Genomic DNA, 93,013 nt, shown 5'->3' on the forward strand with positions numbered 1-93,013 from the left:
GCGGAGCGGGTCCGGCATCTCCGCTATGAGGACATCGTCAGCCGGCCGGCCGAGGCGGCCGAGGTGGTCGCCGACTTCCTGGCCGTCGGCGACCCGGCGGGCCGGCAGGCGCTGCACGCCCGGTTCGCCAAGGCCCGGCCGAACTCGGTCGGCCGCTGGCGGCAGCGACTGACCGAACAGGACCTGGCGGACGTGCTCGCCGAGGCTGGGCCGCTGCTCAGGGAACTCGGCTACACCGCCTGAGCGCCGCCGCGCCGGTAGAGTGCCAGGGGTCGCCCGCCCGTCCCGGCGTACCGCCCCGCCCACGCGGGGCCCTGCCGGGGCCGACGACCGTGGGCCGGCGACCATCCTGGGGAGAGGTTGCGGTGGTACGACGGTTACGACGGACGATGGCGTCCGTGTTCGCTCTGGCCTGCCTCGTCTCAGCGGCCGCGGGCTGTGACTTCGGCTCGACCGACCGGCCGGGGGATGAGACGACGGCGGCGGCACCGCCCCCGCCCACGGTGACGCCCCGGACCGCCCCGGTCCGCACCACCGGGCGGGGCCCGGAACTGCCGGAGAAGGGCGCCTGGGTGGGCGCCTGGGTCAAGCCGCAGTTCCACAACGCCACCGGGCGGGCGGCCGCGTACGACGACTTCAACCGCGCGGCCGGCGGCGAGCTGACCATCGCGCACATGTTCCACGAGTGGAACGAGGCCTTCCCGGGCGCCACCGAGCGGGCTTTCCAGGCTCAGGGGAAGCTCCAGATGATCTCCTGGCAGGGCACCGACACCCGGTCGACGGTCAGCGGGGTCTACGACTCGCTGATCCGGCAGCGGGCCGCGGACGTCAAGGAGTTCGGGGTGCCGGTGCTGCTGCGCTACCGGTGGGAGATGGACCGGCCGAACCTGGCCGCCAGCATGCACTCGCCGGAGGACTACGTCGCCGCCTGGAAGCACGTCCGGGCAATCTTCACCGAGGTCGGAGTCACCAACGCGGCCTGGGTGTGGTGCCCGCACGCGGACGGTTTCGCCGAGCCCGAGCGGGACGCCGCCGCCTACTACCCCGGCGACGACCAGGTCGACTGGCTCTGCGCCGACGTCTACCCCGGCCCGGAGTGGAACAGCTTCACCGACCGGATGGACCACTTCATGGCCTTCGCCCAGAAGCACCCTCGGCCGGTGGTGATCGGCGAGTTCGGGCTCACGCAGGAGGGCCGGCCCGGCCAGCGCGCCAACTGGATGCGGGAGGTCGGGCCGTACCTGAAGAAGCACCCGCAAATCAAGGCGGCCGTCTACTTCGCCGCGCGGCAGACCACGAAACCCTTGTACGACAGCACCTTCGGCAACGACCCGGAGAGCGAGGCGGTGTTCCGGGAGATGGCCACCGACCCGTACTTCAACCCGCCGCCACCGGATCTCAGTGTCTCCTCGGCGCCACCCTCCGTACCGGGTCGATGATCTTCCCTCGTCTTTTCGTGTGACCTGGGGCGTTTGCTCGGTCAAAAAGCCCGGTCCCGGGTGGACGGGCGACAGCCCGATGCGAGAAGGTATTGCTCTCACGTCTGCGGTCGGCCGTGCGGCGCCCCACCTCGCGCCGATTCCGGCCACGACCGCAGCGCCTCCGACGTTTCCCCCGGAGTAGCCTGTGGCTTCCTCGCTCCTGAGACACCGCTCGGTGTCCGCCTTCGGTGCCGCCGTGCTCGGCATCGCCACCCTGTTCACCCCCGTGCCCGCGCTGGCCGCGCCGGCAGCGGCGCCGGACCACACCACGCTGGTCAGCGAGGTGCCGACGGACAAGACGCCGAACATCAACGACGGCAACGTCGTGGCCATCTACGACGCCGGCAGCAAGGTGATCGTCGGTGGTTCGTTCACCAAGGCGCAGAACCGCGGCTCCTCGCCCGTCGAGGTCACCCGCAAGGGCGTGCTGGCCTTCGACAAGGCCACCGGCAAGATCGACGATGCCTTCGCCCCGGTGCTCGACGGCGAGGTGACGGCGATCATCGCCGGGCCGACGCCGGGCACGGTCTACGTGGCCGGCACCTTCAACCAGGTGAACGGCACCAACTTCCGCAAGCTCGCGCTGCTCAACGTCGCCGACGGCACGCCGGTCGCCGGCTTCAAGGGCCCGGCGTTCAACGGCACGGTGACCGACATCGCCCTGGTCGACGGGCGGCTCCTGGTCGGCGGCATCTTCTCCACGGTGACCGCGACGACCACCCGCAACGGGCTGGCGTCGCTGAACCCGACCACCGGCGCGGTGACCGACTACCTCACCGTGGCGCTGACCGAGAACCACAACTGGACCAGCACCAACGGCGGCGCGAAGGCCGGTGTCGGCGTCGAGAAGCTGGCCGTCTCCCCGGACGGCAAGCACCTCGTGGTCATCGGCAACTTCAAGAAGGCCAACGACGTCGTCCACGACCAGATCGTGCGGATCGACCTGGGCGACACCGCGGCGACGATCGCCGACTGGAACACCGACGCCTACTCGGGAGCCTGCAAGTACACCGCGTTCGACTCGTGGGTGCGCGACGTGCAGTTCTCCCCGAGCGGCAAGTACTTCGTCGTGGTGACGACCGGCGCCTCCTACCCGGGCACGCTCTGTGACTCGGCGGCCCGTTGGGAGACCGCCGCCAGCGGCGGCGGCCAGCAGCCGACCTGGACCAACTTCAGCGGCGGCGACACCTTCCTCTCCACCGGGATCAGCGAGGAGGCCGTCTACGTCGGCGGTCACTTCCGGTGGTCGAACAACCCGCTCGCCCGCGACAAGGCGGGTCCCGGCGCGGTGCCGCGGGCCAGCATCGCGGCCCTCGACCCGGCCAGCGGGCTGCCGCTGTCCTGGAACCCGGGCCGCCACCCCCGCGGCTACGGCGTCACCGAGATGCTGGTGACCCCGGAGGGCCTCTGGCTGGGCAGCGACCAGGAGTACATCGGCAACTTCGACTACCAGCGGAAGCGGCTCGCCTTCTTCCCGCTGAGCGGCGGTGCCACCCCGCACTCCACCAGCACCAAGGGCCTGCCGGGCAACGTCTACCAGGCCGGCCGCGCGGCGCAGAGCGAGGTCCTCTACCGGGTCAGCGCCGGCGGACCGGCCATCCCGGCGACCGACGGCGGCCCGGACTGGGCCGCCGACAGCGCCACCGAGCCCAGCCCGTACCACAACACCGGCAGCAGCGTCTCGACGTACACCACCAACGCGACGTTCGACGCCACGGTGCCGGCGAGCACCCCGGCCACCCTCTTCAACACCGAGCGGTGGGACCAGTCGACCGCGCCGGACATGCAGTGGGACATCCCGGTCGCGGCGGGCACCCGGATCGACGTACGGCTCTACTTCGCGAACCGGTACGCCGGCACCGCCGCGGTCGGCAAGCGCAAGTTCGACGTCAGCGTCGACGGGGTGCTCAAGCTGAACGACTTCGACCCGGTGGCCGCCGCCGGCGGGACCGACCGGGGCACCATGCAGTCGATCTCGGTGGTCAGCGACGGCGTGGTCGACATCGACTTCGGCCGGGTGGTGGAGAACCCGCTCGTCCAGGGCATCGAGGTCGTCAAGACCGCGCCGACGCCGGACGCGGCGGACGTCCTCTACCGGGTCAACGCCGGTGGCGACCAGCTGGCCGCACCGAGTGGCCCGGCCTGGGCCACCGACAGCCTGACCGCGCCGAGCGCCTACCACAACACCGGCAACAGCGTCACGACGTACACCACCGACGCGACGCTCGACGCCACCGTGCCGGCCGGCACCCCGGTCGCGCTGTTCAACAGCGAGCGCTGGGACCAGTCGACCACCCCGGACATGCAGTGGGACTTCCCGGTCCCGGCGGGCACCCCCGTCCAGGTCCGGCTCTACCTGGCCAACCGGTGGGCCGGCACGGCCACGGCCGGCAAGCGCAAGTTCGACGTCAGCATCGACGGCGTGCTCAAGCTGAACGACTTCGACCCGATCGCCTCGATCGGCGCCACCAACAAGGGCACCATGCGGGCCTTCGCGGTCACCAGCGACGGCAACGTCGACATCGACTTCGGTCGGGTGCTGGAGAACCCGCTGGTCCAGGGCATCGAGATCGTCAAGCTCCCGCCGGTGCCGCCGGCCACCACGGTGGACAGCATCACCAAGCGGTCGTACGACGGCGCGACCGCGGTGGGCAACGCCAGCTCGGTCCCGAACCCGGACAACACCCGGTGGTCCACGGTGAAGGGCGCGTTCTGGGTCGGCGGTGACCTGTTCTACGGCGTCAACGGTGACCTCTACAAGCGCTCGTTCGACGGGTTTGCCTTCGGCACCCCGAAGAAGCTCGACCCGTACCACGACGCCAAGTGGGACCTGGTCGTCACCGGCTCCGCGCCGGAGGGCCAGACCTACGCGGGCATGGCGGGCAACTTCGCCGCCGAGCTGCCGAACGTGACCGCCATGTTCTACAAGAGCGGCCGCCTCTACTACACGCTGGCCGGCCAGAGCGCCCTGTTCTGGCGCGGGTTCACGCCCGACACGGGCGTGGTGGGCGCGGAGCGGAGCACGGTCGCCGGCACCACGGCCTTCGCCGACACGAACGGCCTGTTCCTGGACGGTGACAACCTCTACGTCGTCTCCCGGAGCACCGGCAACCTGTCCTCGATGGCCTGGTCGGACGGCGCGCCGACCGACTCGGCCACCGTGCGCAGCGGCCCGGGCGTCGACAACGTGGACTGGCGGGGCACCACGGTCTTCGTCGGTCCCTGACCGCACGCGGTACGACACGACGATGGCCCGGCCGGTAACGGCCGGGCCATCGCCCTTTCCACCGTCGGTTCAGACCCGGGATGCGGTGTGCTCCCGCGCCCAGACGCGCATGAGGTCACGTACCGAGATCACCCCGGCCACCTCCCGGCCGTCGAGCACCACGAGGTGCCGGAATCCGCCCCGGGCCATGGCGACGGCGGCCTCCTCCACCGTCCAGTCCGGGCCCGCATAGACCACGTCCCAGGTCAGGTGCGCTCCGGTGCGTTCGACGTCCGGGTCGAGCCCGGCCCCGATCGCGTTGAGCACGTCACGTTCGGTCATGATGCCGATGCCCTCGGAATCCGGGTCGATCACGACCGCCGACCCGACCCGGCGGGCCGACATCATCCGGGCCGCCTGGCGGAGCGTGTGCTCCGGGCCGACCACGAGAATCTCACTGGACATCGCTTCCCGTACCTGCATCACGCATCACCCCTGTGGGACGGCGGCCTCGGTACGGACATGGTGGGCCATCGATGCGGAACGGGACAAGACCGGGCATCGCCACGAGCGGCGCGGGATCGCTACTGTCGTGAGGTGCCCACCGAGCCCCTCCGCTGCGCCGGCGCGCTGATCGTGGACGACGACGGCCGCATCTTCATCCAGCGCCGGTCCCCCGAGCGGCGCCTCTTCCCCAACTGCTGGGACATCGTCGGCGGCCACCTCGAACCGGGCGAGGAGGTGCAGGACGCGCTGCGCCGGGAGGTGACCGAGGAGACCGGGTGGACCGTCTCGCACGTGCTCGGCCAGGTCGGCGAATACCGGTACACCGGCGACGACGGGCTGACCCGCGTGGAGACCGACTTCCTGGTCCGGGTGGACGGCGACCTGAGCCGGCCCCGGCTGGAGGCGGGCAAGCACACCGAGTACCGGTGGCTGGCCGAGCAGGACGTCGCCCTGCTCGACGAGCACCGCGACGTCAACGACGGGCTGATCCGGCGGATCGCCGAGAACGGCTTCGCGGCCCTGCGTTCGATCGGTCTGTGAGGGAGATCGTTCCCGGTCGCGGCGCGGCGCGACCTCCGGCGCAAAGGGCCGGGTGGGCCGACGGCGTCGAGTTGCCGCCGCACCGGTTCGCAGGGCTGGTCGCCCCGGCGATCGACCGGACGTTCGTCGCCGGCATGCTCGCCGGCCGCGACGGCGGCGGCGCGGAGCTGAGTTCCCGGTACGGCGGCCCGGCCGCCACCGGCTTCCTGGTGGAGTTCCGCACCCGGCTGGCCGCACCGGGCGGCACGGTGGACGCCGCGGGCTTCGCGGCGGTGACCCGCTACCGCGACCCGGCCACCGTCCGGCGGGCACTCGACAAGCAGGTAGCGCACGGGATGATCCAGCGCTTCCCGGACGGCGGCTTCTGCGCCACCGAGCGGGGGCTCGCCTTCCTGGCCGAGCTGTTCGGCGTGCACGCCGAGGTGACCGAGGAACTGTGGGCCGGGCACGACGAGCGGGTGGAGCGGCTGGTCTCCGCCCTGGGCAAGGTGCTGGCGCACGCTTCCGTCCCGGCCGGGCCCGGCGCCTTCGCGACCATGGCGCCGCCGCACGAGCCGGACGGCACGCCGCCCGGGGTCCTGCTGCTCAACCGCCTGGGCACCCTGCGCTACCACCGCGCGGACGCGCACGCGGCGGCGTGGACCGCGGCGGGGCACACGGCGGCGAGCGTCGTCGAGCTGCCCGCCGGGGCGGAGCGGCTCGCGATCGAGCAGGAGACGGATCGCCGGGCGGCCGGCCCGTGGGCCGTGCTCGCCGCCGGGGAACGGCTGCAACTGCTCGCCGACCTGGCCGCCCTGCCGGGCTGAACCACGGCCGGCGGTGGCGCGACGATATCCTCCACCGGGTGGAACGGAGTCGAGAAGAGGATGGTGCCGGCATGATCGGGATGGTGCTCGCCGCCGGTGCGGGGCGCCGGCTGCGCCCGTACACCGACACCCTGCCCAAGGCCCTGGTGCCGGTCGACGGGGAGACCACCATCCTCGACATCGCGCTGCGCAACCTCGCCGAGGTGGGGCTGACCGAGATCGTGATCGTGGTCGGCTACGCGGCGGACGCCGTCCGGCAGCGGCAGGCCGCGCTGGAGGAGAAGTACGGCGTCACGCTCACCCTCGTGCACAACGACAAGGCCGAGGAGTGGAACAACGCCTACTCGCTCTGGCTGGCCCGGGAGTACTTCTCCCGGGGGGTGCTGCTGGTCAACGGCGACACCGTGCACCCGGTGAGCGTGGAGAAGACCCTGCTGGCCGAGCGCGGCCCGGGCATCCTGCTGGCCATCGACAACATCAAGACGCTGGCCGAGGAGGAGATGAAGACCATCTTCGACGCGGCCGGCCAGCTCACCCGGATCACCAAGCTGATGGACCCGGGCGAGGCGTACGGCGAGTACATCGGCGCGACGCTGATCGAGCCGCAGGTGGCCGGCGCGCTGGCCGACGCCCTGGAGGCGACCTGGCGGCGCGACCCGAACCTCTACTACGAGGACGGCTACCAGGAGTTCGCCGACCGGGGCGGCGAGGTGCGGGCCGCCCCGATCGGTGACGTCTCCTGGGTCGAGGTCGACAACCACGCCGACCTGGCCCGGGCGCGGGAGATCGCGTGCCGCTACTAGCCCGGACGATCCTCACCCCGCTGCACATCGACGTGCGGCGCGGTGCGGTGGCCGACCTGGCCGCGATCCTGGCCGACGGGCGGATCTCCGCCGGCGGCGACGTGGCGGTGGTGGTCGGCCCCGGGCAGGGCGAGCGGATCGCCGAGCTGCTGCACCCCTCGCTGCGGTCGGCGGACCTGTTCACCGTGGCCGGTGGCTCCCTCGACGCCGCCGACGACCTGGGCGCGAAGCTGCGCACCCGGTCGTACGACGCGGTGGTGGGCATCGGTGGCGGCAAGACGATCGACGTGGCGAAGTACGCGGCCACCCGGCGCGGCCTGCCCATGGTCACCGTGGCGACCGCGCTGGCCAACGACGGCATCGCCTCGCCGGTGGCCAGCCTGGTCACCGACGGCATCAAGGGGTCCTACGGGGTGCACATCCCGATCGCCGTGATCGTGGACCTGGACTTCGTCGAGGCGGGGCCGGAGCGCCACAACCGGGCCGGCATCGGCGACGTCGTGAGCAACATCAGCGCGCTGGCCGACTGGGAGCTGGCCCGGCAGGTCCGCGGGGAGCCGGTCGACGGGCTCGCCGCCTCGCTGGCCCGGATGGGCGCCGAGGCGGTGCTGGCCCACCGGGGCGACATGAGCGACGACGGCTTCGTCACCGTGCTGGCCGAGGCGCTGATCTCCACCGGCCTGGCCATGGCGGTCTGCGGCACGAGCCGTCCGGCCAGCGGCGGCTGCCACGAGATCATGCACGCCGTCGACGCGCTCTACCCGGGCACCGCCTCGCACGGCGAGCTGGCCGGCCTGGGCGCGCTGTTCTGCACCTTCCTCCGCGGCGACGAACGCCGGCTCACCGAGATGTCGGCCTGCCTGGCCCGGCACGGCCTGCCCCGGCTCCCCGCCGACGTGGGCCTGACCGACGAGCAGTTCGTGGAGGCGGTGCAGTTCGCGCCGGCCACCCGGCCGGACCGCTACACCATCCTCGAACACCTGGCGATGTCGCCTACCGAGACGCGGGAGCGGCTGGCAGACTACGCCGGTGCACTCCGCGACCACGTCGGCTGAGCCGTCCCACCCCTCCGTCGCCGACTTCCACCGGGTCAACCGGGGCGGCGGCCTGTTCAGCGAGTCGATCAGCCAGTGGATCGGCGCGGTCTTCGCGCTGGTCGCCCAGCGGCTGGGGCTGCGCCCGACCGCGCTGACCCTCACCAACCTGGTGCTCGGCCTGGCCGCTTCGGTCACCGTGGTCGCCCTCGCCGACGACGTCGCGGCGGGTTCCGTCCCGGCCTGGGCCGTCGGGCTGGTCGCCCTGGTCGGCTGGCAGGTCGCGTACGCGCTGGACTGCGCCGACGGCCAGCTCGCCCGGGTGACCGGGCAGGGCAGTGCGGCCGGCGCCCGGGTCGACGTGCTCTGCGACGTGGCCGCCCAGATCGCCCTGGTCACCGCGCTCGGGGCGACCGCCGTGGCGCAGCGCCCGTCGACGCCGACCTGGCTGATCGCGGTCTTCGCCGGCACCTGGATGGTCAACCTGGTGACCTCGGTGATGCAGGCCGGCCCGAACGCGGCCAGCATGGTCACCTCGACCTCGCTCCCGGTCCGCCTGGCGAAGCTGGTCCGCGACTACGGCGCCGTGATCTTCCTGGCCGGCCTGGTGCTGACCGTGGCACCCGCCCTCGCCCTCTGGGTGATCGTCGCCTTCACGATCGTCAACGGCGGCTTCCTCCTGGCCAGCATCGCCTTCTCGGCCCGCGCCTCACTCCGCTGACGCGGAGCCGCCCGGGTCAGCGGTGGGCGGCGGCGGTGACCGAGGCGTAGATGTCGATGAGGCGCTTCGTCACCACATCGGGGTGGAAGGTGCGCTCGTAGCGGGTGCGGGCGGCCGGGGCGAGCGTCGCCGCGCCGGCCCGGGCCACCGGGAGGGCGGCGGCCAGCGCCTCCGGGTCGGGCGCGACCACCCAGCCGGCGTCGCCGCGCTGCACCCCGGTGGGCAGGGAGACGTGCCCGTCGCCGGGCGCCGCGGTGGCCACCTCGGCCGGGCCGGTGCCGGCGGGCTCCCGGGGCGTGTCCGCGCCCACCAGGTAGGGGATGCCGCCCAGCGCGGTGCCCAGCACCGGCCGGCCGCTGGCCAGCGCCTCGATGATCACGGTGGGCAGCACGTCGTGCCAGGTGGAGGTGGCCAGCACCACGGCGCTCTCGGCCAGCACGGCCCGTACCCCGGCCCGGTCGAGCTGGCCCAGGTAGACCACGTCGGGCCGCTCGGCGGCGGCCGCCTCGGCCAGCGCGCGCAGTTCGCCGTCGCCGGCGATCCGCAGCGGGCCCAGCGACCCCACCGGGTGCCGCCGCCACGCCGTCAGCAGCAGGTCGAGCCCCTTCTCCGGGCTGAGCCGGCCCATGAAGAGGAACCCGTCCCCGGGCGGCGCCGGGGTCCCCGGGTCGGGCACCGCGTTGGGCTTGACCACGATCCGCTCGTCCGGGATGCCGTAGTCGCGCAGGTGGTCGGCGACCGCCGTGGTGAGCGCGATGTACCGGTCCACCGACTTCCAGGTCGGGCGGTGCACGGCGAGCGCCGTGGCCATCAGGGCGCTCTGCGCCCGGGAGCCCCGGTAGCAGCGGTGCACGATCGCCGGCACGCCCAGCGCCCGGCCCCGGCAGTCCTGGCAGATCACGCCGTCGCGGAAGTAGAGCCCGGAGGAGCAGACCTGGCGGTAGTTGTGCACCGTCTGCACCACCGGCACGCCGCGCTTGTGCGCGGTCCGCACCACCCAGGGCGAGAGCAACGGGTACGGGTTGTGCAGGTGCAGCACGTCCGGGCGGTGCTCGGCGAGCAGGCGGTCCAGGTCGTGCTGGGCCTTCGGCGCCCAGATCGGCGAGATCGGCAGCAGCGCCTTGGCCGGCTTCGACATCGCGGGGATCTCGTCGGAGCTGCGCAGGAACGGCAGCACCTCCACACCGGCCGCGGTCAGCTGGGCGATCTCCGCGTCGACGATGGTGTTCTCGCCGGAGGGCTGGGCTTCCCGGTACCGGTTGTGCGCCACCACGATTCTCACGGGAAAGAAGGCTACCGTTGTGTCGTGCCTGAACTACCGGAGGTGGAAGCGCTCGCCGGCTACCTGCGCGAGCGGGCGGTCGGCCGGCGGGTCGACCGGTTCGAGGTCGCCGCGATCAGCGCGCTGAAAACGTACGACCCGCCGCCCAGTGCGGTCGCGGGGCGGGCGGTGACCGGCGCGGGCCGGCACGGAAAGTTCCTCGACGTCCGGTTCGAGGAGGGCCTGCACCTGGTGGTCCACCTGGCCCGGGCGGGCTGGCTGCACTACCGGGAGGCGTTCCCGTCGGCCGCACCGCTGCGCCCCGGCAAGGGCCCCATCGCCGTGCGGGTCCGCCTCGACGACGGCTCCGGCTTCGACCTGACCGAGGCGGGCACGCAGAAGAAGCTGGCCGCCTACCTGGTGACCGACCCGGCGCTGGTGCCGGGCGTGGGCAAGCTGGGCCCGGACGCCCTCGACGCCGACCTGGCCACGTTCGGCGCCCAACTGCGCAGCCGCCGTGGTCAGGTCAAGGGCGTACTGACCGACCAGTCGGTGCTGGCCGGCATCGGCAACGCCTACTCCGACGAGATCCTGCACGCGGCGAAGCTCTCCCCGTTCGCGATCACGGACCGGCTGACCGACGACCAGCTCGCCACGCTGCACGCGGCGACCCGCACGGTGCTCGGCGACGCGGTCCGGCGTTCGATGGGGCAGCGGGCCGCGGAGCTGAAGGGCGAGAAGCGCTCCGGGCTCAAGGTGCATGCCCGAAAGGGCCTGCCTTGCCCGGTTTGCGGCGACCTCGTGCGGGAGGTCTCTTTCGCGGACTCCAGCCTCCAGTACTGTCCCACCTGTCAGACCGGCGGCAAGCCGCTGGCTGACCGACGGTTGTCCCGCCTCGTACGGTGAGTAACCACACTCCCCGACTACGGAGAGGAATCGCCCCGGGATCGCCGAAGGTCCCAGTCCGCGCCTCTACCGGGGCCGCCATCCATCGGTATAGTGGCTCGGTCCCCGGCTTCACAACGACTCGAAGTCGGCCAGATCTCCGCGAGTCACCATCGGACGGCTTCTCCCTCGGGAGGCGGTCCGGGCCGGGCGCGCGTGGGAGACTGGGACGGTGGGCGACCCGGGCCCTCACGGCGAGTGAGGGCGCGCGTCATGCGGGAGGACACTGGTTGAGGTGACGACAAGCCTCCAGCGCCCGGTAACCAACACAGGCCGGAGCGAGAGCGTGCGGCACGTCGACAGCTTCGAGATCCAGCCGCCGACTCCGCCGTCGCACAACGGCGTACCCCGGTTGGCGTGGGCCCGTGCCCGGCGCCGGGTGTCCCGCTGGCATCGCCCCTACATCGCGATCCTGCTGCTGCTCGACTTCGGCGCGGCGGCGCTGGCCAGCCTGCTGGCCATCCAGATCTTCGAGCAGGCCGACTCCGGCTTCCGGCACGCGCCCCAGTCGTGGTTCTACACGGTCGCGTTCGTGCTGCTGCCGCTCGGCTGGCTGCTCATCCTGTGGGGCAACCGGGCCTACGACCGGCGCTACCTCGGCCTCGGGCCGGACGAGTTCAAGCGGGTGACCCGGGCCGGCGTGGCGGTCGCCGCCACCGTCTCCTTCATCGCGTTCGCGACGAAGACCTACTCGCTCTCCCGGTGGACGGTCGGCTTCGCCCTGCTCGGGGCGATGCTGCTGATCCTGCTGGTCCGAATGCTGGCCCGGGTGACGCTGCACGCCGTCCGCCGCCGGGTCGGCCAGGCCGGGCACCGGATGGTGCTGGTCGGCACCCTGCCGGAGTGCCTGGAGGTCTACACGGCGGTCACCCGCAACCCCGGTGCGGGCCTGGTCCCGGTGGCCATCCACCTCACCGACGGGTACGCCGCCGCCCGCGGCATCGAGACCCCGGTACCGGTCTACGCCGGCCGGGACGTGCTCGCCCTGGTACGGGAGGTCGGCGGGGACACCATCGCGGTCTGCGGCTCGGCCAGCGCCGAGCCGGGCGAGCTGCGCCGCATGGCCTGGCAGCTGGAGGGATCCGGCGTCGACCTGGTGGTCGCGCCCCAGCTCACCGACATCGCCGGCCCGCGGGTGCACATCCGCCCGATCGAGGGCCTGCCGCTGCTGCACGTCGAGGAGCCGACCCTGTCCGGGCCGGCGCTGCTGGCCAAGAGCCTCATGGACCGGGTCGGCGCCGGGCTGGGCCTGGTGCTGCTGGCCCCGCTCTTCGTCGCGATCGCGATCGCCATCCGGATCTCCGACCGCGGGCCCGTCTTCTTCCGCCAGCCGCGGGTCGGGCACGAGGGGCGGACCTTCCGGGTCTGGAAGTTCCGCACCATGTACGTCGACGCCGAGGATCGGCTGGCCGGCCTGGTCGACCAGAACGAGACCGACGGCATGCTGTTCAAGATGAAGCAGGACCCCCGGGTCTTCCCGGTGGGCCGCTTCCTGCGGGCCTCCTCGCTGGACGAGCTGCCCCAGCTGATCAACGTGCTCTGGGGCGAGATGTCGCTGGTCGGCCCGCGCCCGCTGCCCGCCGACGACGGTGACTTCCTGGGCGACGTCCGGCGCCGGCTGCTGGTCCGCCCGGGCATGACCGGGCTGTGGCAGGTCTCCGGCCGCTCCGACCTCTCCTGGGACGAGGCGGTCCGGCTCGACCTCTACTACGTCGACAACTGGTCGCTGGCCTACGACCTGAGCATCCTGTGGCGGACCGTCGGGGTGGTGCTCGCTCGCAAGGGCGCGTACTAGGCGGCGGAGCGACCAACGCAGGGGGTCACGTTGCTCCAGGAGGAGATCCGGCGGCGCAACCTCGGCACCCTGCTCCGGCACGTCCATCTGGACGGGTCGGTCTCCCGAGCGGCGCTCGCGGAGCGGATGGGTCTGAACCGCAGCACCATCATGGCCCTGACCCTGGAGCTGACCGCCGCCGGGCTGGTCCGCGAGGAGGCGCCGACGGACACCGGCCGGACCGGACGGCCGTCGCTGGTGGTCCGACCCGAGACCACCAGGGTGTACGTGCTGGCGTTCGATGTCGCCGTGGACTGGCTGACCGCCGCCCGCGTGGGGCTGGGCGGCGTGGTGCTGGACCGCAGGTGGGCGGCCCGCCCCCGCGCGGGCGCCGACCTCGACCGGGTGGTCGAGGTCCTCGCCGAGTTCGGTCGTCAGCTGCACGATGCGGCGCCACCGGAGGCGGTGTGTGTCGGGGTGGGCGCGTCGTACTGCGGGATGATCCGGCCGGACGACGGGACGGTCCGGTTCGGGCCGGACCTGGGGTGGGTGGACCAGGCGTTCGGCGCCGAACTCGGCCGCCGGCTGGGCCTGGCCCAGCCGGTGCCGGTGGGCAATGAGGCCCACCTCGGAGCGGTGGCCGAGCAGCGACGCGGCGCGGGCGTCGGCTTCCAGAACATGATCTACCTACATGGCGACGTCGGCGTGGGTGGCGGGATCATCGTCGGCGGCAGGCTGCTCGACGGTGACGGCGGCTACGCCTGCGAGCTGGGGCACATGGTGGTCAACCCGCATGAGGGGCGACCCTGCGGGTGCGGCTCCCAGGGCTGCCTGGAGGCGGAGGTCGGCGAGCGGGCCCTGCTGGACGCCGCGGGACGGCCGGCCGACCTGTTCGGCCGTGCGGCGCTGCGGGACGTGGTGACCGACGCCGACCGGGGCGACCCGGCCGCCCGCGAGGCGCTGCACCACATCGGCGACTGGCTCGGGGTCGGCGTGGCGAACCTGATCAACCTGTTCAACCCGGGCATCATGATCTTCGGCGGGATGCTGCGCGACGTCTATCCCGGCGCGGCGGAGCCGGTCCGCGCCCGCATCGCCGCCAACGTCCTGCCCGTGGCCAGGGACCGGGTACGGCTGCGCACCTCGGCGCTCGGCGACGACGCCACCCTGGTCGGCGCCGCCGAGCTGGCCTTCTCGGAGCTGCTGGCCGATCCGCTCAGCGGCGCCGCCCCGGCCCTGCCGCCCGGGGGGTGGTAGGCGGGCCGGCGTGGCGGCCGGGGTTGGCGTGGCGGGCGCCACCGGTCAGGATCTGTGTCGTGGGTGGCAACGTCTCCGCCGTGTTCGGCGTCGTCTCGCTGGTCACCGCGCTGGCCGCGGCGCTGTGGGCGGTGCTGCGGCTGCGCGCCCGCCGGGGCATCGCCACGGCCACCCAGCGGGCCACCTACGAGGTGCTGCACACCGCCGGGCTCGCCGCCGAGCCGCTGCGGGGCGGCCTGAGCGCGGCGGGGGCGGCGAAGGCCGTACGCCATCTGCGGGCCCTCGTGGGCGCGGCCGGGCTGGCCCTCACGGACCGGGAGGTCCTGCTCGCCCTCGACGGTCAGGGCGCGCATCACGGCGACCAGTTGCTCGCGGCGGCCCGGAAGGCGGTCGGCGTCGGGCGCTCGACCGTGCTGCGCGAGTCGGAGCTGCACTGCGACCTGGTGGACTGCCCGGTCCGGGGCGCGGTGGTGGCGCCGCTGAGCGCCGACGGCCGGGTGGTCGGGGCGCTGGTGGCAGTGGCCGACGAGCAGCCGGCCCCGGGCCTCGTGCAGGCGACCCTGGAGACCGCGCACTGGGCCGGCGACCAGCTCGCCCTGGCCGAGCTGGACTCCTCCCGGGAGCGCCTGGCCCGGGCCGAGGTACGTGCGCTGCGCGCCCAGATCAGCCCGCACTTCATCTACAACGCGCTGACCGCGATCGGCTCGTTCGTCCGGACCGACCCGGAGCGGGCCCGCGAGCTGATCCTGGAGTTCGCCGAGTTCACCCGCTACTCGTTCCGGGCGCACGGTGAGTTCACCACGCTCGCCGAGGAGCTGCGCTCGATCGACCGCTACCTGACGATCGAGCGGGCCCGCTTCGGCGAGCGGCTCCAGGTGCGCCTCCAGATCGCCCCGGAGGTGCTGCCGGTGACCCTGCCGTTCCTCTGCCTCCAGCCGTTGGTGGAGAACGCGGTCCGCCACGGGTTGTCCCGCAAGCCGGGCACCGGCATGGTGAGCATCGAGGCCCGGGACGCGGGCGCCGAGTGCCACATCACGGTGGAGGACGACGGGGTGGGGATGGATCCGACGACGCTGACCGCCGGCATCGCCGAGCTGGCCGGCGCCGGCAGCGACCCGGCCGACGACCCGGGCCAGCACGTCGGCCTCTCGAACGTCGACGAGCGGCTCCGGTCGGCCTTCGGGGACCGGTTCGGCCTGGTCGTCGAGACGGGCCTGGGCTCGGGTACGAAGGTCAGCATGCGGGTGCCGAAGTTCCATCCCGGCGTACGGGCGACCTCATGAACGTGACCGGGTTTCTCCGCGTGCTGGCGGTCGACGACGAGCCGCCGGCCCTGGACGAGCTGGCGTACCACCTGCGGGCCGATCCGCGGGTGGCCCGGCTGCACACGGCCGGCGACGCGACCGAGGCGCTGCGGGTGCTGCGCGACGGTGACGTGGACGTGGTCTTCCTGGACATCCGGATGCCCGGCCTGGACGGCATGGAGCTGGCCCGGGTGCTGCGCCGGTTCGCCCGGCCGCCGGCGATCGTGTTCGTCACCGCGTACGACGACGGCGCCGTGGATGCCTTCGACCTGGGCGCCACGGACTACGTGCGCAAGCCCGTCCGTGCCGAGCGGCTGGCCGAGTCCCTGCGCCGGGTGATCGGTTCCCGGGTGGTCCCCTCGCACCCGGCGGCCCTGGCCCGGGCCGAGGAGGACCCCACCATCCCCATCGAGCTGGCCGGGACCACCCGGATGCTGCCCCGCTCGGCGGTGCGCTGGGTCGAGGCGCAGGGCGACTACGCCCGGCTGCACACGGCGGACGGCTCCCACCTGGTCCGGGTCTCGCTGGCCACCCTGGCCGAGCGCTGGGCCGACGCGGGGTTCGTCCGGGTCCACCGGTCCTACCTGGTGCAGCTCAAGCTGATCGCCGAGCTGCGGCTGGTTAACTCCGGCTACGTGGTGGTGATCGACGGGGCCGAGCTGCCGGTGAGCCGCCGGCACACCCGCGAGCTGAAGGACAAGCTGGTCCGCGCGGCCAAGCAGGACTGGAACCGCTGACCCGAGAAATTCTTCTGCCGCTCGGGAATACGCCGCCCGTTGTCGTACGCTGTACGGGACGCCGTACGACAGATGGAGGCCGCATGCCCGACAGCCGTTACGACGCCGCGACCGAATTCGACCGTCAACTCGACCGCCTCGTCCAACTCGGCTACCCGGCCCTGGCCGGGCTGACCGAGGACGCCTTCCGTGGCCTGCTCGCGCCGCTGCGCGGTGCGGCCGTCACCGGGGCGGCCGACCTGGCCGAGCCCACCGACGGGCGGGTGCCCTTCCTGCTGGTGACCACCCGAGAGCTGGTGCCCGTCCAGGAGCGGATCGCGCTCACCACGCTCGCCGGAAAGCGGAAGCCCGGCATCCTCGACCGGAACTTCCCGGCCGACGATCTGCCGACGTTCGACCCGATCAAGGAGCTGGAGGTGCCGGCCGGGCCCGCGTACCTGCTCTTCGACGTGGATCGGGGTGAGGAGTACCGGAACCTGCCGCCGTCGACCGCACTGGCGGAGATGACCGCCCGGGACCGGCTGCCGATCACCATCGACGAGGGCCTGGCCTTCGTCACGCTGCACCCGCCGGCGCTGGCCGGCAACCGGTGCTTCTCGCTGGTCGGCTCCCGCTGCGGAGACAAGCGGGTGCCGGCGCTCTGGATCAGCCAGGGCGCCCCGAAGCTCGGCTGGTGCTGGTTCGGCAACCCGCACACCTGGCTCGGTTCGGCGACGGCCCACCCCGTGCGGGTGGGCCTGGAATGAGATCCGGCGTCGGCGCGGCCCTGTGGGTGGGTGCCGCGCCGACGCCAGTTCAGTGCGGCAGCCCGAAGCGCTTCCAGGTCGTGCCGTCGGCGGTGACGATCACGTGATCCGGACCGGCATCGGAGGGATCGTCGCGGTCGTACAGCCAGGCCAGACCCGGGCCGGCACCGTGCAGGGCCAACGCCTGCCGCTGCCCCTCAGGCAGCCCTCGCAGCGCCGCGAGCAGGGCCAGGTGCTCGGGTGACCGGTCGGCCACCACGGGCGGTGGCCCGAGCCGGCGGATCATGGTGTCGAACAGCCGCCGACGCCGGTGCCGGCTGCGGGCGACGTTCACCGCCACCCGGCGCAGCCACGCCTCCGGGTTCTCCAGGCTGACGAAACGCCGTGGCGCGGCCAGCGCCCGGGTGAACGCCTCCTGGAGGTCGTCGACCGTCCAGGCGCCGCCGCCGAAACGAGCTGGATTGGTCACCGTCACACCTCCTCTCTACCGGCTCGCCCTGACACCCCCCTCGGTCGTCCACAACGAGGCGGCCGTCATCCACCGAGTTGTCCACAGGTGTGAGGCGTTATCCACAAGTTGTGCACAGGGCCGTCCCCGTGCCCTTGACATTCCCGCTGATCAGGCGAGACTGCCGGGGATGACCGGAGCGGAGGAGCAGGAAGTCCCGGGGCGGCCCGACCAGGCGCCTCCGGTCCCCGCCCCGCGCGCCCCGCAGCCGCCCCGGCGGACCCGCGTCGTGCTGGCCGAGGTGACCCGGCCGCGCAGCCGCGCCGACCGCACCCGCTCGGAGCTGACCCAGCAGACCCGGGTCGGCGAGACGCTGGTGCAGGGCCTGATGCGCGCCCAGCTCTCGCTGGCCCTGCGGCTGAGCCTGCTCGTGCTGGTCGGGCTGGGCGGGCTGCCCTGGCTCTTCGCCATCGCGCCCTCGGTCGGCCGGGTCACCGTGCTGGGCGTCAACCTGCCCTGGCTGCTGCTCGGGGTGGCCGCCTTCCCGTTCCTCATCGGCGTCGGCTGGGCGTACGTGCGGCTGGCGGAACGCAACGAGCAGGACTTCACCGACCTGGTCCAGCGGCCGGAGCGCTGATGGGCAACGGCTACGTGGTTCCCGCGATCGTGGCGGTCACCCTGGTCACCGTCGGGATCGGCTTCTACGGCCTGCGGCTGGCCCGGACCACCTCCGACTTCCTGGTCGCCTCCCGGGCCGTCAGCCCGACCTGGAACGCCGCCGCGATCGGCGGGGAATACCTGTCGGCCGCGAGCTTCCTCGGCGTGGCCGGGCTGATCCTCAAGTACGGCGTCGACGTGCTCTGGTACCCGGTCGGCTTCGCCGCCGGCTACCTGGCGCTGCTGCTCTTCGTGGCCGCCCCGCTGCGCCGTTCCGGGGCGTTCACGCTGCCCGACTTCTGCGAGGTACGGCTCGGCTCGCGGCGCCTGCGGAAGCTGGCCACCGTCTTCGTGATCTTCATCGGCTGGCTCTACCTGGTGCCGCAGCTCCAGGGCGCCGGGCTGACCCTGGCCACGGTGGCCGGCTCGCCCTATCCGGTGGGTGCGCTGCTCGTGGCCGTGGTGGTGACCGCGAACGTGGCGCTGGGCGGGATGCGGGCGATCACCTTCGTGCAGGCTTTTCAATACTGGCTGAAGCTGACCGCGCTCGCCGTACCCGCGATCTTCCTGGCGTTGCAGTGGCAGGCCGACGCCCGCCCGGCGGTGACCCCGCCCGACGGGCCGGCGTTCCGGACCGCGACCACCGTGGTGGTCGAGCACCGCGCCACGCTCACCCTGCCCGACGGTGACGTCCGGGAGGTACGCCCCGGCGACCGCCTCGACTTCGCGGCCGGCGACCCGGTGCCCGAGGTCTCCGGCGCGGCCACCGACGTCGGCGACTGGCTGCTGCCGGACACGGCCGGCGACGACGACCGGGGCCTGTTCGGCACGTACTCGCTGATCCTGGCCACCTTCCTCGGCACCATGGGCCTGCCGCACGTGCTGGTGCGCTTCTACACAAACCCCGACGGCGCGGCCGCCCGGCGCACCACCCTGGTGGTGCTGGCCCTCGTCGGCGTCTTCTACCTGCTGCCCACGATCTACGGCGTGCTGGGCCGCATCTACACGCCACAGTTACTGGTCACCGGCCAGACCGACGCCGTGGTGGTGCTGCTGCCCGGCGCGGCCCTGGGCGACGGCACCACCGGGCGGCTGCTCGCCGCGCTGGTCGCCGCGGGGGCGTTCGCGGCCTTCCTCTCCACGTCGTCCGGCCTGCTCACCAGCGTGGCCGGGGTGATCTCCACGGACGTCCTCGGCCGCGGCTCGGTGCGCGGCTTCCGGCTGGCCACGGTGATCGCCGGCGGGGTGCCGGCGGTGCTCGCGCTGAACGTCTCCGGGCTGGACGTCTCCCAGGTCGTCGGGCTGGCCTTCGCGGTGGCCGCGTCGAGCTTCTGCCCGCTGCTGGTGCTCGGCATCTGGTGGCGCGGCCTGACCGACCTGGGCGCCGCCGCCGGGGTGCTGGTCGGCGGCGGCGCCGCGATCGGCGCGGTGCTGCTCACCGTGCTCGGCCCGCCGCTGTCCGGCTGGCCGGCCACGCTCACCACCCAGCCGGCCGCGTGGACGGTGCCGCTGGCGTTCACCGTGATGGTGGCCGTGTCGATGGCCACCCGGCGGCGGCTGCCCGGGGACGTCGGCGTCACGATGCTCCGCCTGCACACCCCGGAGACGCTGCGCCTCTAGGTCGTCGGCGGTCGCCGGACGGCGGCGCCGCCCCTCACTCGGCGATCTGCTGACCGTCCCGCATGAGATCCCGCCCGGCCAGCTCGTTCTCCTCCCGCCAGGCCTGCACCAGGTGCGGTCGCACCCGGAAGTACCGGTAGCGGTCCCCGAGCCGGCGCGGGTCGAAGCCCGTCTTCGCCGCGAACGCGTCACCGACCCCGTCGGGCAGCTCGTCGGCGCGCATCGTCTCCACGGTGCCTTCCATGAGGACCACGTCCCGCGTCGGGCCGACGCCGAGACGGACCCGACCGGTCGCCCGCAGGTTGCGGCCAGTCGGGCTCTCGGTGGGGGTGGACAGCAGCAGCGTCTCCCCGTCCCAGAGGAAGCTGAGCGGCACCAGGTAGGGGGTGCCGTCGGCCGGGTCGGCCGTGGCCACCCAGACGTCCACGTCCCGGTCCAGGCGGTCCAGGGTGTCCTTCCAGCGCTGGGCACGGGAACGGGGCGGTGCGACCATCGGTGGCCTCCTCCTCAGGGCGGTTGCCGGTACGGCGGGCTGGTGGGTACCGAACCGTACCGCTCAGGTAGGACCGGAAGATCCTCCTCCGGCGGGAGTGATCGCTGGTTACGGCGGGCTACCGTCGGGCCATGACCGATCAGCACCCGGCGCTGTCCCTCCGTGGCCTGGCCAAGCGGTTCGACGCCAAGGTCGCGGTCGCCGGCGTCGACCTCGACGTGCCGACCGGCTCGTTCTACGGGCTGCTGGGCCCGAACGGGGCCGGCAAGACCACGACCCTGTCCATGGCCGTCGGCCTGCTGCGGCCCGACGCCGGCCAGGCCCGGGTGCTCGGGCACGACGTCTGGGCCGATCCGGTACGCGCCAAGGGGCTGCTCGGCGTGATGCCCGACGGCGTACGCCTCTTCGACCGGCTCAGCGGGGCCGAGTTGCTGGCCTACCACGGGCTGCTGCGCGGCATGGACCCGGCGGTGGTCGACCAGCGCGCGGCGGAACTGCTCGACGTGCTCGCGCTCGGCGACGCCGGCCGCACCCTGGTCGTCGACTACTCGGCCGGGATGAAGAAGAAGATCGGCCTGGCCTGCGCGCTGCTGCACGGTCCCCGGCTGCTGGTGCTGGACGAGCCGTTCGAGGCGGTCGACCCGGTCTCCGCGGCCCTGATCCGCGACATCCTGCACCGCTACGTCGTGGGCGGCGGCACGGTGATCTTCTCCAGTCACGTCATGGAGGTCGTCGAGCGGCTCTGCTCGCACGTGGCGATCCTGGCCGACGGCCGGATCAAGCGGGTCGGCACGCTCGCCGAGGTCCGGGGGGAGCGGTCGCTGGAGGAGGTCTTCGTCGAGGTGGTCGGCGGGCGGACCGCGACCGGCGAGGAGCTGTCGTGGCTGTCCCGGTGACCGCCGCCGAGCGGCCGGACCGGGCCGTCTCGCCCCGGCACTTCGTCCGGCTCAAGCTGCGGGTGCTGCGCAACAACTTCCGCGGTCAGGCCTGGCGGATCGCCCTGTTCGTGGTGGGCGCGCTGTTCGGGCTCTGGTTCGCCGTCGGCGGCTTCTTCCTGTTCGCCGCGCCCGGCCTGGCCGGCGAGTCCCGCTACGCGCTGCTGACGGCCGCCTTCGGCGGCGGGCTGCTGACCCTCGGCTGGCTGCTTTTTCCGCTGGTCTTCTTCGGCGTGGACGAGACCCTCGACCCGGCCCGGTTCGCCCTGCTCCCGCTCTCCCGCCCCGCCCTGGTCACCGGTCTCTTCGCGGCCGCCCTGGTCAGCGTCCCGGTGCTGGCGACGCTGGTCACGGTAGCCGGGCTGGTGGTCACCGCCGGCATGCTGGGCGGCTGGGCCGCCGCCCTGGTCGCGGCGCTCGGGGTGCTCCTCGGGCTGCTGCTCTGTGTGGCCGCCGCCCGGGCGATGACCAGCGCCTTCGCCACCATGCTCCGCTCCCGCCGGGTACGCGACCTGGCCGCCGTGCTGCTCGCGGTGCTCGCCGCGCTGCTCGGCCCGTTGCAGCTGTTCGTGATCGCCGCGGTCCAGCAGGCGGACTGGGACCGGCTGACCGGGGTGGCCCGGGTGGTGGGCTGGACCCCGTTCGGGGCGCCCTGGACGGCCGGTGTCGACGTGGCCGAGGGCCGGGCCTGGGCCGCCGTGCTGAAGCTGCTGATCGCCGTGGCGGCCATCGGCGCACTCCTGCTGTGGTGGTCACGGTCGCTGGAGTCGGCGATGGTCGGCACGGCGAGCGCCGGGCCGTCGCGAGAGCGGCGCGGCACGGTAGCCGGCGGGGCGGTCGGGCAGCTCTTCCCCCGGGCCGTCGGCTGGGCCCGGCGGGACCGGTTCGGCGCGCTGGTCGCCCGGGAGTGCCGCTACTGGTGGCGGGACGCCCGGCGGCGGGCCAACCTGATCACCGTGGCGGTGGTCGGCATCTTCGTGCCGGTGATGGTCAACCTGGGCGGCTCCCGGGTCGCCACCGAGGGCGGGGCCGCGTTCGGCGAGGCCACGGCCAACTCGTCCCCCGTGCTGGTCAGCCTCTCGATGCTCTTCGTCGGGGTGCTCGCCTCGGTGACGCTGGCCAACCAGTTCGGTTTCGACGGCAGCGCGTACGCGGCCAACGTGGTGGCGGGCGTGCCCGGCCGGGTGGAGCTGCGGGCCCGGATGGTCGCGTTCTCGCTCTACGTGGTGCCGATCCTCGGCGCGGTCGCCGTGGTGCTGGCCGTCGTGCTCGGGCGGCCCGGCTGGCTCGGCGTGATGGCCGGCGGGCTGCTGGCCGCGTACGGGTGCGGGCTCGCGATCAACGCGACCGTCTCGGTGCTCGGCGGCTACGCGCTGCCGGAGACGAGCAACCCGTTCGCCATGAACACCGGCGCCGGGATCGCCAAGAGCCTGCTCACCCTGCTGTCCATGGTGACCTCGGCAGCGGCCGCCGTGCCGCTGGTGGTGGCCGCCGCGCTGCTCGGCGACGTCTGGCTCTGGCTGGCCCTGCCGGTCGGCCTGGCCTACGGGCTGGGCGCCGCGCTGCTCGGCGCGTACCTGGCCGGGGACGCGCTGGACCGCCGCCAGCCGGAGCTGCTGACCGCTGTCACCCCGAGGCGCTGATGCCGGTCGTCGAGGCGGTGACCACCGTCCCGGTCCCCCCGGAGCTGGCCTTCGCGGTGTCGCAGACCGTCGCGCCGGTCCGCTACCGCTGGGATCCCTTCGTCCGGGAGCAGCACTTCGTCGACGGCGCCACCCGGCCCGGCAAGGGTGTGCGCACCTTCACCCGGTCCCGGCACGGCCTCGTCATGGTCAGCGAGTACGTCTCCTGGGCGCCGCCCACGAACGTGGGCATGAAGATGGTCCGCGGGCCCTGGTTCTTCGAGCGGTTCGGCGGCGGCTGGCGGTTCGCGCCGGGCCCCGAGCCGGGCACGACCGTGGCCACATGGCGGTACAACTTCCGGTGCCGGCCGGCGTTCCTGCGCCCGGTCGCCGAGCGGGTCGGGGTCTGGCTGCTGCGCCGCGACATCCGCCGCCGGATCGCCGGGTACGCCGCCGGCTGCGCCGACCCGGAGGTGCTGGCGGCCGCCCGCCGCTCCCTGGCCGCGTAGCCCGGTCAGGCCGTGCGGCGCATGGCGGCGTAGAGGTGGTGGCCGTCGCCGACGCTTGTCACGTTGACCAGCTCCCAGCCGTAGTGGGACAGGTGCTCGACGGCCTCCATGAGCGGCCGGAACCCGCTGCGCCCCCACGAGTGCTTGGCGGTGACCACGAGGTGCCGGTGCGGGTAGGCGCGCAGGTCGACCTGTCCGCCGAGGATGGCGTCGGCGCTGACGACGCGGTCCTGGGCGAGCTGCTGCGGCGAGACGAGGGACATGCCCGGCAGCGTAGGCCGCTCAGTCGAGATCGGCCCGGCGGAGACTCGTGACCAGGGCGCGCCAGGCGTCCGGGGTGAAGGCGAGCGCCGGCCCGGACGGATCCTTGCTGTCCCGCACCAGCACCACCGCGGGCAGGTTGCCCGCCACCTCGACACAGTTGCCCTCGTTGGCCGACCGGGTCGACTTGCGCCAGCGGGGCGCGACACTCGTCATGGCGTCACCTTCAGCTTGTTGATCAGATCGAGAGAGGCCCTTTCGCTGAGCGCCTCACCAAGCAGACGCTCCCATTTGCGCTGCACCAAGCCTATCCACTCCGGGTAGTCGGCGATCTGACCGCGAGCGGCGTTGTCGAGACAGAGCAGGCGGTCGCTTCCGGGAAGCTCAGCGAGCACGAAGCCACCGCCCATCGAGACGTGTGCGCCGACATCGAGCGGCAGGACATGCAACCGCACCTGGGGCAGCTCGGCCACTTCGACCAACCGGCCGAGCTGCCGGTCCATGCCTGCCGGCCCCCCGACGGGCCTGCGCAGAGCGCTCTCGTCGATGACGAACACGCACTCGGGTGGATCCTCCCGGTGGAGCAGGTGCTGCCGGCTCATGCGGAGGCTGACCAACTCCTCGATCCGATCGCTCCGGTACAGGCCACCGGCCGAGGCGACCGATCGCGCGTACTCCTCGGTTTGCAGGAGGCCGGGGACCAGACAGGGCTCGAAGTAGCCGCGCTGCTGCTCTACCTCGGTCGCCTGATGGCGGAGGCCTCCGAACAACTTCCCGGTGCCCGCAACCTGCACGACCGCTTCCTCGGATGGGCGCGGGGGTGGGGCGGCACAATGTTTCACGTGAATCATGAGCCGGGCGCCGAGATCCACCACACCGACCCGTTCGCCGTGCCGAGCGGGCAGCGCTCCCCGGTCCGCCGGCTGCGGGGTCGGCTGGCCGCCCCGGTGACGCTCTGGACCGCGCCCGGCCCGGCCGGGCTGACCGTCTCGTCCACCCTGGTGGCCGAGGGGGAGCCGGACCGGCTGCTCGGGCTCGTCGACCCGGAGTCGGACCTGTGGGCGGCGGTCGACGAGGCCGGGCGGTTCGCGGTCGCGCCGCTCGGCCCCCAGCACCGGCAGCTCGCCGACCGGTTCGCCGGCCTCTTCCCGTCGCCGGGCGGCCTCTTCGCCCTCGACTCCTGGACCGAGACCCCCTACGGTCCGGTGCCCGCCGATGCCGGCGGGTGGGCGGGATGCCGGCTCGACACCGCCCGGGAGTACGGCTGGGGCCTGCTGGTCGAGGCCACCGTCGAGACGGTCGACCTGGCCGAGGAGACCGCGCCGCTGCTGCACTACCGCGGCCGCTACCGGGGGCTGACCGACTGACCACCGACCGCTGAGCGGAGTGACCTGGGTCACTCGGCGCAGCCGGACCGCCGTTCGGCGCAGCCGTCGACCACGGCCGATCCGAGCCTTCCCCGGCGGGGAGCGCGCTCTCTACCGTGCGCGAAACTCCCCCACGCCTGCGAAGGTGGTGATCCACAGATGTCCACGGACACACCCGCGTCCGCACCCGCCGAGTCGGCGGCGGAACGGTACCTCGCCGTCCAGCGGTCGGACGAGTTCGCCGGGTTGCGGCGCGCGCTGCGCGGCTTCGTCTTCCCGATGACCGTCGCGTTCTTCCTGTGGTACGCGCTCTACGTCATCCTCTCCGCGTACGCGCGGGGCTTCATGGGGACGAAGCTGGTCGGCAACATCAACGTCGCCCTGGTCTTCGGCCTGCTCCAGTTCGTCTCCACGTTCGTCATCGCCTGGCTCTACTCGCGGTTCGCCGACCGGAGGATCGACCCGGTCGCCGACCGGATCCGCAACGAGATCGGGGAGGTGACCCATGAGCACGGTCCTCGCGGCTGAGGCGGGCGACACCACCGCCCGGAACCTGACCATCACGCTCTTCCTGGTCTTCGTGGCGATCACGCTGGCCATCACGGTCTGGGCCAGCCGGCAGACCAAGACCGCCACCGACTTCTACGCCGGCGGCCGGTCCTTCTCCGGTTTCCAGAACGGCATGGCCATCGGCGGCGACTACATGTCTGCGGCGTCCTTCCTGGGCATCGCCGGCCTCATCGCCCTGTACGGCTACGACGGCTTCCTCTACTCGATCGGCTTCCTGGTCGCCTGGCTGGTGGCGCTGCTGCTCGTCGCCGAGCTGCTGCGCAACTCCGGCCGCTACACGATGGCCGACGTGCTGGCGTTCCGGATGCGCCAGCGCCCGGTCCGGACCGCGGCCGCGGTCTCCACCATCACGGTGTCGATCTTCTACCTGCTGGCCCAGATGGTCGGCGCGGGCGCGCTGGTCGCCCTGCTGCTCGGCATCAAGCCGGGCACGACCTTCCTGGGCATGGACGCGGACACCGCGAAGGTGGCCACGATCATCCTGGTCGGCGCCCTGATGATCATCTATGTCACGGTCGGCGGGATGAAGGGCACCACGTACGTCCAGATCGTCAAGGCGTTCCTGCTGATGACCGGCGCGATCGTCATGACCCTGCTGGTGCTGGCCCACTACAAGTTCAACCTGTCCTCGCTGCTGGGTGACGCCGCACAGCAGTCCGGCAAGGGTGCGTCCTTCCTCGAACCGGGGTTGCGCTACGGCGTGGAGACACCGGGCGACGCGCTGAAGACCTTCTACAGCAAGATGGACCTGCTCTCGCTGGGCATCGCGCTGGTGCTCGGCACCGCCGGCCTGCCGCACATCCTGATCCGCTTCTACACCGTGCCGACCGCCAGGGCGGCCCGGAAGAGCGTGCTCTGGGCGATCGGCATCATCGGCACCTTCTACCTGCTCACCCTCGCCCTCGGCTTCGGCGCGGCAGCGCTGGTCGGCGGCAAGGCGATCACCGCGCAGGACAAGGCCGGCAACACCGCCGCGCCACAGCTGGCCGAGGCGCTGGGCATCAAGTTCCTCGGCGGCGATCTCGGCGGCGCGACGCTGCTGGCGATCATCGCGGCGGTCGCCTTCGCCACGATCCTGGCGGTCGTCGCCGGGCTGACCCTGGCCTCCTCGTCCAGCCTGGCGCACGACTTCTACGCCAACGTGATGAAGAACGGCCAGGCGTCCGAGCGGCAGGAGGTGAACGTCGCCCGGATCTCCGCCCTGGTGATCGGCGCGATCTCCATCGTGCTGTCGATCTTCGCGCAGAGCCTGAACGTGGCGTTCCTGGTGGCGCTGGCCTTCGCGGTCGCCGCTTCGGGCAACCTGCCGGCGATCCTCTACAGCCTGTTCTGGAAGCGGTTCAACACCTCGGGCGCGGTCTGGGCGATCTACGGCGGCCTGCTCGCCGCCGTGGTGCTGGTCTTCTTCTCCCCGGTGGTCTCCGGGGCGCCGACGGCCATGTTCCCCGACCACGACTGGCACTGGTTCCCGCTGTCGAACCCGGGCATCATCTCGATCCCGATCGGCTTCCTCTGCGGCTGGATCGGCACGCTGGTGTCGAAGGAGCACGACGAGGAGAAGTACGCCGAGCTGGAGGTGCGCTCGCTCACCGGCGCGGGCGCGCACTGACACACCCCCCCACCCGCGTGGGCCGGAGCCGTCGGCGGCTCCGGCCCACCGGCTTGAGTAGGCTGGCCGGCATGAAGGTCGCTCCCCGCTTCGGCTCCGGACATCGCATCCTCGTCACCGGCGGCGCCGGGTTCGTCCCGTCGCACCTGGTCGACCGGCTCATCGAACGCGGCTGCACGGTCGTGGTGCTGGACAACTTCGTCACCGGCTCCAAGGACAACATCGCGCACCTCCTCGACAAGCCGACCTTCACGCTGATCGAGGCGGACATCTCCGAGGGGCTGCCCACGGAGCATCCGGCCATGGCCGAGCGGTTCGACGCGATCCTGCACATGGCCTCCCCGGCCAGTCCCACCGATTTCGAGAAGCTGCCGGTGGAGATCCTGCGGGTCGGCTCGGTGGGCACCCTGCACCTGCTGGAGCGGGCCACCGCCGACGGCGCCCGGTTCCTGATGGCCTCCACCTCCGAGGCGTACGGGGACCCGAAGGAGCACCCGCAGCGCGAGACGTACTGGGGCAACGTCAACCCGATCGGCATCCGCAGCGTCTACGACGAGGCCAAGCGGTTCTCGGAGGCGGCCACCATGGGCTACCACCGCAGCCGGGGCACCGACACCGCGATCGTCCGGATCTTCAACACGTACGGTCCGCGGATGCGGCCGGACGACGGCCGGGCCATCCCGACCTTCGTCTCGCAGGCGCTGCGCGGCGAGCCGATCACCGTGCACGGCACCGGCAACCAGACCCGGTCGATCTGCTACGTCGACGACCTGGTGCGCGGCATCCTGCTGCTGCTCGACTCGACCGAGACCGGCCCGATCAACTGCGGCACCGAGCACGAGATGTCGATGCGGCAACTGGCCGAGACGATCGTGTCGCTCACCGGAAGCAGCTCCGAGGTGAGCTACATCACCCGCGCCGCCGACGATCCGGAGATGCGGCGCCCCGATCTCACGCTCGCTCGCGAGCTGCTGGGATACGAGCCGACCGTGACGCCCGAAGACGGCCTCCGACGCACGATCGAGTACTTCCGCGGCCGGCTAGGGTACTGACTTCCGCTGGGAGGAGGCTGACACCCGGCTGCGCCTCAGGGCGGCGGTGGCTCGACCGACCTACCCTCGGTTACATGTCAGCGACCTCGTCTGCCGGCGTCCCGCTCCCCCGGCCCCTGAGTCGGAGCGCCGGCCGCGCCCAGGTCCCCGGCTCCGGCCGGGGCACCACCGGGCGTGCCCGCGCGACCGACGCCCGCTGGTACCCCTCATCCCCCGACGAGCCACGCTCGGGCGGTCCCGGAGGTCCGGGCGGACCGGACGGGCCGGGCGGCGGGTCCGGCGGCGGGTCCGGCCGGCGCGGCCCGCGACCGCGCTGGGGACGAATCGGCCTGGTGGCCGGCGTCGCCGTGCTGGTGCTGGCGCTGCTCGGCGGCGCGGGCGCCTGGCTCTACGCCCGTAACCTCAACGGGGACCTGGCCCGGACCGACCCCTTCTCCCAGATCACCGGGGGACGGCCCGCCAAGCAGGTCGACGGCGCGTTGAACATCCTGCTGGTCGGCAGCGACTCGCGGGACCCGGACGCCGAGGTGGACGCCGCCGGCAAGTGGCGGGCGGACACGCTGATCGTCATGCACATCCCGGCCGACCACAAGCAGGCCTACCTGGTCTCCATCCCGCGTGACCTCTACGTGCCGATCCCGGAGAACGCCGGGACGTCCTGCGACTCGGGCTCCCGCAACAAGATCAACGCGGCCTTCGCGTTCGGCGGCCTGCCCCTCGCCGTGAAGACGGTGGAGTGCTTCAGCGACGTCCGGATCGACCACGTCATGGCGATCGACTTCGCCGGCTTCAAGGAGGTCACCGACGCCCTCGGCGGGGTGGACCTCAAGGTGGAGCGGACCATCACCTCCATCCACAAGCCGTACCGGACGTTCACCAAGGGCGTGAACCACATGAACGGCGCCGAGGCCCTGGACTGGGTCCGCCAGCGCAAGCAGTTCCCCGACGGCGACTTCGCCCGAATGCGCCACCAGCAGGAGTTCCTCAAGGCGCTGATGGACAAGGCGGCCAGCACGGGGACATTGACCAACCCCAAGAAGCTCAACGATTTCCTCAAGGCGGTCACCGCCGCCGTCACGGTCGACCAGGGATTCTCGTTGACCGACATGGCACTGCAGTTCCGGAGCCTGCGCGGGGAGAACCTGACCTTCGTCACCAGCCCGAACCTGGGTGGCCAGACGATCGACGGCCAGTCGGTGGTGGTCTCCGACCGGGAGAAGGCGTTGGCCATGTACAAGGCCATCTCGGCGGACAGGATGGCCGACTGGGTGAAGGCCAACCAGAAGACCGACAGCGACGGGAGCGGCGGCTGACGCCGGTCCCGGCGCGGCAACGCATCCGGTCGGCGGTCAAGGCACGTCCCACGGCGGGCCAACCGCCGACCGGATCTTTTCAATTGACCGTTCGGACACAACCCTGAGCCATTGGCCGAGATTGACGGGAATAGCCCTCGCACGAGGTCGCGAGAACGGGAACAGATACGTACAGTGGTCCCGCCCCCGATCACCGAGCTGGAGCACGCATGCCGGTCCAGACCAGCCGTCGCCCTCAGTCACTGGAGCCCGGATCACCCGGGCGGGTCCCCCCGATCATCCCGACGCAGCCCGGCCACGGTGGCCGCGGGCCCGGCGGCGGCAAGAAGAAGGCCAAGCGCAAGGACCCGCTCTGGGCCAAGCTCACGGTGATCTTCGGTGCCGTCCTGATGATGACCAGCGGTGTCGCGATCGTCGGCAGCAAGGCGGTCATCGGTCAGGCGACCAGCAGCATCGACCAGGGCAACCTGCTCGGCGAGGCGGGCAAGACCGACGCCGAGGGCGGCAACAGCCTCGAAGGCCCCATCGACATGCTGCTGCTCGGCGTGGACGCCCGGCAGCGCTGGGCCGCCGACGACGTCCGGTCGGACACGATCATCATCCTGCACATCCCGGCCACCCACGACCAGGCCTACCTGATCTCCATCCCGCGGGACACCGAGGCGCAGATCCCGAGCTTCGAGAAGAGCGGCTACCGGGGCGGCACCGACAAGATCAACGCGGCGTTCTTCCACGGAGCTCAGAACGGCGGCGGCTGGGAGGGCGGCGCCCAGCTGATGGCCAAGACGATCAAGTCGATGACCGGGATCAGCTTCGACGGCGCCGCGATCATCAACTTCGGCGGCTTCAAGAACGTGATCGACGCCCTCGGCACCGTGCGGATCTGCGTGAGCCACGAGGTGCCGTCGCACCACATGTCGATGGTCGACGGCAAGCCCATGTGGAACGCCGACGCGAAGAAGACCGGCAAGCCTTACAAGCCGGTGTTGCACAAGAAGGGCTGCAAGGAGATGGAGGGCTGGGAGGCGCTCGACTACGCTCGCCAGCGCTACGGCCTGCCGAACAGCGACTACGACCGCCAGCAGAACCAGCAGCAACTGATCAAGGCGATGGCCAAGAAGGCCACCGACAAGGGCATGCTGACCAACCCGATCAAGCTGAACGCGCTGATCAAGGCGGCCGGCAAGGCGTTCATCCTCGACACCGGCGGCGTGCCGATCGCGGACTTCATCTTCACGCTTAAGGGCGTCAGCGGGAACGATCTGGTCACTCTCCGGACCAACGGCGGCACCTACAGCACCGCGGGCAACGGCCGGGAGAAGTTCAACGAGACGACCATGGAGATGTTCCAGGCGGTGAAGAAGGACAAGCTGGCGGACTTCGTGGTCTCGAACCCGACCGTCCTGTCCACCCGCAAATGACCTGGTGACCGGCCGGTAGCCGCAGCGAAAGCGGCACCGTCCGGAGCTTCCCCCCGTAGCCTGACGTGAGCGGGTCTCATGTCGCGGCTACGGGGGGAATGTCACGTCCAGGCCAGCACGGAGCGCACGCGGGCGGGGTCGACCCGCCCGCTGGTCCCGGTTCCTGCTCGGCGCCGGTCTCGCCCTGCTCCTGCTCGCCACCCTCGGCATGGCCGGCCTGCACTGGCTCACCAACCGGTACGACCGCACGGTCGCCAAGGAGCAACTGCTCGACGCGTCGGCCCGGGAGTCGCGTACCGACCTGTCCGGTCCACTGAACTACCTGCTGATCGGCTCCGACCACCGGCCCGGCGCGAATCCCGAGGACCAGCGCTCGGACAGCATCCTGATCGTGCACGTGCCGGCCGGGCTGCGGCAGGCGTACCTGATCTCCGTCCCGCGGGATCTCCTGGTCGCCATCCCGGCGGCGCCCGGCTTCGGCGGCGGCCAGGACAAGGTCAACGCGGCGTACGAGCACGGCGGTGGCGGCGAGGCCGGGGCCCGGCTCCTGAGCGCCACCCTGACCCGCCTCACCGGCATCCGCTTCGACGGCGCCGCGTTGATCGACTTCTCCGGCTTCAAGCAGGTCATCGATCTGCTCGGCGGCATCCGGATGTGTGTGGACACCCCAGTCCGGTCGATCCACACGAAGACCCGGTTCGACGCCGGCTGTCAGCAGATGGACGGCGCCCGGACGCTGGACTACGTGCGGCAGCGTTACGGCCTGCCCGACGGCGACTACGACCGGCAACGACACCAGCAGCAGATGCTCCGGGCGGTGCTCGACCGGGCCGGCGAGACCCACCTGCGCAACGACCCGGTGAACCTGGACCGCGTGCTCCGGGCGGTCGGCGGCGCGCTGACCCTGGACAGCAACGGCGTGGCCCTGGAGGACCTGCTCTTCGCGCTCCGCGGGCTGCCCGCGGACGCCCTGCACGGCGTCCAGGTGCCCTCCTACCCACAGACCATCGACCAGGTCTCCTACGTCGTGCTGGACAACGGCGGCGGCGGGCTGTTCGACGCGGTGCGGGGAACCCGGATGCCGGAGTGGGCCCAGGCGAATCCCCGCTGGGTCACCCGGCTCTGACCCGAGCGGCAGTCTAGGCTTGGTAGCCGTGTTCGGACCCCAGGTTCCCAGCGTGCCCGCGTCGGCCGTGCCCGACGACATCTACCTGCTCGACGTCCGGGAGGACGACGAGTGGACCGCCGGTCACGCGCCGGCCGCCCACCACCTGCCGATGACCGAGCTGCCCGCCCGGATCGCCGAGGTGCCGGACGACCGCGAGGTGGCCGTGATCTGCCGCTCGGGCGGGCGGTCCGCGCAGGTGGTCGCCTACCTGATGCGCAACGGCTGGGACCAGGTGCGCAACGTCGAGGGCGGAATGGGCGAGTGGGCCTCCGCCGGCCGCCCGGTGGTCACCGACGACGGGCAGCCGGGCCGGGTCGCCTGAGGCGCGGCGCGGCCATGACCACCCCCCTGGTCTTCGCGCACCGCGGCGCGTCGCACGACCTGCCGGAGCACACGCTCGCCGCCTACCTGCGCGCTCTCGACGAGGGCGCGGACGGGCTGGAGTGCGACGTCCGGCTCACCCGGGACGGGCACCTGGTCTGCGTGCACGACCGCCGGCTGGACCGCACCAGCAACGGTCACGGGCTGGTCAGCGCGCGCACCCTCGCCGAGCTGGAGGCGCTCGACTTCGGCTCGTGGCACCCCGGCGGGGTCGCGGTCGAGGGGGACGAACCGCTCGACGAGTCACACACCCGGCTGCTCACGCTGGAACGGCTGCTCGACGCGGTGCTGGCCGCCGGGCGGCCGGTCCGGCTGCTGATCGAGACCAAGCACCCCTCCCGCTACGGCCGGGACGTCGAGCGCCGCCTGGTCACCGTGCTGCGCCGGTACGGGCTGGCCGAGCCCGGGCCGGACGACCCGGTCCAGGTCACCGTGATGTCGTTCTCCCCGCTGGCCGTACGCCGGATCCGTGACCTCGCTCCGGCGCTGCCAACGGTGCTGCTGCTGGAGGTGCTGCCGCGCTGGCTGCGGCTGGGCCGGCTGCCGTTCGGCACCCGGATCGCCGGGCCGGGGATCGGCCTGGTCCGGGCCCGCCCGCAGCTCGTTCCCGCGCTGCGGGCCGCGGGCAACCAGGTCTTCGTCTGGACGGTGAACGAGCCGGCGGACCTGGAGCTGGTGCTGGCCGCCGGGGTAGACGGCGTGATCACCGACCGCCCCGCGCGGACGTTGGCCCGGTTGGGCCGGTGAGGGCGGCCGGTCCGACCGGTGGGCGGTCGCCCGGCCGGGGGTGTCCCCGCACCGGGCGGCCGGGCACACTCGGGACATGCGGGAGCGAACCGACTTCACCGCCCTCATCGCCGGCCACACCAGCGTGATCAAGATGATCAACTCGGGTGAGTCCGGCCTGGCCGTGCTCACCCGGCTGCTCGGCGAGGTGGAGCCCGCCATCGGCGCGGCCGGCCTCGTGTTCGTGGAGTTCGCCCCCACCGGCGGCCGGGTGATCGCGGCGACCGGCAGCGCCGAGTTCGTCACCGGCCGCCCCCTGCCGGCCACCCACCCGGCCACCGTCTGCCTGCTCTCCGGCCCGCCGGTGCGCGAGATCCAGGTCGACGCGATCCCCGGCGCGATCGCCGACGAGCTCACCGCGCGCGGGCTGCGCCGGATGATCCTGGCGCGCGCCGAGATCGGCGGCCTGACCGTCGGCAGCCTGCACGCCCTCTATGCGGAGGGCGAGCCGCTGGACGCCTCCCAGCACGCCGTGGTCGGCTACGTGGCCGCCTGCATCGCCCACATGTACGGCGACCAGACCGGCCTGCCGGTGCACGGCGACGGCCCGGTGGTGGCGGCGCTCGCCGACGGCCTGGCCGTGGTCGACCGCGAGCACCACGTGCGGCTCTGGAACCCCGCCGCGGCGCAGGTGATCGGGCGACCGGCCGGCGAAGCGCTGAACCGGCCGCTGCCGTTCCCGCTCCCCCCGTCCGGTCAGGTCCTCGACCACCGGCTGCCGGACGGCCGCTGGCTGCGGATCACCTCCGGGGACCTGCCCGGGCCGGGCTCGCTGCGGGTGGTCACCTTCCGCGACATCACCGACCAGCAGCGGCGCGACAACGACCGCGACCTCTTCGTCGCGGTGACCAGCCACGAGCTGCGCACCCCGGTCACCGTGATCAAGGGGTACGCGGACACCCTCACCGACCACTGGGAGTCGCTCAGCGACGACGACCGGCGGCAGGCCGCCCGGATCATCGGGCAGCGGGCGAACGAGCTGGCCCGGCTGGTCGACCGGCTGCTCACGGCCGCCACCGAGAACCGCCCCGGCGGCGAGCCGGCCGCCCCGTTCGACCTGGCCGACGCGCTGCGGGCCGCGGTTCCCGACCTGCCGGCCGACGTCCGGCACCGGATCGTCCTCGACCTGCCGGCCGACCTCCCCAAGGCGCTCGGCGACCGGCACAGCCTCGCCACCGTGCTCACCGAACTGGGCACCAACGCCGGCAAGTACTCGCTGCCGGACACCCCGATCGAGATCTTCGCCGGGGCGAACGAGCGCACGGTCTCGTTCCGGGTCGCCGACCGGGGCATCGGCATCCGGCCGGAACACGTGGAGCGGGCGTTCGACCGGTTCTGGCAGGGGGAGTCCGGCGACCGGCGTCGCTACCCGGGGGCCGGGTTGGGGCTCTATCTCGTCCGGCAGATCGTTGAACAGCAGAATGGATGGGTATCCCTACGACCGAGAGCCGGTGGGGGTACCGTCGCAGAGGTGCGGCTGCCACGGGGGTGAACCCGGCCCGCACTGGGGTGGAAGGAACGACGGTGAGGACGGGTCCGGCCGAACGATCGTGGTGCGTGGTGGTGCCCCACCACGCCGTCGGCGCGCGCCTGGCCCGGCACCGGCTCGCCGACGAGCTGGCCGACGTCGTACCCCCGACCCTGCTGGCCGACCTGGTGGCGGTCCTCGCCGAGCTGGTCGGCAACGCCGTGCGGCACGCCGACCCGCTGCCCGGGGGCGTGGTCCGGGTGGCCTGGCGACTGCGGGCGGCGGCCGGTGGGCAGACCGTCCAGCTCCGGGTGACCGATGGCGGCTCCGCCTCCGGCCCGCTGATGCGGGTCGCCACCCCGGACGCCGTCGACGGGCGCGGCCTGCACATCGTCTCCGGGCTCGCCAGCCGCTGGGGGGTCGAGCGGGACGGCCTGGGCCAGAGCGTCTGGGCGGAGTTCGACCCGGCCGGGTCCATCCGGCCGGACCTGGTCGTGGCCGGTTGAGCCGACCGGGGAGGCGGGTCCTGCCCACGCCCCGCCGGTCCGGCATCTAGGCTGTGTCGCCATGAGCGAGCGCAGCGAGCGAATCATCAGGCACAGCGCATGAGCAAGCGTCGGAAGAGCCAGCGGGCCGCCGAGGTCACCCCGAAGCGGGAGAAGGTGCGCGACATCTTCGTGCCCCGTCCGTTCGAGGGCCTGGTCGACGAGCCGGAGTGGATCGCCCTGCGCGAGCTGGTCCCGGCCGCCTCCGCGCCGCTGCGGCTGACCCCCGAGCTGGTCGAGGAGCACGGCGACCGGCCGGTCACCCTGGCCACCGTGCTGCCGATGGCCGCACCGGCGATGACCAAGCCGGACGGGCGGGTCTTCATCGGTCTCCAGCGGCACCAGCAGTCCGGCGACGTCTCGCGGGACCTGGCCGACGCGCTGCTCTGCGCGCTGCGGACCGAGCCGGGCGGTCAGGTGAGCGTGCCGCCGCTGCCCGGACCGGGCCCCCGGCTCCAGGACATCCTGGTGGACGGCCCGCTGGAGATCAGCATGCACGACGGCTTCGAGTTCTGGCTCGACCCGGGCGCCGCCGACGACCCGGGCGTGCAGGCGTCCCTGGAGCGGGCCAACGCGGCGATCTACCCGACGGTGAAGCTGGCCGCGGCGCGGGCCGCGTACTGGTGCCAGGTGCCGGAGAAGGCGCACGTGCGCTGGGTGCTGCCGGAGGACGAGGACGTCGCGCTGGACGCGCTGTCCCGGCTGGGCGCGGCCGGCACGCTGACCCTGGGGGAGGACACCCGTTTCGCCGGCATGTTCCGGGCGCACGGCCGCCTGGTGCCGGTCTGGGACCTGCCCGAGGACGTCCCGGCCGGCGACTGGGAGGAGCCGGTGACCGGCTTCGCCAAGCGGTACGCCGACGCGCTGGCGGAGCAGGGGCCGCTGGACGCCGCCGGGCGCCGGGCCCGCCAGGGTCTGCTCGGCCGCCAGCTCACCCTGCGCTGAGCCGATCGTCGCGCGGGCCCCGGTCTCCACGACCGGGGCCCGTCGCCGTTCAGCGGCGCAGCGGTTCGCGGACCAGCGGGCAGGACATGCAGCGCGGCCCGCCCCGGCCGGAGCCCAGCTCGGACCCGGCGATGGCGATCACCTCGATGCCGGCCCGTTCGAGCTGGGCGTTGGTCTCCACGTTCCGCTCGTAGCCCACGCAGAGCCGGGGGGCGAGGGCGAGGGTGTTGTTGCCGTCGTCCCACTGCTCGCGCTCGGCGGTGACCGGATCCAGGCCGGTGTCGATCACCCGGAGCTGGTCGAGGTCCATGGCGTCGGCGGCGGCCCGCAGGAACGGCGCCGGGCCGTCGACCCGCGGATCCTCGCCGTCCGCGCCGGCGATGACCGTGTACGCGGAGAGCTCGCTGGCGATGTTCGGGTACATCAGCACGGCGTCGACGTCGACCATCGTGCAGACGGTGTCCAGGTGCATGGTGGCCCGCTCCTGGGCGATCGGCACCACCAGGATGGTGTGCGCCAGCCCGGCGGCGAAGACCTGCCGGCCCAGCCGCTCGGCACCGGCCGGCGTGGTGCGCTCGCCCACGCCCACGGCGAGCACCCCCGGCGCGAGCAGCAGCACGTCGCCGCCCTCCAGGTGCTCCAGCTCCGGGTGGTAGACGAACTCGGTGCCGACGAAACGCGGGTGGTAGCGGTAGATCGCGTCGGTCAGCGTGGTCTCCCGCCGGCGGGCCGGCATGGCCAGGCTGGTCACACCGACCCGGTCCCCGATCCAGATCGACGAGTCGCGGGTGAAGAGCAGGTTGGGCAGCGGGTCGATGACGAAGTCGTGCCGGTCCATCAGCGTCCACACCAGACCGCCGGGGCGGTCCGGGCCGATCCGCAGCTCCTCGTGGGCCAGCCCGGCGACGAACACGTCGGCCAGCGCGGCGGGGTCGAGGTAGGTGAGGTGGTCGGCGACCCGGCGGCGCAGGGTGTCACCGAGCCGCGGCGAGCGGAGCACCAGCTCGGTCAGCTCGGCCCGCGCGTCCGGCACGGCGAGCGTCTCGGCCAGCAGGGTGGCCAGATAGAGCACCTCGACGCCCCGGGACCGCAGGGCGGCCGCGAAGGCGTCATGCTCCTCCTGCGCGCGGCCCACCCATGGGATAGCGTCGAAGAGCAAGGAGTCGTTGTTGCGTGGGGTCAGGCGGGCGAGTTCCGGCCCCGGGCGGTGCAGCAGCACCGTGCCGAGCCGGCCGACCTCGCTGTCCACATAGTGGGTCACCCTCGCAGCCTAGGGCAGCCTTCAGCACCATCCGGGAAAAGAAGTGTGAATGAATATGGCATTCATCCGCACTCATTCCGGCGCTCCAACTTGCCGAGCACCGGGGTGTGCAACGTAGGGTAGTGGAGACATAACTTCGAGAGACCTTTTGCCGGAGGTCGCGATGACTGTCTTTCCCGCTCGCCGAGCCGTACCGACCCGGGCACTGCCGCCCGTCTCGGTGCCGCACCCCCGGGCCGAGTCCACCTCGGCGCTCGAACCGGCCCGACCGACTCCGCTGGAGTGGGCCCGCCGCCGCCGGGCCGAGCGGGGGGCCCGCCGGTTGGAGGCGGCCGGGGCCCGGGCCCTCGGTCAACTCGACCACCTCGGCCCCGCCTGGCACGTCATCGAGTGGCCCCGCACCGATGCCGCGGACCTCCTGCTCGACCGCACCCAGGACGAGCGGGCCGGGTTCCTCGCCATCGGGCCGAGCGGGCTCTTCGCGGTCACCGTCGCCGACCACGGCCGGGCCCGGGTGCTCGTCGCGGGCGACGTCGTCCAGATCAACGGCAAGCGTCCCCCCTATGTGACCGAGGCCCGCCGCGACGCCAAGCGGGCCGGCAAGGCCCTCTCTGATGCCGTCGGCCTGCCGATCCCCGTGACCCCGGTGCTGACCTTCGTCGGTTCCGGGGTCATCAGCGTCTACGGCCTGCCCAAGGACTGCCTCATGGCCACCCACCGGGAACTGGACCGCCTGCTCGTGGCCGGTGGCAACCGGATCAGTCCGGCCACTGCCGAGAAGCTCTCCCGGGTGGCCCAGGCGCCGTCGACGTGGCTCAACGGCACGTACCGTCCAGCGGCCGACTACCGGTGGTACGACGAGGGCCGAACGGCCGCTGACAAGCGGGCCGCCCGCCGGTAACGTCTCCCGCGACGCCACGCGGTCCACGGCTCCGCCGCCGGTGGTTCCGTCGGCCCGCGCCGTCGCCGGCCGCCCGGCACCGGGCACCCGTCGCACCGACACCTGTCCCCCGGTCCCCGCCGAGCCGGATCACCGACCGGCTCCGGCCACCGGAGGCGCAGCGCGGTCGGGCGCTCGTCGCGACGACCGGCTAGCGTGGACAGACCGTCGGTGTACATAGGAGGCGCGGTGGCCCACGTCGAACTCTCGCTCTCGGAAGTGTTCGTGCCCGCGGCGGGGACACCGACCGAGCAGGAGTCCGACAACGTCGGGCAGTGGTCGGGCATGGTCTCCCGGGCCGCCGAGCCGTGCCTGCTGATCGACGCCGACACCACCGTGGTGGCGATCTCCTCGTCCGGCTGCGACCTGCTCTGCCTCGGCGCCCCGGAGGACGTGATCGGCCGGCCGCTGCTGGAGGGCGGCCTGCGCCTGGTCGACTTCACCGCCAGCCCCAGCGAACTGACCGAGCAGGAGACCGACAAGATCCCGCCGCTGCTCGCGCTGCACTCCGGCCGGCTCGCCCGCGGGCTGCTCCGGGTCCAGGGGCCCGGCTCCGACGCCGGCACGACGGTGGACGCCATCTCCACGCCGGTGCTCACCGACGGCGAGGTGGCCGGCTCGCTCACCTTCTTCTCGGCGGTCTGACCCGGTCTGACCTGCGACGACCTGTGACGATCGCCGCACCGGGCGGTGCCGGGGCACAGCCACGCGCAGGCCGTAGGGTGCCCTCATGCTCGATGTCGCTCTGTTGCCGGGCGAGTACGCGGTGTGCCGCCTGCCGGCCGGCGCCGTGCTGTCCCCACACCTCTGGGGCGCGCTCGGTGGCCGCGACGTGGTGACGGTGAGCTGGACCGCCGACGGCGTCTCGGTGATCTGCCCCGCCGAGCGGACGCCCGGCGGGGCGGACGTGGAGACCGAGTGGCGCTGCCTCCGGCTGGTCGGCCCGCTGGACGCGGCGGTCACCGGCACCCTCGCGGCGCTGGTCGACCCGCTCGCCCGGGCCCGGGTCGAGGTGGTGGCCTTCTCCACGTACGACACCGACCACCTGCTCGTGCCCGCCGTGCGACTGGCCGAGGCGACGGGCGCGCTGGAACGGGCCGGCCACCGGGTCCACAGGTGACTTCACCCCGGTCGGGCGATCCTCCTACGATGGGCTCGGCCCACCGGCCATGACGACGTCCGTCGATGCCGAGGATCGCACCGTGCCCTGCACCCCGCCCCGCCCCGCCCGCCGGCGCCTCCCGGTGGCACTGGCCGCCCTGCTCGCCCTCGCCGGCTGCGGCGCCCCGCCCGAGCTGGACGCCCCGACCGCGTCGGTCACCACCGCCCCGACCGCCTCTGAAACCCCCAGCGCGACGCCGCCCGCACCGGTCACCCCGACCGCACCGGCACCGCGGCCGCCGACCCCGGACCCGGCCGCCACACCCTGCCGGTCCGGCCCGTCCGGCGACCGGGTGGTGGCCCTCCTGCGCGGCCCGGCCCGGGTGCTGCCGCGCGACGCGCGGGTCACCGTGCGGACCGGGCCGCTCTGCGCGGAGGGCTGGCAGTACACCGTGCTGGCGGTGCGCGGGCACGAGGAGCTCCAGGTGGTGACCCGGGGCCGCCCGGAGGAATTGGAACTCGTCACCGCCGGCACGGACGTCTGCGGCGTGGAGGTGCGCGCCGCCGGCCCGACCGGCATCCGGACCCTGGCCTGCGACGGCACCCCGGGTGCGTAGTCTGGTCGACATGCCGGGAACACCGCCGACCCGCTTCGTCTACCTGGGCCCCGAGGGCACCTTCGCCGAGCAGGCGCTGCGCACCGTCCCCGCGGCCGAGCGGGGTGGGCGGACGCCGGCGCGGAGCGTGGGCGAGGCGCTGGACGCCGTACGGGCGGGCGAGGCGGACGCGGCACTGGTGCCGCTGGAGAACTCGATCGGCGGCGCGGTCGGCGTCACCCTGGACGAGCTGGCCGAGGGGGAACCCCTGGTGATCACCCGTGAGGTGATCCTGCCGGTCGAGTTCGTGCTCGCCAGCCGCCCCGGAGTCGGTCTGGCCGACGTGCGGAGCGTGGCGGCGCACCCGCAGGCGTCCACCCAGTGCCGGGGCTGGCTCCGCGACCACCTGCCCGACGCCACGGTGGTCGACGTGCTCTCCAACGGCGCCGCCGCGGCGGGCGCGGCGAGCGGGGATTACGATGCCGCCGTCTGCGCCCCGATCGGCGCGACCCGGCACCGGCTGGCCGTGCTCGCCGACAAGATCGCCGACCACCCGGACGCGGTGACCCGGTTCGCGCTGGTCTCCCGGCCCGGCCCGCCCCCGCCACCGACCGGCGACGACGTCACCTCGCTGGCGATCTACATCGCGCACGACCGGGTCGGCGCGCTGCTGTCGGTGCTCATGGAGCTGGCCACCCGCGGTGTGAACCTGACGCGGATCGAGTCCCGCCCCACCGGTGAGGCGCTCGGCCGGTACGTCTTCTTCCTGGACTGCACCGGGCACGTCGCCGACGTACGCCTCGGCGAGGCGTTGCAGGGGCTCCGGCGGGTGTGCGCGGACGTGCGCTTCCTCGGGTCGTACCCCCGGCACCGTTGGAGCTCGGCGGCGGGTGACCGGCCGGTCCCCGCTCCGGCCGGTCTCTCCGACACCGACTACGCGGACGCGGCGGCCTGGCTGGCCCGGCTGCGCGCCGGCGAGCTGAACTGACGGTGGCGGGGCGCCCGGATCGGGCGCCCCGCGCACCGGGCGGTCACTGGAGCAGGCCGCCGAGCAGGCCGCCCTGCTGCTGCTGAGCGCCGCTGCCCTGCACCGGAGGCTCCTCCGAGGGCTGGACCACGACGAAACCCTGGCCGGCGAAGCTCATGGTGAACGCCTCGCCGGTGCTGCGGCCGAGCAGCGTGCCCAGGCCGAGCTGCTCGGCCCGGTGGTAGCCGGTCTGGAGATTGGCCGACCAGCAGACCGCGGCCTGCGGGTCGACGTAGGTGGGCTGGTCGACGTTGAGCACGACCGGGGTGCCCTTGGTGGTGATCGCGATCCGGCCGTAGCCGGTGAAGACGCAGTTGAACAGGCCGGACGAGGACGCCATCCCGGCGCCGCCGACCATCTTGATGTCGTACTGGAGCGTGGAGTCGAAGGCCAGCACGCTGGAGCCGTTGATCGACAGGGCGTCGCCGGGCTCCAGGTCGATGATGTGCACGTCCTTGGCGAGTTCGGCGAGGAACACGTCGCCACGCCCGGTGAGCTTCATGAGCGGCACACCCTCACCGGTGAGCCGCTGCTTGATGAACTTGCCGATGCCGCCGGAGCCGAGCGCCTGGAACTGCACCTGCCCCTGGTAGGCGACCATGGACCCCACCCGGGCCATCGCCTCGCCGTTCAGCTCGATCTTCAGCATCTTGGAGTTCTGCAGCCGCATGCCCGGCTGCTGGGACTCCTTCTCAAGGTTCTCCGCGGAGAACAGCGCGCTGCGCATGGGTTTCCTCCTGCATCGGGATGTGCCTGCACCGGAGGTTAGGGGACCCGCGCAACAGCGGGGATCGGCCGAGCGGGGCGCACCGCGGACCCGGTCAGCCCCAGCCGAGGGCGTGCAGTCGGTCGTCATCGATGCCGAAGTGGTGGGCGATCTCGTGCACCACCGTCACGGCCACCTCGTCCACGACGTCGTCCTCGGTGTCGCAGATCCCCAGGATGGGGTTGCGGTAGATGAGGATGCGGTCCGGCAGCACGCCGGCGTAGTCCCAGCCCCGCTCGGTGAGCGCGTGTCCCTCGTAGAGCCCGAGCAGGTCCTCGCCCGGCGGCGGGTCGTCCTCGACCAGGATGACCACATTGCTCATCAGCCCGAGCAGTTCCTCGGGCACCTCGTCGAGCGCCTCGCCGACGAGCTCCTCGAACCGCTCCCGGCTCATCTGCACGGCCACGCCGCGGGGTCACCCCTTCACGATCGGCACGCGGCACGGCAAGGGCGCCCGGCGGGGGCACCCTTGCCGTGTCGGACGTGGTCAGGCCAGGCGGGCGTTGAGCGTGATCTGCGCGCCGGGGGAGAGCAGCCGCGAGATGGGGCAGTTCTCCTTGGCCGCCTCGGCCAGCTTGGTGAACTCGGCCTCGTCGAGGCCCGGCACCTGGCCGACGGTCTCCAGGTCGATCCGGGTCACGGTCATGCCCGCGTCGGTCTTGTCGAAGTGCACCTTGGCGGTGGTCTCCACCGAGGTGTCGGTGGCACCCGCGTCGGCGAGCTGCTTGGAGAGGGCCATCGAGAAGCAGGCGGAGTGCGCGGCGCCGATCAGCTCCTCGGGATTGGTGCCCTCGCCCTCCTCGAAACGGGACTTGAAGGAGTAGTTGCCGGTGAGGCCGCCCTTGCCGGTGCGGACGGTGCCGGACCCCTCGGTGAGGTTGCCCTGCCAACGAGCGGAAGCGGTACGGATAGGCATGGCACCGACGCTAACCGAAAGCGGCGGCGCGCGCACCGGCCTGCGCGCTTGCGACCCCTGTCAGCGGGTGCCGGCTGTGCCATGATTCGACCCAGGCCCGCGTACGGGAAGGTGGCCGATGTCCCAGGATCTCCCCATCCCCAGGCAGGACAACCGGTCCGACGGCACGACCGTCGTGGAGTGGGGCGACGCCGAACCAGCTCCGTCCGGCCGGGTGGGGCGCTCGCTCGCCGGGCTGGGCCGGGACCACCGCCTCCCGCCGGTGCTCGCCGGTCTCGGCGCGGTGGCCGCGGTCGCCTCGCTGATCGGCGAGTGGCTGGTGATGACCGTGCCCGACGACGGCCCGGACGGGAACACCACCATCCGGCTGCCGAGTGGGGTGGCCGAGGTGGGCGGGTTCGGTGTCGCGTACCTGGTGGGGCTGCTCGGCCTGGCGGTCGCCGTGGCGCTGGCACTGCGCGGCGCGCCGGCGATCCGGCAGCACGCCCGGCTCGCCGGTCTCGGCCTCGCGGCCGCGCTGCTCGCCGTGCTGGCCGCGGCCGCCTTCTCGCTTCAGGAGCTGGCCCGGCGTGCGTTCTTCTTCCCCACCGAGCAGCGGTTCCAGGTGGAGCACGGCCGCGGCCTGGTCACCGCCTTCCTCGCCGTCGTGCTGGTGGCCGCCGCGCTGCACCTGTCCGGCCGGGCCGGCGCCGGGCCCGCGGACCGGCCGGACGAGCCCGGGGCGGAGCCGGCCGCCGGAACGCCGTCAGGCCGGGGCCGGCGCCGGGCGGCCGACGACGAGCTGCCGCCGGCCCCCGCCGACCTGAGCGTGCAGCCCACCACACCCTTCGCCCGGCCCGAACCGCCCCGCTGACGCCGGCCCCGGACCGCCCGCCCGCCGCCCCTCGGGCGGGCCGGGAGGGGACACCGGACGGCCGCCGCGGGTTGGTGTCCGATTCGCCGAAAAGCCATGGTTGCGACCTGTTCCGCGAGATACGGTTGCTGCCCGCCGTCCGGTGGTCACGGCACCGAGGACCTGGACGGCCGGCGCGACGGCGGCGGGCGAAGGAGGAACCATGATCCGCCCGGGACTGCCCAAGCTGATCGCCACCGACCTCGACGGCACGCTCGTCCGCAGCGACGAGACCGTCTCCGCCTACACCCACGAGGTGCTCGACCGGGTGCGGGCCGCGGGGATCCCGGTGGTCGGCGCCACCGGCCGGGGGCCCCGCCTCACCGAGCTGACCCGCAACGACATCCGCGCCGCCGACTTCCTCGTGATGGCCGGCGGGGGCCGGGTGGTCGACCAGAGCGACCCGGCCGGGCCGCTGGTCCTGCGCGACGAGCGGCTGGCCGGCACGGTTCTGGCCCGGATCCTCGCCGACCTGGAGGCCGCCGTCGGCCCGCTCACCGTGATGGTGGAGGCGTCCGACGAGCCCGACGCGCCCCTCTGGGGCGACTACCACCCGAGCTGGCCCTACCAGGACCGGTTCGAGGCGCGCAGCCGCGCGGAGTGCCTCTCCGGTGACGTGCTCAAGGCGTTCGCGCGTACCGCCGACCACCACGTGGACGAACTGCTGGCGGTGGCCCGCCGGATCGTCCCGGCCGAGCTGGCCACGCTCACCCAGGCCGGCCTCGGCTTCGTCGAGATCTGCCCGCCCGGTGTGGACAAGTCGACCGGGCTCAGCGTCGTCGCCGAACGGCTCGGGGTCGACCCGGCCGAGGTGCTGGTGTTCGGCGACCAGCCGAACGACCTGCCGATGTTCGGGTGGGCCGGCTGGGGCCGCGTGGCGGTGGCCAACGCGCACCCGGAGGTGCGGGCCGCGGCGGACGAGATCACTCTGCGCAACGACGACGACGGCGTCGCGGTCTACCTGGACCGACTACTGTCCCGGTGATGGGAGAGGCACCTCGGCTCGTCGCGAGCGACATCGACGGCACGCTGCTCCGGGACGACCGGACGCTCAGCCCGCGCACCGCGGCGGTGCTGTCCCGGATCTCCGCGGGCGGCACGCCGGTCGTGCTGGTCACCGGCCGTCCCATCCGCTGGCTCCAGCTCGTGTACGACCAGCTCCCCGAGCCGCTGCCGGCGATCTGCGCGAACGGCGCGGTGGTGTACGACCCGGTCACCGACGAGGTGCTCCGCGCCGACCCGCTCGCCCCGGAGCTGCTGGCCGAGGTGGCCCGGCGGCTCCGGGCCGAGGTGCCCGGGGTGAGCTTCGCCGTGGAGATCGTGGACAGCCGGCAGATGCGGCACGAGGCGCACTACCCGCTGCGCTGGGACGCCGACGCGGACGCGATCCGGGCCATCGAGTCGCCGGAGGAGCTGCTCGCCGCCCCGGCCGTGAAGCTGCTGGCCCGTGCCGGCGAGCAGGACCCCGACGCGTTCGTCCGGGTGGTGGCCGGCGCCCTACAGGGGCTGGCCGAGGCGACCCACTCGTCCTACAGCGGGTTGGTGGAGATCTCCGCCGCCGGTGTCACCAAGGCGGCCGGCCTGGCCTGGTACGCGGCGCGGCACGGCATCGACGAGCGGGACGTGCTGGCCTTCGGCGACATGCCGAACGACGTGCCGATGCTGACCTGGGCCGGCCGGGCGGTGGCGGTCGCCAACGCGCACCCGGCCGTCCTGGCGATCGCCGACGAGGTGACCGGGCCGAACACCGAGGACGGCGTGGCCGCGTATCTGGAGCAGGTGTTCGGGGTGGCCTGAGCGGCCGGGGCGCCTCGCGCCCCGGCCGGTCAGAGGTACTGGCCGGGCGCGTGACCCTCGTTGCCGCCCGGCATGCCCGGCATGCCCGGCACCACTCCGCCCGGGCCGCTGGGCAGCGCCTGCCGGCCGGAGCGCATCTGCTCCAGCTGGACGCGGGCGGCCATCTGCTGGGCGACCAGCGCCGCCTGGATGCCGTGGAACAGCCCCTCCAGCCAGCCGACCAGCTGGGCGTGGGCGATGCGCAGCTCGCCCTCGCTGGGCGCCTGGTCCTCGGTGAAGGGCAGCGAGATCCGCTCCAGCTCCTCGCGCAGCTCGGGGGCGAGGCCCTCCTTCAGCTCGACGATCGAGCGCTCGTGGATCTCGCGCATCCGGTGCCGGCTGGCATCGTCCAGGGGCGCCGCCTTGACCTCCTCCAGCAGCTGTTTGATCATGCTGCCGATCCGCATCACCTTGGCGGGCTGCTCGACCAGGCGGGTCGGATCCTCACCCTGGCCCTCGTCGGTCTGCACCGTGCCGACCGGCCGGCCGTCCGGCCCGACCACCACCACGGTGCCGGGGATGCCATCGTTGCCCTGTTCGTCGTCCTGTCCGGCGAAGCGCGCTTCGGTCATGGGACCCATTTTTACCCACCCCCACCGCCCGCACGCGCCCGGACCGGCTGCCGGGCCGGGTACCACCCGGCCGGGGCGCGCTACCGTCGCCGTCATGCCCGCAGACCCGCGCGCCGTGCTGACCGCACCGGCCCCGCCGCCGGACGCCACCGTCACCTACGGCGACCACCCCGAGCAGTGCGCCGACCTGCGCCGGCCGGGCGGTGAGGGGCCGCCCCGGCGGCTGGTGGTCGTGGTGCACGGCGGCTTCTGGCGGGCCGAGTACGACCGCACCCACACCGGCCCGATGGCGGCGGCGCTGGCCGCGCTCGGCCATCCGGTCGCCCAGGTGGAGTACCGGCGCACCGGCCAGCCGGGCGGAGGCTGGCCGCACACCCTCACCGACGTGCTGGCCGGGGTGGCGGCGCTGCCCGGTCTGGCCGCCGCCGCGCTGCCCGGCCTGGTGGCCGCCGCCCCACCGATCCTCGTCGGTCACTCGGCCGGCGGGCACCTCGCGCTGTACGCGGCCGCGCACGCCCCGACCACGGTCGCCGGCGTGCTGGCACTGGCGCCGGTCGCGGACCTCGCCGAGGCGTACCGGCTGGACCTGGACTCCGGGGCGGTGGCCGCGCTGCTCGGCGGCGGCCCGGCCGACGTGCCGGACCGGTACGCGGCCACTGATCCATCGTCATTGGTGCCGGTTCAACCACGGACGGTAGTCATGCATGGGGTTCTCGACCAGCAGGTCCCCATCTCCATCAGCCGCTCCTGGGTAGCCGCCGCCCGGGCCGCCGGCAGTCCCGCCACGCTCATTGAGCTGCCCGAATGCGAGCATTTCGGGCTCATCGCACCGGGCTCGGCGGCCTGGCCGCAGGTGGTCGCCGCATTGCGGTCGCTGCACGATGATCTTCGGGGCATTGACGCAGCGTCGCCAAGCAGGTAGAACGCCGAGGGGGCGTTGCATCCTGGCCGCTCCATCGGGAAGGAATTCGGTGTCACAGATGAACCGCAGGCGGGCGCTACAACTGCTGGCCGCACTGGGTGCCACCGGCCTGGCGGCGGGCTGTGGCTCCGAGACCGACACCGCGGACGGGGCCGAGCCCGGCAGCCCGATCAAGATCGGTCTGATCGTCCCGGGCAGCGGACCGAACAAGGTCATCGGTGACGAGATCACCAACGGGTTCCAGATGTTCCTCACCCTCAACGACGGACAGCTCGGCGGCCACCCGGCGACGGTGGTGTCGGCCGAGGAGGGCGACACCGCCAAGACCGGCCAGGCCGCCGTGGACCGGCTGGTCAAGGAGGGCGTGCTGGCGCTCACCGGCGTGGTCAGCTCCGCCGTGATGCTGGGCATCCGGGACGCCGTGGAGCAGGCCCGGATGCCGCTGGTCGGTTCCAACGCCTCCCCCATCAGCCTGCAGAGCGTCGTCTACATCTGGCGCACCTCGTACGTGCTGAACGAGCCGGGCGAGGCGCTCGGGGAGTACCTGCGGCAGAACCTGGACGCGTCCAGCCGGATCGCCGTCTTCGCCACCCAGGGCCAGAGCAGCCGGGACGTCATCGACGGCCTCCGGCGAGGCTACGAGCAGGGCGGCCGCCGGCTGACCGAAGACCCGATCTTCACGACCGACTTCCCCAACCCCGGCAAGGGGGCCTACACGGGCTCGATCCGCAAGGCCCTGGACCGGCGGCCCGCGCCCGACGCGGTCTTCTGCCACTACACCGGGTCGCAGGCGGTGCAGTTCATCAAGCAGCTCTACGCCGAGGGATACAAGGGCCCGGTCTACGCGCCCGGCTTCCTCACCGAGGGCACCGTGCTCAGCCAGCTCGACGACGGCGAGAAGGGCGAGGAGCGGGCGCTGATCGAGAAGTACGGCATCCACACCGCGCTCAACTACTCGGCCGACCTGAACAACACCGCCAACCGGGTGTTCGCCTCGGCGTACCGCAAGACGTACAACGCCTCTCCCACCACCTACGCGATGGCCTCCTACGACGCCGCACAGGTGCTGGACAAGGCGATCCGGCTGGTCGGGGGGAACCCGACCCCGCAGCAGGTCAACCTGGCGCTCGGCAAGATCGGCCAGGTCGACAGCCCGCGCGGCTCCTGGCAGTTCAACCAGTCGCGCACCCCGCAGCAGAAGTGGTACCTGCGCGAGGTCCAGCTCGACGGCCGCATGCTCGCCAACGTCGTGATCAGCGAGCTGGCCACGCTCGGCTGAGTCACCCCCGCATACGCGAAACGGGCGGCCTCCCCTCAGGGAGACCGCCCGTTCTCCGTGCGTCAGTGGCGCAGCTCGGCGATGCAGCACTTCACGCTGCCGCCACCCTTCTTCAGCTCGGCCAGCTCGACTGGCACCGGGTGGTAGCCGGCCGTCTTGAGCTTGCCGGCCAGCCGGGTCGCCTCGCTGTTCAGCACCACGTTGAGGCCGTCGCTGACCAGGTTCAGGCCGAAGGCCAGGGCGTCCTCGTCGTCCGCGACCACGGCGTCCGGAAAGAGCTGGGCGAGCACCTTCTGGCTGGCCGCCGAGAACGCGCCCGGGTAGTAGACGATGTTCTCGTCGTCGATCGAGGCGAGCGCCACGTCCAGGTGGTAGAAGCGCGGGTCGACCAGGCGCAGCGAGACCACCGGCCGGCCGAGCGCCTCCTGCGCCTCGGCGTGCGCGGCCAGCTCGGTGCGGAAGCCGTGACCGGCGAGGACCAGCCCGCCGTGCGCCTCGGGCAGGTAGGCGAAGTCGCCCTCACCCTCGTTGGTCTCGCTCGGCGCGATGAACCGCCAGCCGTTCTCCTCGTAGAACGCCCGGTGCGCGGCGGCCTCGGCGGCCCGCTGCTCGTGCTTGAACTGGGCGCCGTAGACCGTGCCGTCGACCACGAACGCCCCGTTGGCCGCGAAGACCATGTCCGGCAGCCCGCGAGCCGGGGTGAGCAGGTGCACCTCGTGGCCGAGGCCGACCAGGGTCTCCCGCAAGCGGTCCCACTGCTTGACCGCCAGCTCCGCGTCGACCGGGGCGGTCACGTCCATCCACGGGTTGATCGCGTACTCGACCGCGAAGTGCTCGGGCGAGCACATGAGATATGTCCGCTTTCGCGGGACTCGCTGCTGGTTCACGGTCACCAAGAGTAGGTACGGTACAACTTTGGTAACAGTCACAACCATTGCTTCCCAGAGGCGGAACGTTGCAGATAGACGCGGTCGACCAGCGAATCATTGCGTTGCTCGTGGCGGATGCCCGCGCCTCGTACGCGGACATCGGCACGCGGGTGTCACTCTCCGCCCCCGCGGTCAAGCGCCGGGTCGACCGGCTCCGGTCGGCGGGGGTCATCCGGGGCTTCACCGCGGTGGTCGACCCGGCCGCCGTCGGGTGGACCACCGAGGCGTTCGTCGAGCTGTTCTGCGCCGGCCGGACCACGCCGGCACAGATCGGCGCCGCCGCCCGGCGGCATCCCGAGGTGGTCGGCGCGTACACGGTCTCCGGCGAGGCCGACGCGCTGGTCCACCTTCGGGCGGCCGACATCGCACACCTGGAGGAGGCGCTGGAGCGGCTGCGGGCCGAATCCTTCGTCACCTCGTCCCGCAGCACCATCGTCCTCTCCCGGCTGGTCGAGTCCCCCGGGGTCGGGCCCTCCTCGGCTTGACCTCAACCGCGCTTCAGGTCGTCAACTGGACCCGGACGGTGCGGCGACGACAGCGGGGAGGCGACGTGCGGGCGGTGTGGCTACGGGAGTTCGGCGGGCCGGAGGTGCTGGTCCCCGGGCCGGCGCCGGATCCGGTGCCCGGCCCGGGACAGGTGCTCGTCGAGGTGGCGCACGCGAACATCACCTTCGTCGAGACGATGTTCCGGGCCACCGGGTTCGGCCCGTTCGCAGCGACCCCGCCGGTCATCCCGGGCAACGGCGTCGGCGGCACGATCACCGCGGTCGGCCCCGACGCCGACCCGGCGCTGATCGGCCGGCGGGTGGTCAGCGCCACCGGCGGCAGCGGCGGGTACGCCGAGCGCGTGGCCGTGGACCAGGGCGCGCCCATCCCCGTACCGGACGGGTTGCCGCTGGACGCGGCCGTGGCGCTGCTCGCCGACGGCCGTACCGCGCTCATGCTGGCCCGCGCGGCCGGGCTGCGGCCCGGCGAGCGGGTGCTGGTCGAGGCGGCGGCCGGCGGGGTGGGCGGCCTGCTCACCCAGCTCGCCACCGCGGCCGGCGCCCGGGTGGTCGCGGCGGCCGGCGGTCCCCGCAAGGTCGCCCTGCTCCGCGAGCGCGGCCTCGACGCGGCGGTCGACTACCGGGAGCCGGACTGGACCGACCGGGTCCGGGCGGCCGTGGGCGCGGTGGACGTGGTCTTCGACGGGGTGGGAGGCTCGCTGGCCCGGGCGGCCTTCGACCTGCTCGACCGGGGCGGGCGGATGGTCAGCTTCGGGCTGGCCGGCGGTGCCTGGGCGGACGTGCCCGAGGCGGAGGCCGCCGCCCGGGGGGTGACCCTGGTCCGCCCCGGCGGCACGCCCGACGACCTGCGTGCCCTCACCGAACAGGCCCTCGCCGAGGGGGCCGCCGGCCGGCTCCGGCCGCTGATCGGGCAGCGGTTCCCGCTGGACCGGGCCGCCGACGCGCACGCGGCCATCCAGTCCCGGGCCACGGTCGGCAAGACCCTCCTCGACGTCCGCTGACGCCGCCCGGGCGTGCTCCCGCCCGGGCGTCAGAGGTACATGCCGGTGCGGTGCTCCTGCGAGCGGGCCGGCTTGTCACCCTCGCCGAAGAAGCGCTTGCCACCGAACTCCCCGTGCAGCCGGTCGTCCAGCTCATCGGCCAGCCCGGTCATCACCTGCACGGCGAGCATCAGGTGGGTGGCCTGGAAGTTGCGGCCGAACACCGGGATGGAGGCCCACACCGTGTCGTCGGCGCAGTAGAGCCGGCCGATCGGCATCCGGTTGGTCAGCTCGGAAAGCTTCACGTAGAGCCGCTCGGTCGGCTCGACCTCGGTGAGCACCGGGGAGAAGACGTCGACCAGCGGCGGATTGTCGCGGACCCGGACGAAGACCATCGCCGAGCCGGCGCGGATGTTGATGTCGCCGTCCGAGTCGACCTGCACCTGGTCGGCCTTGGACTTCAGCATGGTGGAGACGACCGTGCGCACCCGCTCCTCCAGGGCCAGCACGTCGTTCTCGGGGGCCTGGGCGGCCGTGGCCGCCGCCAGCGCCTCGTCGAGGTCGGCCTCCACGTCGCGGTCCGGGCCGAACTCGCTGCGCGCGGTGCCGAGCGGCTCCTCCGGCAGCGGCTCCCCCTCGGCATCGTGCACCAGGTAGACCAGGAAGGCGGGGTGCGGGGCGCCGTAGACGTCGCGCAGGGTCCGGGACAGCACGGCCGCCAGCCGGGTGGCTTCGTCGGTGGCGCAGTCCAGGCCGAACTGCTCGCCGGAGCCCGCCACCACGCCGGGCGGGGCCCAGCCGAGCGCGACCATGTCGGCCACCGCGGCCCGGTCCAGCCGGTAGCCCTGCGGCAGCGTCGCGTTGCCGACCGCCCGCGCGGAGAGGCGGCCCTCCTCGCCGGCGTCCACGCTCACCGAGTAGACGGCGTCCCCGGTGCCGGAGGCGGTCGGGTCGAGGGTGACCTCCAGGTGCGCGCCGGCGGGCAGCCCGCGCAGCCGGTCGGCCAGCGCGCGGGCGAACTCCCGCCAGGCCTCGGTCACCTTGGCCCGCAGGTCGGCCGTGGTCGGCTCGTCCAGCAGGATCGACTCGTGCTGCTCCGGCATCGCGCCGGCGGGCTCACCAACCGGTGCCGAGGGGTGGTCTGCCGTCATGATCGCCTCCGTCCGTCCTCGCCACCCTACCCACGGACGGAGGGGGCCCAATCACCCCGACCGGCATCGGACAACAGCCCGGGGGGCGCTACTCCGCCGGGGCGGTCCCGTCCAGCTCCACGGGCCACGTGCCGGCCAGCGAGCTGAGCCGGGCGGCCGCCGCGGCCGGGTCCGCGCCGCGCCCGACAGCCATGCCCAGGAGGTACGCGGTGACCGGCGCCCCCGGTCGCAGCACCTGGTGGGCCACGTCCTTGGCCAGATCGAGCACGGTCGGCACCGGCACCTCGGCCGGGTCCAGCCCCAGCTCGGCACAGGCCGCCGTGACCCAGTCGTCCATCACCGTCATCGCGTCCACTCCTCGGCCCGGCGTACGTCCTCGTCAGTGTCGCAGTCGAACCACGGCGCCGGCCCGGACCCCGACCAGGACACCTCCCGCACGGTCGTGCCGGCCAGCAGCCCGCGCACCGGTGCCCCGTCGACCGTGCCGCCGCGCTCGGCGGCGAGCCGGTCGAGGGCGGCCCGCAGCGCGGTCACCCGCCACACCGCGCACAGGTGCTGCCGGCGGCCGTCGCCGTCGACGTAGCAGGCCACCCCCGCCGTCGAGCCGTCGAGGGCGCGCCGCAGCTCGGCCACCGCCGCCGGGGTGAGCAGCGGCAGGTCGGCCGCGAGCAGGGCGACGGTGGTGGCGCCGGCACCGAGCAGGGCCAGGCCCGCCGACGCCCCGGCCACCGGGCCGCCGCCGGGCGGCTCCTCGCGGGTCACCCGCACCCCCTCGGGCACCAGGCCCGCCGGGCCGACCACGATCCGCTCGCCCGCGTCGGCCACCGCCGCCAGCACCCGGTGCAGCATCGGCCGGCCACCGACCGGCCGGGCCGGCTTGTCCACCCCGCCCATCCGGCGGGCTGCGCCGCCCGAGAGCACCACCGCCGCGTACGCCGTCACCGGGCCACGGTAGCCGCGAATCCGCTCGATACGGCGCACGCATCCCGCGGGTTCGGCGTCACCCTGCGGGTGGTCCGGGGCTCGGCGCAGCATGGCGCCGACGTCGCCGTGCGGGTGGCCGGGGGCGCGGGGCAGGATGGCGGCGACGTCACCGTGCGGGTGGCCCGGAGCGCGGCGCGCGACGGCGGCGACGTCACCGTGCGGACGTCCCGGGGCGCGGGGCAGGATGGCGGCATGGGACGGGCGACTGATCGGCGCGGCGTGCTCCGGATCGACCTCGGCGCGGCGGCCGACGGGCGGGCGCGGGTGCGCCGGCAGGACACCCTGGCGGTCGAGGAGCCGCTGGAGATCCGGGTCGGCCCGGCCGGGCCGGGCCGGCGCAGGCCGCTCGCCGTGACCATGCGTACCCCCGGCGACGACCTGGACCTGGCGATCGGCTTCCTGCTCACCGAGGGACTGATCCGGTCGGCCGACGACGTACGCACCGCGCAGCTCTGCGCCGGGGCGGAGACCCCGAACACCTACAACGTGGTCGACGTGGTGCTGGCCCCCGGCGTGCCGGAGCCCGTCACCGATCCGGCCCGGAACTTCTACACCACCAGCTCGTGCGGGGTCTGCGGCAAGGCGAGCATCGACTCCGTCCGGACCCGCTCCCAGTTCGCGGTGCACGAGGACCCGCTTTCGGTGACCGCCGAGCTGCTCGCCGGGCTGCCCGACCAGCTGCGCGCGGCCCAGCGCGCCTTCGACCGCACCGGGGGCCTGCACGCGGCCGGGCTCTTCACGGCGGACGGCGAGCTGGTGGTGCTGCGCGAGGACGTCGGCCGCCACAACGCGGTGGACAAGGTGGTTGGCTGGGCCGTCCGGGAACGCCGGCTCCCGCTGGCCGGGCACGTGCTGCTGGTCTCCGGGCGGGCGAGCTTCGAGCTGACCCAGAAGGCGTGGATGGCCGGGGTGCCGCTGCTCGCGGCGGTCTCGGCGCCCAGCACGCTCGCCGCCGACCTGGCCGAGGAGGCCGGAATGACACTTGTCGGCTTCCTGCGCGGCGCAACCATGAACGTCTACACCGGGGCGCACCGCGTGCCCGGCTGACCCGCACCGCCGGGTGCGCTCCGGCTCACCCCGGAACCGTGCCCCGGTCACCGGAGTGGTCGGCGGTCGGCGGTCACCGGCGGGGCCGCCGGCGACGACGGCGGAGCACCGCCCGGCTGTCGGTGGCCGGCCAGCCGTCCAGCTCGGCCGGGGAGAGCCCACGGCGGAGCGCGTCGTCGAGGAGCACGGCGAGCGAGTAGCCGGGGTGGGCGGCGAGCACCCGTTCCAGGGCGACGGCGGCCAGCGCGCCGTGCCCGGCCCGCCAGGCCGCGAAAGCCAGCAGGCTGCCCGGGGCCGCGATCAGCTCCGGCTCGGCCCGGCGGAACACGTCGGTCCAGAGGCTGATGTCGGCGTCCCCGCCGTCGGTGCGGGACCAGGCGTGGTCGCGGACCGGAAGGTGGGTGAGGAGCACGGTCAACCAGGCCGCCTCGTCGTCGCCGAGCCGCTCACCGCGCCGGTGCCGCCGGAACGCGATGCGCACCGCCGCCACCCCCGCCGACCGGACGGCGCGGCCGTCCACCAGCCCGAACCCGACGGCCTGCTCGGCCCCTCCGGTCCGCTCGGCCCCTCCGACCCACTCGGCCTCCCCGACCCGTTCGGCCACTCCGACCTGCTCGGCCTCCTCGACGAGCCGAGGCGCTTCCCCGGTCGGTCCACCCGCCTCGCCGGCGAGAGCGGTCAGGCGGCGGCGAGCCCGGGCGGTGGCCCGGCGCATGGCCACCCGGACCGGCCCGCCGACGGGGGCCACCTGCGCGGCCAGCGCGGCCCGGTCGGGCAGCGCGACCTGGCCGGCGAAGACCGCCGCGGCGCTGACCCGGCTGGCCGCCGGGTCGTAGCGGGTGCCCTCCGGAGGGCAGCAGGCCGGCTCAGCGCAGAGGTAGGACCACCAGCGCCCGTCGGTCACCCGGAGCGCGTCGAGGACGAGCAGCCCGGCGCGGTCCAACGCCTCGCCGACCGCCTCGACCGCGCCGGTGACCCGGTCGGCCGGGCCGTAGCCGACCACGGTGGCGGCGTCGGTGCCCTGCCGGGCGACCACCTCGGCCAGGTGCCGGGCGGCCGGACGCGGGTCGCTGCCCGGCTCGGGCAGGTCACCCCGGGCGGCGAAGACGACCCGGCGGCCCCGCATCGCCACCACCACGACGCTGTCGGCGGGATGGAAGCCGAGCAGGTACGGCACGGCGGCGACGAGGTCGCCGGGCGAGCGGACGGCGAGGCGGGGACGCTCGGTGGAGTTCATGCCGGGAGCCTGCGGCGCACGGGTGCCGGTCCGACAGGCCCTGTGGACGACACGCAGGTTGTCCACAGATACGGAGAGTATCGGGCCAGGTCGGCGAGGAGCGGCACCCCGCAGAGCCGGTCACGGCCCGCGCCGGTCCCGCGGACCGGCTACGTTGCGCTCATGGACCTGGCGTACCTGCGGGCACACCCGGAGCACCTGCCCACCTTCCTGACCCACCAGCGGATCCGGGAGACGCCGGTCTCCGGCGGCGACATCTGCACCGCCTCCCGCCTCACCCTGGACGACGGGCACTCGGTCTTCGCCAAGACCTGGCCGGAGCGCGCGGAACGCGCCGTGCCCGAGGGCTTCTTCGCCGCCGAGGCGGCCGGGCTGCGCTGGTTGCGCGAGCCCGGCACGGTCGCCGTGCCGGAGGTGGTGGTGGCACTGCCGGAGCTGCTGGCGCTCGAGTGGGTCGAGCCCGGCGAGCCGACGCCGGAGGCCGCCGAGCTGTTCGGCCGCGAGCTGGCCGGGCTGCACCGGGCCGGCGCACCCGCCTTCGGCGCCGACTGGCCCGGCTTCGTCGGGGCGCTGCCGCAGGACAACACGCCCGACCCGGGCCCATGGCCGGAGTGGTTCGCCCGGCGGCGGCTGCTGCCCTACCTGCGGATGTCGGTCGACAACGGCGCGCTCACCGGCGCCGAGGCCGCCCCGGTAGAGGAGCTGATCGACCGGATCGCCGAGTTCGGCGGCGACGAGCCGCCGGCCCGGATCCACGGCGACCTCTGGCCGGGCAACCTGCTCTGGGGCCTCGACGACCGGGTCTGGCTGGTGGACCCCGCCGCGCACGGCGGCCACCGCGAGACCGACCTGGCCCAGCTCGCCCTCTTCGGCGGCCCGCCGCACCTCGACCGGATCACGGCCGCCTACCGGGAGGTGTGGCCGCTGGCCGACGGCTGGCGGGAGCGGGTGCCGCTGCACCAGCTCCACCTGCTGCTGGTGCACACCGCGCTGTTCGGGGCCTCGTACCGGGCGGCGGTGGACTCCGTCGCCCGCGCCGCGCTGAGCGGCACCGGACGCGCTACGGTCGACGGGTGACCGCCGCCCCGACGACGACCGACGGGGTCCTCGTCGACCGGTACGGCCGGGTCGCCCGGGACCTCCGGGTCTCGCTGACCGACAAGTGCAACCTGCGCTGCACCTACTGCATGCCGGCCGAGGGGCTGCCCTGGCTCGCCGGTCCGCAACTGCTCGACGACGACGAGATCGTCCGGCTCATCCGGGTGGCGGTGCACCGGCTCGGCGTCACCGAGGTCCGTTTCACCGGCGGCGAGCCGCTGATCCGGCCCGGCCTGGCCCGCATCGTGACAGCGGTGGCTGCCCTGGAGCCGCGCCCGCGCATCTCGCTGACCACCAACGGCATCGGCCTGGACCGCCTCGCGCCCACCCTGCGCGCCGCCGGGCTCGACCGGGTGAACGTCTCGCTGGACACCCTGGATCCGGCCCGGTTCGCCGCACTCACCCGGCGGGACCGGCACGCCGACGTGCTGGCCGGGCTGGCCGGCGCCGCAGCGGCCGGCCTGGCCCCGGTGAAGCTCAACGCCGTGCTGATGCGCGGGGTCAACGACGACGAGGCCCCCGCGCTGCTCAGGTTCGCCCTGGCGCACGGCTACGAGCTGCGGTTCATCGAGCAGATGCCGCTGGACGCCCAGCACGGCTGGGACCGGTCGACCATGGTCGTCGCCGACGAGATCCTCGCCGCCCTGCGCGCCGAGTTCACGTTGACCGCCGACCCCGGCGAGCGGGGGGCGGCCCCGGCCGAGACCTGGCTGGTGGACGGCGGCCCGGCCCGCGTCGGCGTGATCGCCAGCGTGACCCGGCCGTTCTGCGGCGACTGCGACCGCACCCGGCTCACCGCCGACGGTCAGGTCCGCAACTGTCTCTTCGCCACGGAGGAGTCCGACCTGCGCGCCGCGCTGCGCGCCGGGGCGGACGACGAGGAGCTGGCCCGGCGCTGGCGTGCCGCGACGTCGGGCAAGCGGGCCGGGCACGGCATCGACGATCCCACCTTCCTGCAACCCGCCCGCCCCATGTCGGCGATCGGAGGCTGACCGGTGCAGCTCACCGTCCGCTATTTCGCCGGCGCGCGGGCCGCGGCCGGCCGCGCCGAGGAGACCGCGCCCGCCGGCCGGTCGCTCGACGAACTCCTCGATGAGCTGACCGGGCGGCACGGCGAGCGGCTGGCCATGGTGCTGAAGGCGGCGAGCTTCCTGGTCGACGGAGTGGCCTGCCATGATCGTCAGGCACCGCTGCCGGCCGGGGCGACGGTCGACGTGCTGCCGCCCTTCGCGGGCGGCTGAGGGAGGCTCCCGTGTTGGCGATGGCGACGTTCGTGGGCTTCGCTGTGCTCGTCACCGCCCTGATCCACCTCTACCTGTGGAAGCGGCTGGTGCGCGACACCACCCGCCCGGGCCGCTGGCGGAAGGCCGGCGGGGTGGTCGCGCTGCTGCTGGCGCTGCTCGTGCCGGCGACCATGGTGGGCACCCGCAACGGCTCCTACTGGCTCGCCTGGCCGGGCTACCTCTGGCTGGCCCTGATGTTCTACCTGCTGGTGCTGCTGCTGGTGCTGGAGGTGCCCGTGGCGGTGGCGAAGCTGGCGCTGCACCGCCGCGAGCGCGCCGCGACCGGCGTGGTTGCCGGGCCGTCGACGGTGCCGGCGGGCGGCACCGGCCGGGCGGACACCCCGGCGGGCGGCCACGTCGCCGAACCGGCGGCGGCGGGTCCCACCTCGAGCGTCGCGCTCGCGGAGCCGCCCGTCGCGCCGGCGGGGTCCGCCGAGCCGCCGGCCGGCGAGAACAGCGGGCCGCAGGACGGCACCGGGCCCGCCGGGGAGCGGCCGGATCACGACGCGTCCCGCCGGTTGCTGCTCGCCCGGGGGGCCGCGATCTTCGCCGGGCTCACCGCCGCGGGAGTCACCGGGTACGGCGTACGCACCGCGATGGGACCGCCCCGGCTGGACCGGGTGCAGATCCCGCTGGCCAAGCTGCCCCGCGCCATGGACGGGCTGCGTATCGCCACCGTCTCGGACATCCACCTCGGGCCGCTGCGGGGCCGGTCGCACACCGAGCGGATCGTCGCGATGATCAACCGGCTCGACGCCGACCTGGTGGCGGTCGTCGGCGACCTGGTCGACGGCTCGGTGGCGGAACTGGGCCCGGCCGCGGAACCGCTGCGCGACCTGCGCTCCCGCTACGGCAGCTTCTTCGTCACCGGCAACCACGAGTACTACTCCGGGGTGGAGGAGTGGGTGCGCGAGGTGGACCGGCTGGGCCTGCGGGTCCTCCAGAACGAGCGCCAGGAGATCCGGGCCCGGGGCGGCGTGCTGGACCTGGCCGGGGTCAACGACGTCACGGCCGCCGGCACCGGGCTGGCCGCCCCGGCCGACTACGCCGCCGCTCTCGGCGACCGCGACCCGGGCCGTCCCGTGGTGCTGCTGGCCCACCAGCCGGTGGCCGCGCACGAGGCGGCGAAGTTCGGTGTGGACCTCCAACTCTCCGGGCACACCCACGGCGGCCAGATGGTGCCGTTCAACCTGCTGGTGAAGCTCCAGCAGCCGGTGGTCTCCGGTCTCGGCGAGGTGGACGGCACCAAGGTCTACGTCACCAACGGCGCCGGCTTCTGGGGCCCGCCGGTCCGGGTGGGCGCACCGCCGCAGGTGACCCTGGTCGAGCTGCGCGCCCCATAGCGCGTCACGGCCGCCCGGTCCAGCACCGCATTGCTCAGGTCACGCGTACGCGTGGCGGCGGGCGGCCGGGGGACCGGGCGTGACAGGATGCGGCGTGCCTCCGTTCAGCGCCGCACCCCCCGGTGGCCTCCCGCCGTTCGTCGCGGATCTGCACATCCACTCGAAGTACTCGCGCGCGTGCAGCCGTGACCTGACCCTGCCGAACCTCGGCTGGTGGGCCAGACGCAAGGGCATCGGTGTACTCGGCACCGGCGACTTCACGCACCCCGCCTGGTACGACCACCTGCGCGAGACCCTGCACCCGGCCGAGCCCGGCCTGTACCGGCTGAGCCCGGAGGCGGAGCGGGACATCGCCAAGCGGCTGCCGCCCCGGCTGGCCAGCGCGGCGGAGGCGGACCCGGTCCGGTTCATGCTCAGCGTGGAGATCTCCACGATCTACAAGCGGGACGACCGGACCCGGAAGGTGCACCACCTCATCTACCTGCCGGACCTGGACGCGGTGGCCCGGTTCAACGCCGCGCTGGGGCGGATCGGCAACCTGGGCTCGGACGGCCGCCCGATCCTCGGACTGGACTCCCGCGACCTGCTGGAGATCACCCTGGAGGCCAGCCCGGACGGCTACCTGGTGCCGGCGCACATCTGGACGCCCTGGTTCTCCGCGCTCGGCTCCAAGTCCGGCTTCGACGCCATCGCCGACTGCTACGCCGACCTGGCCGAGCACATCTTCGCCGTGGAGACCGGCCTCTCCTCCGACCCGGAGATGAACTGGCGGGTCGGCAGCCTGGACCGCTACCAGCTGGTGTCGAACTCGGACGCGCACTCGCCGCCCGCGCTGGCCCGGGAGGCCACCGTCCTCGACTCGGCCCGGGACTACTTCGCGATCCGCGAGGCGCTGCGCACCGGCGACGGGCTGGCCGGCACCATCGAGTTCTTCCCGGAGGAGGGCAAGTACCACGCCGACGGGCACCGGCTCTGCGGCGTGAACTGGTCCCCGGAGCGCACGCGGGAGGCCGGCGGGCGCTGCCCGGAGTGCGGGAAGCCGCTGACGGTGGGCGTACTGAGCCGGGTGGAGGAGCTGGCCGACCGGCCCGAGGGGCACCGGCCGGCGCACGCCCGAAAGGTGACCCATCTGGTGCCGCTGGCCGAGATCCTCGGCGAGCTGAACCGTGTGGGCGCGCGCTCCAAGAAGGTCGAGGGCAAGCTCCACGAGCTGATCGCCGCGCTCGGGCCGGAGCTGGACATCCTCACCCGTACCCCGCTCGACGAGATCGGCCGGGCCGGCGGCGAGCTGCTCGCCGAGGGCATCGGCCGGCTGCGCCGGGGCGAGGTACGGCGGATCCCCGGCTACGACGGCGAGTACGGCGTGATCACCCTCTTCGACCCGGCGGAGCTGGGATCGTCGGCCGGGGGCGCCGGCCAGGACACGCTTTTCGACGTACCCGTGCCCGCGCAGCGGAAGCCCGCGGAGCCGGCGCCGAAGCCCAGGACCCGGCGCCCGGCGGCGGTCAAGGCGGAGCCGAAGCGCAAGCCGGCCCCGCCGCCCCCGCCGCCGATCGCGCCGGCGCCCTCCCCGCACGAGCCGTTCGAGCCGATGCTCGCCGGGATGGAGGAGGTCGGCACCGGGCTGCTGGACCGGCTCGACGCAATGCAGCGGGTGGCCGCCTCGGCGCCGGGCGGCCCGCTGCTCATCGTGGCCGGCCCGGGCACCGGCAAGACCCGGACGCTGACCCACCGGATCGCCTACCTCTGCGCGGAGCTGAACGTCTTCCCGGAGCAGTGCCTGGCGATCACCTTCACCCGGCGGGCGGCGGAGGAACTGCGGCACCGGCTGGACGGGCTGCTCGGCCCGGTGGCCGAGGACGTCACGGTCGGCACCTTCCACTCGCTGGGCCTGACCATCCTGCGGGAGAACGCGCAGGCCGCGGGCCTGCCGGCGGACTTCCGGATCGCCGACGACGCCGACCGGGCCGCCGCCCGCACCGAGGCCGGCGACGACGACGAGCGGTACGCGACGCTGCTGCGCAAGCGGGACCTGGTCGACCTGGACGAGCTGCTCACCCTGCCGGTGGCGCTGCTGAAGGGCGACAAGAAGCTGGTCCGGGAGTACCGCGAGCGCTGGAAGTGGATCTTCGTCGACGAGTACCAGGACGTCGACGCCGTCCAGTACGAGCTGCTCCGCCTGCTCAGCCCGGCCGACGGCAACCTCTGTGCGATCGGCGACCCCGACCAGGCGATCTACTCGTTCCGGGGCGCGGACGTCGGCTACTTCCTGCGCTTCTCCCGGGACTTCACCGACGCCCGGCTGGTCCGGCTGAACCGAAACTACCGGTCGTCCGCGCCGATCCTGGCCGCCGCCGTGCAGGCCATCGCGCCGTCGTCGCTGGTCCGCGGCCGCCGCCTCGACCCGGCCCGGCTCGACCCGGAGGCGCCGCTTGTCGGTCGCTACGCCGCGACCTCCGTCGCGGACGAGGCCGACTTCCTGGTACGCACCATCGACGACCTGGTGGGTGGCCTCTCCCACCGCTCCCTCGACTCGGGCCGGATCGACGGCCGGACCACCTCGCTGTCCTTCTCCGACATCGCGGTGCTCTACCGCACCGACTCGCAGGCCGCGCCCCTCGTGGACGCGCTGGCCCGGGCGAACATCCCCGTGCAGAAGCGCTCGCACGACCGCCTCCGCGACCGGCCGGGGGTGACCGCCATCGCCCGCGAGCTGCGGCACGCCGGGCTGGACGGCCCGCTGACCGCCCGGGTACGGCTGGCCGGCCAGATCCTGGCGGAGCGCTTCGCGGTGCCGACCCTCGACGGTTCCGGCGCGGTACGCCCCGAGGACGTCCGCACCGCCGTCGACCTGCTCACCCCGCTGGCCCGGCGCTGCGGCGATGACCTCGGGCAGTTCCTCGCCCAGCTCGCGACGGGGGCGGAGGTGGACGCCCTCGACCCGCGCGCCGAGGCGGTCACCCTGCTCACCCTGCACGCGGCCAAGGGGCTGGAGTTCCCCGTGGTCTTCCTGGTGGGCGTCGAGGACGGGCTGCTGCCGCTGCGCTGGCCGGGTCAGGAGCCGGACGACGACGCGGTGGCCGAGGAGCGGCGGCTCTTCTTCGTCGGGCTGACCCGGGCCCAGGACCGGCTCTACGTGAGCCACGCGGCCCGGCGTACGCGGCACGGGTCGGAGCGCGAGTGCCGCCCGTCGCCGTTCCTGGACGTGATCGACCCGGGGCTGTTCGAGCGCTTCGGCGACACCGAACCCCGCCGCCCGAAGGACCGCCAGCTCCGCCTGATCTGATCGCAGGGTCCCGCGTCCCGATCTGATCACAGGGTCCCGGGTCAGGCGAGCAGGATCGCCAGCCAGGCGCCCGCGAGGAGCGCCGGGCCGAAGGGGAGCGGGGTGTCGCGGCGGACCCGGCGGGCGGCGAGCAGGGCGAGGACGACCACCCCGTTCAGCAGGTGCGGGAGGAGCAGCCCGAGACCCAGGGTCGGCCAGCCCAGCCAGCCGAGCGGCAGGCCGAGCGCAGCGGTGAGCTTCACGTCGCCGAAGCCGAGCCGGGCTCCGGGTAGCAGCGCGAGCAGCACGGACCCGGCGAAGGAGACGGCCGCACCGGCCAGGGCGGCCAGCAGCCGGGCGGGTGTGCCGGTGATCAGCGCGGCTCCGACAAGACCGACACCACCCGCTGCCGCTGCGGCGGCCACCAGCGGGTCGGGCAGCCGCAGGCAGGCCAGATCGACGAGGGCGAGCGCCAGCCCGACCGCCGCCACCGCCAGGAAGGCCGGCAACGCCGGATCGCCGCCCCGCGCCGCCGCCAGCCCGCCAAGCACCGTCGCCCCGGCCAGCGTCGCCCCGAGCCGGTCGCGGCACCGGGCAGCGAGATCGCCGGGCACGTGGAACCGGGCGACGGCAACACCCGGCGCGTGGGACCAGACGGCGGCATCGCCGGGCGCGTGGAACCGGGCGACCGCATCGCCGGGCGCATCGGACCGGGCGGCCGACGGCCGAGGGTGAGCGGAGAGCCGGGCGAGCGGGACGGCGGCCCAGCCGGCCAGGGCGCCGAGGAGCGCGACACCCGTCACCAGCCCGGCCGACACGGCCGGGACGTTACCGGCGGGCCGGCTCCGGGGCCGCCCCGTCCACGGGTCGTGCCGCTGACCGGCGGGGGCGCTCGGTGCTCACCACCACGGCGACGCCGGCCACGATCACCGCGCCGCCGAGCAGCACCTGGGCGGTCACCGGCTCGGCCGCGAACAGCGCGCCGAGCGCCACCGCGACCGCCGGGTTCACGTACGCGTAGGTCGAGACCAGCGAGATCGGCGCGTGGGCCAGCAGCCAGACGTACGCGGTGAAGGCGACCAGCGAGCCGGCCACCATGAGGTAGACCAGCGCGGCCCAGGAGCGGCCGGTCACCTCGGCGGGGGAGAAGCCGTGCAGCTCGCCCCGGACGACGGCGATCACGGCGAGCGCCGCGGCGCCGGCGACCATCTCGTAGACCGTGGCCACGAAGGGGTCGTCCGGCATCCGGATCCGGCCGGACAGGTAGGAACCGACCGACCAGCTCACGGCCCCCGCCACGACGGTCAGCGCGCCGACCAGCGGCACACTGCCCGACCCGCCGCTCGGCAGGACGAGCAGCACGAGACCGACGAACCCGAGGGCGACACCCGCGAAGGTCCACGGCCGGGGCCGGTCGCCGCCGACCGTGCGCAGCAGCACCACGAGGAGCGGGACGGTGGCCACCAGCAGCGCGGCGATCCCGGAGGGCAGCGCGGTCCCCTCCGGGCCGGACTCGGCGAGCACCACGAGACCGTTGCCGCCGGCCAGCAGCAGCACACCGACCAGCGCGGCCGAGCCGAGCTGCCGCCGGTCGACGCGGAGCGCCCCCGGCCCGCGGCGCAGCCGCAGCACCAGGGCGAGCACCGCCGCCGCGGCGGCGAACCGCAACGCGGCGGAGGTGAGCGGCGGCAGGGACTCGACCGCGACCCGGATGCCCAGGTAGGTCGAGCCCCAGAGCACGTAGACCAAGACCAGCGCGGTCCAGATCAGGGCGGGACGGGCCGGGGTGGAGGCGTGGTCGACGGCGGGCGTCGCACTCGTGGGGCGTGAGCTCATCGCTGGACCACGCTACGGTGACCACGGCGTCGGCGTCCCCCGTTGGTGGCCGGCCTCTCAGCACTGGCGTACGCAGGAGGGCGTTCATGTCGAACTACGGACCACCGGGCGGCGGCCCTCCTGAGCCGTGGGGTGGACGGCGCCCCGACGACGGCTACCCTCCGCCGGCCGATCCGCGCTACGACCCCGGCTACGGCGGGCAGCCGGGCGGCTGGGGCGAGGCGCCGACCCGGCACTACGAGCCGTCAGCTCCGCACTACCCGCCGGCGGCCCCGCACTACGAGCCGCCCGCCCAGCGCTACGACCAGTCGACCCAGCGCTACGAGCCGGAGCCCGCCTGGAACGCCGGCCCACCACCGGCCGCCCCGCCCTACCAGGGCTATCCGACCGATCCCGGCTACGCCGGCCAGCAGCCGTACGCCGAGCCGGCGCCGCCGAAGCGCGGCAAGGGGCCGCTGCTCGTGGTCCTGGTCGTGCTGGCCGTGCTGCTGCTCGGCGGCGCGGGGGCCTACTGGATGCTCGGCCGGGACGACGCCACCCCGAGCGGGACGGCGTCCGCCTCCGCGCCGGCGGCCGGCCCGACCGGGGCCGCGAGCGCGCCGGCCGACGTACCCACCACACCGCCGGCCCCGGCCTCCTCGACGGACCCGCGCTTTGTGAAGGCGGGCCAGTGCGTCGCCAACGAGGGCGGTTCCGCCGAGCCGAAGCTGGTGATCAGCGAGTGCGGGGCGAAGACCTACCAGGTTCTGCGCCGCATCGACGGTTCGACCAGCGGCAAGAAGGACGCCGAGTCGAAGTGCGCCAAGGTCGCCGGCTACACCGACTGGTACTTCTTCGACAGCCAGCTCGACGACCTCGACTTCGTGCTCTGCCTGAAGCGGCGGTAGGGCACCGTAGCCAAAACTAGGGCTGTCTAGCATCCACGCTAGACAGCCCTAGTTTCGTCTCGACGCCCGACACGCGGTAGCCGCATCTACGCATGTCTAGCCCCGCCGCTAGACAGCCCGATACTGTGCGATTCGTGGATCCGGTCCGCAACCCGTACGCCCCGGGCGCCGGTCAGCGCCCGCCCGAACTCGCCGGGCGGGGGCGGGAGCTGGACGTCTTCGACGTGGTGCTGGAGCGGATCGCCCGCGGCCGGCCGGAACGCAGCCTGATGCTCACCGGGCTGCGCGGCGTCGGCAAGACCGTCCTGCTCAACACGCTGCGCTCGCAGGCCATCAACCACCTCTGGGGCACCGGCAAGATCGAGGCCCGGCCGGACCAGTCGCTGCGCCGGCCGGTCGCCGCCGCGCTGCACATGGCGGTCCGCGAGCTGGCCCCCCGGCACCGCGCCCCCGACCGGATCGACGCCTTCCTCGGGGTGCTCAAGGCGTTCGCCCAGCGCGCCGCCCCGGCCGGGCGCGGCGGGGCCGCCCCGAAGCTGCGCGACCGCTGGCAGCCCGGCATCGACGTGCCGGCCAGCAGCGGCCGGGCCGACTCCGGCGACATCGAGATCGACCTGGTCGAACTGCTGACCGACGCCGCCGCGGTGGCGACCGACGTGGGCACCGGCATCGCCATCTTCATCGACGAGATGCAGGACCTCGGCGCGGAGGACGTCTCGGCGCTCTGCGCCGCCTGCCACGAGCTGTCCCAGCTCGGTGCGCCGCTGATCGTGGTGGGCGCCGGGCTCCCGCACCTCCCGGCCGTGCTGAGCGCCGCGAAGTCGTACTCCGAGCGGCTCTTCCGCTACCAGCGGATCGACCGGCTGGACCGGATCGCCGCCGACCAGGCGCTCTGCGCCCCGGCCGAGCGGGAGGAGGTCGAGTACGAGCAGAAGGCCCTCGACCTGCTCTACGAGAAGTCCGGCGGCTACCCGTACTTCGTCCAGGCCTACGGGAAGGCCACCTGGGACCATGCGCCCCGCTCGCCGGTCACCGCGGCGGACGTCCGGGTCGCCGCGCCGGAGGCGGAGGCGGAGCTGGCGGTGGGCTTCTTCGGCTCGCGGTTCGAGCGGGCCACGCCGGCCGAGCGCGAGTACATGCGTGCCATGGCGACGCTCGCGTTGGTGGACGGGGAGGAGAGTGGCCGCGACGACATGGACGCGGCGGTGCCCACCGCGGAGATCGCCCGGGCGCTCGGCCGGAAGCCGGCCAGCCTCTCACCGGCCCGCGACGCGCTGATCAAGAAGGGCCTCATCTACTCGGGTGAGCGGGGCACGGTCGCCTTCACCGTCCCGCACTTCGGCCGCTACCTGCGCACCCAGCCGGCCTGACGGTCAGACCTTCGACCAGGGCGCCGGAAAGACCACCTCGCCGGCCGGGGGCGGCGACTCGTCGCTGGTGGACGGCGGCAGTACCAGCGCCTGCCACGGCTCGCCCAACCCCGACCACGGGCTCGTCAACCCCAGCCGGTCCGCCCGGCCGAACCCGAAGCGGCGGTAGTACGCCGGGTCGCCCAGCACCACCACCAGACGCTCGCCCAGCTCGGTGGCGGCGTCGAGGGCGGCCTGCACCACCGCCACGCCGTGCCCGACCCGCTGCCGGTGCGGGGCGACCGCCACCGGGCCGAGGGCCAGCGCCGGCCAGGCGCCGCCGTCGGTGCGCACCTGCACCCGGGTCAGGAGCGCGTAGCCCACCACCTCGCCGCCGTACTCGGCGACCATGGCCAGCTCCGGGATCCAGGCGTCGCTGTGCCGCAGGTCCTCGACGAGCCCCACCTCGGGCGGGGTGGCCACGTCGGGGCGGGCGAACGCGCCGGCCAGCACCCGGGCGACCGGCTCCTCGTCCGCCGGGTCCTCGGGTCGGAGTCGCAGGGTCGTCACCCGCGCGACCTTACCGCCCGGAGCCCGTCCATCCGCGACGGTCGCTGAAATCGATACGCGCCGGACGTCCACGTCGGCCGATCCCTTTCGGGTGTTGCAGGGGTGGCGGGGCCCGCGACGGGGTATGACTGAGCCATGAAGCCCGTGCGCTCCCTCGCCCGCGTCATGTTGAGCGGCATCTTCGTGGTCAGCGGCGCCCGCAACCTGCGGAACCCGGGCCGCCTGGTCCCGGCCGCGCAGCCGATCACCGACAAGGTCACGCCGCTGATCCAGAACCTCCACCCCCGCATCCCCACCGACACCGCGACGCTGGTGCGGGCCAACTCGGCCACCCAGCTGATCGGCGGGCTGATGCTGGCGACCGGCAGGTTCACCCGACCGGCCGCGCTCGTCCTCGCCGCCACCCTGGTGCCGACCACCGCCGCCGGCCATCCCTTCTGGAACAACGACGACCCGGCGGCACGGAACAACAACCAGATCCATTTCCTGAAGAACCTCGGGCTCTTCGGCGGTCTCCTCCTCGCCGCCGCCGACACCGAGGGCAAGCCGGGGCTCCGCTGGCGCACCGGCCACCGGATCAACCACTCGCGCCGCTCGGTGCAGCGCGCGGTCCGGACCGCCCGCCGAGAGGCGAAGATCGCCGTACGCTCGGCGGCCACCGCCCGCCGAATCCCCGGCTGACCTGCATCAATACGGCCACCACCCCCGCAAGGCCACCAATCACCTGAACCGTCCGAGACCCGTTAACGCGGTGGAAATGTCAAAAACACGTGTGGGATCGGACACGGTCGCATAACGCGGGAGGCAGTGACGTGAGGCGCCGTTCTAGGCTCCCTGCTGGACCTGGACGGGCAGGACGACCTTGGTACGGGGGTGGCCACGCCATGCCGGCGACAGTCGGTAGACGGATGGACCGCCTCACCCCCATCCAGCGCGCGACGCGGGGCATCGACCGCCGGGCCGTCGTGCGGACCGGTGTCGTTGCCGCCGTCGCCTACGCCGCATGGCTCGCCATCGGCGCCTTCGGCCGGCCGTACAACTTCTTCGACATGAAGATCTACCACGGCGCCGTGGTGTGGTGGGCGAACGGCAACGAGCTGTACGACTTCATCGCCCCCTCCACGACCCTGGGCTTCACCTACCCGCCGTTCGCGGGCCTGGCCATGCTGCCGATGTCCTGGCTGCCGGTCGACGCCGCCGGCTGGCTCAACGCCCTGGCCAGCATCGTCGCCCTCGCCGTCGTGCTGGCCGCGCTGCTGCGCCCGATCGTCGACCGGCTGGGCTGGTCGCTCTGGTTCACCGTCGGCATCGCCACCCCGCTGGCCCTGGCCATCGAGCCGTCCCGGGAGACCCTCGGCTACGGCCAGGTCAACCTGCTGCTCTTCGCGCTGATCATGGCGGACCTGGTCGGCCTGCGCTGGCGGGCCCGGCGCGGCACCCACCACGACACCGCCGACTCGGCGTTCGCCCGGTTCGTCTACAGCGGCACCTGGGCCGGGGTCGGCATCGGGCTGGCCACCGCCGTCAAGCTCACCCCGGCGCTGTTCGTGGCGTACCTCGTGATCACCCGGCAGTGGCGGGCCGCGCTGACCGCAGTCGGCACCACCATCGGCGTGACCATCGCGACGTTCGGGCTGGTCGGCGAGGAGTCACGGACGTACTTCACCAGCGTGCTCTGGCAGACCGAGCGGGTCGGCGCGGCGGACATGACGGCCAACCAGTCGCTCGCCGGTCTGCTGGCCCGGCTCTACGACTCGATCGAGACGCCCGGCCTGCTCTGGCTGGCCTTCGCGGTGCTGATGCTCGCGCTGGGGCTCTCCCGGGCGAGCAGTGCCCGCGCCGACGGCGACGAACTCACCGCGTTCACCCTGGTCGGGCTCACCGCCAACGTGATCAGCCCGATCTCCTGGTCGCACCACCTGGTCTGGGTCATCCCGGCCGTCATCGTGCTGGCCGACGCCGCCGTACGCCGCCGCGAGGCGAGCCGCGGCCTGCTGCCCCGGGCCACGGGCACGCCAGCGGCCACCGGCGTCCCCGCGCTCCGGCCGCCGATCTGGTATCCCGCCCTCACCGGGCTCCGCCACGGGGTCGGCGCGCTGGGGCTCTACCTGCTCTTCCTCATCTCGCCGATCTGGCCGTACGAGCACCAGCTCCCCGAGGTGTCCCACTACCAGGACGGCCTGTTCGGCGCGCTGATGGAGAACTCCCTGGCCGTCGCCCTGATCGTGCTGGTCGCGGCGCTGCCCTGGCGCCCCGGCGCGGAGCCGGCGTTCTATCACGACCGGCTCGCCCGGGCGGCTCAGCCCGCCGTCCGGCGCTGAGGCGTCAGGGGCAGTTCACCCACTCCTCGGTGCCGTCGTCGAACACCTGCCGCTTCCAGATCGGCAGTCGCGCCTTCACCTCGTCGACCAACCGCGCGCAGGCCGCGAAGGCCGCCGCCCGGTGTGCGGTGCCGACCACCGCGATCAGGGCCACGTCGCCGATCTCCAGCGGGCCGATCCGGTGGGACACGGCCACCGCGTACACCGCGGGGTCGGCGGCGATCTCGGCCGCCACCTCGCGCAGCACCGCCTCGGCGGTCGGATGGCCCTCGTACTCCAGGAGGGTGACCGCGCGGCCGTGGTCGTGGTCGCGGACCACGCCCTGAAACGAGACCACGGCGCCGGCCCGGCGGTCGGCGACCGCCGCCTCGTGCGCGGCCAGGTCCAGCGGCCGGTCCGTCACCGCGCCGAGCACGACGCCGGAGGCCGTGCTCACTGAGCCTCCCCGGTTCGCGACTGCGGGGCTCGCAACCCCGGCTCACTCCTCGCGCTCACCATGCCACCCCGGTTCGCGACTGCGGGGCTCGCAACCCCGGCTCACTCCTCGCGCTCACCATGCCCGCTCCCCCGACGTCAGCGGCAGCGGAACCAGCGGCACCTGGTCGCCCGCCGCGCCGCTCGTGCCCGGCCGGATCACCGCGAAGCCGTCGGCACCGGCCAGGCCGCGCAGCATCGCCGAGCCGACGTGGCGGACCGGGTGCGCGGTGCCGGCCGCCCGGTCCCACCGCACCAGCGCGAGGTGGGTGTAATCGCCGCGCCCGGGGACCGGCTCGGCCAGGGTGACCCGCGGCAGCACCGGCATCGGCCGGCCCTGCAGGCCGGCGAGCAGCGGCGCGACCAGCGAGACCAGCGCGACGACGGCGGACTGCGGGTTGCCCGGCAGGCCGGCCACGAAGCGGACGCGGCCGTCGTCGCCGACCAGCCGGGCCAGCAGCATCGGGAAGCCGGGCCGGACCGCCACGGTGTTCACCACGTAGTCGGCACCGAGCGTCTCCAGCGTCGGGTGCAGGTGGTCGACCGGGCCGTGCATGGTGCCGCCGGTGGTGCAGACCAGGTCGGCGTCGGCGAGCGCGGCGCGCAGCGCGGCCACGTGGGCGGGCAGCGTGTCGGCCACCGGGCCGACCACGTCGGCGGGGCGCACCTGGCAGCCGTAGCGGCGCAGCCAGGCGGGCACCGCCGGGCCGAGCGCGTCCCGGACCCGGCCGGACCCGGGCGGACCCGCGGTCAGCAGCTCGTCACCGAAGACCAGCAGCGCGGCGCGGGGCCGGCGGCGGACCCGCAGGGTGTCGTGCCCGCAGGAGGCGGCCAGGCCGATCACCGCCGGGTCGACGGGCGTGCCAGCCGGCAACAGCTCCTCCCCGGCGTACGCCTCCTCGCCCGGCTCCCGCCACTCGGGCGCGGGGCGGGGCGTGCCGGCCACCCGACCGTCGGCGGTCCGGGCCGACTCCTCGATCCGCAGGATCGCCGTGGTGCCCTCGGGGACCATCGCACCGGTGGCGATCTCCACCGTGCTGCCCGCGGCCTCCAGCGGGGGCGGGGTCTGCCCGGCGAGCACCCGGCCGACCACCCGCCACGGGCCGTTCCCGCGCACCGCCCAGCCGTCCACGCTGGAGGTCGGGAACGCCGGCAGGTCGGTACGCGTCGTCAGCGGCTCGGCCAGGGTGTGCCCGTCGGCGTCGGCGAGCGGCCGCCCGACGGTGGGGAGCGCGGCGGCGAGGCCCACCGCGTACACCCGGGAGCGGGCCTCCTCCCACCCGGCTGGCGGCGGCGCGGCGACCTGCTCCGCGCCAGCTGCGGTTTCCGTGCTCATCCGGCGAGCCTAGCGCCGGAGCGGCGGGGGCGTGCGGTCAGTGGTCGCCGCCGCGGAGCTGGTCGACGGTGTGCCGCAGGATCGGCCCGAGCACCGCGAGACCGTCCTTCGCCCCGCCCCGCGACCCGGGCAGGTTGACCACCAGCATCCGCCCGGCCACGCCGGCCAGCCCGCGCGACAGGGCGGCGGTCGGCACGGCCTCACGGCTGTGCGCCCGGATCGCCTCGGCGATACCGGGGATCTCGTAGTCCAGCAGGGGGCGGGTCACCTCGGGGGTGCGGTCGGTCGGGGTGACGCCCGTGCCACCGCTGGTCAGCACCACGTCGACGCCCTCGTCGCGGGCTGCCCGCAGCGCCGCGCCGACCGGTTCACCGTCGGGCACCACCACCGGCTCGTCGACCTCGCAGCCCAGCTCTCGCAGGCCGGTGACGAGGAGCGGGCCGCTGGTGTCCGCGTAGACGCCGGCGGCCGCCCGGTTGGAGGCGACGATCACCCGGGCCCGGATCACGGCCGGTCCTCCGGCCGGACCCACTCGCCGGTCTTGCCGCCCTCCTTGCGCAGCACCCGGACCGCGTCCACCGAGGCCGCCGGGTCGACCGCCTTGACCATGTCGACGAGGGCGAGCCCGGCGACGGCCACCGCGGTGAGCGCCTCCATCTCGACCCCCGTCCGGTCGGCGGTCTTCGCCGTGGCGGTGATCTCGACCGTGTCGTCGGTGAGGCGCAGGTCGACGGTGACGCCGTGCAGGGCGATCGGGTGGCAGAGCGGGATCAGGTCGGGGGTGCGCTTGGCCCCCATGATCCCGGCGAGCCGGCCGACGGCCAGGGCGTCCCCCTTGGGCAGGCCGTCGCGGCGCAGCAGCTCGACCACCTCGGGGGTGGTACGGAGGCGGCCGGCGGCGACCGCGAGCCGGCCGGAGACCGGCTTGGCGGAGACGTCGACCATCCGGGCCGCGCCGGCGGGGTCGACGTGGGTGAGCTGCGCGGGTTCCGTCACGGCCGCGAGCCTATCCGTCCGGTACGTCCGGGCGCGCGCTTCGGGCCGTCGGCGGGGAGGGGCGCCGTAGGCACCCCTCCCTCACCTGCCCGCCGTCGATTCGCTGGGGGGGAAACCGGACGGCGGGGGCCTCGTCGACCGGGTCCCCCGTGCAGTGGACCGCCCCCGTTGGTCGACATGCGGCGACGCTAACGGGCCGGGCGATAAGAAATCGATAAACCGCTCTCAGGCCGGGTCGTGAGCGGTTCGGGACAGGCGCCGTTCCAGGTCGGTCAGCTCGGGCGCCCCCATCCGGCGGAAGATCGCCAGAGCGCGCAGCCGGTACCGCAGCGCCTCCTTGTCGTCCTCGCCGAGGTGGTCGGCCAGGGCGGCCAGGGCGCGGCCCTGCTCGTACGGGTGGGCGATGCGGGTGGCGAGCGCGAGGGCGTCCCGGTGCGCGGCGATCGCCGCCTCGGCGCGGCCTGACGCGGCCAGCGTCAGGCCGAGGTCGTTGAGGATCGCCGCCTGCACGTGGCGCTCGCCGGAGTCCCGCGCGAAGTCGAGGGCCAGCTTGTGCTGCTCCCGCGCCGCGTCGAGCCGGCCCAGGTGCCGGTACGCGATCCCCAGGTCGTTGCGCGCCTCCGCCTCGCCGAAACGGTGCCCGGTGCGGTCCCGCAGCCGCAGCGACGCCGTGATGAGCCGGACCACCTTGTCGTGGTGACCGAGCCGGTTCTCCACGGAGGCGATGTGGCCGAGGGCGTTCGAGATGTCGTAGCCGCTGCCCCGGGACCGGCCGAGGAACAGGTGCTTGCGGTGCGCGTCGATCGCCTCCGCGTACCGGCCGAGCGTCGTGAGGGCGAAGCCGAGGTTGGGCAGGAGCAGGATCGGGTCGACGGCCGTGCCACCCGGTCGCGACCGGAAGATCTGTCGGCCGAGGGCGACCGACCGCTCCGGATCGCCGGTCAGCCAGTGGACGACCACCAGGTTCGCCCGGTAGCGGTGCTCGTTGCCGCGGTCGCCGAGCTCCCGGGAGATGGTTACCGCCGCCTCGAGGTGTCGCAGCGAGTCCAGGTAACTCCCGGTTCGGGTGTACGCCGAGGCCAGGTAGTTGTGCATGACCGCCTGCGCCGCCCGGTCGCCGCTCTGCTCCGCGGCGGTCAGCCCGGCGCGATGAGTGACCAGGATGTCGTCGAAGTAACCGCGGATGTAGCAGAACCGCCACATGGCGCGGGCCAGCCGCCACCCGTACGCGTGCAGTCCCGCGTGTTCGGCGAAGCGGACCAGGGCCACGAGGTTCGACCGCTCCCGCTCCAGCCACTCGACGTCCGATGGCTCGGTGTGGCCGAGCAGGTCCGGGCGACGCGGCGGATCCAGGCGAAGGTGGGGATGCAGTGCCAGCGGATCCAGCGACTGGGCGCGACCGGCCACCTCGTGCAGCACGTGGTCGAGGAGCCGCTCGGCCCCCTCGTCCCGTTCCCGGCGTTCGTCCGGCTCGCGGGACAGCTCGACCGAGTAGAGGCGCATGAGGTCGTGCAGCCGATAGCGACCCGGGGCGACCTCCTCGATGAGGTGCTGGTCGAGGAGGTCGTCCAGCATCCACTCGGTGCGGTGCAGCGGCAGGGCGGCCAGGGCGGCCGCCATAGGCGCGTCGAACCGGTCCCCGGCGTGGACGCTGACCAGCCGGAACAGCCGCTTGACCGGCTCGGCCAGCGGTTCGTACGAGGCGGTGAACGCGCTGACGACTGTCTGCTGCTCCACGGCAAGTTGCCGCAGCACCGTCGCCCCGGCGGACAGCCGGTCGGCCAGGTCGGCGACCAGCCAGGCCGGCCGGTGTGCGAGTCGCCCGCCGGCCAGCCGGATGGCCAGCGGCAGGTGACCGCAGCGCCGGACAACCTCGGCCGCCGCCTCCGGCTCCTCACCGACCCGTTCCTTCCCGGCCGTGCGGGCCAGCAACTGGACCGCCTCTGCGGAGGTCAGCACCGGAAGCGGCACGGACGGCCCGACGTCGCCGGTCGACAGCCGGCGCCGGCTGGTCACCAGGACGACCGACCCGGGACCAGCCGGGAGAAGCGGTCGTACCTGGTCGCCGCCGGCCGCGTTGTCCAGCACGATGACGGCGCGGCGACCCCGCAGCTCGCGCTGCCACAACTCGGCCCGCGCGTCGTGGTCGGTGGGGATCCGGCCGGCGGGCACCCCGAGCTGCCGCAGCAACGCGGTCAGCGCGTCCGCCGGATCGACCGGGACGCCCTCGGCGTGCCCGCGCAGGTCAATGAAGAGCTGTGCGTCGGGGTACCGGCCCGCGAGCCGGTACGCCAGGTGGATCACGAAGGACGTCTTGCCGCTGCCCGCCATCCCGTCGACGACTCGGACCGGTGACGTGCCCCCAGCCGTGCCCGCGATCTCGGCCATCAGGCGCTCGGCGAGTTCCCGCCGACCCACGAAGTCGCTCACCAACCGGGGCAGGTGGTTTCTTGACGTCTGCTCCGCCGGCGTCGGGCCGGCCCGCCCGGCTGGCGAGGCGACACTCCCGTCGGGCACCGGCGGCACGGCGCCGAGCGGCTCCCCGTCGAGGAGGGCCTGGTGGAGCGTCCGCAACTCGGTGCCCGGCTCGATGCCGAGTTGCTCGGTCAACACCTCTTCCGCCCGGCGGATCGCAGCAAGCGCCCCCACGGGATCGCCGTCCGCGTGGCGGGCCCAGGCCAGCAGGGCGTGCGCCGACTCTCGATAGGGATGGGTGACCAGGTGATCGGTGAGGAGGGCGATGGCGGATCTGGCCCGGCCGAACCGGAGCTCCAGCCTGGCCCGGAGCTCGACCGCGGTGAGGCGCTGCTCGTCGAGGGCCGCTCGACGTGCGGCAAGGACCGGGCCTACCGGCAGTCCGGCCGCCAGCGGCCCCCGCCACAGCCGCTCGGACTGCGCGAGCAGCGCGTCAGCGCTTTCGACGGCACCCCGCGACCAAGCGGTCGCAGCAGCGTCGACCAGTTGCTCGAAGCGGGGCACGTCCACCTGCTCGACCGCCAGGTCGAACCGGTAGCCACCGGAGAGCCGGACGATCGCCGGGCCGTCGTGCCGCTCGAACACCCGCCGGAGATTGCCCGCGTAGGTCCGCACGTTCGCCACGGCGGAGCGGGGCGGCTGCTCCGGCCACAGCTCGTCGACGAGGGAGTCGATCGTGACGACCCGCCCGCCATGCAGGGCGAGCATCGCCAGGACGAGCTGCTGTTTCGGTGTGCCCAGGGGCAGCCGGGTCGACTCCCGCCACGCCTCGGGTGCCCCCAGGAGCCGGACCTCCGCCAAATCCTTCCTCCGCAAATCCGGAATTGAATAACCGCTGTATTCCCTGCCAATATATACGGAATGCGCCCCAACGGAAGATAGTGCGCGATCCGCCGCACGACTTCAAAAGATATCAGAGAGCGACGACATTTTTCCGGACCGTGGATCTGCAGCGTGGGATGTGACCCAGTGCCCGAACGACTAGAGACATCGCGCATGAGGGACTCGATAATCCCATTGGAACGTCGCCCCGAATATGCGTTCGGTCTTCAGTCAAAGACAGTCAGTGACAAGAGGCGGCGACATTAGCGCATTATGCGCATATGGACATCTAATGTCACCAACTCGGCCTAAACGCCATAAGCTGTCCTGCGTCGGTGGGGGTCGACGACAACGGCTCCGCAGGATCGAGCGAAGGGCTAGGCACATGCGCGGCAACGACTGGTTGTGAGCTTCCCGGGCGCCTGAGCGGGCCGTACAGTACGGGTACACGCACCGCTACGGGATGAGCGCGGTGGAGGCCAAGACGTGACTCGTGCCCTTGCACGCGACAATGGGACCGATCGGCGGCTGCTGCTGCTAGTCGGTCTCGTCGTGTTTACCGCCGGGGTCTCGGCGCTGGTCAGCCTCCGAGTGATTGTCACCAACGACCTGGTCACCGAGACAAACCTGACCCGGGCCGCCACACTCACGTTCCTCGTGGCCGTCGCCGCAACGGTGAATGTGCGGATCCGCATCCGGGCCACCACCCACGGCATTTCCTGGACGGATGCCGCGTCGGTCATCGGGCTGGCGGTCGCCCCCGTGCCGTGGGTCGTCGTGGCGACCGGCCTGGGCGTTGCGATCGCCCGGGCGATCACCCGGCTGCCCCCCATCAAGCTGGCTTTCGGCATCGCCAAGGAGATGACGCTGGCCGCCGCGGGCGGGTTGGTGCTGGTAGCCGCCGGCTGGACCTGGCCGTGGTCCGGATCCATCGGCCGCTCGCTGCCCGCCCTGGTACTGGCCTACCTGACGGTCGTGGTGCTGGACGAGCTGCTCATGTTCCCGGTTCTCGCGTTCGCCACCGGGACGCCGATCCTCAACCGCTTCCGGCAGCAACTCGACCTCCGGCTGGCAAGCGTTCTCGCCCGCTTCTCGGTGGTCCTGTCCACCCTGCTGATCCTCCGGATCAACCCGGCCTTCCTGGTCGTCGTGCCGCCCCTCGTCCTGAGCCTGCACCTGGCCAACTCCAGCCGCGTGCGCAGCCGGGCGGAGCGGGAGGCCTGGCAGCGCCTGGCCCGCACCACCGACGCGCTGAACGTGGTCGACCTCGACCAGGTGCTCACGACCGCGGTCACCCAGGCCACCGAGCTCTTCTCCGCCGACGAGGTCGACCTCGAGCTGCGGGAGGAGGGGCGGCTGGTCCGGGGGTCCGGTGGCGACGTCACCCTGCGCGGACCGGCCGGTACACCCAGCACGATCGAGGGTTCCGTGCTGACCACCCGCCTCGAAGGGCACGACCAGACCGCCGACATCGGTGTGCTGCGGTTGCGGTTCGCCGGGCCGGTGGAGCTGTCCGAGCGCGAGCAGTACACCCTGCGTACCTTCGCGTCGGCACTGTGCACGGCGGTCCGCAACGCCCAGGCGTACGCCGAGCTGGCCCGGATCGCCGACGAGCACGCGTACGCCGCCACCCACGACGCGCTCACCGGGCTCTCCAACCGGCGGCACCTCCTCGACGAGGGCACCGAGCAGCTCACCAACCGGCACGCCGAGGGCGTCACCGCCCTGGTGCTGATCGACCTCAACCACTTCAAGGAGGTCAACGACACCCTCGGGCACGGCGCCGGCGACCGGGTGCTGACGCAGGTCGCCGATCGGCTGCGTGGGGCGGCCCGCCCGGACGACCTGGTGGCCCGCCTCGGCGGCGACGAGTTCGCCGTCCTGCTGCGCGGCCTGCCCGCCCCGGCGATCGCGGCGCACCGGGCCGAGGCGCTGCTCGCCGCGCTGCACGAGCCGCTCGACCTGGACGGCATGCGGATCAGTGTGGAGGCCAGCGGCGGAATCGCGGTCGCACCGGCCAGCGGCGGGATGGCGGAGCTGCTGCGCCGCGCCGACGTGGCGATGTACCAGGCCAAGCGTGCCGGCCAGCGGATCGCCACGTACGCCCCGACCCGCGACACCGCCGACCTGGGCCGGCTCACCCTCGGCGGCGAGCTGCCCCGGGCGGTCGCCGACCACGAGTTCACCGTCAACTTCCAGCCGATCGTCGACCTGGGGAGCGGCCAGGTGATCGGCGCCGAGGCGCTGGCCCGCTGGCACCACCCGACGCACGGCATGATCGACCCGCTGCGCTTCATCGAGGCCGTCGAGCGCTCCGGGCTGCTGCCCGCCTTCGCCGAGGCGATCCTCGACCAGGCGTTGATCGCCGCCGGCTCCTGGCGGGACGCCGGCTTCGACCTGCCGGTCTCGGTGAACGTGTCGCCGCGCAGCCTCCTCGACGCCCGCTTCCCCGGTGCGGTGCTGGCCCGGCTGCGGGCGCACGACCTGCCGCCGGACCGGCTGGTGCTGGAGCTGACCGAGACCCTGACGCTCAGCCAGCTCGACGTGGTCGACCGGGTACTCAGCCGGCTCCGCGACTCCGGCGTACGCCTGGCCCTCGACGACTTCGGCACCGGCTACTCCTCGCTCTCGCTGCTCTCCCGGATCCCGGTGCACGAGTTGAAGATCGACCGGAGCTTCGTGACGGCGATGGAGAGCGCGACCGAGGCCGCCGCGGTGATCCGCTCCACCCTGGACCTGGGCCGCAGCCTCGACCTCACCGTGGTGGCCGAGGGCGTGGAGAGCGAGCCGCAGCGGCGGGCGCTCTGGGAGCTGGGCTGCGCCGCCGGCCAGGGCCACCTGTTCGCCCGGCCGCTGCCCTCCGGCACGCTGCTCGCCGCCCTCCAGCGGGGAGCCGGCGGTCGCCCGGGCGCCCTCGCGCCCCCGCTGCACGACGCCGGAGCGGTGATCCGCCTGCCCGGCCGCCGCACCGGCGGCGGCCGCAACCGCACCGCCACCTCCTGACCACCACCGCCTGCCAAGATCGGCGGCGGGGCGCCCGTCTGCCAGACTGGCCCGCGTGACCGTCGACGCCGACCGGACCGCCGCCCCCGCTCTCCGCCGCTGGCAGGCGGTCGACAGCGCCGCCGGTGGCCTCGCTCTCGACCTGGGCCTCTACGCCGTCTCCGCGGCCTTCGCCGCGGTCACCGCCGCCACCTCCACGCTGCTGCCGCACCGCGCCTGGGGCACCCTCGCCACGGTCGGCTACGCCCTGGCGGCGCTCGCCGCGACCGCTCAGCTCCTGGCCCGGCGCCGGCATCCCGGCAGCGCCCTCGCCGCCCTGCCCGCCCGCTGGGCGGTCACGGGCTTCGCCTGGGCCACCACCGCGCTGCTGCCGGTGGTCGCCCAGGGCATCCAGCGCGCCGCCGGCCGGACCGACCGCGCGCAGGAGGAGGTGGTCGTTGTCGAGCACGCCGGCGCACGGCTCGCCGAGCACGGCACCCCCTACCTCGGGCACGACGCCATCGCCGCCCTGCCGCCCGGCGAGCAACTGCTCGGCTACACCCCCTACCAGCCCGGGATGGCGCTGTTCGGGCTGCCCCGGGCCGCCACCGACGCCTGGTGGACCGACGCCCGGGTCTGGTTCGCCCTGGTCACCGCGCTGGTGCTGGCCGCCGCCGTGCGCGCCCTGCGGACCACCACCGGCCCCACGGCACCCCGGCGGGACGCCGCCGTGCTGCGCGCCGCGCAGGCCGCCACCGTCCTGCCCATCTGCGCGCTAACCCTCGCCACCGGGGGCGACGACCTGCCCGTACTCGCGCTCTGCCTCCTCGCCCTCGCCCTCGCCGCCGCCGGCCGGCCGGGCCGCGCGGGCCTCGCGGTCGGCGCGGCCGGCGCGCTGAAGCTGTTCGCCTGGCCGGTCGCGGTCGTGCTGGTCTGCTGGGCGGCCACCCGCCGGGCCGGGCTGCGCACCGCCCTGGGGGCCCTCGGCCTGCCGGTCCTCGCGCTGCTCCCCGTGCTGCTGGTCGACCGCGACGCCCTGGTGGAGAACGTGCTGCGCTTCCCGCTCGGGCACGGCCTGGTCACCAGCCCCGCGCAGTCCCCCTTCCCCGGCCACCTGATCGCGAGCGCGCTGCCCGCCGGCCGGCTGGTCGCCGCCGCGCTGCTGGGCGCCGTCGCGGTGGTGATCGCCGTCCGGCTGCTGCGCCGCCCGCCGGCCACCGCCGCCGCCACCGCGCTGATCTGCGGGTACGGGCTGCTCGCCGCGATCCTGCTGATGCCCTCCACGCGGTTCGGCTACCTGCTCTACCCGATCGCCCTGCTGGTCCTCGCCCCCGCCCTCGCGCTCGCCGAACACCGCCACGAGGTCGCCCCCGGCGCGCCTTTCGCGGCAACTGGGCGGCGCGGCCCGGCCGGAGGGCGTAGACCTGAGGCATGACCACCTACCGCGACCGCGCCGAGGCCGGACGCATGCTCGCCGACCGGCTCGGTGAGCTGACCGGGCGACCCGACGTCATCGTCCTCGGGCTGGTCCGCGGCGGCGTACCCGTCGCCCGGGTCATCGCCGAACGGCTCGGCGCGCCGCTGGACGTGCTGGTGGTCCGCAAGCTCGGCATGCCCTGGGCCCCCGAGGTGGCCTACGGCGCGCTCGGCCCCGGCGGGGTGCAGGTGCTCAACGACATGATCGCCGACCGGATCGACGCGGACGAGCGTGCCGAGGTGCGCCGGCGCGAGCAGACCGAACTGGACCGCCGCGAGCGGCTCTACCGGGGCGACCGCCCCCAGCTCGACCTGACCGGGCGCACCGCCGTCATCGTCGACGACGGCCTGGCCACCGGCGCCACCGCCCGCGCCGCCGTGCAGGTGGCCCGGCACCTGGGCGCCGCCCGCGTGGTGGTGGCCGTCCCGGTCGGCTCCGACCAGGCGTACGAGATGCTCGCCGCCGAGGCCGACCAGGTGATCTGCGCCCAGATCCCACCCGACTTCGGTGCGGTCGGGGCCTACTACGACGACTTCCACGAGGTCTCCGACGACGAGGTGACGCAGGCGCTCACCGCCACCGCGTGAGGTCACCGGGTACCTTCGGTGTCATGCAGCTCACCTGTCCCAAATGCCACGGAGAGATGCGCCAGTACGAGCGCAGCGGAGTGATCATCGACCAGTGCGGCGAATGCCGCGGCATCTTCCTCGACCGCGGCGAGCTCGAGAAGCTCTTCGAGGCCGAGGCGAACTGGAACCAGCAGCACGGCGCACGGCAGGCCGCTCCGGCCGGAGGCGGCTACACCCCGCCCCCGCCGCCGCCCGCCGCCGCCTCCCACCAGCCCGGCTACGGCGCGGTCCCGCCGCCGCCCCCGCCGCCACCCGGCCACGGCTACGCGCAGCCCGCGTACGGCCAGCACTACGGCTACCACGGCCACTACCGCCGCAAGAAGCACCACGGCTTCCTCGGCGAACTCTTCGACTGACGCTCGCCATGCCGGGCCGGCGACGCACCGGCCCGGCATCGCCGTCGTGCCGACTCCGCCCCGCCGTGGCAGGCTGCACGGCATGACCGCGATCCGGCAGCACGAGGCGCTGGCGCAGGCGTACGACGGCATCACGGCTGCCGTCACCCCGCTCGACGACGCCGGCCTGCAACGACCCACCCGCTGCCGGGGCTGGCTCGTCGCCGACCTGCTCTTCCACGTGCTCTGCGACGCGCAACGGGCGCTCGTGGCCCTCGCCAGCCCCGCACCCGGCCCGGCCGACGTCGACGACGTCAGTTACTGGCGCGCGTTCACCCCCGGCGGCGACGACGAGGCGAGCGTGAAGCACGCCTGGTGGGCCCGCCGCTCGGCCGCCGCCTTCGACCGGCCCAGCGGAGTGGTACGCATCTGGTCCGACACCGCACCCGCCGCCGTCCGGGCGGCCGCGGCCGCGGACCCCGCCGGACACGTGACCACGCAGGGACACGTGCTGCGCGTACCCGATTTCCTCGCCACCCTGACCACCGAGGCGGTCATCCACCACCTCGACCTGGTGGTGGACCTGCCCGACGCGCCGCTCCCTGCGGAGGCCCCCACCCGGGTGGCGGTGGCCACGGTGGACGGCCTGCTCAGCGACGACGCGGTCCGGCCGACCGGCTGGGACGACCGGGACTACCTGCTCAAGGCCACCGGCCGGCTGCCGCTCACCGACCGCGACCGGCTGGAACTGGGCGAGGCCGCCGGCTGGTTCCCCCTGCTCGGCTGACCGCTGCGCCGCTCCGGCTCAGACGATCGCCATGTCGACGAAGCGGGACAGGTGGAGCTGCGCGGCAACCGTGATCGTGTCAGTCGGTCCGTTTCGGTGCTTGGCGACGATCAGGTCCGCCTCCCCGGCGCGCGGCGACTCCTTGTCGTAGTAGTCGTCGCGGTGCAACAGGATGACCACGTCGGCGTCCTGCTCGATAGAACCCGATTCGCGCAGGTCGGACAGCTGCGGTCGCTTGTCGGTGCGCTGCTCCGGACCACGGTTCAGCTGACTCACCGCGATCACCGGGCACTCGACCTCCTTGGCCAGCAGCTTCAGGCCACGGGACAGGTCCGCGACCTCCTGCTGCCGGCTCTCGGTGCGCTTCGGCGAGGTCATCAGCTGGAGGTAGTCCACCACGATCAGCTTGAGGTCGTGCTTCTGCTTGAGCCGCCGCGCCTTGGCCCGGATCTCCATGAGGTTCATGCTCGGCGTGTCGTCGACGAAGAGCGGCGCCTCGCTGATCTCGCCCATGCACCGGGCCAGCTTGGTCCAGTCGTCGTCGGAGAGCTGACCGCTGCGCAGCACGTGCAGCGGGACGCGGGCCTCGGCCGAGAGGAGTCGCATGACGATCTCGACCTTGCTCATTTCCAGCGAGAAGATCGCCGACGCCTGGTTGGCTCGAATAGCAGCATTTCGGGCGAAGTCCATAGATGCGGTTGATTTGCCCAGACCCGGCCGGCCGGCCACGATGATGAGCTGCCCCGGGTGCAGACCGTTCAGCAGACGGTCGAGGTCGCTGAACCCGGTCGGCACACCGGTCATCACCCCGCCCTGGGCGCCCACCGCCTCGATCTCGTCGAGCGTCGGCTGGAGCATGTCGGCCAGGACCGCGAAGTCCTCGCTGACCCGCTTCTCGGTCACCTCGTAGACGGCCTGCTGAGCGAGGTCGACGACGTCGTCGACGTCGCGGCTGCCACCCTGGCCGGTGCCGTAGCCGAGCTGGACGATCCGGGTGCCGGCCTCGACCAGCCGGCGGAGCACGGCCCGCTCGCCCACGATCCGCGCGTAGTAGGCCGCGTTGGCGGCGGTGGGGACGCTGGCGATCAGCGTGTGCAGGTACGGCGCGCCGCCGATCCGGGCCAGGTCGCCGGAGTCGGCGAGCGCGGCGGCCACGGTGATCGGGTCGGCCGGCTCACCCCGGCCGTAGATGTCGAGGATCGCGTCGAAGACGGTGGCGTGCACCGGGCGGTAGAAGTCGTTCGACTTGAGGATCTCGACGACGTCCGCGATGGCGTCCTTGGACAGCAGCATGCCGCCGAGGACGCACTGCTCGGCGGCCACGTCCTGAGGCGGGGTCTTCTCGAACTGGCCGTCCCGCTGCGCCGGCGCGGGCGGCTGCCCGCCGGCCCGCTCCGAGCGCGTCTCGTCGGTGACCGACACGGGTCCCCCCTTGCTGCGTCGGATCGGATCCAGCTCTACCGCCGGGGTGTGACAGTTTCCGCCGACCCTCCGGTCGATCGGGGGCCATCGCCCGGACGGTCGGGGGACCACGATACGGAACCCGAGGTCAGCCACTCAACAGCACCGGTGGACGAGCCTCGGGACAACCTGTGGACGCCGGTGGACAGGCATGTGCGCAGGGTGTGCACAGGGTGTGGATAAGTGATGGGGAATTCCGGCCGGCTCGGCGCTGACCTGCGGTTCTTCAATCCCCACCCTGTGGACGAAAGATTTCGGGTCGAGCTCGGGCACCGTTCGTCCCGTACTATCTCTGCGAACGGCTACACCTGGACAGCGGATTGCGCTATGGGTTGAGAAGGGTCACGCTCCGGCCGTGAGACACCGGGACTGGGGAAGCGGGGAGGACAGCCCGCGCGAGCGTCGCCCGAGCGCTTCCTGGGACGCTTCCGCCGGTCCGTTCCCGGTCGGGTCGTCCGCTCCCGAGAGCTACCGCACGCCGAGCCGCCGGCGCGCCGTCGAGCGCGGCCAGGACGAGCCGGTCGACACCTACCTTCCACGGTGGGCACTGGAGTCGGGGATCCGCCGGGCCGACGGCGGAGGCCGGCATGCCGCGCGCGACGAGGAGGCCGTCGAGTCGTACCCGGGTGGGGGCTGGCGCCGCGAGGACGACCGCCGCGGCCTGCGGGCCATCGGTGCCGGCCCGGCGTCGGACCACACCGCCGAGTGGACCATGGACCTCCCTCAGGATCAGGGGTACGTCGGGAGCCGGCGGGCCGACGGCATCGAGGGCGAGCCGGTCTCCGGGGTGGCCCCGCGGAGCCGGCCGCGTCGCGCGGCGACGCGACGACCGGAGGTGACCTGGTCGGGGCTGGAGGACGCACCCGCGCCGGGCGAGGACGGTGACCGGTGGGAGGCCGAGCGGCCGACCCGGCGGAGCCGGCGCCTGACGGCGGACTCGTGGTCGCGGCCGGCGGTCGACCCGTGGGAGCGGGGCCGGGCCGCCCAGCCGGATCCGGCGCAGCAACCCGCGGTCGACCCGTGGGATGCCTCGGGTGTGCACGCCTGGGGGCGTCCCGCCGCCGGCGGCCGGTGGGAGCAGGCGGAGAGCCGCTGGGACCGGACGGAGCACACCGGGGAGTGGGACCGGTTCACGGGCACCGGCCAGTGGGATCGGCGCGCCGACACCGGCCAGTGGGATCGGGCCCGGGAGACGGGCGCCTGGGACCGTTACGCGGAGGTCGATCCGTGGGACCGGACGGCGCCGCCGGTCCCGGCCCGGGAGGGCTGGGCGTCACCGGAACGGGCCGAGGCCTTCTGGTCCGGAACGCGCCTGGCCGGTGACGATCCGCGCTGGACGGCGACCCCGCCGTCGGCGCCGCGGTCGCCGATGGTCGCCTCGCCCGCGCCGCGTCCGGCGCCGCGCCGGCCGGTGGAGCCGGTGGGGGCGGGGCGGGGCGGCCCGTCGACGCTGCGGCGGCGGGTGGAGACGGTCGGCGGCGGTTCGTGGGGCCGCCGGCTGGAGGACGACCTGCTCGACCCGGATCCCGGTGGGCCGCTGCGGCCCCTGGTCTACACGGCCGCGTGCTACCTGGTGCCCGCGTTCCTGTTCATCGTCGGGTTGCTGTTCCTCGACGGGCAGCCCCCGGCGGGCTGCGTCACCGACATCACCGGGGGCGGTTGCGACTCGCCGCGGGCGCACGCCGTCGCCTCGTTGGTGGCCGGGGCGCCGCGGTTCGGGCTGGCGCTGCTGAGCAGTCTCGTGGTGGCGATGGTGCTGCGCCGGGTCGGCACGACCTGGCGGTCGGCGACGGTGGCGTTGGCGGCGGCCGTGGTGGGCGGCGGGCTCTCCACCGTGGTGATCAGCGCGGTGACAGGCCAGCCGATCGGGTGACGCCGCGAGCGGCGGCCATCCCCGGACATGCGGAGGGGCCCGCACCGGCTGTCGGTGCGGGCCCCTCCGTCGTGCTGTCGGGTGTCAGCCCTTGACCACGTTCAGGTCGAACTTGGCGGTCACCTCGGGGTGCAGCCGGATGCTGACCGGGTAGGCGCCGAGCGACTTGATGTGGCTGGGCAGCACCAGCCGACGACGGTCCAGGGTCGGGCCGCCGGCCGCCTTGACGGCGTCGACGATCTCGGCCGGGGTGACCGAGCCGAAGAGCCGGCCGCCGTCGCCGGCGCGGGCCTTCAGGTTGACCTTCAGACCCTCGACCTGGGCCTTGACCTCGTTGGCGTGGTCGAGGTCGCGGATCTCGCGGGCCGCGCGGGCCCGCTGGATGACCGTGACCTGCTTCTCCGCGCCCTTGGTCCAGGCGATCGCGAAGCCCTGCGGCAGCAGGTAGTTACGGCCGTAGCCGTCCTTCACCTCGACGATGTCGCCCGGGGCACCGAGGCCGGACACCTCCTGAGTCAGGATGATCTTCATGTCGGTGCCTCCTCTCAGCGGGTCGTGGCCGTGTACGGCAGGAGCGCCATCTCGCGGGCGTTCTTGACCGCACGGGCGATCTGCCGCTGCTGCTGCGAGGTCACGCCGGTCACCCGCCGAGCGCGGATCTTGCCGCGGTCGGAGATGAACTTGCGCAGCAGCGCGGTGTCCTTGTAGTCGATGTAGGTGATCCCGTCCTTGTCGAGCGGGTTCACCTTCTTCTTCGGCTTGCGAAGTGCCGCAGCCTTGGCCATTGCTCTTGCTCCTGGTTTGCGATCGCGGGCGCTCGGCGCCATTAGAACGGGGGCTCCTCGTCGAAGTTTCCGCCGCCCGAACCACCGCGCGAGGGAGCCGGGGCAGCCGAGGCCCAGGGGTCGTCGAAGTTGCCTCCGCCGCCACCCTGGCCACCACCACCACCGAAGCCGCCACCGCCACCCGAGCGGGACATCTTCTGCACCTTCGCCGTGGCGTAGCGCAGCGACGGGCCGATCTCGTCGACCTCCAGCTCGATGACGGTGCGCTTCTCACCCTCGCGCGTCTCGTACGACCGCTGGCGCAGCCGGCCGGACACGATCACCCGGGCGCCGCGCTGCAGCGACTCGGCCACGTTCTCGGCGGCCTGCCGCCAGACCGTGCACGAGAGGAACAGTGGCTCGCCGTCCTTCCACTCGCCGGACGCCTTGTCCATGAAGCGGGGCGTCGAGGCGACGCGGAACTTGGCGACCGCCGCCCCGGAGGGGGTGAACCGCAACTCGGGGTCATCGGTCAGGTTGCCGATGACCGTGATGGTGGTGTCTCCTGCCATGACCATCTCCTCGCGCACTCATCTCTGTGCCCTACAGGCTCTCAGAGCCCTCCGACAGCGTCGATGAGGCTTGATCCGGACGTGCCGGGTCTAGATGCTCAGCGCATCTCCGGGCGGATGACCTTGGTGCGCAGCACCGACTCGTTGAGTCGGAGCTGACGGTCCAGCTCAGCCACGGCCTCCGGCGACGCCTGGAGGTCGATGACGGCGTAGATGCCCTCGGCCTTCTTGTTGATCTCGTACGCGAGGCGCCGGCGGCCCCACACGTCGGTCTTCTCCACCGAGCCACCCGCGGTCCGGATCACGTTCAGGTACGTGTCGAGCGACGGGGCGACGGTGCGCTCCTCGAGGCTGGGGTCGAGGATCACCATGACTTCGTAATGACGCAAGACGTGCTCACCTCCTGTGGGCTAAGCGGCCACGGTCCTTCCGTGGCAGGAGGTCGTGCGTCGTCACCCGCGACCGTGTCCGGGGGAACCCGGCCGGACGCGGACAACCGGACCAGGATACCCGGTCCCGACGATCATGCCCGGGCCGGTCGTCCACGGGGTCCGGACGCGGCGACAGGGGCCCACCCCCGGCGTCGCGTGCCGGAAGTGGACCCCTGTCCACAGGGCCGCGGGGCGTCCCGTCCGCATTCCTTGGGTGGGACCTGGGGAGGAACGACCACACCGATGAGGTTGGATCGAGGACGCCCCGCGGAGCTTTATCGTGTTGTTACCTGGTCTGACCATACAACGGCTCTCGTCACCTCTTGGGGGAAATGGAGGAATTCGCCGGACTGGTTCTGTGACCGACCTTCGCTGTGACGAGCCGGATCCCGCCCCGTCGTGCCGGGCCGCACGGCGGGGCGTCCCGTTGCCGGGGGCCTCCGCTTCACCCGTACGCGCTGTGGACCCGCGTCCGGCCGGAGCGTCGACCATCGATCCCACCTCGGACAACGACCACCGGGCCGGGTGGTGACGCGCCCCGCGGCGCGGAACCCCCGCGCGGGGAACACCCGGGCGTCGGGGGCGCGACGTAGGCTGCCCTGCATGCGAATCGGAGCCCACGTCGATCCGACCGACCCGCTGGCCGAGGCGGCCGCCCGGGACGCCGAGGCGGTGCAGTTCTTCCTTGCCGACCCGCAGGGCTGGAAGGCCCCGAAGCCGCGGGAGGACGCCGAGCGCCTGCGGACCGCCGACGTCGACCTCTACGTGCACGCGCCGTACGTCATCAACGTGGCCACGCTGAACAACCGGATCCGCATCCCCAGCCGCAAGCTGCTGCTCGGCCATGCCGCCGCCGCGGCGGCGGTCGGCGCCCGCGGGCTGATCGTGCACGGCGGCCACGTCAACGCCGGTGACGACCTCGCCGTCGGGTTCGACAACTGGCGCAAGACCTTCGCGTACGCGGCGGACTCCGGCGGCTTCCCGCTCCCGATCCTGATCGAGAACACCGCCGGCGGCGACAACGCCTGCGCCCGGCACCTGGACGCGCTGGCCCGGCTCTGGGACGCGCTCGGCGACTACGAGGTGGGGTTCTGCCTCGACACCTGCCACGCGCACGCCGGGGGCGAGGACCTGCTGGGGCTGGTCGACCGGGTGAAGGCGATCACCGGCCGGATCGATCTGATCCACGCGAACAACTCCAAGGGCTCGTTCAACTCCGGCCAGGACCGGCACGACAACCTCACCGGCGGCACCATCGACCCGGAACTGGTGGTCGCGGTGATCCGGGCGGCGGGCGCGCCGGTGATCGTGGAGACCCCCGGCGGCGCCGATGGTCAGGCCGCCGACATCGCGTTCCTGCGCGGGCAGCTGGGCCTGACGGCATGACCACCGAGCAGTCCGACGCGACCGGCGGCCGCGCCGACAGCGACCCGCAGGAGGCCACGGGCGACGGCCCGTCCGACGCGGCGCGCCGGGTGTCCGGCGACCGGCCGGTTCCGGGACAGGACGCCACGACGGGCGACGGTCCGGGCGGGCCGGCGGCGACCGGGACCGGCGCGACGGACGGCACTACCGGGACCACCGGCAGGAGCGGGACCGAGACCGGTGACAGGGCCCGGACCGACAAGGGTCGGAGCGGCAAGGGTCGGAGGGACAAGGGTCGGATCGACAAGGGCGGGACCAAGCCCGGCGGCAAGACCCCGACCGATGGCAAGGCTGGACCCGATCGCAAGACCGGACCCGAGCGCAAGGCCGGACCCGATCGCAAGACCGGACCCGATCGCAAGGCCGGGACCGAGGGCAAGACCGGGACCGACGGCAAGACCGCGGGCGACGGCAAGGCCGCGACCGACGGCAAGGCCGGTACCGACAAGAGCGAGACCAACCGGCGCACGGCCGAAGGTCAGGCCGGGCCCGACGCCAAGGCCGCGGAGGGCGAGGTCGAGGAAGGCAAGGCCGGGACCGACGGGGCGGACGCGACGAAGCCGGCCGATCCGTGGACGGCGTTCGGCCCCGCCCCCGATCCGGTCCTCACCCGGCCCCGCCGGGTGGTCCGCGCGGTGGGCCGGTTCCTGGTGCACGAGTGGACGCTGGCCGCCGTCGCCTCGCTGGCGCTGGCCGTGCTGATGACCTGGCCCACGCTGCGCTACCCGCGCTACACCCTGCCGCAGGACTACTGGGACCCGAGCCTCCAGGCCTGGCAGATGGCCTGGTCCGGCCACATCCTGCTGACCGACCCGGCGCAGCTATGGACGTCGAACACATTCTTCCCCGAGCCGTGGAGCTTCGCCTTCTCGGACACGCTGCTCGGCTACGCCCCCGCCGGCATGATCGGATCCGGGCCCGAGGACGCCCTGCTGCGCTACAACATCATGTTCGTGCTGGCCCACGCCCTCGCCACGTTCGGGGCGTACGCGCTGGCGCGGCAGCTCGGCGCGGGCCGGATCGGCGGCGCGGTGGCCGGCGCGAGTTACGCCTACGCCCCGTGGCTGCTGGCCCAGGCCGGGCACCTGCACATCATCTCCAACGGCGGCATCCCACTGGCGCTGGCCATGCTGGCCCGCGGTCACGGCTGGTCGCTGCGGCACGGCTACCGGCCGTGGCGCCGGCACGCCGGCTGGGCGTTCGCCGGCTGGCTGGTGGCCGCCTGGCAGCTCAGCCTGGGCTTCGGCATCGGGCTGCCGTTCGCGTACCTGCTGGCCGGTGTCGTGCTGGTCTCGGCGGTGGTCTGGTTCGTCCGGCGGCTCCGGGTGAAGCGCCCGTTCGGCCGGCGGCTGTTCCTCGCCGACCTGCTCGGCGGGCTGGTGTTCGCCGCGGTGGGCGCGCTGCTGGCCGTGCCGTACTTCAAGGTGGCGGAGCTGCACCCGAACGCCGCGCGGACGCTCGGCGAGATCCAGCTCTACTCGCCGCCGGCCAGCGGGTTCTTCACCGCCCCGGCGGAGTCGCGGATCTGGGGCGGGCTGCACGAGGGCGCCCGGGCCGTGCTGCCCTGGCACCCGGAGATGACGTTGCTGCCCGGCTTCGTGCTCTACGCGCTGGCCGCCGGCGGGCTGTTCTTCTCGGTCTGGCGGGTGCGCCACCGGCTGTTCCTGCTGGCCGGGGTGCTGGTCACGATGGCGCTGGCCGTGGGCACCCGGTTCCTCGACGGCCGGTTCACCTACGTGCCGCTCTTCGAGCACCTGCCGGGCTGGAACGGCTTGCGGACGCCGGGGCGGATCATGCTCTGGACCACCCTGCTGCTCGGCCTGCTCGCGGCCGGCGCGGTCACCGCGTTCTGCGCCCGGGTACGCGAACTCGCCGCCGAGCGGGTCCCGCCGTGGCCGGGCCCGTGGCTGCGCCTGGCCACCCTCGTGCCGCTGCTGCTGGTCGTGGTGGAGGGGTTGAACGTCACCCCGCACCCGGTGGTGCCGCGGCAGCCGGCGGTGATGCGGACGGTTGACGGCCCGATGTTGGTGCTGCCCAGCAGCCAGAACCTGGACCAGCCGGTGATGCTCTGGTCGACCGACCGGTTCCAGCCGATGGTCAACGGCGGCAGCGGCTTCACCCCGAACTCGCAGGCCCAGGTGCGCGAGGCCGCAGTCAGCTTCCCCGACTTCGGCAGCGTCGACTACCTGCGGAAACTGGGCGTGAAGAACGTGGTGGTGCTCCGCGACCGGCTCGGCGGCACCCCGTGGGAGGGGATGCTCGACCGGCCGGTCGACGGGCTGGGCGTGACCCGGGAGGAGATCGGCGACGCCGTGGTCTACCGCCTCTGACCGGGCCCTCGGTCAGGCGGTGACCGTCTCGGCCGGGTGGACGGCGGCGGAGGGGTGCCGCCAGCGCTGGTACCAGGGCGCGTCCTGGGCGCCGTCGAGCACCCCGCCGTCCGGGTCGTCCGCGTAGGTGTCCCGGACGGCGTCCCGCTCGGGGCGCAGGATGTCCCGGATCACGAAGCCACAGAGCACCGCGACGGTGATCAGGCGCAGGCTGGCGGCCAGCACGAAGACTCCTTCGGGGAAGACCGGCCGGGTGGTGGCCGCGCCGAGCAGTTCGCCGTAGAAGGCGGCGAAGTAGCAGACCTCGGCGAACTGCCAGGCCAGGAAGGCGCCCCAGCGCGGCCGGGCGAGCACCGCGAGCGGGAGCAGCCAGAGCACGAACTGCTGGGACCAGACCTTGCTGAAGATCAGGAAGGCGGCGACCACCAGGAAGGCCAGCTGGGCGAGGCGGGGGCGGCGGGGTGCGAGCAGCGCCAGTGCGGCCACGCCGAGGCAGGCCAGCCCGAAGAGTAGGTACGACAGCCAGTTGAGCGCCGAGATGTGCGCGTTCAGCCACTCAAAGGGCCCGAGGTCACCGGGCTGGGAGGGGCTGATCCTGCCATCCAGGTAGCGGCCGATGTACCAGAGCGTGCCCCAGTCGATCGGCCGGGTGGTGTTCAAATCGAAGAAGCGTTCCCAGCTCTCCCGGTAGGGGATCGCGACGGGCAGGTTGACCACGATCAGGGCCACCGCGGCGGTAGCGGCGGCGGTGAGCGCGGCCCGCAGGCGGCCGGCGCGCAGGGCGAGCACGAGGATCGGGCCGAGGATGAACAGCGGCCACATCTTCGCCGCCCCGGCCAGGCCGAGCAGCACACCGGCGGTGGCCGGACGGCGCCGCGCCCAGGCCAGCAGCCCGAACGCGGCCAGCCCGACGGCGAGCAGATCCCAGTTGACGGTGGCGGTGAGCACCAGGGCCGGCGACAGCGCGAAGAGGGCCGCGTCCCACGGTCGTCGGCGGCGCAGGCTGAGGATGACCGCGACGGTGGCGACGGCGAGCGCGCTGAGTACCAGCGCGTTGAGGTTGTAGAACCACTGACCCTGGTTGATGCCGGGGTTGTCGACGCCGAGGGCGTGCACCGGCAGCCCGAGCGCGCCCATGAAGTAGCCGGTCAGGACCGGGTACTCCACCGGGTGGTCGGCATAGGGGACCTTGCCCTCGTTGAGCCCCTCGGCGTAGTAGAGGGCGAGCACGTCCGTGTAGCACATCCGGGTGTACTGGACGTTGTTCTGCCAGGCGCCGTCCTGGCAGGGCGACTTCTGCACCCAGTGCAGGGCCAGCGTCAGGCACATCAGCGCGAGGACGATCCGCGCTGCGGTCCAGAAGCGGCGCTCCCGGCCGGCAGGCCTGTCCAGCGCGACGGCGTGGTCGCCCAAGGGGCCGCCGATCAGCTCGGCGGCACCCCGGACGAAACCGTCCGAGCGGGACGGATGGTCCATGGACCCGTTCTCGTCGATGTCGGCCGTCGGCTGGGTGCTCATGGAGACGTATCCTGCCGCAACCCGGTCGGGAGGACGAGTACCTTGCGGCGGTTGGGGAGACGGCCCGAGAAATGGCGGTCGCACCTCGTACGCCGATCACTACACCCTGTTACAGGGTTTGCACCTTTTGCCGCCCTTGTCGTGCTTGACGGACATAGAAGGGCGGCTATGCTGAGCGCGACCCGCCAGGGTCGGAGACCATGCGATCCGGCAATTCCTCAATCCACATTTCCGGCGAACGCAGCCGCAAATTGGTCGCCGGTCTAATCATTGATGCGAATCGGGACGTCACCATCGACCGTCTGATCGACATCGTCTGGGGAGACGAACCACCCGCCACCGCCCGCCAGCAGATCCAGAACCGTCTGGGGCGCCTTCGGTTCCTGGTGTCGCAGGAAGCCTCTGGTCAACGGATCACGCGGCATGGAGACCGCTACCAGCTGGAATCTGCCGAAGAGCACGTCGACGGCCTGAAGTTCCGCCGGCTCTGCACGGCGGCGGAGGTGACCCGCCAGCACGGCCAGGCGGCGCATGCCACGGAACTCCTCCGGCAGGGCCTGAGGTTGTGGCGGGGCACGCCATGCAGGACGTGCACTCCGCCACCCTGGCGACGGATGCGGCCCACTGGAAGGAGTCCCGCCTGCGCGCGATCGAAGGTCTGGTGGCTCTCGAATTCGCCCAGGGGAATGGCGTGGCGATCATCCCTGAATTGCAGTTCTGGATCGCCGGATATCCCTATCACGAGGGTCTGCACTGCCGGCTGTCAAAAGCCCTGCACGAGGCGGGACGGACGGCCGAGTCGTTGTCCCGTCATCCGCGATCTACGGCACCGACTCGACGTGGAGCTGGGCATCGCACCGGGTGCCGCGGTCAACGAGCTGGAGCGACGGATCCTCGTGGGCCAGCAGACGACGCAGTCGCCCGGCCTTCAGCTCGACCGGGAGGCGGCGGAGGCGCTACGCCGTGCGCTGACCGAGACGACCCGGGCATTGTCGATCCTCGCCACAGCTCTGGCATAGCGGCAGGCGAAACGACGGCGGCGGGGGGGGGCCGGGGGGGGGGCGCCCCGCCGCGGCCGGGTGGTGATAAAAGAGCTGCGGGGGGGGGTGTTGTGGTGGGGAGGGCCCCCCCCCCCCCCCCC

Annotated in this window: 94 protein-coding genes and 1 pseudogene (1 of these 95 cut by a window edge); 63 read left to right on the forward strand and 32 right to left on the reverse strand. The window is 73.5% G+C overall.

Annotated features, from left to right (window positions below; translation table 11 throughout):
* The 3 genes from ABZW14_RS21195 to ABZW14_RS21205 form a co-directional block, all read left to right on the forward strand.
* Nucleotides 1-243, forward strand: the final stretch of a protein-coding gene (locus ABZW14_RS21195; protein WP_355348997.1) for a sulfotransferase. It extends 690 nt beyond the left edge of the window; 243 of the gene's 933 nt are visible here — the last part of the coding sequence; its start codon lies beyond the left edge, outside the window; it ends in the stop codon at nt 241-243.
* A gap of 146 nt (nt 244-389) precedes the next feature.
* Nucleotides 390-1,439: a glycosyl hydrolase gene (locus ABZW14_RS21200; protein WP_355349000.1), complete on the forward strand. Its 1,050-nt coding sequence runs from the start codon at nt 390-392 to the stop codon at nt 1,437-1,439.
* A 187-nt stretch (nt 1,440-1,626) separates the two neighbouring features.
* Nucleotides 1,627-4,707 (forward strand): malectin domain-containing carbohydrate-binding protein, encoded by a 3,081-nt coding sequence (locus ABZW14_RS21205; protein ID WP_355349003.1) that lies wholly within the window; start codon nt 1,627-1,629, stop codon nt 4,705-4,707.
* Between the two features lie 69 nt (nt 4,708-4,776).
* Here ABZW14_RS21205 and ABZW14_RS21210 read toward each other — a convergent pair whose 3' ends face one another.
* On the reverse strand, nt 4,777-5,169 hold the full coding sequence (locus ABZW14_RS21210) for a CBS domain-containing protein (protein WP_355349005.1): 393 nt from the start codon (nt 5,167-5,169) through the stop codon (nt 4,777-4,779).
* 114 nt (nt 5,170-5,283) lie between these two features.
* On the opposite strand from ABZW14_RS21210, the gene ABZW14_RS21215 reads away from it, so the two are divergent.
* The 5 genes from ABZW14_RS21215 to ABZW14_RS21235 all read left to right on the forward strand — a co-directional run bounded on the left by ABZW14_RS21215 (nt 5,284) and on the right by ABZW14_RS21235 (nt 9,097).
* The gene (locus ABZW14_RS21215) at nt 5,284-5,733 is read left to right on the forward strand and encodes an NUDIX domain-containing protein (RefSeq protein ID WP_355349008.1); all 450 of its coding nucleotides are present in this window, start codon (nt 5,284-5,286) and stop codon (nt 5,731-5,733) included.
* Entirely contained in the window at nt 5,730-6,539 is an 810-nt protein-coding gene (locus tag ABZW14_RS21220) for a hypothetical protein (RefSeq protein ID WP_355349011.1), read from the forward strand. The genes ABZW14_RS21215 and ABZW14_RS21220 overlap by 4 nt, the downstream gene beginning before the upstream one ends.
* Nucleotides 6,540-6,610: 71 nt before the next feature.
* Nucleotides 6,611-7,342 carry a phosphocholine cytidylyltransferase family protein gene (locus tag ABZW14_RS21225; protein ID WP_355349014.1) on the forward strand — a complete coding sequence of 244 codons (732 nt, stop codon included), beginning with the start codon at nt 6,611-6,613 and terminating at the stop codon, nt 7,340-7,342.
* On the forward strand, nt 7,330-8,397 hold the full coding sequence (locus ABZW14_RS21230; protein ID WP_355349017.1) for an iron-containing alcohol dehydrogenase family protein: 1,068 nt from the start codon (nt 7,330-7,332) through the stop codon (nt 8,395-8,397). Before ABZW14_RS21225 ends, ABZW14_RS21230 begins: the two co-directional genes overlap by 13 nt.
* A complete protein-coding gene (locus tag ABZW14_RS21235; RefSeq protein WP_355349020.1) occupies nt 8,372-9,097 on the forward strand; it encodes a CDP-alcohol phosphatidyltransferase family protein in 726 nt (241 codons plus the stop codon). The genes ABZW14_RS21230 and ABZW14_RS21235 overlap by 26 nt, the downstream gene beginning before the upstream one ends.
* Before the next feature lie 16 nt (nt 9,098-9,113).
* On the opposite strand, the gene ABZW14_RS21240 is transcribed toward ABZW14_RS21235, so the two are convergent.
* Complete coding sequence (locus ABZW14_RS21240; RefSeq protein ID WP_355349023.1) at nt 9,114-10,379, reverse strand: glycosyltransferase family 4 protein; 1,266 nt, start codon at nt 10,377-10,379, stop codon at nt 9,114-9,116.
* Between the two features lie 24 nt (nt 10,380-10,403).
* On the opposite strand from ABZW14_RS21240, the gene ABZW14_RS21245 reads away from it, so the two are divergent.
* The 6 genes from ABZW14_RS21245 (at nt 10,404) to ABZW14_RS21270 (ending at nt 17,121) form a co-directional block, all read left to right on the forward strand.
* Entirely contained in the window at nt 10,404-11,264 is an 861-nt protein-coding gene (locus ABZW14_RS21245; protein ID WP_355349026.1) for a DNA-formamidopyrimidine glycosylase family protein, read from the forward strand.
* A gap of 325 nt (nt 11,265-11,589) precedes the next feature.
* Complete coding sequence (locus tag ABZW14_RS21250) at nt 11,590-13,098, forward strand: sugar transferase (protein WP_355349029.1); 1,509 nt, start codon at nt 11,590-11,592, stop codon at nt 13,096-13,098.
* Nucleotides 13,099-13,128: 30 nt separating this feature from the next.
* The gene (locus tag ABZW14_RS21255; protein ID WP_355349032.1) at nt 13,129-14,334 is read left to right on the forward strand and encodes an ROK family transcriptional regulator; all 1,206 of its coding nucleotides are present in this window, start codon (nt 13,129-13,131) and stop codon (nt 14,332-14,334) included.
* A gap of 59 nt (nt 14,335-14,393) precedes the next feature.
* Complete coding sequence (locus tag ABZW14_RS21260) at nt 14,394-15,617, forward strand: histidine kinase (RefSeq protein ID WP_355349035.1); 1,224 nt, start codon at nt 14,394-14,396, stop codon at nt 15,615-15,617.
* 2 nt (nt 15,618-15,619) lie between these two features.
* Nucleotides 15,620-16,375, forward strand: a complete 756-nt coding sequence (locus ABZW14_RS21265) for a LytTR family DNA-binding domain-containing protein (protein WP_355349038.1) — start codon at nt 15,620-15,622, stop codon at nt 16,373-16,375.
* Nucleotides 16,376-16,458: 83 nt separating this feature from the next.
* Nucleotides 16,459-17,121, forward strand: coding sequence for a DUF5701 family protein (locus ABZW14_RS21270; protein ID WP_355349041.1), 663 nt, complete (start codon nt 16,459-16,461; stop codon nt 17,119-17,121).
* A gap of 49 nt (nt 17,122-17,170) precedes the next feature.
* Here ABZW14_RS21270 and ABZW14_RS21275 read toward each other — a convergent pair whose 3' ends face one another.
* Nucleotides 17,171-17,590 (reverse strand): sigma factor, encoded by a 420-nt coding sequence (locus ABZW14_RS21275; protein WP_355349044.1) that lies wholly within the window; start codon nt 17,588-17,590, stop codon nt 17,171-17,173.
* Between the two features lie 169 nt (nt 17,591-17,759).
* On the opposite strand from ABZW14_RS21275, the gene ABZW14_RS21280 reads away from it, so the two are divergent.
* Both ABZW14_RS21280 and ABZW14_RS21285 read left to right on the forward strand, forming a co-directional pair.
* Nucleotides 17,760-18,206, forward strand: coding sequence for a hypothetical protein (locus tag ABZW14_RS21280; protein ID WP_355349047.1), 447 nt, complete (start codon nt 17,760-17,762; stop codon nt 18,204-18,206).
* Nucleotides 18,206-19,846 carry a cation acetate symporter gene (locus ABZW14_RS21285; protein ID WP_355349050.1) on the forward strand — a complete coding sequence of 547 codons (1,641 nt, stop codon included), beginning with the start codon at nt 18,206-18,208 and terminating at the stop codon, nt 19,844-19,846. The genes ABZW14_RS21280 and ABZW14_RS21285 overlap by 1 nt, the downstream gene beginning before the upstream one ends.
* Before the next feature lie 34 nt (nt 19,847-19,880).
* Here ABZW14_RS21285 and ABZW14_RS21290 read toward each other — a convergent pair whose 3' ends face one another.
* Nucleotides 19,881-20,339 (reverse strand): pyridoxamine 5'-phosphate oxidase family protein, encoded by a 459-nt coding sequence (locus tag ABZW14_RS21290; protein WP_355349053.1) that lies wholly within the window; start codon nt 20,337-20,339, stop codon nt 19,881-19,883.
* 131 nt (nt 20,340-20,470) lie between these two features.
* Between ABZW14_RS21290 and ABZW14_RS21295 the strand changes: the two genes are divergently transcribed.
* From ABZW14_RS21295 to ABZW14_RS21305, 3 genes are read left to right on the forward strand one after another with little or no spacing between them, the layout of a single operon-like run.
* Nucleotides 20,471-21,235: an ABC transporter ATP-binding protein gene (locus tag ABZW14_RS21295; RefSeq protein WP_355349056.1), complete on the forward strand. Its 765-nt coding sequence runs from the start codon at nt 20,471-20,473 to the stop codon at nt 21,233-21,235.
* Entirely contained in the window at nt 21,220-22,917 is a 1,698-nt protein-coding gene (locus tag ABZW14_RS21300; protein ID WP_355349059.1) for an ABC transporter permease, read from the forward strand. The genes ABZW14_RS21295 and ABZW14_RS21300 overlap by 16 nt, the downstream gene beginning before the upstream one ends.
* Nucleotides 22,917-23,405, forward strand: a complete 489-nt coding sequence (locus ABZW14_RS21305) for an SRPBCC family protein (RefSeq protein ID WP_355349062.1) — start codon at nt 22,917-22,919, stop codon at nt 23,403-23,405. Before ABZW14_RS21300 ends, ABZW14_RS21305 begins: the two co-directional genes overlap by 1 nt.
* A 5-nt stretch (nt 23,406-23,410) precedes the next feature.
* Here ABZW14_RS21305 and ABZW14_RS21310 read toward each other — a convergent pair whose 3' ends face one another.
* Genes ABZW14_RS21310 through ABZW14_RS21320 form a run of 3 tightly spaced genes read right to left on the reverse strand, consistent with a single transcriptional unit; the run spans nt 23,411 to nt 24,460 of the window.
* Entirely contained in the window at nt 23,411-23,668 is a 258-nt protein-coding gene (locus ABZW14_RS21310) for a hypothetical protein (protein WP_355349065.1), read from the reverse strand.
* Between the two features lie 19 nt (nt 23,669-23,687).
* The gene (locus ABZW14_RS21315; protein ID WP_355349068.1) at nt 23,688-23,882 is read right to left on the reverse strand and encodes a DUF397 domain-containing protein; all 195 of its coding nucleotides are present in this window, start codon (nt 23,880-23,882) and stop codon (nt 23,688-23,690) included.
* Nucleotides 23,879-24,460, reverse strand: coding sequence for a DUF5753 domain-containing protein (locus tag ABZW14_RS21320; RefSeq protein ID WP_355349071.1), 582 nt, complete (start codon nt 24,458-24,460; stop codon nt 23,879-23,881). Before ABZW14_RS21320 ends, ABZW14_RS21315 begins: the two co-directional genes overlap by 4 nt.
* On the opposite strand from ABZW14_RS21320, the gene ABZW14_RS21325 reads away from it, so the two are divergent.
* The 12 genes from ABZW14_RS21325 (at nt 24,416) to ABZW14_RS21380 (ending at nt 36,291) form a co-directional block, all read left to right on the forward strand.
* Nucleotides 24,416-25,033 carry a flavin reductase family protein gene (locus ABZW14_RS21325; protein WP_355349074.1) on the forward strand — a complete coding sequence of 206 codons (618 nt, stop codon included), beginning with the start codon at nt 24,416-24,418 and terminating at the stop codon, nt 25,031-25,033. The genes ABZW14_RS21320 and ABZW14_RS21325 overlap by 45 nt on opposite strands.
* A gap of 159 nt (nt 25,034-25,192) precedes the next feature.
* Nucleotides 25,193-25,561, forward strand: coding sequence for a DUF485 domain-containing protein (locus ABZW14_RS21330; protein ID WP_355349077.1), 369 nt, complete (start codon nt 25,193-25,195; stop codon nt 25,559-25,561).
* Nucleotides 25,539-27,212, forward strand: coding sequence for a cation acetate symporter (locus ABZW14_RS21335; protein WP_355349080.1), 1,674 nt, complete (start codon nt 25,539-25,541; stop codon nt 27,210-27,212). Before ABZW14_RS21330 ends, ABZW14_RS21335 begins: the two co-directional genes overlap by 23 nt.
* Nucleotides 27,213-27,283: 71 nt before the next feature.
* Nucleotides 27,284-28,264, forward strand: a complete 981-nt coding sequence (locus ABZW14_RS21340) for a UDP-glucuronic acid decarboxylase family protein (RefSeq protein ID WP_355349083.1) — start codon at nt 27,284-27,286, stop codon at nt 28,262-28,264.
* A 74-nt stretch (nt 28,265-28,338) separates the two neighbouring features.
* Entirely contained in the window at nt 28,339-29,577 is a 1,239-nt protein-coding gene (locus tag ABZW14_RS21345) for an LCP family protein (protein ID WP_355349086.1), read from the forward strand.
* Between the two features lie 209 nt (nt 29,578-29,786).
* Nucleotides 29,787-30,998, forward strand: a complete 1,212-nt coding sequence (locus ABZW14_RS21350) for an LCP family protein (RefSeq protein WP_355349089.1) — start codon at nt 29,787-29,789, stop codon at nt 30,996-30,998.
* 208 nt (nt 30,999-31,206) lie between these two features.
* Nucleotides 31,207-32,124: an LCP family protein gene (locus tag ABZW14_RS21355; protein WP_355349092.1), complete on the forward strand. Its 918-nt coding sequence runs from the start codon at nt 31,207-31,209 to the stop codon at nt 32,122-32,124.
* Nucleotides 32,125-32,152: 28 nt separating this feature from the next.
* On the forward strand, nt 32,153-32,488 hold the full coding sequence (locus ABZW14_RS21360) for a rhodanese-like domain-containing protein (protein WP_355349095.1): 336 nt from the start codon (nt 32,153-32,155) through the stop codon (nt 32,486-32,488).
* A gap of 14 nt (nt 32,489-32,502) precedes the next feature.
* The gene (locus tag ABZW14_RS21365) at nt 32,503-33,294 is read left to right on the forward strand and encodes a glycerophosphodiester phosphodiesterase family protein (RefSeq protein WP_355349098.1); all 792 of its coding nucleotides are present in this window, start codon (nt 32,503-32,505) and stop codon (nt 33,292-33,294) included.
* A 76-nt stretch (nt 33,295-33,370) separates the two neighbouring features.
* Complete coding sequence (locus ABZW14_RS21370; protein ID WP_355349101.1) at nt 33,371-34,825, forward strand: ATP-binding protein; 1,455 nt, start codon at nt 33,371-33,373, stop codon at nt 34,823-34,825.
* A 65-nt stretch (nt 34,826-34,890) separates the two neighbouring features.
* Nucleotides 34,891-35,307, forward strand: a complete 417-nt coding sequence (locus ABZW14_RS21375) for an ATP-binding protein (protein WP_355349257.1) — start codon at nt 34,891-34,893, stop codon at nt 35,305-35,307.
* Between the two features lie 99 nt (nt 35,308-35,406).
* Entirely contained in the window at nt 35,407-36,291 is an 885-nt protein-coding gene (locus tag ABZW14_RS21380; protein ID WP_355349104.1) for a DUF5926 family protein, read from the forward strand.
* Between the two features lie 49 nt (nt 36,292-36,340).
* Here ABZW14_RS21380 and ABZW14_RS21385 read toward each other — a convergent pair whose 3' ends face one another.
* Entirely contained in the window at nt 36,341-37,552 is a 1,212-nt protein-coding gene (locus ABZW14_RS21385; RefSeq protein ID WP_355349107.1) for an arginine deiminase, read from the reverse strand.
* A 163-nt stretch (nt 37,553-37,715) separates the two neighbouring features.
* Here ABZW14_RS21385 and ABZW14_RS21390 point away from each other — a divergent pair, with 163 nt between their 5' ends.
* The 5 genes from ABZW14_RS21390 (at nt 37,716) to pheA (ending at nt 41,177) form a co-directional block, all read left to right on the forward strand.
* Nucleotides 37,716-38,453 carry a hypothetical protein gene (locus ABZW14_RS21390; protein ID WP_355349110.1) on the forward strand — a complete coding sequence of 246 codons (738 nt, stop codon included), beginning with the start codon at nt 37,716-37,718 and terminating at the stop codon, nt 38,451-38,453.
* Nucleotides 38,454-38,681: 228 nt separating this feature from the next.
* A complete protein-coding gene (locus tag ABZW14_RS21395; protein ID WP_355349113.1) occupies nt 38,682-39,137 on the forward strand; it encodes a hypothetical protein in 456 nt (151 codons plus the stop codon).
* Between the two features lie 85 nt (nt 39,138-39,222).
* Nucleotides 39,223-39,612: an ACT domain-containing protein gene (locus tag ABZW14_RS21400; protein WP_355349116.1), complete on the forward strand. Its 390-nt coding sequence runs from the start codon at nt 39,223-39,225 to the stop codon at nt 39,610-39,612.
* Between the two features lie 49 nt (nt 39,613-39,661).
* Nucleotides 39,662-40,210, forward strand: a complete 549-nt coding sequence (locus tag ABZW14_RS21405; protein ID WP_355349119.1) for a hypothetical protein — start codon at nt 39,662-39,664, stop codon at nt 40,208-40,210.
* A 10-nt stretch (nt 40,211-40,220) separates the two neighbouring features.
* The gene (gene pheA, locus ABZW14_RS21410; protein WP_355349122.1) at nt 40,221-41,177 is read left to right on the forward strand and encodes a prephenate dehydratase; all 957 of its coding nucleotides are present in this window, start codon (nt 40,221-40,223) and stop codon (nt 41,175-41,177) included.
* Nucleotides 41,178-41,220: 43 nt separating this feature from the next.
* Here the strand turns inward: pheA and ABZW14_RS21415 are convergent, their stop codons facing one another.
* The 3 genes from ABZW14_RS21415 to ABZW14_RS21425 all read right to left on the reverse strand — a co-directional run bounded on the left by ABZW14_RS21415 (nt 41,221) and on the right by ABZW14_RS21425 (nt 42,898).
* The gene (locus ABZW14_RS21415; RefSeq protein ID WP_091316437.1) at nt 41,221-41,943 is read right to left on the reverse strand and encodes an AIM24 family protein; all 723 of its coding nucleotides are present in this window, start codon (nt 41,941-41,943) and stop codon (nt 41,221-41,223) included.
* A 94-nt stretch (nt 41,944-42,037) separates the two neighbouring features.
* Nucleotides 42,038-42,382 carry a metallopeptidase family protein gene (locus ABZW14_RS21420; protein WP_355349260.1) on the reverse strand — a complete coding sequence of 115 codons (345 nt, stop codon included), beginning with the start codon at nt 42,380-42,382 and terminating at the stop codon, nt 42,038-42,040.
* A gap of 87 nt (nt 42,383-42,469) precedes the next feature.
* Nucleotides 42,470-42,898: an OsmC family protein gene (locus ABZW14_RS21425; RefSeq protein ID WP_091265168.1), complete on the reverse strand. Its 429-nt coding sequence runs from the start codon at nt 42,896-42,898 to the stop codon at nt 42,470-42,472.
* Between the two features lie 118 nt (nt 42,899-43,016).
* On the opposite strand from ABZW14_RS21425, the gene ABZW14_RS21430 reads away from it, so the two are divergent.
* The 3 genes from ABZW14_RS21430 (at nt 43,017) to ABZW14_RS21440 (ending at nt 45,587) form a co-directional block, all read left to right on the forward strand.
* Complete coding sequence (locus ABZW14_RS21430) at nt 43,017-43,751, forward strand: hypothetical protein (protein ID WP_355349125.1); 735 nt, start codon at nt 43,017-43,019, stop codon at nt 43,749-43,751.
* 202 nt (nt 43,752-43,953) lie between these two features.
* Nucleotides 43,954-44,775 (forward strand): HAD family hydrolase, encoded by an 822-nt coding sequence (locus ABZW14_RS21435; protein WP_355349128.1) that lies wholly within the window; start codon nt 43,954-43,956, stop codon nt 44,773-44,775.
* Entirely contained in the window at nt 44,775-45,587 is an 813-nt protein-coding gene (locus ABZW14_RS21440) for an HAD family hydrolase (RefSeq protein WP_355349131.1), read from the forward strand. Before ABZW14_RS21435 ends, ABZW14_RS21440 begins: the two co-directional genes overlap by 1 nt.
* A 29-nt stretch (nt 45,588-45,616) precedes the next feature.
* On the opposite strand, the gene ABZW14_RS21445 is transcribed toward ABZW14_RS21440, so the two are convergent.
* Nucleotides 45,617-46,207: a bacterial proteasome activator family protein gene (locus ABZW14_RS21445; RefSeq protein ID WP_355349134.1), complete on the reverse strand. Its 591-nt coding sequence runs from the start codon at nt 46,205-46,207 to the stop codon at nt 45,617-45,619.
* Nucleotides 46,208-46,292: 85 nt separating this feature from the next.
* On the opposite strand from ABZW14_RS21445, the gene ABZW14_RS21450 reads away from it, so the two are divergent.
* Both ABZW14_RS21450 and ABZW14_RS21455 read left to right on the forward strand, forming a co-directional pair.
* Nucleotides 46,293-47,120, forward strand: a complete 828-nt coding sequence (locus ABZW14_RS21450) for a prolyl oligopeptidase family serine peptidase (RefSeq protein WP_355349137.1) — start codon at nt 46,293-46,295, stop codon at nt 47,118-47,120.
* 49 nt (nt 47,121-47,169) lie between these two features.
* Nucleotides 47,170-48,399, forward strand: a complete 1,230-nt coding sequence (locus ABZW14_RS21455) for an ABC transporter substrate-binding protein (protein WP_355349140.1) — start codon at nt 47,170-47,172, stop codon at nt 48,397-48,399.
* A gap of 62 nt (nt 48,400-48,461) precedes the next feature.
* Here ABZW14_RS21455 and ddaH read toward each other — a convergent pair whose 3' ends face one another.
* Complete coding sequence (ddaH, locus tag ABZW14_RS21460; RefSeq protein ID WP_355349143.1) at nt 48,462-49,295, reverse strand: dimethylargininase; 834 nt, start codon at nt 49,293-49,295, stop codon at nt 48,462-48,464.
* 59 nt (nt 49,296-49,354) lie between these two features.
* Here ddaH and ABZW14_RS21465 point away from each other — a divergent pair, with 59 nt between their 5' ends.
* Entirely contained in the window at nt 49,355-49,813 is a 459-nt protein-coding gene (locus tag ABZW14_RS21465) for an Lrp/AsnC family transcriptional regulator (RefSeq protein WP_091265141.1), read from the forward strand.
* Between the two features lie 65 nt (nt 49,814-49,878).
* Nucleotides 49,879-50,835 (forward strand): zinc-binding dehydrogenase, encoded by a 957-nt coding sequence (locus ABZW14_RS21470; protein ID WP_355349146.1) that lies wholly within the window; start codon nt 49,879-49,881, stop codon nt 50,833-50,835.
* Nucleotides 50,836-50,864: 29 nt separating this feature from the next.
* On the opposite strand, the gene ABZW14_RS21475 is transcribed toward ABZW14_RS21470, so the two are convergent.
* The 3 genes from ABZW14_RS21475 to ABZW14_RS21485 form a co-directional block, all read right to left on the reverse strand.
* Nucleotides 50,865-51,965, reverse strand: a complete 1,101-nt coding sequence (locus ABZW14_RS21475) for a hypothetical protein (protein ID WP_355349149.1) — start codon at nt 51,963-51,965, stop codon at nt 50,865-50,867.
* 88 nt (nt 51,966-52,053) lie between these two features.
* Complete coding sequence (locus ABZW14_RS21480; protein WP_355349152.1) at nt 52,054-52,311, reverse strand: DUF6457 domain-containing protein; 258 nt, start codon at nt 52,309-52,311, stop codon at nt 52,054-52,056.
* Complete coding sequence (locus tag ABZW14_RS21485) at nt 52,308-52,907, reverse strand: NTP transferase domain-containing protein (RefSeq protein ID WP_355349155.1); 600 nt, start codon at nt 52,905-52,907, stop codon at nt 52,308-52,310. The genes ABZW14_RS21480 and ABZW14_RS21485 overlap by 4 nt, the downstream gene beginning before the upstream one ends.
* Before the next feature lie 234 nt (nt 52,908-53,141).
* On the opposite strand from ABZW14_RS21485, the gene fdhD reads away from it, so the two are divergent.
* Nucleotides 53,142-53,996, forward strand: a complete 855-nt coding sequence (fdhD, locus tag ABZW14_RS21490; protein WP_355349263.1) for a formate dehydrogenase accessory sulfurtransferase FdhD — start codon at nt 53,142-53,144, stop codon at nt 53,994-53,996.
* A gap of 73 nt (nt 53,997-54,069) precedes the next feature.
* Here the strand turns inward: fdhD and ABZW14_RS21495 are convergent, their stop codons facing one another.
* Nucleotides 54,070-55,233 (reverse strand): DUF4192 domain-containing protein, encoded by a 1,164-nt coding sequence (locus ABZW14_RS21495; protein ID WP_355349158.1) that lies wholly within the window; start codon nt 55,231-55,233, stop codon nt 54,070-54,072.
* Between the two features lie 162 nt (nt 55,234-55,395).
* On the opposite strand from ABZW14_RS21495, the gene ABZW14_RS21500 reads away from it, so the two are divergent.
* The 5 genes from ABZW14_RS21500 (at nt 55,396) to ABZW14_RS21520 (ending at nt 62,243) form a co-directional block, all read left to right on the forward strand.
* Nucleotides 55,396-56,310: a fructosamine kinase family protein gene (locus tag ABZW14_RS21500; protein WP_355349161.1), complete on the forward strand. Its 915-nt coding sequence runs from the start codon at nt 55,396-55,398 to the stop codon at nt 56,308-56,310.
* Entirely contained in the window at nt 56,307-57,323 is a 1,017-nt protein-coding gene (gene moaA, locus ABZW14_RS21505) for a GTP 3',8-cyclase MoaA (protein WP_355349164.1), read from the forward strand. The genes ABZW14_RS21500 and moaA overlap by 4 nt, the downstream gene beginning before the upstream one ends.
* Nucleotides 57,324-57,326: 3 nt before the next feature.
* On the forward strand, nt 57,327-57,572 hold the full coding sequence (locus ABZW14_RS21510; protein ID WP_355349167.1) for a MoaD/ThiS family protein: 246 nt from the start codon (nt 57,327-57,329) through the stop codon (nt 57,570-57,572).
* Between the two features lie 20 nt (nt 57,573-57,592).
* A complete protein-coding gene (locus ABZW14_RS21515; RefSeq protein ID WP_355349170.1) occupies nt 57,593-58,957 on the forward strand; it encodes a metallophosphoesterase in 1,365 nt (454 codons plus the stop codon).
* A gap of 94 nt (nt 58,958-59,051) precedes the next feature.
* Entirely contained in the window at nt 59,052-62,243 is a 3,192-nt protein-coding gene (locus ABZW14_RS21520) for a UvrD-helicase domain-containing protein (protein ID WP_355349173.1), read from the forward strand.
* Nucleotides 62,244-62,284: 41 nt separating this feature from the next.
* Here the strand turns inward: ABZW14_RS21520 and ABZW14_RS21525 are convergent, their stop codons facing one another.
* Entirely contained in the window at nt 62,285-63,040 is a 756-nt protein-coding gene (locus tag ABZW14_RS21525; protein ID WP_355349176.1) for an A24 family peptidase, read from the reverse strand.
* A 10-nt stretch (nt 63,041-63,050) separates the two neighbouring features.
* A complete protein-coding gene (locus ABZW14_RS21530; RefSeq protein WP_355349179.1) occupies nt 63,051-64,058 on the reverse strand; it encodes an EamA family transporter in 1,008 nt (335 codons plus the stop codon).
* An 86-nt stretch (nt 64,059-64,144) separates the two neighbouring features.
* On the opposite strand from ABZW14_RS21530, the gene ABZW14_RS21535 reads away from it, so the two are divergent.
* Nucleotides 64,145-64,945, forward strand: a complete 801-nt coding sequence (locus ABZW14_RS21535; protein WP_355349182.1) for a flagellar basal body protein FliL — start codon at nt 64,145-64,147, stop codon at nt 64,943-64,945.
* Between the two features lie 134 nt (nt 64,946-65,079).
* On the forward strand, nt 65,080-66,315 hold the full coding sequence (locus ABZW14_RS21540) for an ATP-binding protein (protein ID WP_355349185.1): 1,236 nt from the start codon (nt 65,080-65,082) through the stop codon (nt 66,313-66,315).
* 3 nt (nt 66,316-66,318) lie between these two features.
* On the opposite strand, the gene ABZW14_RS21545 is transcribed toward ABZW14_RS21540, so the two are convergent.
* Nucleotides 66,319-66,864, reverse strand: coding sequence for an N-acetyltransferase (locus ABZW14_RS21545; protein WP_355349188.1), 546 nt, complete (start codon nt 66,862-66,864; stop codon nt 66,319-66,321).
* Nucleotides 66,865-66,999: 135 nt separating this feature from the next.
* Here ABZW14_RS21545 and ABZW14_RS21550 point away from each other — a divergent pair, with 135 nt between their 5' ends.
* Both ABZW14_RS21550 and ABZW14_RS21555 read left to right on the forward strand, forming a co-directional pair.
* Entirely contained in the window at nt 67,000-67,545 is a 546-nt protein-coding gene (locus ABZW14_RS21550; protein ID WP_355349191.1) for a DoxX family protein, read from the forward strand.
* A gap of 203 nt (nt 67,546-67,748) precedes the next feature.
* Nucleotides 67,749-69,185 (forward strand): glycosyltransferase 87 family protein, encoded by a 1,437-nt coding sequence (locus tag ABZW14_RS21555; RefSeq protein ID WP_355349194.1) that lies wholly within the window; start codon nt 67,749-67,751, stop codon nt 69,183-69,185.
* 4 nt (nt 69,186-69,189) lie between these two features.
* On the opposite strand, the gene ABZW14_RS21560 is transcribed toward ABZW14_RS21555, so the two are convergent.
* From ABZW14_RS21560 to ABZW14_RS21580, 5 genes are all read right to left on the reverse strand, one after another.
* The gene (locus ABZW14_RS21560; RefSeq protein ID WP_355349197.1) at nt 69,190-69,621 is read right to left on the reverse strand and encodes a molybdenum cofactor biosynthesis protein MoaE; all 432 of its coding nucleotides are present in this window, start codon (nt 69,619-69,621) and stop codon (nt 69,190-69,192) included.
* Between the two features lie 114 nt (nt 69,622-69,735).
* Entirely contained in the window at nt 69,736-70,995 is a 1,260-nt protein-coding gene (locus ABZW14_RS21565) for a molybdopterin molybdotransferase MoeA (protein WP_355349200.1), read from the reverse strand.
* Nucleotides 70,996-71,032: 37 nt separating this feature from the next.
* On the reverse strand, nt 71,033-71,503 hold the full coding sequence (locus ABZW14_RS21570) for a MogA/MoaB family molybdenum cofactor biosynthesis protein (RefSeq protein WP_355349203.1): 471 nt from the start codon (nt 71,501-71,503) through the stop codon (nt 71,033-71,035).
* A complete protein-coding gene (moaC, locus tag ABZW14_RS21575) occupies nt 71,500-71,991 on the reverse strand; it encodes a cyclic pyranopterin monophosphate synthase MoaC (RefSeq protein WP_355349206.1) in 492 nt (163 codons plus the stop codon). Before moaC ends, ABZW14_RS21570 begins: the two co-directional genes overlap by 4 nt.
* Nucleotides 71,992-72,216: 225 nt before the next feature.
* Entirely contained in the window at nt 72,217-75,267 is a 3,051-nt protein-coding gene (locus ABZW14_RS21580) for a BTAD domain-containing putative transcriptional regulator (protein WP_355349209.1), read from the reverse strand.
* A 507-nt stretch (nt 75,268-75,774) separates the two neighbouring features.
* On the opposite strand from ABZW14_RS21580, the gene ABZW14_RS21585 reads away from it, so the two are divergent.
* The 5 genes from ABZW14_RS21585 to ABZW14_RS21605 all read left to right on the forward strand — a co-directional run bounded on the left by ABZW14_RS21585 (nt 75,775) and on the right by ABZW14_RS21605 (nt 81,498).
* A complete protein-coding gene (locus tag ABZW14_RS21585) occupies nt 75,775-78,291 on the forward strand; it encodes a bifunctional diguanylate cyclase/phosphodiesterase (RefSeq protein WP_355349212.1) in 2,517 nt (838 codons plus the stop codon).
* Between the two features lie 55 nt (nt 78,292-78,346).
* Nucleotides 78,347-79,705 carry a glycosyltransferase 87 family protein gene (locus ABZW14_RS21590; protein WP_355349215.1) on the forward strand — a complete coding sequence of 453 codons (1,359 nt, stop codon included), beginning with the start codon at nt 78,347-78,349 and terminating at the stop codon, nt 79,703-79,705.
* Nucleotides 79,702-80,334 carry a phosphoribosyltransferase family protein gene (locus ABZW14_RS21595; protein WP_355349218.1) on the forward strand — a complete coding sequence of 211 codons (633 nt, stop codon included), beginning with the start codon at nt 79,702-79,704 and terminating at the stop codon, nt 80,332-80,334. The genes ABZW14_RS21590 and ABZW14_RS21595 overlap by 4 nt, the downstream gene beginning before the upstream one ends.
* 23 nt (nt 80,335-80,357) lie before the next feature.
* Nucleotides 80,358-80,732 carry a zf-TFIIB domain-containing protein gene (locus ABZW14_RS21600; RefSeq protein ID WP_355349221.1) on the forward strand — a complete coding sequence of 125 codons (375 nt, stop codon included), beginning with the start codon at nt 80,358-80,360 and terminating at the stop codon, nt 80,730-80,732.
* Between the two features lie 82 nt (nt 80,733-80,814).
* Entirely contained in the window at nt 80,815-81,498 is a 684-nt protein-coding gene (locus ABZW14_RS21605; protein WP_355349223.1) for a maleylpyruvate isomerase N-terminal domain-containing protein, read from the forward strand.
* 18 nt (nt 81,499-81,516) lie between these two features.
* Here the strand turns inward: ABZW14_RS21605 and dnaB are convergent, their stop codons facing one another.
* Complete coding sequence (gene dnaB / locus ABZW14_RS21610) at nt 81,517-82,920, reverse strand: replicative DNA helicase (protein WP_355349226.1); 1,404 nt, start codon at nt 82,918-82,920, stop codon at nt 81,517-81,519.
* Nucleotides 82,921-83,314: 394 nt separating this feature from the next.
* Between dnaB and ABZW14_RS21615 the strand changes: the two genes are divergently transcribed.
* Nucleotides 83,315-84,832 (forward strand): hypothetical protein, encoded by a 1,518-nt coding sequence (locus ABZW14_RS21615; protein ID WP_355349229.1) that lies wholly within the window; start codon nt 83,315-83,317, stop codon nt 84,830-84,832.
* A gap of 84 nt (nt 84,833-84,916) precedes the next feature.
* Here the strand turns inward: ABZW14_RS21615 and rplI are convergent, their stop codons facing one another.
* The 4 genes from rplI to rpsF form a co-directional block, all read right to left on the reverse strand.
* A complete protein-coding gene (gene rplI / locus ABZW14_RS21620; RefSeq protein ID WP_091265040.1) occupies nt 84,917-85,363 on the reverse strand; it encodes a 50S ribosomal protein L9 in 447 nt (148 codons plus the stop codon).
* Between the two features lie 14 nt (nt 85,364-85,377).
* Complete coding sequence (rpsR, locus tag ABZW14_RS21625; RefSeq protein ID WP_013289355.1) at nt 85,378-85,617, reverse strand: 30S ribosomal protein S18; 240 nt, start codon at nt 85,615-85,617, stop codon at nt 85,378-85,380.
* A gap of 41 nt (nt 85,618-85,658) precedes the next feature.
* The gene (locus ABZW14_RS21630; RefSeq protein WP_198940427.1) at nt 85,659-86,186 is read right to left on the reverse strand and encodes a single-stranded DNA-binding protein; all 528 of its coding nucleotides are present in this window, start codon (nt 86,184-86,186) and stop codon (nt 85,659-85,661) included.
* Between the two features lie 80 nt (nt 86,187-86,266).
* Nucleotides 86,267-86,557, reverse strand: coding sequence for a 30S ribosomal protein S6 (gene rpsF / locus ABZW14_RS21635; RefSeq protein WP_046563719.1), 291 nt, complete (start codon nt 86,555-86,557; stop codon nt 86,267-86,269).
* A gap of 645 nt (nt 86,558-87,202) precedes the next feature.
* Between rpsF and ABZW14_RS21640 the strand changes: the two genes are divergently transcribed.
* Together ABZW14_RS21640 and ABZW14_RS21645 are read left to right on the forward strand one after the other, a co-directional pair.
* On the forward strand, nt 87,203-87,985 hold the full coding sequence (locus ABZW14_RS21640) for a deoxyribonuclease IV (protein ID WP_355349233.1): 783 nt from the start codon (nt 87,203-87,205) through the stop codon (nt 87,983-87,985).
* Nucleotides 87,982-90,354 carry a hypothetical protein gene (locus ABZW14_RS21645; RefSeq protein WP_355349236.1) on the forward strand — a complete coding sequence of 791 codons (2,373 nt, stop codon included), beginning with the start codon at nt 87,982-87,984 and terminating at the stop codon, nt 90,352-90,354. Before ABZW14_RS21640 ends, ABZW14_RS21645 begins: the two co-directional genes overlap by 4 nt.
* Nucleotides 90,355-90,366: 12 nt before the next feature.
* Here ABZW14_RS21645 and ABZW14_RS21650 read toward each other — a convergent pair whose 3' ends face one another.
* A complete protein-coding gene (locus ABZW14_RS21650) occupies nt 90,367-91,872 on the reverse strand; it encodes a glycosyltransferase 87 family protein (protein WP_355349239.1) in 1,506 nt (501 codons plus the stop codon).
* A 263-nt stretch (nt 91,873-92,135) separates the two neighbouring features.
* Complete coding sequence (locus ABZW14_RS21655) at nt 92,136-92,405, reverse strand: hypothetical protein (RefSeq protein WP_355349266.1); 270 nt, start codon at nt 92,403-92,405, stop codon at nt 92,136-92,138.
* Here ABZW14_RS21655 and ABZW14_RS21660 point away from each other — a divergent pair.
* Nucleotides 92,376-92,629 (forward strand): annotated as a pseudogene (locus ABZW14_RS21660) (BTAD domain-containing putative transcriptional regulator); the annotation flags it as partial. The gene ABZW14_RS21655 and the pseudogene ABZW14_RS21660 overlap by 30 nt on opposite strands.
* 82 nt (nt 92,630-92,711) lie before the next feature.
* Nucleotides 92,712-92,891, forward strand: a complete 180-nt coding sequence (locus ABZW14_RS21665) for a hypothetical protein (protein WP_355349269.1) — start codon at nt 92,712-92,714, stop codon at nt 92,889-92,891.
* Nucleotides 92,892-93,013 lie beyond the last annotated feature (122 nt).

It is taken from the genome of Micromonospora sp. NPDC004551 (genome assembly GCF_040609975.1).
Classification (GTDB): Bacteria; Actinomycetota; Actinomycetes; order Mycobacteriales; family Micromonosporaceae; genus Micromonospora.

Coding starts and splice junctions, on each gene's coding strand:
- ABZW14_RS21200 (WP_355349000.1), top strand. CDS start 390: ATGGCGTCCGTGTTCGCTCTGGCCTGCCTCGTCTCAGCGGCCGCGGGC.
- ABZW14_RS21210 (WP_355349005.1), bottom strand. CDS start 5,169: ATGCAGGTACGGGAAGCGATGTCCAGTGAGATTCTCGTGGTCGGCCCG.
- ABZW14_RS21225 (WP_355349014.1), top strand. CDS start 6,611: ATGATCGGGATGGTGCTCGCCGCCGGTGCGGGGCGCCGGCTGCGCCCG.
- ABZW14_RS21270 (WP_355349041.1), top strand. CDS start 16,459: ATGCCCGACAGCCGTTACGACGCCGCGACCGAATTCGACCGTCAACTC.
- ABZW14_RS21280 (WP_355349047.1), top strand. CDS start 17,760: ATGACCGGAGCGGAGGAGCAGGAAGTCCCGGGGCGGCCCGACCAGGCG.
- ABZW14_RS21285 (WP_355349050.1), top strand. CDS start 18,206: ATGGGCAACGGCTACGTGGTTCCCGCGATCGTGGCGGTCACCCTGGTC.
- ABZW14_RS21290 (WP_355349053.1), bottom strand. CDS start 20,339: ATGGTCGCACCGCCCCGTTCCCGTGCCCAGCGCTGGAAGGACACCCTG.
- ABZW14_RS21295 (WP_355349056.1), top strand. CDS start 20,471: ATGACCGATCAGCACCCGGCGCTGTCCCTCCGTGGCCTGGCCAAGCGG.
- ABZW14_RS21305 (WP_355349062.1), top strand. CDS start 22,917: ATGCCGGTCGTCGAGGCGGTGACCACCGTCCCGGTCCCCCCGGAGCTG.
- ABZW14_RS21310 (WP_355349065.1), bottom strand. CDS start 23,668: ATGTCCCTCGTCTCGCCGCAGCAGCTCGCCCAGGACCGCGTCGTCAGC.
- ABZW14_RS21315 (WP_355349068.1), bottom strand. CDS start 23,882: ATGACGAGTGTCGCGCCCCGCTGGCGCAAGTCGACCCGGTCGGCCAAC.
- ABZW14_RS21325 (WP_355349074.1), top strand. CDS start 24,416: ATGGCGGAGGCCTCCGAACAACTTCCCGGTGCCCGCAACCTGCACGAC.
- ABZW14_RS21330 (WP_355349077.1), top strand. CDS start 25,193: ATGTCCACGGACACACCCGCGTCCGCACCCGCCGAGTCGGCGGCGGAA.
- ABZW14_RS21335 (WP_355349080.1), top strand. CDS start 25,539: ATGAGCACGGTCCTCGCGGCTGAGGCGGGCGACACCACCGCCCGGAAC.
- ABZW14_RS21340 (WP_355349083.1), top strand. CDS start 27,284: ATGAAGGTCGCTCCCCGCTTCGGCTCCGGACATCGCATCCTCGTCACC.
- ABZW14_RS21345 (WP_355349086.1), top strand. CDS start 28,339: ATGTCAGCGACCTCGTCTGCCGGCGTCCCGCTCCCCCGGCCCCTGAGT.
- ABZW14_RS21350 (WP_355349089.1), top strand. CDS start 29,787: ATGCCGGTCCAGACCAGCCGTCGCCCTCAGTCACTGGAGCCCGGATCA.
- ABZW14_RS21355 (WP_355349092.1), top strand. CDS start 31,207: ATGGCCGGCCTGCACTGGCTCACCAACCGGTACGACCGCACGGTCGCC.
- ABZW14_RS21365 (WP_355349098.1), top strand. CDS start 32,503: ATGACCACCCCCCTGGTCTTCGCGCACCGCGGCGCGTCGCACGACCTG.
- ABZW14_RS21370 (WP_355349101.1), top strand. CDS start 33,371: ATGCGGGAGCGAACCGACTTCACCGCCCTCATCGCCGGCCACACCAGC.
- ABZW14_RS21380 (WP_355349104.1), top strand. CDS start 35,407: ATGAGCAAGCGTCGGAAGAGCCAGCGGGCCGCCGAGGTCACCCCGAAG.
- ABZW14_RS21390 (WP_355349110.1), top strand. CDS start 37,716: ATGACTGTCTTTCCCGCTCGCCGAGCCGTACCGACCCGGGCACTGCCG.
- ABZW14_RS21400 (WP_355349116.1), top strand. CDS start 39,223: ATGCTCGATGTCGCTCTGTTGCCGGGCGAGTACGCGGTGTGCCGCCTG.
- ABZW14_RS21405 (WP_355349119.1), top strand. CDS start 39,662: ATGACGACGTCCGTCGATGCCGAGGATCGCACCGTGCCCTGCACCCCG.
- pheA (WP_355349122.1), top strand. CDS start 40,221: ATGCCGGGAACACCGCCGACCCGCTTCGTCTACCTGGGCCCCGAGGGC.
- ABZW14_RS21415 (WP_091316437.1), bottom strand. CDS start 41,943: ATGCGCAGCGCGCTGTTCTCCGCGGAGAACCTTGAGAAGGAGTCCCAG.
- ABZW14_RS21425 (WP_091265168.1), bottom strand. CDS start 42,898: ATGCCTATCCGTACCGCTTCCGCTCGTTGGCAGGGCAACCTCACCGAG.
- ABZW14_RS21430 (WP_355349125.1), top strand. CDS start 43,017: ATGTCCCAGGATCTCCCCATCCCCAGGCAGGACAACCGGTCCGACGGC.
- ABZW14_RS21435 (WP_355349128.1), top strand. CDS start 43,954: ATGATCCGCCCGGGACTGCCCAAGCTGATCGCCACCGACCTCGACGGC.
- ABZW14_RS21440 (WP_355349131.1), top strand. CDS start 44,775: ATGGGAGAGGCACCTCGGCTCGTCGCGAGCGACATCGACGGCACGCTG.
- ABZW14_RS21445 (WP_355349134.1), bottom strand. CDS start 46,207: ATGGGTCCCATGACCGAAGCGCGCTTCGCCGGACAGGACGACGAACAG.
- ABZW14_RS21450 (WP_355349137.1), top strand. CDS start 46,293: ATGCCCGCAGACCCGCGCGCCGTGCTGACCGCACCGGCCCCGCCGCCG.
- ABZW14_RS21475 (WP_355349149.1), bottom strand. CDS start 51,965: ATGACGGCAGACCACCCCTCGGCACCGGTTGGTGAGCCCGCCGGCGCG.
- ABZW14_RS21480 (WP_355349152.1), bottom strand. CDS start 52,311: ATGACGGTGATGGACGACTGGGTCACGGCGGCCTGTGCCGAGCTGGGG.
- fdhD (WP_355349263.1), top strand. CDS start 53,142: ATGGGACGGGCGACTGATCGGCGCGGCGTGCTCCGGATCGACCTCGGC.
- ABZW14_RS21495 (WP_355349158.1), bottom strand. CDS start 55,233: ATGAACTCCACCGAGCGTCCCCGCCTCGCCGTCCGCTCGCCCGGCGAC.
- ABZW14_RS21500 (WP_355349161.1), top strand. CDS start 55,396: ATGGACCTGGCGTACCTGCGGGCACACCCGGAGCACCTGCCCACCTTC.
- ABZW14_RS21515 (WP_355349170.1), top strand. CDS start 57,593: ATGGCGACGTTCGTGGGCTTCGCTGTGCTCGTCACCGCCCTGATCCAC.
- ABZW14_RS21530 (WP_355349179.1), bottom strand. CDS start 64,058: ATGAGCTCACGCCCCACGAGTGCGACGCCCGCCGTCGACCACGCCTCC.
- ABZW14_RS21535 (WP_355349182.1), top strand. CDS start 64,145: ATGTCGAACTACGGACCACCGGGCGGCGGCCCTCCTGAGCCGTGGGGT.
- ABZW14_RS21550 (WP_355349191.1), top strand. CDS start 67,000: ATGAAGCCCGTGCGCTCCCTCGCCCGCGTCATGTTGAGCGGCATCTTC.
- ABZW14_RS21555 (WP_355349194.1), top strand. CDS start 67,749: ATGCCGGCGACAGTCGGTAGACGGATGGACCGCCTCACCCCCATCCAG.
- ABZW14_RS21565 (WP_355349200.1), bottom strand. CDS start 70,995: ATGAGCACGGAAACCGCAGCTGGCGCGGAGCAGGTCGCCGCGCCGCCG.
- ABZW14_RS21595 (WP_355349218.1), top strand. CDS start 79,702: ATGACCACCTACCGCGACCGCGCCGAGGCCGGACGCATGCTCGCCGAC.
- ABZW14_RS21600 (WP_355349221.1), top strand. CDS start 80,358: ATGCAGCTCACCTGTCCCAAATGCCACGGAGAGATGCGCCAGTACGAG.
- ABZW14_RS21605 (WP_355349223.1), top strand. CDS start 80,815: ATGACCGCGATCCGGCAGCACGAGGCGCTGGCGCAGGCGTACGACGGC.
- rplI (WP_091265040.1), bottom strand. CDS start 85,363: ATGAAGATCATCCTGACTCAGGAGGTGTCCGGCCTCGGTGCCCCGGGC.
- rpsR (WP_013289355.1), bottom strand. CDS start 85,617: ATGGCCAAGGCTGCGGCACTTCGCAAGCCGAAGAAGAAGGTGAACCCG.
- ABZW14_RS21640 (WP_355349233.1), top strand. CDS start 87,203: ATGCGAATCGGAGCCCACGTCGATCCGACCGACCCGCTGGCCGAGGCG.
- ABZW14_RS21645 (WP_355349236.1), top strand. CDS start 87,982: ATGACCACCGAGCAGTCCGACGCGACCGGCGGCCGCGCCGACAGCGAC.
- ABZW14_RS21650 (WP_355349239.1), bottom strand. CDS start 91,872: ATGAGCACCCAGCCGACGGCCGACATCGACGAGAACGGGTCCATGGAC.
- ABZW14_RS21655 (WP_355349266.1), bottom strand. CDS start 92,405: ATGCGCCGCCTGGCCGTGCTGGCGGGTCACCTCCGCCGCCGTGCAGAG.